Source organism: Arthrobacter sp. Y3221160 (genome assembly GCF_059092585.1).
The window spans coordinates 1,482,037-1,592,987 of record NZ_JBNHHU010000001.1; the positions used below are offsets into that span (position 1 = coordinate 1,482,037).

106 protein-coding genes and 3 tRNA genes (1 of these 109 running past the window's edge) are annotated in these 110,951 nt (G+C 68.9%); 39 read left to right on the plus strand and 70 right to left on the minus strand.

What is annotated here, in order from left to right:
- The 6 genes from AC5RWG_RS06840 to AC5RWG_RS06865 form a co-directional block, all read left to right on the plus strand.
- Window positions 1-187 carry the final stretch of a thymidylate synthase gene (locus AC5RWG_RS06840; protein ID WP_494128941.1) on the plus strand. Its footprint begins 575 nt before the window's first position, so 187 of the gene's 762 nt are visible here — the last part of the coding sequence; its start codon lies beyond the left edge, outside the window; it ends in the stop codon at window positions 185-187.
- Entirely contained in the window at window positions 184-798 is a 615-nt protein-coding gene (locus tag AC5RWG_RS06845; protein ID WP_494128927.1) for a dihydrofolate reductase, read from the plus strand. The genes AC5RWG_RS06840 and AC5RWG_RS06845 overlap by 4 nt, the downstream gene beginning before the upstream one ends.
- A 226-nt stretch (window positions 799-1,024) precedes the next feature.
- On the plus strand, window positions 1,025-2,170 hold the full coding sequence (gene asd / locus AC5RWG_RS06850) for an aspartate-semialdehyde dehydrogenase (RefSeq protein ID WP_494000531.1): 1,146 nt from the start codon (window positions 1,025-1,027) through the stop codon (window positions 2,168-2,170).
- Between the two features lie 405 nt (window positions 2,171-2,575).
- Window positions 2,576-4,375: an HNH endonuclease signature motif containing protein gene (locus AC5RWG_RS06855; protein ID WP_494166643.1), complete on the plus strand. Its 1,800-nt coding sequence runs from the start codon at window positions 2,576-2,578 to the stop codon at window positions 4,373-4,375.
- 229 nt (window positions 4,376-4,604) lie between these two features.
- Window positions 4,605-4,964 (plus strand): hypothetical protein, encoded by a 360-nt coding sequence (locus AC5RWG_RS06860; protein WP_494166644.1) that lies wholly within the window; start codon window positions 4,605-4,607, stop codon window positions 4,962-4,964.
- Window positions 4,965-5,196: 232 nt separating this feature from the next.
- The gene (locus AC5RWG_RS06865) at window positions 5,197-6,390 is read left to right on the plus strand and encodes a glutamate--cysteine ligase (protein WP_494166645.1); all 1,194 of its coding nucleotides are present in this window, start codon (window positions 5,197-5,199) and stop codon (window positions 6,388-6,390) included.
- A 55-nt stretch (window positions 6,391-6,445) separates the two neighbouring features.
- Here AC5RWG_RS06865 and AC5RWG_RS06870 read toward each other — a convergent pair whose 3' ends face one another.
- The 7 genes from AC5RWG_RS06870 to AC5RWG_RS06900 form a co-directional block, all read right to left on the minus strand.
- Entirely contained in the window at window positions 6,446-7,525 is a 1,080-nt protein-coding gene (locus tag AC5RWG_RS06870) for a UDP-N-acetylmuramate dehydrogenase (protein WP_494166646.1), read from the minus strand.
- Between the two features lie 37 nt (window positions 7,526-7,562).
- Window positions 7,563-7,991 carry a MaoC family dehydratase gene (locus AC5RWG_RS06875; RefSeq protein WP_494000536.1) on the minus strand — a complete coding sequence of 143 codons (429 nt, stop codon included), beginning with the start codon at window positions 7,989-7,991 and terminating at the stop codon, window positions 7,563-7,565.
- Window positions 7,988-8,449: an FAS1-like dehydratase domain-containing protein gene (locus AC5RWG_RS06880; RefSeq protein ID WP_494025411.1), complete on the minus strand. Its 462-nt coding sequence runs from the start codon at window positions 8,447-8,449 to the stop codon at window positions 7,988-7,990. The genes AC5RWG_RS06875 and AC5RWG_RS06880 overlap by 4 nt, the downstream gene beginning before the upstream one ends.
- A 28-nt stretch (window positions 8,450-8,477) precedes the next feature.
- The gene (locus tag AC5RWG_RS06885; protein WP_494166647.1) at window positions 8,478-8,732 is read right to left on the minus strand and encodes a DUF3188 domain-containing protein; all 255 of its coding nucleotides are present in this window, start codon (window positions 8,730-8,732) and stop codon (window positions 8,478-8,480) included.
- Window positions 8,733-8,818: 86 nt separating this feature from the next.
- The gene (locus AC5RWG_RS06890) at window positions 8,819-9,727 is read right to left on the minus strand and encodes a DUF2797 domain-containing protein (protein ID WP_494166648.1); all 909 of its coding nucleotides are present in this window, start codon (window positions 9,725-9,727) and stop codon (window positions 8,819-8,821) included.
- A gap of 142 nt (window positions 9,728-9,869) precedes the next feature.
- A tRNA-Met gene (locus tag AC5RWG_RS06895) sits at window positions 9,870-9,946 on the minus strand.
- Between the two features lie 57 nt (window positions 9,947-10,003).
- Window positions 10,004-10,075: transfer RNA gene (locus AC5RWG_RS06900), tRNA-Thr, on the minus strand.
- 218 nt (window positions 10,076-10,293) lie between these two features.
- On the opposite strand from AC5RWG_RS06900, the gene AC5RWG_RS06905 reads away from it, so the two are divergent.
- Window positions 10,294-11,082 carry a putative protein N(5)-glutamine methyltransferase gene (locus tag AC5RWG_RS06905; protein WP_494166649.1) on the plus strand — a complete coding sequence of 263 codons (789 nt, stop codon included), beginning with the start codon at window positions 10,294-10,296 and terminating at the stop codon, window positions 11,080-11,082.
- 151 nt (window positions 11,083-11,233) lie between these two features.
- Here the strand turns inward: AC5RWG_RS06905 and AC5RWG_RS06910 are convergent, their stop codons facing one another.
- The 7 genes from AC5RWG_RS06910 to AC5RWG_RS06940 all read right to left on the minus strand — a co-directional run bounded on the left by AC5RWG_RS06910 (window position 11,234) and on the right by AC5RWG_RS06940 (window position 20,012).
- Window positions 11,234-13,210 carry a DEAD/DEAH box helicase gene (locus AC5RWG_RS06910; RefSeq protein ID WP_494166650.1) on the minus strand — a complete coding sequence of 659 codons (1,977 nt, stop codon included), beginning with the start codon at window positions 13,208-13,210 and terminating at the stop codon, window positions 11,234-11,236.
- 392 nt (window positions 13,211-13,602) lie between these two features.
- Window positions 13,603-14,112, minus strand: coding sequence for a PadR family transcriptional regulator (locus tag AC5RWG_RS06915; RefSeq protein WP_494012763.1), 510 nt, complete (start codon window positions 14,110-14,112; stop codon window positions 13,603-13,605).
- A gap of 14 nt (window positions 14,113-14,126) precedes the next feature.
- Entirely contained in the window at window positions 14,127-16,151 is a 2,025-nt protein-coding gene (locus tag AC5RWG_RS06920; protein ID WP_494166651.1) for an FAD-dependent oxidoreductase, read from the minus strand.
- Window positions 16,152-16,240: 89 nt separating this feature from the next.
- Entirely contained in the window at window positions 16,241-16,900 is a 660-nt protein-coding gene (locus AC5RWG_RS06925; protein WP_494166652.1) for an MOSC domain-containing protein, read from the minus strand.
- Window positions 16,901-16,931: 31 nt separating this feature from the next.
- Window positions 16,932-17,384, minus strand: a complete 453-nt coding sequence (locus AC5RWG_RS06930; protein ID WP_494000545.1) for a VOC family protein — start codon at window positions 17,382-17,384, stop codon at window positions 16,932-16,934.
- Window positions 17,385-17,463: 79 nt separating this feature from the next.
- On the minus strand, window positions 17,464-18,624 hold the full coding sequence (locus AC5RWG_RS06935; protein ID WP_494166653.1) for a cystathionine gamma-synthase: 1,161 nt from the start codon (window positions 18,622-18,624) through the stop codon (window positions 17,464-17,466).
- Between the two features lie 11 nt (window positions 18,625-18,635).
- Window positions 18,636-20,012: a cystathionine beta-synthase gene (locus AC5RWG_RS06940; RefSeq protein WP_494166654.1), complete on the minus strand. Its 1,377-nt coding sequence runs from the start codon at window positions 20,010-20,012 to the stop codon at window positions 18,636-18,638.
- A gap of 176 nt (window positions 20,013-20,188) precedes the next feature.
- Between AC5RWG_RS06940 and AC5RWG_RS06945 the strand changes: the two genes are divergently transcribed.
- A complete protein-coding gene (locus AC5RWG_RS06945) occupies window positions 20,189-21,166 on the plus strand; it encodes a DNA-3-methyladenine glycosylase family protein (RefSeq protein WP_494166655.1) in 978 nt (325 codons plus the stop codon).
- Between the two features lie 101 nt (window positions 21,167-21,267).
- Here the strand turns inward: AC5RWG_RS06945 and AC5RWG_RS06950 are convergent, their stop codons facing one another.
- Window positions 21,268-21,657 (minus strand): thioredoxin family protein, encoded by a 390-nt coding sequence (locus AC5RWG_RS06950; protein ID WP_494012768.1) that lies wholly within the window; start codon window positions 21,655-21,657, stop codon window positions 21,268-21,270.
- Window positions 21,658-21,820: 163 nt separating this feature from the next.
- Here AC5RWG_RS06950 and AC5RWG_RS06955 point away from each other — a divergent pair, with 163 nt between their 5' ends.
- The gene (locus AC5RWG_RS06955; protein WP_494166656.1) at window positions 21,821-22,228 is read left to right on the plus strand and encodes a hypothetical protein; all 408 of its coding nucleotides are present in this window, start codon (window positions 21,821-21,823) and stop codon (window positions 22,226-22,228) included.
- A gap of 74 nt (window positions 22,229-22,302) precedes the next feature.
- Here AC5RWG_RS06955 and AC5RWG_RS06960 read toward each other — a convergent pair whose 3' ends face one another.
- The 3 genes from AC5RWG_RS06960 to AC5RWG_RS06970 form a co-directional block, all read right to left on the minus strand.
- Window positions 22,303-23,376: a lipid II:glycine glycyltransferase FemX gene (locus AC5RWG_RS06960; RefSeq protein WP_494166657.1), complete on the minus strand. Its 1,074-nt coding sequence runs from the start codon at window positions 23,374-23,376 to the stop codon at window positions 22,303-22,305.
- 177 nt (window positions 23,377-23,553) lie between these two features.
- A tRNA-Tyr gene (locus tag AC5RWG_RS06965) sits at window positions 23,554-23,635 on the minus strand.
- 95 nt (window positions 23,636-23,730) lie between these two features.
- On the minus strand, window positions 23,731-24,162 hold the full coding sequence (locus AC5RWG_RS06970; RefSeq protein ID WP_494166658.1) for a hypothetical protein: 432 nt from the start codon (window positions 24,160-24,162) through the stop codon (window positions 23,731-23,733).
- A 198-nt stretch (window positions 24,163-24,360) separates the two neighbouring features.
- Here AC5RWG_RS06970 and AC5RWG_RS06975 point away from each other — a divergent pair, with 198 nt between their 5' ends.
- Entirely contained in the window at window positions 24,361-24,852 is a 492-nt protein-coding gene (locus AC5RWG_RS06975; RefSeq protein WP_494000553.1) for a YajQ family cyclic di-GMP-binding protein, read from the plus strand.
- Window positions 24,853-25,042: 190 nt separating this feature from the next.
- Here the strand turns inward: AC5RWG_RS06975 and AC5RWG_RS06980 are convergent, their stop codons facing one another.
- On the minus strand, window positions 25,043-25,657 hold the full coding sequence (locus AC5RWG_RS06980; protein ID WP_494166659.1) for a hypothetical protein: 615 nt from the start codon (window positions 25,655-25,657) through the stop codon (window positions 25,043-25,045).
- Window positions 25,658-25,789: 132 nt separating this feature from the next.
- Between AC5RWG_RS06980 and AC5RWG_RS06985 the strand changes: the two genes are divergently transcribed.
- Window positions 25,790-26,221 (plus strand): hypothetical protein, encoded by a 432-nt coding sequence (locus AC5RWG_RS06985; RefSeq protein WP_494166660.1) that lies wholly within the window; start codon window positions 25,790-25,792, stop codon window positions 26,219-26,221.
- Window positions 26,222-26,313: 92 nt separating this feature from the next.
- Here the strand turns inward: AC5RWG_RS06985 and AC5RWG_RS06990 are convergent, their stop codons facing one another.
- The 5 genes from AC5RWG_RS06990 to AC5RWG_RS07010 form a co-directional block, all read right to left on the minus strand.
- Entirely contained in the window at window positions 26,314-27,522 is a 1,209-nt protein-coding gene (locus AC5RWG_RS06990; protein ID WP_494166661.1) for a hypothetical protein, read from the minus strand.
- Between the two features lie 235 nt (window positions 27,523-27,757).
- Window positions 27,758-28,927 carry an NAD(P)/FAD-dependent oxidoreductase gene (locus AC5RWG_RS06995; protein ID WP_494166662.1) on the minus strand — a complete coding sequence of 390 codons (1,170 nt, stop codon included), beginning with the start codon at window positions 28,925-28,927 and terminating at the stop codon, window positions 27,758-27,760.
- 103 nt (window positions 28,928-29,030) lie between these two features.
- A complete protein-coding gene (locus tag AC5RWG_RS07000) occupies window positions 29,031-29,723 on the minus strand; it encodes a histidine phosphatase family protein (RefSeq protein WP_494022451.1) in 693 nt (230 codons plus the stop codon).
- A 7-nt stretch (window positions 29,724-29,730) separates the two neighbouring features.
- Window positions 29,731-30,600, minus strand: coding sequence for a zinc metalloprotease HtpX (gene htpX, locus AC5RWG_RS07005; protein WP_493979860.1), 870 nt, complete (start codon window positions 30,598-30,600; stop codon window positions 29,731-29,733).
- Window positions 30,601-30,725: 125 nt separating this feature from the next.
- Window positions 30,726-32,006: an MFS transporter gene (locus tag AC5RWG_RS07010; RefSeq protein ID WP_494166663.1), complete on the minus strand. Its 1,281-nt coding sequence runs from the start codon at window positions 32,004-32,006 to the stop codon at window positions 30,726-30,728.
- Window positions 32,007-32,258: 252 nt separating this feature from the next.
- Between AC5RWG_RS07010 and AC5RWG_RS07015 the strand changes: the two genes are divergently transcribed.
- Complete coding sequence (locus tag AC5RWG_RS07015) at window positions 32,259-32,720, plus strand: Fur family transcriptional regulator (protein WP_494000561.1); 462 nt, start codon at window positions 32,259-32,261, stop codon at window positions 32,718-32,720.
- Entirely contained in the window at window positions 32,721-34,220 is a 1,500-nt protein-coding gene (locus tag AC5RWG_RS07020) for a catalase (protein WP_494012777.1), read from the plus strand.
- Window positions 34,221-34,300: 80 nt separating this feature from the next.
- Here the strand turns inward: AC5RWG_RS07020 and AC5RWG_RS07025 are convergent, their stop codons facing one another.
- Both AC5RWG_RS07025 and AC5RWG_RS07030 read right to left on the minus strand, forming a co-directional pair.
- Window positions 34,301-34,633, minus strand: coding sequence for an ankyrin repeat domain-containing protein (locus AC5RWG_RS07025; protein ID WP_494074923.1), 333 nt, complete (start codon window positions 34,631-34,633; stop codon window positions 34,301-34,303).
- 155 nt (window positions 34,634-34,788) lie between these two features.
- The gene (locus AC5RWG_RS07030; RefSeq protein WP_494166664.1) at window positions 34,789-35,376 is read right to left on the minus strand and encodes a TetR/AcrR family transcriptional regulator; all 588 of its coding nucleotides are present in this window, start codon (window positions 35,374-35,376) and stop codon (window positions 34,789-34,791) included.
- Between the two features lie 245 nt (window positions 35,377-35,621).
- On the opposite strand from AC5RWG_RS07030, the gene AC5RWG_RS07035 reads away from it, so the two are divergent.
- The gene (locus AC5RWG_RS07035; protein WP_494166665.1) at window positions 35,622-35,858 is read left to right on the plus strand and encodes a hypothetical protein; all 237 of its coding nucleotides are present in this window, start codon (window positions 35,622-35,624) and stop codon (window positions 35,856-35,858) included.
- Between the two features lie 81 nt (window positions 35,859-35,939).
- On the opposite strand, the gene AC5RWG_RS07040 is transcribed toward AC5RWG_RS07035, so the two are convergent.
- From AC5RWG_RS07040 to AC5RWG_RS07075, 8 genes are all read right to left on the minus strand, one after another.
- On the minus strand, window positions 35,940-37,367 hold the full coding sequence (locus tag AC5RWG_RS07040; protein ID WP_494074919.1) for an FAD-dependent oxidoreductase: 1,428 nt from the start codon (window positions 37,365-37,367) through the stop codon (window positions 35,940-35,942).
- A gap of 180 nt (window positions 37,368-37,547) precedes the next feature.
- Window positions 37,548-38,621 carry a hypothetical protein gene (locus tag AC5RWG_RS07045; RefSeq protein WP_494166666.1) on the minus strand — a complete coding sequence of 358 codons (1,074 nt, stop codon included), beginning with the start codon at window positions 38,619-38,621 and terminating at the stop codon, window positions 37,548-37,550.
- A gap of 1 nt (window position 38,622) precedes the next feature.
- Entirely contained in the window at window positions 38,623-39,768 is a 1,146-nt protein-coding gene (locus AC5RWG_RS07050) for an SseB family protein (protein ID WP_494166667.1), read from the minus strand.
- A 36-nt stretch (window positions 39,769-39,804) separates the two neighbouring features.
- The gene (locus AC5RWG_RS07055; protein ID WP_494166668.1) at window positions 39,805-40,332 is read right to left on the minus strand and encodes a hypothetical protein; all 528 of its coding nucleotides are present in this window, start codon (window positions 40,330-40,332) and stop codon (window positions 39,805-39,807) included.
- 14 nt (window positions 40,333-40,346) lie between these two features.
- Window positions 40,347-43,580, minus strand: coding sequence for a glycohydrolase toxin TNT-related protein (locus tag AC5RWG_RS07060; RefSeq protein ID WP_494166669.1), 3,234 nt, complete (start codon window positions 43,578-43,580; stop codon window positions 40,347-40,349).
- 59 nt (window positions 43,581-43,639) lie between these two features.
- Window positions 43,640-44,017 carry a DUF6507 family protein gene (locus AC5RWG_RS07065; RefSeq protein ID WP_494049514.1) on the minus strand — a complete coding sequence of 126 codons (378 nt, stop codon included), beginning with the start codon at window positions 44,015-44,017 and terminating at the stop codon, window positions 43,640-43,642.
- A gap of 59 nt (window positions 44,018-44,076) precedes the next feature.
- Entirely contained in the window at window positions 44,077-44,382 is a 306-nt protein-coding gene (locus AC5RWG_RS07070) for a hypothetical protein (protein WP_493939539.1), read from the minus strand.
- Window positions 44,383-44,478: 96 nt separating this feature from the next.
- Window positions 44,479-44,826, minus strand: coding sequence for a hypothetical protein (locus AC5RWG_RS07075; protein ID WP_493939538.1), 348 nt, complete (start codon window positions 44,824-44,826; stop codon window positions 44,479-44,481).
- A gap of 261 nt (window positions 44,827-45,087) precedes the next feature.
- Between AC5RWG_RS07075 and AC5RWG_RS07080 the strand changes: the two genes are divergently transcribed.
- From AC5RWG_RS07080 to rarD, 7 genes are all read left to right on the plus strand, one after another.
- Window positions 45,088-45,408, plus strand: a complete 321-nt coding sequence (locus AC5RWG_RS07080) for a hypothetical protein (protein WP_494166670.1) — start codon at window positions 45,088-45,090, stop codon at window positions 45,406-45,408.
- Window positions 45,409-45,410: 2 nt separating this feature from the next.
- Window positions 45,411-46,736 carry a type VII secretion integral membrane protein EccD gene (eccD, locus tag AC5RWG_RS07085; protein WP_494166671.1) on the plus strand — a complete coding sequence of 442 codons (1,326 nt, stop codon included), beginning with the start codon at window positions 45,411-45,413 and terminating at the stop codon, window positions 46,734-46,736.
- 20 nt (window positions 46,737-46,756) lie between these two features.
- Window positions 46,757-47,857 (plus strand): nucleotide-binding protein, encoded by a 1,101-nt coding sequence (locus tag AC5RWG_RS07090; RefSeq protein WP_494166672.1) that lies wholly within the window; start codon window positions 46,757-46,759, stop codon window positions 47,855-47,857.
- On the plus strand, window positions 47,854-51,909 hold the full coding sequence (gene eccCa / locus AC5RWG_RS07095; RefSeq protein ID WP_494166673.1) for a type VII secretion protein EccCa: 4,056 nt from the start codon (window positions 47,854-47,856) through the stop codon (window positions 51,907-51,909). Before AC5RWG_RS07090 ends, eccCa begins: the two co-directional genes overlap by 4 nt.
- On the plus strand, window positions 51,902-52,333 hold the full coding sequence (locus AC5RWG_RS07100; protein ID WP_494012790.1) for a hypothetical protein: 432 nt from the start codon (window positions 51,902-51,904) through the stop codon (window positions 52,331-52,333). The genes eccCa and AC5RWG_RS07100 overlap by 8 nt, the downstream gene beginning before the upstream one ends.
- Window positions 52,334-52,341: 8 nt before the next feature.
- Complete coding sequence (locus AC5RWG_RS07105) at window positions 52,342-53,334, plus strand: DUF6177 family protein (protein WP_494025383.1); 993 nt, start codon at window positions 52,342-52,344, stop codon at window positions 53,332-53,334.
- A gap of 71 nt (window positions 53,335-53,405) precedes the next feature.
- On the plus strand, window positions 53,406-54,443 hold the full coding sequence (gene rarD / locus AC5RWG_RS07110) for an EamA family transporter RarD (RefSeq protein WP_494025772.1): 1,038 nt from the start codon (window positions 53,406-53,408) through the stop codon (window positions 54,441-54,443).
- Here rarD and AC5RWG_RS07115 read toward each other — a convergent pair.
- The 8 genes from AC5RWG_RS07115 to AC5RWG_RS07150 all read right to left on the minus strand — a co-directional run bounded on the left by AC5RWG_RS07115 (window position 54,440) and on the right by AC5RWG_RS07150 (window position 62,638).
- Window positions 54,440-54,907, minus strand: a complete 468-nt coding sequence (locus AC5RWG_RS07115) for an SRPBCC domain-containing protein (RefSeq protein ID WP_494166674.1) — start codon at window positions 54,905-54,907, stop codon at window positions 54,440-54,442. The two genes, rarD and AC5RWG_RS07115, sit on opposite strands and share 4 nt — an antisense overlap.
- A gap of 73 nt (window positions 54,908-54,980) precedes the next feature.
- Window positions 54,981-56,174, minus strand: a complete 1,194-nt coding sequence (locus AC5RWG_RS07120; RefSeq protein ID WP_494025381.1) for an ABC transporter permease — start codon at window positions 56,172-56,174, stop codon at window positions 54,981-54,983.
- Window positions 56,171-56,884, minus strand: coding sequence for an ABC transporter ATP-binding protein (locus tag AC5RWG_RS07125; protein ID WP_494000579.1), 714 nt, complete (start codon window positions 56,882-56,884; stop codon window positions 56,171-56,173). Before AC5RWG_RS07125 ends, AC5RWG_RS07120 begins: the two co-directional genes overlap by 4 nt.
- Window positions 56,881-57,939 (minus strand): efflux RND transporter periplasmic adaptor subunit, encoded by a 1,059-nt coding sequence (locus AC5RWG_RS07130; protein ID WP_494012794.1) that lies wholly within the window; start codon window positions 57,937-57,939, stop codon window positions 56,881-56,883. Before AC5RWG_RS07130 ends, AC5RWG_RS07125 begins: the two co-directional genes overlap by 4 nt.
- A 246-nt stretch (window positions 57,940-58,185) precedes the next feature.
- A complete protein-coding gene (locus AC5RWG_RS07135; RefSeq protein WP_494012795.1) occupies window positions 58,186-59,049 on the minus strand; it encodes a universal stress protein in 864 nt (287 codons plus the stop codon).
- 230 nt (window positions 59,050-59,279) lie between these two features.
- The gene (gene gabT, locus AC5RWG_RS07140; protein WP_494166675.1) at window positions 59,280-60,662 is read right to left on the minus strand and encodes a 4-aminobutyrate--2-oxoglutarate transaminase; all 1,383 of its coding nucleotides are present in this window, start codon (window positions 60,660-60,662) and stop codon (window positions 59,280-59,282) included.
- A 270-nt stretch (window positions 60,663-60,932) separates the two neighbouring features.
- Complete coding sequence (locus AC5RWG_RS07145) at window positions 60,933-61,070, minus strand: methionine/alanine import family NSS transporter small subunit (protein WP_494000583.1); 138 nt, start codon at window positions 61,068-61,070, stop codon at window positions 60,933-60,935.
- Window positions 61,067-62,638 (minus strand): sodium-dependent transporter, encoded by a 1,572-nt coding sequence (locus tag AC5RWG_RS07150; RefSeq protein WP_494025380.1) that lies wholly within the window; start codon window positions 62,636-62,638, stop codon window positions 61,067-61,069. The genes AC5RWG_RS07145 and AC5RWG_RS07150 overlap by 4 nt, the downstream gene beginning before the upstream one ends.
- A gap of 217 nt (window positions 62,639-62,855) precedes the next feature.
- Here AC5RWG_RS07150 and AC5RWG_RS07155 point away from each other — a divergent pair, with 217 nt between their 5' ends.
- From AC5RWG_RS07155 to AC5RWG_RS07165, 3 genes are all read left to right on the plus strand, one after another.
- Window positions 62,856-64,292 carry a PucR family transcriptional regulator gene (locus tag AC5RWG_RS07155; protein ID WP_494000585.1) on the plus strand — a complete coding sequence of 479 codons (1,437 nt, stop codon included), beginning with the start codon at window positions 62,856-62,858 and terminating at the stop codon, window positions 64,290-64,292.
- 47 nt (window positions 64,293-64,339) lie between these two features.
- A complete protein-coding gene (locus AC5RWG_RS07160; RefSeq protein WP_494101256.1) occupies window positions 64,340-64,963 on the plus strand; it encodes a putative glycolipid-binding domain-containing protein in 624 nt (207 codons plus the stop codon).
- A 118-nt stretch (window positions 64,964-65,081) separates the two neighbouring features.
- Entirely contained in the window at window positions 65,082-65,516 is a 435-nt protein-coding gene (locus AC5RWG_RS07165) for a hypothetical protein (RefSeq protein WP_494000587.1), read from the plus strand.
- 13 nt (window positions 65,517-65,529) lie between these two features.
- Here AC5RWG_RS07165 and AC5RWG_RS07170 read toward each other — a convergent pair whose 3' ends face one another.
- The 4 genes from AC5RWG_RS07170 to AC5RWG_RS07185 are packed head-to-tail and all read right to left on the minus strand — an operon-like array spanning window position 65,530 to window position 69,439.
- A complete protein-coding gene (locus AC5RWG_RS07170; RefSeq protein ID WP_494166676.1) occupies window positions 65,530-66,168 on the minus strand; it encodes a LysE family translocator in 639 nt (212 codons plus the stop codon).
- A 59-nt stretch (window positions 66,169-66,227) separates the two neighbouring features.
- On the minus strand, window positions 66,228-67,328 hold the full coding sequence (locus AC5RWG_RS07175) for a polyprenyl synthetase family protein (protein ID WP_494049501.1): 1,101 nt from the start codon (window positions 67,326-67,328) through the stop codon (window positions 66,228-66,230).
- Window positions 67,329-67,337: 9 nt separating this feature from the next.
- Window positions 67,338-68,675, minus strand: a complete 1,338-nt coding sequence (locus tag AC5RWG_RS07180) for a geranylgeranyl reductase family protein (RefSeq protein WP_494166677.1) — start codon at window positions 68,673-68,675, stop codon at window positions 67,338-67,340.
- A 2-nt stretch (window positions 68,676-68,677) separates the two neighbouring features.
- Window positions 68,678-69,439: a demethylmenaquinone methyltransferase gene (locus AC5RWG_RS07185; RefSeq protein ID WP_494012802.1), complete on the minus strand. Its 762-nt coding sequence runs from the start codon at window positions 69,437-69,439 to the stop codon at window positions 68,678-68,680.
- A 244-nt stretch (window positions 69,440-69,683) separates the two neighbouring features.
- Between AC5RWG_RS07185 and AC5RWG_RS07190 the strand changes: the two genes are divergently transcribed.
- The 4 genes from AC5RWG_RS07190 (at window position 69,684) to AC5RWG_RS07205 (ending at window position 73,532) form a co-directional block, all read left to right on the plus strand.
- The gene (locus AC5RWG_RS07190) at window positions 69,684-70,931 is read left to right on the plus strand and encodes an isochorismate synthase (RefSeq protein WP_494023279.1); all 1,248 of its coding nucleotides are present in this window, start codon (window positions 69,684-69,686) and stop codon (window positions 70,929-70,931) included.
- A gap of 158 nt (window positions 70,932-71,089) precedes the next feature.
- Window positions 71,090-71,908, plus strand: coding sequence for a basic amino acid ABC transporter substrate-binding protein (locus AC5RWG_RS07195; RefSeq protein WP_494012803.1), 819 nt, complete (start codon window positions 71,090-71,092; stop codon window positions 71,906-71,908).
- Window positions 71,909-71,986: 78 nt separating this feature from the next.
- Complete coding sequence (locus AC5RWG_RS07200) at window positions 71,987-72,772, plus strand: amino acid ABC transporter permease (protein ID WP_494000593.1); 786 nt, start codon at window positions 71,987-71,989, stop codon at window positions 72,770-72,772.
- Window positions 72,773-72,776: 4 nt separating this feature from the next.
- A complete protein-coding gene (locus AC5RWG_RS07205) occupies window positions 72,777-73,532 on the plus strand; it encodes an amino acid ABC transporter ATP-binding protein (protein ID WP_494000594.1) in 756 nt (251 codons plus the stop codon).
- A 49-nt stretch (window positions 73,533-73,581) separates the two neighbouring features.
- Here AC5RWG_RS07205 and menD read toward each other — a convergent pair whose 3' ends face one another.
- The 5 genes from menD to AC5RWG_RS07230 all read right to left on the minus strand — a co-directional run bounded on the left by menD (window position 73,582) and on the right by AC5RWG_RS07230 (window position 81,186).
- Window positions 73,582-75,402 (minus strand): 2-succinyl-5-enolpyruvyl-6-hydroxy-3-cyclohexene-1-carboxylic-acid synthase, encoded by a 1,821-nt coding sequence (gene menD, locus AC5RWG_RS07210; RefSeq protein ID WP_494166678.1) that lies wholly within the window; start codon window positions 75,400-75,402, stop codon window positions 73,582-73,584.
- A 70-nt stretch (window positions 75,403-75,472) separates the two neighbouring features.
- Window positions 75,473-77,545 carry a PhoX family protein gene (locus tag AC5RWG_RS07215; protein ID WP_494166679.1) on the minus strand — a complete coding sequence of 691 codons (2,073 nt, stop codon included), beginning with the start codon at window positions 77,543-77,545 and terminating at the stop codon, window positions 75,473-75,475.
- Between the two features lie 236 nt (window positions 77,546-77,781).
- A complete protein-coding gene (locus AC5RWG_RS07220) occupies window positions 77,782-78,381 on the minus strand; it encodes an HNH endonuclease signature motif containing protein (RefSeq protein WP_494166680.1) in 600 nt (199 codons plus the stop codon).
- A 346-nt stretch (window positions 78,382-78,727) separates the two neighbouring features.
- Window positions 78,728-79,831, minus strand: coding sequence for a DUF222 domain-containing protein (locus AC5RWG_RS07225; protein ID WP_494166681.1), 1,104 nt, complete (start codon window positions 79,829-79,831; stop codon window positions 78,728-78,730).
- Window positions 79,832-80,154: 323 nt separating this feature from the next.
- Entirely contained in the window at window positions 80,155-81,186 is a 1,032-nt protein-coding gene (locus tag AC5RWG_RS07230; RefSeq protein ID WP_494166682.1) for an o-succinylbenzoate synthase, read from the minus strand.
- Between the two features lie 66 nt (window positions 81,187-81,252).
- Here AC5RWG_RS07230 and AC5RWG_RS07235 point away from each other — a divergent pair, with 66 nt between their 5' ends.
- Window positions 81,253-82,164: a phosphatase PAP2 family protein gene (locus AC5RWG_RS07235; RefSeq protein WP_494166683.1), complete on the plus strand. Its 912-nt coding sequence runs from the start codon at window positions 81,253-81,255 to the stop codon at window positions 82,162-82,164.
- Between the two features lie 123 nt (window positions 82,165-82,287).
- The gene (locus tag AC5RWG_RS07240; protein ID WP_494049496.1) at window positions 82,288-82,860 is read left to right on the plus strand and encodes a GNAT family N-acetyltransferase; all 573 of its coding nucleotides are present in this window, start codon (window positions 82,288-82,290) and stop codon (window positions 82,858-82,860) included.
- A gap of 79 nt (window positions 82,861-82,939) precedes the next feature.
- Here the strand turns inward: AC5RWG_RS07240 and AC5RWG_RS07245 are convergent, their stop codons facing one another.
- The 5 genes from AC5RWG_RS07245 to pdhA all read right to left on the minus strand — a co-directional run bounded on the left by AC5RWG_RS07245 (window position 82,940) and on the right by pdhA (window position 88,047).
- Window positions 82,940-83,803: an MBL fold metallo-hydrolase gene (locus AC5RWG_RS07245; RefSeq protein ID WP_494166684.1), complete on the minus strand. Its 864-nt coding sequence runs from the start codon at window positions 83,801-83,803 to the stop codon at window positions 82,940-82,942.
- A gap of 145 nt (window positions 83,804-83,948) precedes the next feature.
- Window positions 83,949-84,164: a hypothetical protein gene (locus AC5RWG_RS07250; RefSeq protein WP_494000602.1), complete on the minus strand. Its 216-nt coding sequence runs from the start codon at window positions 84,162-84,164 to the stop codon at window positions 83,949-83,951.
- Window positions 84,165-84,252: 88 nt separating this feature from the next.
- Complete coding sequence (locus tag AC5RWG_RS07255; protein ID WP_494166685.1) at window positions 84,253-85,845, minus strand: dihydrolipoamide acetyltransferase family protein; 1,593 nt, start codon at window positions 85,843-85,845, stop codon at window positions 84,253-84,255.
- A 2-nt stretch (window positions 85,846-85,847) separates the two neighbouring features.
- Complete coding sequence (locus tag AC5RWG_RS07260) at window positions 85,848-86,894, minus strand: alpha-ketoacid dehydrogenase subunit beta (RefSeq protein WP_494000604.1); 1,047 nt, start codon at window positions 86,892-86,894, stop codon at window positions 85,848-85,850.
- Between the two features lie 28 nt (window positions 86,895-86,922).
- Complete coding sequence (gene pdhA, locus AC5RWG_RS07265; protein WP_494167104.1) at window positions 86,923-88,047, minus strand: pyruvate dehydrogenase (acetyl-transferring) E1 component subunit alpha; 1,125 nt, start codon at window positions 88,045-88,047, stop codon at window positions 86,923-86,925.
- Between the two features lie 250 nt (window positions 88,048-88,297).
- Here pdhA and AC5RWG_RS07270 point away from each other — a divergent pair, with 250 nt between their 5' ends.
- Window positions 88,298-88,759 carry an Lrp/AsnC family transcriptional regulator gene (locus tag AC5RWG_RS07270; protein ID WP_493978019.1) on the plus strand — a complete coding sequence of 154 codons (462 nt, stop codon included), beginning with the start codon at window positions 88,298-88,300 and terminating at the stop codon, window positions 88,757-88,759.
- An 11-nt stretch (window positions 88,760-88,770) separates the two neighbouring features.
- Here AC5RWG_RS07270 and AC5RWG_RS07275 read toward each other — a convergent pair whose 3' ends face one another.
- The 8 genes from AC5RWG_RS07275 to paaA all read right to left on the minus strand — a co-directional run bounded on the left by AC5RWG_RS07275 (window position 88,771) and on the right by paaA (window position 95,319).
- A complete protein-coding gene (locus AC5RWG_RS07275; RefSeq protein ID WP_494166686.1) occupies window positions 88,771-89,406 on the minus strand; it encodes a dihydrofolate reductase family protein in 636 nt (211 codons plus the stop codon).
- 120 nt (window positions 89,407-89,526) lie between these two features.
- A complete protein-coding gene (locus AC5RWG_RS07280) occupies window positions 89,527-90,486 on the minus strand; it encodes a 2-hydroxyacid dehydrogenase (RefSeq protein WP_494166687.1) in 960 nt (319 codons plus the stop codon).
- 129 nt (window positions 90,487-90,615) lie between these two features.
- Window positions 90,616-91,383, minus strand: a complete 768-nt coding sequence (locus AC5RWG_RS07285; protein WP_494001294.1) for an enoyl-CoA hydratase/isomerase family protein — start codon at window positions 91,381-91,383, stop codon at window positions 90,616-90,618.
- A gap of 41 nt (window positions 91,384-91,424) precedes the next feature.
- Window positions 91,425-92,579: a 1,2-phenylacetyl-CoA epoxidase subunit PaaE gene (paaE, locus tag AC5RWG_RS07290; protein WP_494000607.1), complete on the minus strand. Its 1,155-nt coding sequence runs from the start codon at window positions 92,577-92,579 to the stop codon at window positions 91,425-91,427.
- The gene (gene paaD, locus AC5RWG_RS07295; protein WP_494000608.1) at window positions 92,580-93,116 is read right to left on the minus strand and encodes a 1,2-phenylacetyl-CoA epoxidase subunit PaaD; all 537 of its coding nucleotides are present in this window, start codon (window positions 93,114-93,116) and stop codon (window positions 92,580-92,582) included. It lies immediately after the preceding gene.
- Window positions 93,117-93,148: 32 nt separating this feature from the next.
- Entirely contained in the window at window positions 93,149-93,976 is an 828-nt protein-coding gene (gene paaC / locus AC5RWG_RS07300; RefSeq protein ID WP_494000609.1) for a 1,2-phenylacetyl-CoA epoxidase subunit PaaC, read from the minus strand.
- Window positions 93,973-94,302: a 1,2-phenylacetyl-CoA epoxidase subunit PaaB gene (gene paaB / locus AC5RWG_RS07305; protein WP_494001295.1), complete on the minus strand. Its 330-nt coding sequence runs from the start codon at window positions 94,300-94,302 to the stop codon at window positions 93,973-93,975. The genes paaC and paaB overlap by 4 nt, the downstream gene beginning before the upstream one ends.
- Window positions 94,303-94,326: 24 nt before the next feature.
- Window positions 94,327-95,319 (minus strand): 1,2-phenylacetyl-CoA epoxidase subunit PaaA, encoded by a 993-nt coding sequence (gene paaA / locus AC5RWG_RS07310; protein ID WP_494000610.1) that lies wholly within the window; start codon window positions 95,317-95,319, stop codon window positions 94,327-94,329.
- 193 nt (window positions 95,320-95,512) lie between these two features.
- On the opposite strand from paaA, the gene AC5RWG_RS07315 reads away from it, so the two are divergent.
- The 6 genes from AC5RWG_RS07315 (at window position 95,513) to AC5RWG_RS07340 (ending at window position 102,022) form a co-directional block, all read left to right on the plus strand.
- Window positions 95,513-97,705 (plus strand): S9 family peptidase, encoded by a 2,193-nt coding sequence (locus AC5RWG_RS07315; RefSeq protein WP_494166688.1) that lies wholly within the window; start codon window positions 95,513-95,515, stop codon window positions 97,703-97,705.
- A gap of 88 nt (window positions 97,706-97,793) precedes the next feature.
- Window positions 97,794-98,297 carry a hotdog fold thioesterase gene (locus AC5RWG_RS07320; RefSeq protein ID WP_494074034.1) on the plus strand — a complete coding sequence of 168 codons (504 nt, stop codon included), beginning with the start codon at window positions 97,794-97,796 and terminating at the stop codon, window positions 98,295-98,297.
- 78 nt (window positions 98,298-98,375) lie between these two features.
- Window positions 98,376-99,713, plus strand: a complete 1,338-nt coding sequence (paaK, locus tag AC5RWG_RS07325; protein WP_494000613.1) for a phenylacetate--CoA ligase PaaK — start codon at window positions 98,376-98,378, stop codon at window positions 99,711-99,713.
- Window positions 99,714-99,799: 86 nt separating this feature from the next.
- Complete coding sequence (locus AC5RWG_RS07330) at window positions 99,800-100,429, plus strand: TetR/AcrR family transcriptional regulator (protein ID WP_494000614.1); 630 nt, start codon at window positions 99,800-99,802, stop codon at window positions 100,427-100,429.
- A 166-nt stretch (window positions 100,430-100,595) separates the two neighbouring features.
- Complete coding sequence (locus tag AC5RWG_RS07335; protein WP_494167105.1) at window positions 100,596-101,270, plus strand: nicotinamide mononucleotide transporter; 675 nt, start codon at window positions 100,596-100,598, stop codon at window positions 101,268-101,270.
- Between the two features lie 23 nt (window positions 101,271-101,293).
- Window positions 101,294-102,022 (plus strand): nicotinamide mononucleotide transporter, encoded by a 729-nt coding sequence (locus AC5RWG_RS07340; protein ID WP_494049490.1) that lies wholly within the window; start codon window positions 101,294-101,296, stop codon window positions 102,020-102,022.
- On the opposite strand, the gene paaZ is transcribed toward AC5RWG_RS07340, so the two are convergent.
- From paaZ to AC5RWG_RS07370, 6 genes are all read right to left on the minus strand, one after another.
- Complete coding sequence (gene paaZ, locus AC5RWG_RS07345) at window positions 102,003-104,072, minus strand: phenylacetic acid degradation bifunctional protein PaaZ (protein ID WP_494076351.1); 2,070 nt, start codon at window positions 104,070-104,072, stop codon at window positions 102,003-102,005. The two genes, AC5RWG_RS07340 and paaZ, sit on opposite strands and share 20 nt — an antisense overlap.
- Window positions 104,073-104,230: 158 nt before the next feature.
- Complete coding sequence (locus AC5RWG_RS07350; RefSeq protein WP_494166689.1) at window positions 104,231-104,938, minus strand: tyrosine-protein phosphatase; 708 nt, start codon at window positions 104,936-104,938, stop codon at window positions 104,231-104,233.
- A gap of 23 nt (window positions 104,939-104,961) precedes the next feature.
- On the minus strand, window positions 104,962-105,825 hold the full coding sequence (locus AC5RWG_RS07355) for a 3-hydroxyacyl-CoA dehydrogenase family protein (protein ID WP_494001297.1): 864 nt from the start codon (window positions 105,823-105,825) through the stop codon (window positions 104,962-104,964).
- A 5-nt stretch (window positions 105,826-105,830) separates the two neighbouring features.
- The gene (locus AC5RWG_RS07360; RefSeq protein ID WP_494012823.1) at window positions 105,831-106,694 is read right to left on the minus strand and encodes an enoyl-CoA hydratase/isomerase family protein; all 864 of its coding nucleotides are present in this window, start codon (window positions 106,692-106,694) and stop codon (window positions 105,831-105,833) included.
- Complete coding sequence (locus AC5RWG_RS07365) at window positions 106,694-107,905, minus strand: thiolase family protein (RefSeq protein ID WP_494076354.1); 1,212 nt, start codon at window positions 107,903-107,905, stop codon at window positions 106,694-106,696. The genes AC5RWG_RS07360 and AC5RWG_RS07365 overlap by 1 nt, the downstream gene beginning before the upstream one ends.
- A gap of 176 nt (window positions 107,906-108,081) precedes the next feature.
- Window positions 108,082-108,555 carry an SRPBCC family protein gene (locus AC5RWG_RS07370; protein ID WP_494076355.1) on the minus strand — a complete coding sequence of 158 codons (474 nt, stop codon included), beginning with the start codon at window positions 108,553-108,555 and terminating at the stop codon, window positions 108,082-108,084.
- A 170-nt stretch (window positions 108,556-108,725) separates the two neighbouring features.
- On the opposite strand from AC5RWG_RS07370, the gene AC5RWG_RS07375 reads away from it, so the two are divergent.
- Both AC5RWG_RS07375 and AC5RWG_RS07380 read left to right on the plus strand, forming a co-directional pair.
- Window positions 108,726-109,676 carry a 1,4-dihydroxy-2-naphthoyl-CoA synthase gene (locus tag AC5RWG_RS07375; protein ID WP_494023277.1) on the plus strand — a complete coding sequence of 317 codons (951 nt, stop codon included), beginning with the start codon at window positions 108,726-108,728 and terminating at the stop codon, window positions 109,674-109,676.
- 10 nt (window positions 109,677-109,686) lie between these two features.
- Complete coding sequence (locus AC5RWG_RS07380) at window positions 109,687-110,844, plus strand: AMP-binding protein (protein WP_494166690.1); 1,158 nt, start codon at window positions 109,687-109,689, stop codon at window positions 110,842-110,844.
- The last annotated feature ends 107 nt before the right edge of the window (window positions 110,845-110,951 follow it).

Genomic DNA, 110,951 nt, shown 5'->3' on the forward strand with positions numbered 1-110,951 from the left:
CGGCGACGTGCACATCTATGACGACCACGTGGACCAGGTCCGCGAGCAGCTGTCGCGCGCCCCGTACCCCTACCCCACGCTCAACATCCTGCGGAAGCCGGAGAGCATTTTCGACTACTCGCTGGAGGACTTCGAGGTGGCCGGCTACCAGCACCACCCGGCCATTAAGGCACCGGTGGCCATATGAGTGCCGACCACGCAGCCACGCGCCCCTACCCGGACAGCGTCGCCGAAGCCGTGCTCGGGGCCGGACGGTCCGGGTCGCTCTCCGCTCCGGTGGTCGGCATGATCTGGGCTCAGACCAGCAACGGCGTCATCGGCCGCGACGGCGGCATGCCCTGGCACCTGCCCGAGGACCTTGCACACTTCAAGCGGACCACGCTGAACCATCCGGTGATCATGGGACGCAAGACCTGGGAGTCCTTTCCCGACAAGTACCGGCCGCTGCCGGGGCGCACCAACATTGTGGTCAGCCGGCGGCCCGAACTGCGCGGGCAGCTGACCGCGGCGGGCGCCGTCGTTGTCGAAACCATCGAAGACGCGCTGGCGGAGGCGGCGGCCAGCCCGGGCAGCGACCAAATCTGGATCCTGGGCGGCGGCGAGATCTTCAACCTCGCCAGGCAGCACGCCAACGCGGCCTCGGTGACGGTCATCGACCTGGAGACGGACGGGGACACGTACGCCCCGCAGCTCGGCCCGGAATGGAAGTTCGAGGGCGTCAGCCCCACCGAGGACTGGTACACCGCGGCCAACGGCACCCGCTACCGCATCTCGCTCTGGGTCCGCGGCCCGGAGTAGGAGCGCCTAAGGCCCTACGTGTAGGCCCGGCCGGAGCGGACAGGCCGGGCCGGGAATCGCCGGCTCCCGGCACCGCCGTCGTCATTGTGACGCTTGCGCTCCACCCACTCTGGGCAACTCACAGCGCCACCTTGTGTAAGCCGCCGCGCCTACTTTGTGTAACCCGCAGCGCCTACCTCGTGTAACTCACAGCGCTTAAATTGACCCGGTCCGTAAAATGGAATGCATGACTTCCCCTGCAGCCACTTCATCTGCCCAGTCCGTCGGCCTGATCGGTTGGCGCGGCATGGTCGGCTCCGTCCTCATGCAGCGTATGCAGGATGAAGGCGACTTCGACCTCATCAACCCCGTGTTTTTCTCCACGTCGAACGCCGGCGGCGACGCCCCGTCCTTCGCTGCGGGTGCGGGCAAGCTGCAGGACGCGTACGACATCGAGACGCTGGCAAAGCTGCCGATCATCCTGACGGCGCAGGGCGGCGACTACACCGCCGAGGTGTACCCGAAGCTGCGCGACGCCGGCTGGGACGGCCTGTGGATAGACGCGGCGTCCACCCTGCGGATGCAGGACAGCTCCATCATCGTGCTGGACCCGGTCAACCGCGACGTGATCGACGCCGGCCTGGCGCGGGGCGTGAAGGAATTTATCGGCGGCAACTGCACCGTCTCCTGCATGCTCATGGGCCTGGGCGGCCTGTTCAAGAACGGCCTCGTCGAGTGGGGAACGTCCATGACCTACCAGGCGGCCTCCGGCGGCGGGGCCCGGCACATGCGCGAACTGCTGAACCAGTTCGGTACGCTGAACGCCGCGGTGGCCGACGAACTGGCGCAGCCCTCCTCCGCCATTCTGGAAATTGACCGCAAGATCCTGGCCCAGCAGCGCAGCCCCGAACTGGATGCCTCCCAGTTCGGCGTGCCGCTGGCCGGTTCCGTGATCCCGTGGATCGACAAGGACCTGGGCAACGGACAGTCCAAGGAAGAATGGAAAGCCCCCGCCGAGACCAACAAGATCCTGGGCTTGAGCGACGACAAGCGGATCCCGTTTGACGGCCTGTGCGTCCGTATCGGCGCCATGCGGTCGCACTCGCAGGCCCTGACATTGAAGCTCACCGAGGATTTGCCGGTGGCCGAAATCGAGCGGATCATCGACGCCGACAACGAGTGGTCCCGCGTGGTTCCCAATACCAAGGAAGCCACCATGGAGCACCTGACGCCGGTGGCGGCCAGCGGCACGCTCGAGATCCCGGTGGGCCGTATTCGCAAGCTGGAAATGGGTCCCGAGTACATCAGCGCCTTCACCGTGGGCGACCAGCTCCTGTGGGGCGCGGCGGAACCGTTGCGCCGCATGCTGCGCATCGCGACCGGCAACCTCTAGGACTTGCTGGCAGGAAGGCTGGAGCCGCTTGGCGAGCCGAAAACCGTAGTGGCCTGAGGCCACGAGGAGCCCGTCCCTTTGGGGACGGGCTCCTGCTGTTTAGGGACGGGCTCCCGCTGTTGGCAGTTCGCTTTTCCGGCGGCGCAGGCTGCCCATGGAAGTCCCGCTACGCCGTATCCTGAGCTGTCCACATCAGGACACTATGCAGGGGACGCCGTCCTCCACAGGCAGTGGACGGCTCCGCGTCGAATCGTTCGCCTTCCGACTTGTCCTGCACAGGCATGGAGGTTCCGCATTCAGTCGTCCGCTTGCTGAGTTGTCCTCCACAGGCAGCTGTCGGGGCAGGTTTTGCACTTTCCTCGAAGACCCGTTCTACCCGGGGCGTGGGCTGCGTAGCGTTGAAGTATGGCAGCGGAACCGTTCGACGAGGCACAGGAGCCGGAGGATCACTCCGGCACCCCTGCCGCGCCCGACGATGGTGCCGCGCCCGACGATGGTTTCGTGCCCGAGGATGGTTCCGCCGAACCGGTACCGGTGCGGCGGGAGTGGGCGGACGACTGGCAGGAGCTGGGACCGGCGGAACTGGCCGGTCTGCTCGCCGGCACCGACCCCGCGGCTCTGGACGATTGGTCGACCCTCGACTACCTCCAGGCGGTGCGCAAACACGAGGCCTGGACCCAGTCCCGCCGGCTGCGGGCCCTGCACCGCCTGGCCGTGCTCCGCCCGGCAACCGGCGCCGATGCCGGGGCACCGGACGGGATCTGCCGGCACGCCGCCGCCGAGCTCGCACCCATCCTGGCCGTGCCCCGCCAACGCGCGGCCGCCGAACTGGCCGACGCACACCAGATCGCCACCTGCCTGCCCGCCACCCTCGCCGCCCTCGACAACGGCGACCTCGACCTGCCCCGCGCCACCGCCATCGCCCGCAAAGGCGCCGGCCTGCCGCCCGAGGTTCTGGCCGGCTACGAAGCCCGCGTTGTTCCCGGCGCCGGGACCATCACCCTGGAATCCGTCCAAACCCGGGCCCGCACCGCCCGCGACCGGCTGCACCCCGAACCCCTCGAGACCCAGCACCGGGCCGCGATGGAACGCCGCACCGTCCACTACCAGCCCCAGGACGACGGGATGGCCGAACTCTACATCCGCACCAGCGCCGACAAAGCCCTGCTCGCCTACAACCTGATGCAGGCCCACGCCCGCAAACTCCAAACCGCGGACGAAACCCGCACCCTGGGCCAACTCCGCGCCGACGTATTCACCGACATGCTCCTGCGCTACCCCGGCCACGCCTACCAGCCCGCCACAGACACAGACACAGACACCGGACCCGCCGCCGACAACTGCGGAACAGCGGCCACCCAAGCATCAGCCGAACCGAGAGCAGCAAGCCGTTCCGGAACTGCTGCCGGATCCGGGACCGTGCTCGGCTCTGTAACGAACGCAACGGCAATGACAACGGCAGCCGCTCCACCTGGCGCCCCCGAGAAAACCGGCCCAGAAATCCCGGACGCGGACGTTGCGGCGTGCACCGCCCGAAACACGGCAGCCGGAGGGACGGCAGGGCAGGGGCCTTGTACCTGCGGGGGTGGGAACGTGACCGCCTCCGTCGCAGTGACCGCGCCCCTGCACACCCTGCTCCGGCTCGCAGAAGAACCCGGCGACCTCACCGGCTACGGGCCGATCCCGCCGGGCATGACCCGCGACCTTGCCGCGCTGGCCAAATCCTGGTTGATCGTGCTTACCGATGACTATGGCAAGGCAGCCGCCGTCGCCAAAGACCTGCGCCACCCGCCCGAATGGCTCAAACGCCTCGTCCGGCTACGCGACCGCCACTGCCGCGACTTCGGCTGCACCGTCCCCGCCGACCAATGCGACATCGACCACACCATCGCCTGGGAAGACGGCGGCAAAACAGTCATCGAAAATCTCAGTGCCAGGTGCAAGCCCGGGCACAAAACCAAACACCACGGCGGCGGAACCGTCAGCCAAGACAGCGACGGGACCCTCCACTTCACCACCCGCTCCGGCCACACCCACACCACCACCCCCGACGAAGGCTGGACGCTCACGCTCCCTTCGGCACCCGGCGCAGAAGAAGCCACGGAAAACGGAGCCAACGGGGCAAACAGTCCGCGGAATGAGACCAGCGGTGATGGCGACGAAGCCACGGACGGCCCATGGGACAACACCCCGCCACCGTTCTAGACGCCCCACTGCTCCAACCGACATGAAGCGAAACCCATAGCAAGAGGATTCAACAGTGACCAGGTATGCGAGGCCCAAGGCGCGAGTCGACGACGTGCTACGGGAGTTCTTCGTCCAACAACGTCAGGTAAGACCAATCCAGCTCGACCGCTCACTCAGGTTGGAGGCTCACCTTCGGCGCTTCCTGGAGACCTGCGGCCCTGCCTACCTCTCAGAAGAATGGTGGATGATGCTTCAGTTGGAACAGTGCTTCCAACCGCAGGGTGCCTTCGCGCGGTTACTGCCCGCCGATTATTTGCTGCCACCGATGCATGAGTTCTTGTCACCTGACTGGCTCATGGATCACGGTACAGACCGGTTGGTTCAGGTGAACCACAGCTACCGTCTGGTCTGCTGGCTTTGCGGCAGCGGGCTGGTCAATCTTCGTGCGCTTCGCCCGAGCATCATCCGCTTCATGATTCGGCATGACGAGCTTTCCGCACACTCCAAGCGCCGCGCCGAACGGCAGCGCATTCCACGACCGGCAGGAGCACCGCAGGTCGAGGACCCGCAGGCTGACGCGACAATCAGACGGGAAGACCTTCCCTAGGAGCATGCCGCGTCAGACAGGGTCGCCGAATGTCCGAAGACCTCCCGCTCGGCGCGGCCTGGACGCACGACGCCGAGTCCGCACACACCTCTTGGTGATCGCCAGCGAAGTGAGGCGAGGTTCGGTTGCCGCTGTGGACCGCCCGGCTTCCCGCACGTACTCTTGGTGAGCCCGGCTAAGCAGCGGCATCCCGGCCGTCACCCTCAACACAAGCCCGGCGAAAGGTGGTTGCATGCGCACTTTCGGTGTCGAAGAGGAGCTACTGCTGGTCGACCCCGCCACGGGCCTGTCTGTGCCGCGTGCGGCAGCCGTCATGGACCAGTACCGCCTCACAGCGGGAGAAGCCCAGCAACCCGGGCAAACGGACGTCGCTGCTGCCTCTGCCTCAACCGGCCCGACGCTCGCAACCGAACTCCAGCAGGAACAGATCGAGGTCATCTCCCCGCCCCGCGCAACCTTGTCCGATCTGGCAGCCGAGATTCTGGCCGGACGAGCCTTGGCCGACACTTGTGCCCGCGCGTCAGGAGCAAGGGCCGTTGCGCTGGCCACATCGCCGTCGCCGGCCGCACCGCATCCAGCTCCTGATACCCGTGTCCAGGCACTGAGGGCGCAGTTCGGGCTGACCGCAGAAGAGTCCTTGACCTCCAGCTGCCATGTCCACGTCAGCGTGGATTCTGAGGAGGAGGGCGTAGCTGTGCTGGACCGCATTCGGATTTGGCTTCCCGTACTCGCCGCCCTCAGCAGCAATTCCCCGTTCTGGCAGGGCCGCGACACCGGGTACGCCGGTTTCAGAACCCAGGCTTGGTTGCGCTGGCCGGGCACCGGGCCTTCGGAAATATTCGGGTCGGCTGCCGCCTACCACCGCTCGCTCCGGCGTGCCTTGGACAGCGGCGTCGTACTCGACCACGCCATGCTTTATCTCGACGCGCGGCTATCCCACAAGCACCCGACGGTCGAGATCCGGGTGGCCGATGTCTGCCTTCAGGCCAGCGACACCGTGCTGATCGCCGGTATGTCGAGGGCGCTCGTGGAGACGGCGGCGAGAGAGTGGAAGTCCGGTTTGCCCCCGGCACCGGTTCCGACGTCGGTACTCCGGTTGTCCGCTTGGCAAGCCAGCCGCTGGGGCATCGCCGGTAATCTCCTGCATCCCGTCAGCGGCGTGCCTTGCCCGGCCGGAATCGTGATCTCCCTGCTCTTCGAGCACACCCGGCAGGCCCTTGCCGACGCCGGGGACGAGACCAGCATCAGGCTCCTATTACAGGAGGTCCAGGCGCGAGGCACTGGCTCCCGACTGCAGCGCGAGGCCTTCGAACGCGGAGGCCTCATGGCCTTGGCAGGCACAGCGGCCTACTTGACCCACCTCACCCCGAAACAACCTGCGCAGGCAGACGACGACCTCGTGTCCGAAGCGGCCGGGCATTCATAGGCGCACTCATGCGGGCACCGGGCACCCGGTGTGCGGAGGACCAAGAGGCCTCCCGCTACAGACTGCAGCCAATCAGAAGGGGCTCAGGCTGAAGCCGGATCCCGAAGGACCGTTCAACTCCGTCCCGGACTACGCGTGCAATCGCGAGGATATCCTCGGCGCTGGCACCGCCGCGATTGGTAATCGCCAACGTGTGTTTGGTCGAAAGCGAGGCGCGGCCGCCCGCCACCTCATAGCCGCTGAGGGGACCGTTTGACGTTCCCGAAAGCCCAAAGCCCTTCGAAAAGCCCGCGTGGTCAATCAGCCAGGCAGCACTTAGCTTGGCCTTGTCCTCGGCCGGCCAGCGTGGCGCATCAGCCGGCAGCTTCGCCGCCGTGTCCATGTCGACGATGGGGTTCGTGAAGAACGAGCCCGTGCTGAACGTATCCCGGTCGGCTAAATCGTGGACCATGCCCTTGGAGGCGCGGAGCCGGAGTACCTCACGGCGAACGTCGGCGGCCTTGGCCACGCCTCCGACGTCGACACCCAGCACGCGTGCCAGCTCGGCGTAACGGACCGGAAGGCTCTGACGGCTGGGGGCCAGGCGGAACTCGACTTCCAGTACCACGAAGCGTGGAGATCCATTGGACGTGCTTTGTTTCAGGACCGAATCCCGATAGCCGAAGGTGAGGTCGCGGTTCGCGAATTCCCGGACAGCCCCGGTCTTACGATCCCAGGTTCGCACCCGGACGATGGTCTGCGAGACATCGGATCCGTAAGCGCCGACGTTCTGAACGGGCGTTGCCCCGGTCAGTCCGGGAATGCCGGAGAGGGCCTCCAGCCCGGCCCACCCGTTGTCGACCGTCAGCGCCACCAGCTCGTCCCATGGGTGGCCCGCCTGCACCGTCAGTCCGACGGCGCCGTCATCTTCGCGGACGCTGTAGCCGCGGTTGGCGATGGCCACCACGGTGCCGGGGTAACCGTCGTCGGAAATCACGAGGTTGGACCCGCCGCCAATGACGAGCAGGTGGTCTCCGGACTCGTCGGCGGCACGGACAGCCTCGATGATCTCGGACTCGGAGCCTGCTTCAATGAATTGCCGGGCGGGACCGCCCACACCGACCGTAGTCAGCGGCGCAAGAATCGTTTCAGTCACGGTGCGGGCCTCTCACCCGCCGTGGGGGCGGTGCGGTTTACCAAATCTTGACGACCGCCTGGGCTTTGACCAGTACCTTCACCCCTGCAGCGGTTACGGTGAGGTCGACCCGTGCCGTGCCGTTGTCCTGGTCGATGGCCCCAATGGCGCCGCTGACGTCGATCGTTGCGCCGGGTCCGTCGAGATCTTCCACGAGGACCGGCTTCGTGAAGCGCGTCTGGTAGTCGACGACGGCGGCCGGGTTGCCGATCCAGTCCGTCACCAGCTGCACCGCGGCGCCCATGGTGAACATGCCGTGCGCGATGACGCCTGGGAGACCTACCTGCTCGGCGAAGCGTCCGTTCCAGTGGATCGGGTTGAAGTCGCCGGACGCTCCCGCGTACCTGACCAGGTCCGCGCGGGAAACCTCAATGCTCCGTGAGCCAATGTCCTGTCCAACAGTCAGTTCGTTCAGTTCAACGCTCACTGGCCTTCCCCTCTCACCAGGATCGACGACGTGGTGGTGGCCGTTTTCTCGCCGGCGACGGTGCTGATTTCCGCCCGGGTGGTGATCATGGCGCCGCCGCCCATCGCTCGCACCTGGTCGACGTGCAACTCGGCCACCAGTTCGTCGCCGGCGACGATCGGCCGGTGGTGCACGAACCGCTGGTCAGCATGGACCACACGGGAGAAATCGATCCCGGAATCCGGGTCCTCGATCAGCCGGGCGTCCGCACGCTGGGCCACGATGATGGCGAAGGTGGGCGGAGCCACCAGGTCGACATAGCCCAGTTCCTGCGCGGCTTCGACGTTGAAGTGCGCTGGATGCGTGGCCTTGACCGCCGATGCGAACTCCCGGATCTTCTCGCGGCCCACGGTATAGGCGGGGCCGGCCGGGTAGGTGCGGCCGGCGAGGTCGGGGTTGACCCCGGCATGTTCGGACATGGATCTCCTTCAGATGGAGTGGATGGGACTATCGACGCTTCGCTGGCGGTGTGCCCCTCGGGTGGGCGGCTGCCTGCCGGGCCCGGGCGTCGCGGAACCGGACCAGCAGCCCGGCCAGGTGGGTCAGCAAACCCGTGATGATGGCGGCCAGTGCAGCCCAGACCAGCCATTGGATGCTCGCCGACGCGGCGATGACAGACAGGAGGATCCCGACGCCGATCAGCACCATGGCAGAGATGACCAGCTTGCGGTACAGCGGCGAGCCAAGGTCCCAAGGATTCATACCTCAAGGTTACCGGCCACCCGCCCTGCCGGCCGAACCGCGGAGCCGTGCGGGACTGCGGGCTCCGGGCAACGCCTGCCGATCGCCTAGAACAGCTGTTCCTGAATGACGGGCTGCTTGGAAACGAAGTCGCCGACGGCGATCCGGCGGCCCTTCACCCCGCCCAGGTCCACCAGGAAGAGCGGCCCGCCGTCCTGCAGCCTCGCGGCCGCGACGCTGCCCAGGAGGCCCTCCACGATGAACCCGTGGTCACCCGAGGCAAACCTGCCCGGATAGCCCCTCTTGATGCCCTCCTCCAGCACCGGTGCCGCCAGCTCCGGGACCTGCCATTGTTCGTCGACGACGTCGAAGCCCTCCAGTTGAACGGCAAGCAGCAGTTCGCGCACAGGGGCAGCATGGCCGGAGTTGAGCCGGTCCACCTCGGGCACCGGCAGCGGGGCCAGCAGCCCGGCGAACTTGGCGGCGCTGCGCACGGCTTGCGTCAGGGCGGTATTGCCCGAGACCGCGTCCTCGAGTACCCGCACCACCCGTCCATCGCGCGCCCGCGCGACGTAACGGGCGGCCACCGCGCCTTGTTCGGCCAGCCGCAACGCTTTCCGCACGTGGGCCGCCGTTCCCACCTTGCTGGCACCGTTGGCAAACGTCGCCACGTACAGCCAATGGGGTTGGGCGAGGTAAGCCAGCAGCCCCTCGGGTGCCCGGCCGCTACGGTGGCTGTCATGCATGAAGCGCAGGTCGTCATTGAGGAAGCAGTTCACACATTGGTGACCCCGCTCCGCCGGAGCCTGCAGCCGGCACGGCACATGCGTTCGCTCCGCGGCGGAAAGTACCCGGTGGCTGCCCAGGCAGTAGCGCTGGGGGTCCATCACGCGGAAGCCCAGCCTCGAACCCTGCGTCACGGGCAGGTCTTTCGGCGTGCCGTCCGGAGTTGCCAGGCGCAGCCGGGGGCCCGCGGGGGTCCAGGCGATGCCGTGGGCGAGATACAGGGCGGGCATGGCGTCCACTCTAGTAAAGGACGTGAGAGTTCCCCTGACCCAGCCGGCTGCGGTCGGGGGGCCGGCATTGGGGTCAGCGGGGACGTTTAATAGCCGAGGGGCCCGGCCGGAACCGAAGTTCCAATCGGGCCCCTCAGGGTCTTGGTAGCGGTGCCCGGACTCGATCCGGGGACCTCACGATTATGAGTCGTGCGCTCTAACCAGCTGAGCTACACCGCCACGAATGGGAGCGCCCGCGCTGCGTCTCGCGACGCAGACGCGGGCTTTGCCATTCAGAGCCCCCCACCGGAATCGATCCGGTGACCTCGTTCTTACCAAGAACGCGCTCTACCACTGAGCTAGGGGGGCAACGGAGAAATACATTACCAGCAATTCGCCCCTGAAAGAAATCGGAATCGTGCCCCGTGGCGAAGGCCACACGTCCGACGGCGGTCTCCTCCGCGGACAGCCCCGGGCGGCCTGTCCCCGGTGGCGTTTCGGGCGCATGAACTGCAGCCAAGATCACACCAAGGCGGCCAGCGGACGCGGACGAAAGGGTACTCTGGCGTCATTCGAAAGGACTCCACATGCAGGTTTCCCAGCCATGGGGCCGGGACGACATCGCCTCCCGGCTGCGCGCGGCAGGCTGCGTCTTCGCCGAGGAAGAGGCCGACCTGCTGCTCGCCGAGGGCGGTCCCCGGGAAGAAATTTCCGCCAGGGTGGAACAGCGGGCAGCCGGGACGCCCCTGGAACAAGTCCTGGGCTGGGCCGGGTTCTGTGGCTTGCGCATTCGCGTTGCCCCCGGGGTTTTCGTCCCCCGGCGGAGGACCGAGTTCCTGGTCCGGCAGGCCGCGGCCTTGGCCCCGGTGCCCGCCGCCGTCGTCGTCGATTTGTGCTGTGGTTCGGGGGCCGTAGCGGCGGCGCTGGCCGCACTGCTCCAGCCCGCAGAACTGCACGCCGCAGACGTGGATCCTGCGGCGGTGGCGTGCGCGCGCGCGAACCTGCCGGCGGCACAGGTGCACGAGGGCGACCTGTACGCGGCCCTGCCCGCGGAATTGCGCGGCCGCGTCGACGTGCTGGCCGCGAACGTCCCCTACGTGCCCACAGAGGAGATCACGTTGCTGCCGCCCGAAGCCCGCCTCCACGAAGCACCGTGGGCGCTCGACGGCGGCCCTGACGGCCTGGCTGTCATGCGGCGGGTCGCGGAAGGGGCGCCGGACTGGCTCGCGCCGGGCGGATCGGTTCTGGTGGAAACGAGTGAGCGGCAGGCGGAGGCAGCGGCGGCGGCCTTCGCAGCGCGCGGACTGGTTCCGGCCATCGCCCGTTCCGAGCAGCTCGCCTCCACGGTGGTTTCCGGCACCCGGCGGGCTGGTTGAACACGGCGGGGCCGTCGCGAGAACGCGGCGGGCGGGGCCGTTAAACGCCTCCGGGGCACCTGTGCAATGACAAGTGCCCCGGAGGGGTGGTTCCTGGCTGAAAGCCAAACCGGCCAGGCGAGCCGCGGGTGTGGCGCGGCCTGCGCGGAGGCTAGCCGCGGGTGTGGCGCGGCTTGCGCGCGGCTCCAAAGCCGCGGTCGCTGCGCTCCCCGCCGAATCCACGGTCGGAGCGGTCGCCGCTGAAGCTGCGGTCCCCGCTGAAGCTGCGTTCGCCGTCGGTCTTGTACGGGCGGTCCCCCTCAAACTTCTTCTTGTAGGGGCGGTCGCTTTCGAACTTCTTCTTGAACGGCCGGTCGCCCCGGTCGCTGCGGAAGCCGCCGCGGTGTCCGCCGGCGACGTCGTCGCGGTCCCGGCGCGGCTTGCGGCCGCCATCCAGCTCCAGGTGGATCAGCTCGCCGCCGATGCGGGTCTTGGACAGCGCGCGCAGCTGGTCCTTGCTCAGGTCCGCGGGCAGCTCGACCAGCGAGTGGTCCGAGCGGATGTCGATGCCGCCGATCTGGGCGGCGGACAGGCCGCCCTCGTTGGCGATGGCGCCGACGATGGACCCGGGCATCACGCGGTTCCGGCGCCCCACGGCGATCCGGTAGGTCGCGTTGCCCTCGGTCAGGGTGCGGGACGGGCCGCGCGAATTCATGGCGTCGCGTCCGCCGCCGGCACGCTCGCGCTGGCCCTTGGGTGCCTCGGGCAGGTCTTGGACCAGCAGCGGGCGACCGCCCTGGGCCATGACCGCCAGCGCGGCCGCGATCTCGGCGGCCGGCACGTCGTGCTCGGTCTCGTAGTTCGCGATCAGGTCACGGAAGATCGAGACGTCCTCGGACGCCAGGGTCTCGGTGATCTGTTCCGCGAACTTGCGCATCCGCAGGTTGTTGATGGTCTCCGCCGAGGGCAGGTGCATCTGCTCGACGGGCTGGCGCGTGGCCTTCTCGATCGCCCGCAGCAGGTACTTCTCGCGCGGGGTCATGAACAGGATGGCGTCGCCCGAGCGGCCCGCACGGCCGGTGCGGCCGATGCGGTGCACGTAGGACTCGGTGTCGTGCGGGATGTCGTAGTTGACCACGAGGGTGATGCGTTCGACGTCGAGTCCGCGGGCGGCGACGTCCGTGGCGACCAGGATGTCGATCTTGCCGTCGCGCAGGGCCTCGACGGTGCGCTCACGCTGCTGCTGCGGGATGTCGCCGTTGATGGCGGCGGCCCGGTAGCCGCGGGCCTTGAGCTTGTCGGCCAGGTCCTCGGTAGCCATCTTGGTGCGCACGAAGGCGATGACGCCGTCGAAATCTTCGGCTTCCAGGATCCGGGTCATGGCATCCAGCTTGTGCGGGCCCATGACCTGCAGGTAGCGCTGGCGGGTGTTGGTGCCCGTGGTGGTCTTGGCCTTGACCGTGATCTCGGCCGGGTCCTTCAGGTACTTCTTCGCGATCCGGCGGATGGCGGTCGGCATGGTCGCCGAGAACAGGGCAACCTGCTTGCTTTCCGGGGTCTTGGAGAGGATTTGGTCGACCTCTTCGGCGAAGCCCATGCGCAGCATCTCGTCGGCCTCGTCAAGCACCAGGTACTGCAGTTCGGACAGGTCCAGCGAGCCCTTTTCGATGTGGTCGATCACGCGGCCGGGGGTACCGACAACCACCTGGGCGCCGCGGCGCAGGCCGGCCAGCTGGGGCCCGTACGCGGAGCCGCCGTAGACGGGCAGCACGGTGAAGTCGTCCATGTGGGCGGCGTAGGAGGAAAAGGCCTCGGCCACCTGCAGGGCCAGCTCGCGGGTGGGGGCCAGCACCAGGATCTGGGTGTTCTTGGTCGGCGGCAGTTCGGCCATCCGGGAGAGGGCGGGAACAGCGAAGGCTGCGGTCTTGCCCGTGCCGGTCTGCGCCAGGCCGACGACGTCGCGGCCTTCGAGCAGGACGGGAATGGTGGCGGCCTGGATGGGCGAGGGCTTCTCGTAGCCGACGTCGGTCAGTGCGGCCAGGACACGGCCGTCGAGGCCGAAGTCGGTGAAGAGTACGGTGTTCTCGTCTTCGACGGCCGGGGCGGCGTCGGTGTTTTCGGGCAGGGTGTTAACAGTGTTTTCGGACACGGGGCAGTTCCTCGTATTCAGCTGGGGACCGGTGGCCGCGGCACATTGATGTCCGCGGTCCTCTGACTCAAAGCCCGGCGCTATTACAATCCCGTGGCAGGGCTTTCCGCCGCTTCGCTGGCCACCCGCAAGCTGCGGAGAGACCTGGCGGCGTTTTCTTTAGCCGGCGCTCCCAAACATGAAACTGCCCGCCGCATAGAGGCGGGCCCACACACAATCAGACGCTTCGACAAGACCGTAAACGGCATTATCGCGCAGAACTAAGGGAATACCGACAGTGGGGGATGTATCCAGTGTACGGCACGCTCCGGGTGGGCGGGGACGGGGAGCACGACGGCGGGCGGTGACCTTTGGCACAGCGGGCACCCGGCGCCGAGCCCCGGGTCGTGTTCCTACTCCCCCTGCAGGGTCTGCTCGGCCCACTCGATCCAGGCCTGCTCGAACATGATGCCTGCCTGCAGCACGGCCCGCTGCAGCCGGTTGGCGTCGGTCCAAGTGCCCCGCTGGTCGAGCTGGCGGTAGGCCGCGAGTTGCGCGCGGTGCAGGCCCAGATGCCGCTCGATTTCGCCGTTGATCGGGACATCTCCGAGCACCGAGGAGGCGCGGAGGCGGATCATCAGCTCTTCCCGGACGGGGCGGGGGTTCTGCTGTTCGTCGGTCCAGCGCCGCAGTTCCTCCCGGCCGACGGCAAGGACCTGGTACTCCTTGGCGCGCCCGCGGCTGGAGTCGCGGCCCGTTGATTCGACCAAACCGTTCTGTTCCAGCTTGGCGAGCTCGCGGTAGATCTGCTGGTGCGTCGCCGGCCAGAAGAAGCCGAACGACTTGTCGAAGCGGCGGGCCAGTTCCGCCCCGGACCCGGGCCGCTCCAGCAAGGCGGTGAGGATGGCGTGCGGCAAGGACATGACGGCTCGCTCCGTTACAGTGCCGCGGCCAGACGGGTTGCCTGGTTGATGGCGCGTTTGGCGTCGAGTTCGGCCGCCACGTCGGCGCCGCCGACCAGGTGGACCGGCAGCCCCGCCGCTTCGAGCGCCTCCTGCAGCTCCCGCTGCGGCTCCTGGCCGGTGCAGAGCACCACGTTGTCGACGGCGAGCACCGTGTCGGTGCCGTCGACGGTCAGGTGCAGTCCGTCGTCGTCGATCCTGCGGTAGGTCACGGCCGGGATCATCTGCACCCCGCGGCTCTTGAGCTCGGCCCGGTGGATCCACCCGGTCGTCTTGCCCAGCCCGGCGCCGAGCTTGGATTCCTTGCGCTGCAGCAGGTAAACGCTGCGGGCCGGGCGTTCGGGCCGGGGAGCGGCCAGGCCGCCGCGCGCCGCGGGGTCGTCGTCGACCCCCCAGTGCTCGCGGAACCGGCCGGGATCCAGGGTGGCGCTGGGACCGGCCTGCGTGATGTACGCGCTGACGTCGAAGCCGATGCCTCCGGCGCCCAGCACCGCCACGGTTTCACCGAGCTGCCGGTGGTCTCGCAGCACGTCCAGGTAGCCGAGCACGCTCGGGTGGTCCACGCCGTCCAGGTCAGGGACCCGCGGCAGCACGCCGGTGGCGAGAACGACCTCGTCAAACCCGCCTTCGGCCAGGGCCGCCGCGGTGGCCCGGGTCTTCAGCCGCACCTCCACGCCGAGCAGTTCCAGCTGGCGGCTGAAGTAGCGGATGGTCTCGTGGAACTCTTCCTTGCCCGGGATCTGCTTGGCTAGGTTGAACTGGCCGCCGATGCCGTCCGCCGCTTCAAAGAGGGTGACGCGGTGCCCGCGCCTGGCCGCGGTGACGGCACAGGCCAGCCCGGCCGGCCCGGCCCCGACCACGGCCAGCGATTTGGGCGCGGCGGCGGGCGCGATCAGCAGTTCGGTCTCGTGGCAGGCCTGCGGATTGACCAGGCAGGAGGTGGTCTTGCCGACGAAGGTGTGGTCCAGGCAGGCCTGGTTGCAGGCGATGCAGGTGTTGATCTCGTCCGCCCGTCCGCGCGAGGCCTTGAGCACGAATGCCGGGTCGGCGAGCAACGGGCGGGCCATGGAGACCATGTCGGCACATCCGTCGGCCAGCAGTTGCTCGGCGGTATCGGGGCTGTTGATCCTGTTGGTGGCTACCAAGGGAATGCCGACGGCGCCCATCAGCCGGCGGGTGACCCAGGAGAAGCCGGCGCGCGGGACCGAGGTGGCGATGGTCGGCACGCGGGATTCGTGCCAGCCGATGCCGGTATTGATGATGGTGGCCCCCGCCGCTTCGACTCCGCGGGCCAGTTCGGCGACTTCCTCGAAGGTGGAGCCACCTTCCACCAAATCCAGCATGGACAGGCGGTAGATGATGATGAAATCCTCGCCCACCCGTTCGCGGGTCCGGCGGACAACCTCCAGCGGGAAGCGGATCCGGTTCCGGTAGCTGCCGCCCCAGCCGTCGGTCCGCCGGTTGGTGCGCGCGGCGATGAACTCGTTGATCAGGTAGCCCTCGGACCCCATGATTTCGACGCCGTCGTATCCTGCTTCGCGGGCCAGCGCGGCCGCGTTCGCGAAGTCCTCGATGGTCTGCGCGATCTCCGGTTCGCTGAGCCCGCGGGGCGTAAACGGGCTGATCGGGGCCTGCAGCGGGCTGGGCGCTACCGGCTCGGGATGCGCGGCGTAACGTCCGGCGTGCAGCAATTGCAGCGCTATCCGCCCACCTGCGGCGTGGACGGCGCCGGTGATGATCGTGTGGCGGGCGGCCTCCTCCGCCGTCGTCATCATGGCGCCGCCGGGCTGCAGCCGGCCGGCCGCGTTGGGGGCGAAGCCGCCCGTCACGATCAGCCCGACGCCGCCGCGCGCGCGTTCGGCGTAGAAGGCGGCCATGCGCTCGAAGCCGCCGGGCAGTTCCTCCAGCCCGACGTGCATGGACCCCATCAGCACCCGGTTGGGCAGGACCGTGAAGCCGAGGTCCAGCGGTTCGAACAACTTCGGGTAGGCCACGGCCACGATGCACTCCTTTGCACAACAAGTTGCATAAAGCCTACGGCCAGGGGCGGCGGCGGACAACCGGGGGCCGAAGGAGCACGCCTGGGTCCTCAGGCGGGGAGCCGGCCCCGATCCAGAACCCTCCGGACCGCCTTGGCGACGTTGCCGTGCAGCGTGATCTCGCCGCTGGTTTCGGAGGCCTGCAGCGCCTGCGCCTGCCCGGGGCTGAGCCCCAGCGAGGAGTCGGCCACGCTGACGCCGTGCGCCGGGCGGAAAAGGACCTCGATGCTGTCACCGGCCGCCAGCGAGCCGGTGGCGATGACCTTGAGATAGGCGCCGGGCAACCCCTTGTGCAGGAAACGCTTGGCCCACCGGGGCTCGCCCATGTGGCGGGCAAAGGTGGCGCACGGTATCCGCGGCATCGTCACTTCGACGACGACGTCGGGGCCCACCTGCCACCGCTCCCCCACCAGCGCCCCGCTGACGTCCAGGCCGGTGGTCCGCAGGTTCTCGCCGAACAGCCCCGGCGCTATGTCGCGCCCGAGCTCGGCCGACCACGCGTCGGCATCCTCCTGGGCATAGGCGTAGAGGGCCTTGAGCTCTCCGCCGTGGTTTTTGCGATCCGCCTGGACATCGGCGCGCAGCCCCATCGGGTGGACCGACACCCGTCCGTCGACCGGGCGCTTGTCGATCCCGGTGATTCCCACCTTGCTGGCATCGGGCTTCAAGGCGTGCAGCCGGCAGAGGGCCAGCAGGGATCCGGATTTCATGGGGCAATCATAGGTGCGTCCGGATGCAGGCTCAGGCGTGGCCCTCGTAGCTGACGTCCTGTTCCTTGGCCGAGTCGGCCGGCAGCGGTTGCCCGCGGTATTTTCCGATGGCCCACAGATTTCCGTCCGGGTCGTTGATGCCAAAGCCTCGGTCGCCGTAGTCGGTGTCCTGCAGGTCCCGGATGATCGACGCCCCGGCCGCCTTCATGCGCTCGTACGCACCGTCCGGGTCGCGGGTGTAGACGTTCAGCTGGGCCGAACCGGGTTCCCGGGCCCACAGGGTCCCCTCCGCGTGGCTGGAGACCATCACCATCCCGCCCTCGGGCCAGAGCAACTCGGCGTGCACCACCAGGCCATGCTCCTCGAACCGTGCATGCTCGATGAATCCCATGGCCCCGGTCAGGAACTCGATCAGTTCGTGGGCCTTGCGCGACTGCAGACCGGCGACGACGCTGGCCGGAGGGTACTGCTTGTTCGCATCCATGGACACAGTATTCTCTTCCGGCCCCGGACGCGCCAGAGGCGGCGGACCGGCCTGACGGTACCGCCGCCTCTGTGGGTGCCTAGAGCTGGCCGAAGGCCTTTTCCAGGTCCGCGATCAGGTCATCGATGTCCTCGATGCCCACCGACAGCCGGATCAGGTTCTCCGGCACCGCCAGTTCGGTGCCCTTCACCGAGGCATGGGTCATCTCCGCAGGGTAGTTGACCAGCGACTCGATGCCGCCCAGCGATTCCGCCAGCGTGAACACCTCGGTGGACTCGGCCACCTTGCGGGCCGCCGCCTCGCCGCCCGTGAAGGAAACGGAGACCATGCCGCCGAAGCCGCGCATCTGTTTCTTGGCCAGCTCGTGGCCGGGGTGGTCGGGCAGGCCAGGATAGTAGACCGCCTCGACTTCGGCCCGGCCCTGCAGCCATTCGGCCACGGCCTGGGCGTTCGCCGAGTGACGGTCCATCCGCACGCCCAGCGTCTTCAGCCCGCGGGTGGTCAGGAAAGCGTCCAGCGGCGCGGAGACGGCCCCCACCGCGAACTGCACAAAACCGACCTTCTCGGCGAGCGCGTCGTCGTTGAGCACCACGGCCCCGCCGATCACGTCCGAATGTCCGCCGATGTACTTGGTGGTCGAATGCACCACGACGTCGGCGCCGAAGGCCAGCGGGTTCTGCAGGTACGGAGAGGCGAAGGTGTTGTCCACGACCAGCAGCGCGCCGGCGGCGTGGGCCAGCTCGGCGAGGGCGGCGATGTCGGTGACCTTCATCATCGGGTTGGACGGGGTCTCTACCCAGAGGAACCGGGCCTTGTGCTCGTTGACCGCGGCGGCCACGGCCGACTCGTCGGACATGTCGACCACGGTGTGGCCGATCCCCCAGGCACCGAGCACGCGGCTGATCAGCCGGTAGGTTCCGCCGTAGGCGTCGTTGCCCAGCACGATGTGGTCGCCCGGGGACAGCAGGGCACGGATCAGCGCATCTTCGGCTGCCAGCCCGGAGGCGAAGGAGAAGGCGTGCTTGCCGCCCTCCACCGCCGCCAGCTGCACCTGCAGGGAATCGCGGGTCGGGTTGGTGCCGCGGCCGTATTCGTAGCCGTTGCGCAGCCCGCCGATGCCATCCTGCGCGTAGGTCGAAGACTGGTAGATCGCCGGCACCACCGCGCCGGTGGCCTCGTCCGGCACCTGGCCGGCATGCACGGCGCGGGTGTTGAAGCCCTGGGTGTTCTCTGCGCTCATTCTTCTCTCCTTCAGCTCGTCAGGTAGGACAGCAGGTCGTGGCGGGTCAGCACGCCCACCGGGGCACCGGCCAACGTCACCAGCACGCCGTCGACCGCCTGCAGCTTCTCGCGGGCGGCCGAGACCGGTTCCAGCGCCCCGACCAGCGGCATCGCCGCGCTCAGATGGTCGCCGACCTTGTCTGTCAGCTTCGCTTCGTTCTTGAACAGCTTGGCCGTCAGTTCGCGTTCGTTCACTGCGCCGACCACCTCGCCCATGACCACCGGCGGCTCCTGCGAGAGCACCGGCAGGGTCGAGACGCCGAACTCGTTCATGATCCCGATGACGTCGCGCACCGTCTCGTAGGGATGGGTGTGGACCAGGTCCGGCAGCGTGCCGCTCTTGCCCCGCAGCACCTCGCCCACCGTCGCTTCGTCTCCGCCGGCGATAAAGCCGTAGGACTTCATCCAGTCGTCGTTGAAGATCTTGCCCAGGTAGCCGCGTCCGGAGTCCGGCAGGATCACTACCACGATGTCGTCCGGCCCCAGCCCCTCGGCCACCTTGAGCGCTGCCACCACTGCCATGCCGGAGGAACCGCCGACCAACAGTCCCTCTTCCTGGGCCAGCCGCCGGGTCATCGCGAAGGCCTCGGCGTCGTTGACGGCCATCACCTCGTCCGGAACCGACTTGTCGTAGTTGTCCGGCCACATGTCCTCGCCGACGCCCTCGACGAAGTACGGCCGTCCGCTGCCACCCGAGTAGACCGATCCCTCGGGGTCGGCGCCGATGATCTTCACGGGACCGCCGGCGCGGTCCGCGGAAATTTCCTTCAGGTAGCGGCCGGTTCCCGTGATGGTTCCGCCGGTGCCGGCGCCGATCACCACGTGGGTCACCCGGCCGTCCGTATCGCGCCAGATCTCCGGGCCGGTCGACTCGTAGTGGCTGGCCGGCGCGGCCGGGTTGTTGAACTGGTCCGGCTTGTAGCCGCCGTCGACCTCGGTCACCAGCCGGTCGGAGACGCCGTAGTAGGACTCCGGGCTGTCCGGCGCCACGGAGGTCGGGGTGACGACGACGTCGGCGCCGTAGGCCCTGAGCACGTCGCGCTTTTCCAGGCCCACCTTGTCCGGGGTCACGAAGATGGACTTGTAGCCCTTCTGCTGCGCTACCAGGGCCAGACCCACCCCGGTGTTGCCGCTGGTGGGTTCGATGACCGTGCCGCCGGGCTTCAGCCGCCCGTCCTTTTCGGCTTCTTCGATCATCTTCACCGCGATGCGGTCCTTGATCGAACCGCCCGGGTTGAAATACTCCACCTTCGCCAGGACGGTGGCGGCAAGACCTTCGGTCACTTTGTTCAGCTTGACCAGCGGGGTGTTGCCGATCAGGTCCAGAACGGAATTGGCATATTTCATGGGCCCAAATCTACCCGCCAGCGTATCCGGGGGCACATCCGGCGTAAGACGGGTTCATGCCCGGGGCCCGCCTGCGGCCGCCGTGGGCCGCGCCTGCGCGGCTGCTTTCCCGAAAGGGGCTTGCCCGAACAGGCCCGGGTGAAAGAACGGTCCGGAGCGCGTGGGACGATTATTCCATGCTGTCCACCGCCACCGCGCCCGGCACCGGGCTCACCGCACTGGTGGAGTTTCCGGAGCCGTATGACTTGCGCGGAACCTTGTCCATCCTGTCCCGCGGCACGCAGGATCCCACCGCCCGGATTGACGACGCCGGTGCCTGGCTGACGCTGAACACCTCCTCCGGCGCGGCAACCCTGCGCCTCACCCGCGGTCCGGGAGGGCCCGACGGCAGCCGGGGCACCGCCGTCGTCATGGGACGGGCCTGGGGGCCGGGTGCCGAGGAAGCGCTGGCCGGGCTCCCCGCGCTGCTGGGGGCGGACGATGACTGGTCGGGGTTCGACGCCCCGGATTTCCATACCGGCCTGCCCCGGCTGGTGCGTGAGCCCCGCCGACGACATCCCGGGCTGCGGCTGCCGGCGACCGGGCGGATGATCGATGCGCTCGTGCCGGTGATCCTGGAGCAGAAGATCACGACCATCGAGGCACGCTACTCCTACAAATACCTCGTCCGCCGGCACGGGGCACCGGCGCCGGGGCCCGCACCGAGCGGGCTCATGGTCCCGCCGACGGCGCAGGGGTGGCGGCGCATCCCGTCCTGGGACTGGCACCGGGCGGGGGTGGACTCGAAGCGCTCGGGCACCATCATGCGGGTTTGTTCCTCGGCCGGCGCCCTGGAACGGCTGGCGTCGCTGCCGGCCGGCGAAGAACTGGCCCGCAAGCTGTGCACCGTCCCGGGGATCGGACCGTGGACCGCGGCCGAGACCGCGCAGCGCACGCACGGGGATCCGGACTCGGTGTCGGTGGGCGACTTCCATCTGGCGGCGTTCGTCGGCTACGCCCTCACCGGACGCAAGACGGACGACGCCGGCATGCTCGAGCTCCTGGAACCGTGGCGGGGCCACCGCCAGCGGGTGGTGCGGATGCTGGTGCTGAGCGGTTTCCGCAAGCCCGCCTTCGGGCCGCGGCTGGCGCCGCAGGACCACCGCCGGCACTAACGCTGCACCGACGCGGCACTGACGCCGGAAACACCGCTCGCCTTAAAGCCCGAGGGAGCAGGGCATGCGCCCCGCCCCCTCTGGAGTCCTGACCGTTGTAGCTATTCGGAGGCCTGGCCCTCCTGCGCCGCCTGCTGCTGGGCGGCCACCTGGGCGTGGACTTCCTGCATGTCCAGTCCCTTGACCGCGTCCACCAACTGCCCGAACTGGCTGGAGTTCAGGGCGCCGGGCTGGGAGAACACCAGCACCTTTTCGCGGAAGGCCATGAGGGTCGGAATCGAGGTGATGCCGGCCGCGGCGGCCAGGCCCTGCTCGGCTTCGGTGTCCACCTTGGCGAAGACGATGTCGCCGTGTTCCTCGGACGCGGCATCGTAGACGGGGGCAAACTGCTTGCACGGGCCGCACCAGTCGGCCCAGAAGTCAACGAACACAATGTCGTTCTCTTCGATGGTCTGCGGGAACTGGGCCTCGGTGATATCGATGGTTGCCATACCTCCACGCTAACGCGCGGGGTTGCGGCCTGTCGCCCCCTGTTCGCTCAGCGCATGAGCCGGCGCCCCGGCCGTTATCCACAATCCCCCGCCGGGGCTACCGGCCGCCGTGGCCGAATCCCTAAGGTCGATTCCACCAGAAACCGCGACCGGAGGATTCGACATGAACCGCTTCACCGTCCTGATTGTCACCGACGGACTGGAACTCGACGCCGCCATTTCCAAGGGCCTCGCCGTGATGGACGAGTTGGAGGAGCACCTGCCGTTTGCCCACGACCCGTCACGGAACGAGCTGTACGCCGTGGGTGAGGGCGCCGCGCTGAAGGGCAGGATCGGGCTGCCGCACGGCAGGCCCGGCGCCGGACCGGCGGCCACCTACGTGGGCGACCTGCACTGCATCTGGAGCGAAGGGCGGTGGTACACGCCAGCCGACTGTCCGCCTGCTCCGGCAGACCATAACGGCGCCACTGCCTGGCAGTGGCTGTACTACAACGTGATGCACCATTCCGGGCCGAAAACGTACTGCTTCCTCTGGGACATCCATCCGCTGCCGCTGGCCGAAGCGGCCTGAACACTCGCTGTCCGGGCGGCTACAGGGCTGGGCGGGCTGTTGCGAGGTGCCTGCGCTGGGGCCGGCGGCGCCGCTCAGTAGAAGGGCTGGTTTCGGCGGCGCACGTAGAGCCCGCGGGCGATCTTTTCCCCGGCAGCGGACCACAGTTTGTACTTCAACGGGGAGATCACCTGGTCATAGCAGCCGACGAAGTCGGTGATGGTCTTGGTGAAGCTGGTCTTGAACAGGCCCAGGCCGTAGTACTCATGTTCGGGGTTCTTCAGTTCGGACGACGGCGGAGTCCCGCACAGGTCGTAACTGGTGATGCCCAGCTCCCTGAGCTGGTTCATGGCCGTCCACTGGATCAGGTGGGAGTCGCCGTACTGCTTGCGGCGCGGCAGCGATCCGCCGTCTTTGTAGGTGCCCTTGCGTCCGTAGTTGACCACGAACGCGCCCACCGACGGCTTGCCGTCTTCGTACGTGAACAGCAGCCGGCCCTGCCCGGCGGCAATGAAGTTGCCCCAGAACGCCTTGAAGTACTCGAAGGAGCGGACCTGCACGTTCTTCTGGCCCTGCTGCACCTGTCCCATCAGGTTGAACATCGCCCGGAAGTTCTCTTCCGTCGGTTCGGCCGTGACCACTTCGGCGCCCTCTCGGATGGCGCGGCGCACGGCGTTGCGCCCGCGGGACGAGAAGCTCTTGAGGACGACGTCCGGCTCCGGGGAGATGTCGACGATTGCGGTGTGGTCGTTCGGCTGCAGGTCGGGCATCTTGACCAGGCCTTCGCGCGCCAGAAGCGCGCGGGTTTCGTCCGTGGCCTCGACATCCGGCTCGATCCGGATCGCGAAGACGCCGCGTGCCTGCTCCTGGCAGAAGTTGCGGTTGGCCTCGAAGATGCCGGGCAGGTCCTCGGGCGAGGCGACGTCGGGACCCTTGATCATGTACCAGTAGTTGCCCAGCAGCGGAACGTGCTTTTCCAGTACCAGGTTGTAGCTGGTGTAGTCCTCGGTCTCATACGCCAGGTACAGCGGCTTCCACCCGTGGTCCGCCTTGACCTGGGCGTAGGCCTTGGCTTGGAGCATGTTGCCGCCGTTGGGGTTGGCCGTGACATGGCTGTCCCATGCCTCGATTTCCTCCGGCGTCGCGAAGCGGGCGGTGAATTGTCGCAAGAAAACTCCTCGTCGTGGCAGTTGGTCGTCGCCGGTCACATCCGCGGTCAAGTCTATCGACGCCGGTCCCCAACCCTGTGCCGGGGAATGAACCAGCGGCGGCCGGCATGGCCGGCAGGTACGGAAAAACCCCGTCCGACCAGTGATTCGCCTGGTCAGACGGGGTTTCCCGTTCGGTGGCAGATGAGGGATTCGAACCCCCGTAGGCAATGCCAGCTGATTTACAGTCAGCCCCCTTTGGCCGCTCGGGTAATCTGCCGAACGCCTTCTTCAGAAGAAGACCGCTTCCCCGTGAGGAAGCAAGACAACTTTACACAAAGATCGGTCCAAGAATCGAATCGGGCTCCGCGGGGTCTACAAACCCCGGGAAATCCGCTCCTCCATCTGCCCGACGAACCGCTCTGCCTGCTCCGCGGTGACCAGTTGCATCCGCACCGCCTGATCCATCTCGCGGCGGATGCCGTCCAACCTGGCAGCGGGCCCGGAACCATTCCTCTCCCCCGCGGCGCTGGAGTCGGCGCCCGCGGCGCTGGACGGGTCGCCCAGGCCTGCCAACCCGCCATCGCCGGTGGCACCATCGAAGACGGCTCCGGCCGCGAGGTCCTGGCGGAGTTCACGCTCCAGCTCTTGGGTGTCCCGACGGATCATCGTCGCGGCGCCGGCCGCCGCGGCGGGCGCCTGCGCGGACGCCAGGGAGGCAGTGGCCGCCGAGGCCGGCGTGGAGCCCATCACAACCACTGTGGCGACGGCCGTTACGGTCAGGAACGAACCAGCGGCAACCCTCATCGAAGTGACTATGTACTGCGGGCGGGCTGCCATGTGTGTGCTTCTCCTGAAGATTGATGTCGATACGGCTTGTCGATTCTCGCGGGTCCGGATGAAGGAACAATGGACGGAACCTGCGTCCCAGCTGGGAAGCCGCGCCATCGGATGCGATTCAGTAGGCTGGTGGCAAGACACATACGCCCCGACCCAGGAGGAACCATGGCCAGCGATTCTTCGTTCGACATCGTCAGCAAGGTGGACAAGCAGGAAGTCGCCAACGCGTTGAACCAGGCGCAGAAGGAAATCGCGCAGCGCTATGACTTCAAGGGAGTCGGCGCCGAGGTTGACTTCAGCGGCGAAAAAATCCTGATGAAGGCCAACTCCGAGGAACGGGTCAAGGCCGTTCTGGACGTGCTCCAGTCGAAACTGGTCAAGCGCGGCATTTCGTTGAAGTCGCTGGACGCCGGCGAGCCGTTCGCTTCCGGCAAGGAGTACCGGATCGAGGCCGGCGTCAAGGAGGGCATCGCCCAGGACCAGGCCAAGAAGATCTCGAAGATCATCCGCGACGAGGGCCCCAAGGGTGTGAAGGCACAGATCCAGGGTGACGAGCTCCGCGTCACCTCGAAGTCCCGGGACGACCTGCAGGAAGTCATTTCGCTGCTCAAGGGCTCCGACCTGGACGTCGACCTGCAGTTCATTAACTACCGGTAGTCCGGGAACGAAACGCCTGGCCCAGGTGGTTACCAGGCGTTAGTCCGTAGAGAGTCCGTAGGAGTGCCAAGGACCGCAGCCATAAGACGAGCGGCTGCGGTCCTTGTCTTGTCATCGGCCCTGCCGCCACCCCACCGCAGCGACTTCCCCTATTAACGGATTGGCATTAACGGATTGGCAAGGGCACCTCTCAAGGCTGATCAGCCGTGCGTGCGAGGAATTGACCCGAGCGGCGGAAATCCCGTATGAGAAATAGGAGCCCGATCATGAAGAGAAATACCATGCCTGCAAAGACCCAGCCGAATGGATCATTCCGTCCGGCGCCGATGATGGCTTGCGGAATGAAAACCAAAGGGTAGAACGGCATTATCAACAGCTGCGTCGCAAGAGCCTTTCGCATCTGCACAGCCGCGCCGCGCGTTACCGTGAGATGCTCCGGAACGACTGCCGCCTTGCCTGCTACCTGCCGGCGGACGTGCGTTCGTTCCTCGCTCGTCAGCGACAGGGTCACGTCGACGTTTCCATATTCGGCTGCCGGTACGACCCTTTTCGAGTTGAAGATCAGACCTCCGATCATGGTGCCTAGCCCCGCCAGCATGCAGCCGAACGGTAGGTACGTTGGCCAGTCACCATAAGAAGCCCCAAACGCCAGAGCCGCCGCCAGGGAACCAATCGGGACCAGGACGATCACGCCCACTAGCCAGAATCGCGTGTAATAGACCTTCACGGCGGCGCCCAGTCCGTTGTCCGCCAACCCTTGGGCTCTTTTAGCCGCTTTAGCCCAACGTTCGTTGGACTCGGCCATAAGATCCTCAATTCCGCCCAATTTCCACCCCTCGGTGCTTTAGTTACCGCATCGCAACGTTCGTTTCGTCCAATGCTGATCATTTCCCGCTTAGCGTGAGGCAAACATTGCTTCAGCCGAGACGGGGAGACCATGCACACGCTGACCAGACTGAGCGCTGCAGCCGCGGTACTGCTGGCGCTGGCAGGCTGCACGAGCCACCAGGCTCCCCGGGTGTCGGCGCTGTCTGCCCCTTCCAGCACCGCGGATGACATAGCGGCGGAGCGCTTGGAACACCTGGAGGTAGTCCCGGACAGCGTACGGTTCCTGACGGAGATGAACGGCTACGCGTTCTACGCCGCCTTGATGGACACTCCTGATCCCCGCGAAATGTGCTTAATCATGGACAACCCGGCATTCGGTGTTTATGCCGCCGGATGTGGCCGGCTCGAGCATACGGGCCCACTTGGACTCGAAGCCTCCGGAATCAAGGCCAAGCTGATCGCCGACGGATACGATGCGAAAACAGCACTGGCCAAAGGCTGGGTGCAGCCGCACCGGAACCTCCTGGTGCACGGGCTCTAGCCGCCTGCAGTAGCCGTCCGGCTTTGGCATGATCGCATGACGCTGCCGCCCTCCTGGTTGGAAGGCGGCAGCCGTCAGACCCGGTTAGGAGTTTATGCCGCGCAGCGGTTGCTCCTCTGCTCTGCGTTGGAGGGGTTGTTGTAGCAGGTCTCGCCGGTGCTGCGGACGTCGGTCGTCACGATCGGCGCCCCCGGGGCCTCGGTCTCGACGACAAGCGGTTCGATGTCCTCACGGGTCACGGTGACAACCGGCTCTGCGGGCACGGTCGCCGTCGTAACCTCCTGCCTCGTTTCCCCTTCGGTGACCGTCACCACGGGGGCGATCGGCGCGCACTCGGTCTCCGATTCCTCGTCGCCCGGCCGGGTTCCGGTGGTCACGATCGGCGTGCCGGGAACCACTGCTTCCGTCACCACAGGAGTCCCTGGTTCCGTTTCCTGCGTCACCACCGGCACGCCGGTGGGGGTGGGGGCGTCGGTGCCGCGCGGGAAGTTGAACGTGGTGATCGTCGTGGTGGTGGTCCGCGTTGTCGGCTGCGTAGTCGTCGCCGTGCGCTCCGTCTGCTGCGTCGTCGCGGTGGCGACCACCGTCTGGTAGGTCGTGGTGGTGCACATTTCACGCTGCTGGGTGCTGGTAAAGACCTCGGTGAACGGCGTCGTCGTGGTAATCAGCGTTTCCCGCGGCTGGGTCGTCGTGGTGACCCGTTCCTGCGGGGTCGTCGTCGTGGTGACGATCGTTGTGGGCGTCGTCGTCGTGGTCAGGACGGCCCTTTCGCATCTCTCCACGGGCTTTGCCGCCCGCTCGTTGTTTACCCTGCGGCAGTTGGTGGTCGCGGGCGTCTCGGTGCTCGTCGGCGTGCCCCGCTCCGTCCGGGTTGTCGACGTCGGCGTGCCGGGAACAACGACGTCCTCGCTGACGGCCTCGCCGGCATTGCGCTCTTCCTCGGTCACGACCGGGGTGCCGGCGCGCTCGGTCCTGACGACGGTCGCGTCGCCGACGTTGCGTTCCTCGGTTGTCACCGTGGGATCCGGCTGCCGGGATGGAAGCGACGTGTCCACGGTGACAGGATCGCCCACGGGCCGGTCCGGGCTGAACGTGGTCGTCGGGGTGCCTGACGGAACATCCGGACCTACGACGATGGTTTCGACGGTGCACACTTGATTATTGCCGTTGCCGCTGAGCGTTCCGCCCAGCGCTGTGCAGGCGGCCTGCCGTTCGGCTGGACCGGCGAGCGCCGGGCCGGCTGGCGCCAATGCGACGACGAGCCCCAACGTCGTCGCGGCCACCAATGACGAAAAACGCATGATGAACTCTCTTCCCCCAACTGAACCCCGCGCGGCGCGGATCCGGCGACACTAACAGGCGGACTAAACCGGGGGCAACGGAACTCAGGCGGATCCGCAAGAGTCGAGTAGTGGGCCAAATACATCCCCGTATACGCGTGCCGGAAGCCGGGTATTTGCCCCGCACCCGCCGGTAAGCAGGCCTGCAAAACCGAGTACGCGGCCCCCTCCCTCGGACCCCCTCCGAGCGCTGCTGTTACCGTGCAGCGGCGGTGCGCGGCCCGCGGGGCCAGCTGTACGAACCGCTGCGTTTGAGCTCGCCCCGAATCCACGACAGGGTCATGCGGCACACCTGTTCCTTGACCAGGGCACCGCCCCTGCGGCCCAGGGCGAACCGGCGCGGGGTGTCGTCCGCATGCACCGGCTGGACAAGTCCGGACCGCCGGCCCAGGCTGATGCAGCGCACCATGAACCCGACGGACAACTCCTGAGGGGAGCGCTGCCGGATCCGGGCGATGACGTTCTCTGCGGCGTGGGCGCCCATGGGCATGGCCACGGCGCAGCCCATCCGCAGGTGCGAAGCCACCGTGTCCTGGGCGCGGACGGCGTCTCCGGCGCCGACGATCTCCGGGTACCCGGGGCAGGCCAGCGTTGAGTCAACGAGCAGCCTGCCGCGGTCATCGGTGGCCAACCCGCTCGCTTCGGCGAGGCCGGAAGCGCTGAAACCGGCCGCCCAGACGGTGCAGTCCGAGCCCAGGGCCGTGCCGTCCGACAGGATGATGCGCTGCGCGTCCGACCGGTCCACCCGTGTTCCGTCCATGACCTCGACGCCGATGTCCGCCAGCTGCGCCAGCAGGGCTCGGCGGCCCCGCTCGGACAGGTCCGCACCTGTCCGCCCGCGCGAGACCAGCCGCACCTTCAATCGCGGAAGCGCCCCGGCAATTTCGGCAGCTGCCTCGATGCCGGTCAGGCCACCACCGATGACGCTGACGACGGCACCGGGAGCCAACTGCTGCAACGCGTGCTGCAGGCGGGCGGCGGAGGATGCGTCCTGCAGCGTGAAGCCGACTGATCCCGAGGGGACGGGTTGGCTCGCGCTGCCGGGAGCGTAGACCAGGAAGTCATACTCCAGCGCGGCCCGGCCGTCGTCGAAGTGGACGGTGCGCAATCGGGGATCGATCCGGGAGGCCGTGCCGACCACCAGGGTGGCCTCCGGGTGCAGCAGCGACTCCATCGGAACGGCGGCGGATTCCCGGCCTCCCGCCGCGACCTCATGCAGCCGTATCCGCTCGACGAAGTCGGCCGAAGGGTTGACGACGCTCACGCAGATCCTGCCCGCCAGCTCCTTGCTGCCGGCGAGCCGGTTTGCGGCCATGACTCCGGCGTAGCCCGCCCCAATGATGACAATCCGATGCTTAGCGCTCACCGCGAACTCCCTCTCGTGTGTGGTTACAGAGACAGGACACCGCCGCCGGCAGATGTGTGACATCGGCCGGCGGCCGCTCCGGGTCCGCGCGGTTTTTTGTTTGTCAGTCCCGGGAGTCGGGGCCGGAGGGGACGCTCCCGGGGTTGACCGGATCGGCGGTCGGTCCGTCGGTGAGCGGGTCGGCCAGTTCGGGCCCGCCAACGGCCTGGCCCATCCAGGTGAGCGCCTCCCACCCGTCGGGACCACCGTCGAGCACCACCACCCCGGTGTTGCTCAACTGGTTCCGGGCCACGAACGGGACCGTCAGGTTGGACGCCCGCGCGCCGGCCCAACTGCGGATCATGGCGCCGTGGCTGACCACCGCCAGGGTGCCGATGCCGGAGGATCGGGCTTCTTCAATCACGGCATCGAAGCGTCCGAACGTTTCGTGGCCGTCCGGGCCGCCCGGCATCCGGCGCTCCAGGTCGCCCGCCGCCCAGGCGAAGACCGTGGTCATGTAGGCAATGATGGAATCGCGGTCGCCGCGCATTTCCAGCTCGCCGGCCGAGATTTCGCGCAGCCCGTCCCGCACGTCCGTCTCAAGCTTCCGGGCGGCGGCCAGCGGGGACGCCGTGAGCTGGGCGCGCACGAGGGTGGATGCGAGCAGGGCGTCGATCGGCTCGCCGTCGAGCGCCTGCGGCAGCGCCCGCGCCTGTGCCTGCCCCAGGTCGGTCAGCTCGGCCCCGGGGGCACCGGTGTCCAGCAGCCCGCGGACGTTGGAGTGGGTCTGCCCGTGCCGGATCAGCAGCAGCCGCATGCCTGCCTCAGTAGCCCAGCGGGCGTCCGGCCATCCGTTCCAGCCGCGCCACGCGGTCGTCCATCGGAGGGTGGGTGCTGAACAGCTTCTTCGCGCCGCCGCCCTTGAAGGGGTTGGCAATCATCAGGTGGCTGGTATTGACCAGCCTCTGGTCCTGCGGCAGCGGCGCCTGCTGCGTGCCGTACTGCAGCTTGCGAAGCGCCGACGCCAGGGCCAGCGGATCGTCGGTCAGCGTGGCGCCGTCCTCGTCCGCGTCGTACTCGCGGGTGCGGCTGACGGCCATCTGGATCAGCATGGCGGCAAGCGGAGCCAGCAGCGACATGGCGATCAGCGCAAGCGGGTTGGCGTTGCGGTCGCGGCCGCCGAAGAACAACAGGAACTGCGCGACCGACGTGATCACGCCCGCCACCGCGGCGGCCACGGAGGAGGTCAGGATGTCGCGGTTGTAGACGTGCATCAGCTCGTGGCCCAGCACGCCGCGCAATTCGCGCTCATCCAGCAGGCGCAGGATGCCCTCGGTGCAACACACGGCCGAGTTCTTGGGATTGCGGCCGGTGGCAAAGGCGTTGGGGGCCATCGTCGGGGACACGTAGAGCCGGGGCATCGGCTGGTTCGCCCGCGCAGACAATTCACGGACGATCCGGTACATGCCCGGCTGGTCGGCTTCGGTCACGGGGTAGGCCTGCATGCTGCGGATGGCGAGCTTGTCGCTGTTCCAGTAGCTGTAGGCGGTTGTGCCCACGCCGATCAGGGCCATGATCCAGATCCAGTTGGCGCTGCCGGTCCCGCTGGCCAGCAGCGCGCCGATTGCCAGCAGGAGGGCAAAGAGCCCACCGAGCAGGCCGGCCGTTTTCAGTCCATTGAAGTGGTTGTGCACCGCTTATGAGTCCTCTCCCGCGCCCATCGGCCCCGTGCCATGCAGGCACAGGGCTCCGTCTTTCAGTGTATCCACCGGTCACTTATTCCAACGCTGGAGTCCGGCGCCATGTTCCGCCCAGGCGCTTAGGGCTCGGGGTGCCTGTCGTTGTAGCGGGAGAACCGCGGCTGGAACCTGTGCAGCAGCCCGACGGCGCAGACACAGGCGACACCGCCGGCGAGCGCGGCAAAACCTTCGCCCAGCCACTGACCGCCGCCGCCGGCGACGGCATCGCCGAGCCGAGGGCCGCCGGCCACCACCACGATGAAGATGCCCTGCAGCCGGCCGCGCATGGCGTCCGGCGTCGCCGCCTGCAGGATGGTGTTGCGGAAGACGCCGCTCACCGTATCGGCCGCACCTGCCGCCGCGAGGCAGAGGGCCGCCGGCACCAGCCATCCGCTCACGTCCCCGGCGGCCGCGGCGTTTGTCTGCCCGGCCATGACGACGACGGCGCCGAACCCCGCGACGGCTATCCCCCACACCACCACGCACCACAGCACCGCCAGCCCCTGCCGGCGGACGCCTCCCAGCGGCCCCGAGAACACCGCGGCGATGAACGACCCGGCGGCGACAGCGGCCAGCAGGATGCCCGCCGTCGCCTCGCCGCCGCCGATGATGACCGCACCGATGGCGGGCATCAGGGCGCGCGGCTGGGCCAGGACCATCGCGGCCATGTCCACCAGGAACGTCATGCGGACGTTGGGACGGGTGCGCAGGAACCGGAAGCCTTCGGCCACCGAGCGCAGGCCGGCCTTCCGGACCTCGCCCTCAGGCGGGATGGGCGGCAGCTTGACCACCGCCCAGATGGCCGCCGTGAAGGTGAGGACGTCGAGGGTGTAGGTCCAGCCGAAGCCCACCCCTGCCACCAGCACCCCGGCCGCCAGCGGACCGATGGTCATGCCCAGCCCGAACGTCATCATGGTCAGGGCATTGGCGGCCGGCAGCATCTCGCGCCGGACCAGCCGCGGCACGATCGCGCTGCGTGCCGGCTGGTTGAGCCCGGCCGCGGCCGAATGCACCGCGATCACCAGGTACAGCAGCCACACCTGTTCCAACCGGAACCACGCCTGCAGCGCAAACACGGCGGTGCAGGCCCACAACACCAGGCCGGAATAGAGAGCCACCTTGCGCCGGTCGTAGGCATCCACCACCGAGCCGCCGTAGAGGCCGGCCAGGACCAGCGGGATCAGCCCAACGACGCCGACGCCGCCCACCGCCAAGGTCGACCCGGTGAGCTGGTAGACCTCCAGGCTTACCGCCACAGCCGTCAACTGCGCGCCGATCGCGGAGAGCGATGTCCCGATCCACAACCGGCGGAAATCCGGGCTCTCCTTGAGCGGCGCCGTATCGGCGAACAACTTGGGCATGGCGGAGATTCTAGTTGCCCGCAGCACCTTTCCCGGGCGGTTCAAGCCCCGGCAGCCGGTGTGGCGGCCCGGCGGGCAGCGCGCCCGGGCGTGGGAGCCCTGCAGCCGGCGCCGCGGCAGCCGGGGCGGCGCCGCGGCGGGCAGCGCGCCCGGGCGAGGTGCCTCCCGGCGGTCGGCGCCGCCGTCGTAATGATTGGACTGAGTCCAGATAATTTTCTGGACTCAGTCCAAAAAAGGTGACAGAATCGTTTCATGGTCGAGATGAGGGATCCGGAGGACTTGTTACGCGAGGCGTCGCTGCGCGTGACCCGTCCGCGGGCGGCGGTGCTGGAAGCAGTCCGCGCGCACCCGCATGCCGACGCCGACACCATCATCGGTGTGGTGCGGGACGAACTCGGCGGCGTCTCCAAGCAGGCCGTCTACGACGTGCTGGCGGCGCTGACGGACGCCCGGCTGCTGCGCCGGATTGAGCCCTCGGGGTCCCCGGCGCGCTATGAGGCCCGGGTCGGCGACAACCACCACCACGTGGTGTGCCGGTCGTGCGGCAATATTGCCGACGTCGACTGCACCGTGGGCGAGGCACCGTGCCTGACGGCGGCCGAGGGCCACGGTTTCGCGATCGACGAAGCCGAGGTCACCTTCTGGGGCACCTGCCCCGCCTGCACTGCCACGAAAGACCTTCAATTGGAAGATCCGACAAGGAGCGATAACTAAATGGCTGATAACACCAAGCCGTTGACAACTGTTGCGGGCGCGCCCGTAGCCGATAACCAGGACAGCCTGACCGCGGGTCCCCGCGGCCCGATGCTGCTGCAGGACGTCTGGTTCCTGGAGAAGATGGCCCACTTCGACCGCGAGGTCATCCCCGAGCGCCGCATGCACGCCAAGGGCTCCGGTGCTTTCGGCACCTTCACGGTGACCAACGACATCACCAAGTACACCAAGGCCAAGATCTTCTCCGAGGTCGGCAAGAAGACCGAACTGTTCGCCCGCTTCTCCACCGTCGCCGGCGAGCGCGGCGCGGCCGACGCCGAGCGTGACATCCGCGGCTTCTCGGTCAAGTTCTACACCGAAGAGGGCAACTGGGATCTGGTCGGCAACAACACCCCGGTGTTCTTCTTCCGCGACCCGCTGAAGTTCCCGGACCTGAACCACGCAGTGAAGCGTGATCCGCGCACCAACCTGCGCAGCGCCGAGAACAACTGGGACTTCTGGACCAACCTGCCCGAGGCCCTGCACCAGGTCACCATCGTCATGTCCGACCGCGGCATCCCGGCGTCCTACCGCCACATGCACGGCTTCGGCTCGCACACCTACAGCTTCATCAACGACGCCGGCGAGCGCTACTGGGTGAAGTTCCACCACCGCACGCAGCAGGGCATCAAGAACCTCACCGATGCCGAGGCCGCCGCGCTGGTCGGCGTGGACCGCGAGTCGCACCAGCGCGACCTGCTCGAGTCCATCGACAAGGGCGATTTCCCGAAGTGGAAGCTCATGGTCCAGATCATGCCCGAGGCCGACGCGGAGACCTACAAGTACCACCCGTTCGACCTGACCAAGGTCTGGTCCAAGAAGGACTACCCGCTGATCGAGGTTGGCGAGTGGGAGCTGAACCGCAACCCGGAGAACTACTTCGCCGACGTCGAGCAGGCTGCCTTCACCCCGGCCAACGTGGTTCCGGGCATCAGCTTCTCGCCGGACCGCATGCTGCAGGGGCGCCTGTTCTCCTACGGCGACGCGCAGCGCTACCGCCTGGGTGTCAACCACCACCAGATCCCGGTGAACTACCCGCGCGGCGCCGGTCTGGTCAACTCCTTCCACCGTGACGGCGCCATGCGCGTCGACGGGAACCAGGGCGCCACCCCTGGCATCAATCCCAACGGCTACGGCCGCTGGCAGGAACAGCCGGCCTACCGCGATCCCGCCCAGGCCGTGGGCGCCGTGGCCGACCGGTTCAACTTCCGCGAGGACGACGACAACTACTACGAGCAGCCCGGCATCCTCTTCCGCGAGAAGATGACCGCCGAGCAGCGCCAGGTGCTGTTCGAGAACACCGCCCGTGCCATCGACGGCGCCTCCCAGGCGACCATCGAGCGCCACATCGCCAACTGCACCAAGGCCGACCCGGCCTACGGCGAAGGCGTGCGCAAGGCCATCGAGGCCCTGCAGGCCGGCAAGATCTCCCCGGTCGATGTGAACACCGACTCGGCGTAACACCCCGCCTGACGGCATAAAACTGCCCGGAACCAGCCCTTGCGGCCGGTTCCGGGCAGTTTTTTCGTGCTAGTGGATTGCTACTTGTCCAGCAGATGCTCGCGGCCGAACATTTTGGCTGCATCGCGCGCGCTCGGCGTGCCGGCATCCAGGTCCGCCCCGGCCGCCAGCAGCCTGGACACCACGGCGTCCTCGCCCTTGAACAGGGCGCCGGCGATCGGGGACTGATCGCGCACGTTGCGGATATCGGGGTTGGCCCCGCGTTCCAGCAGCATGCCCACCGTCTCTTCCTGCCCGTGGTAGGCGGCCAGCATCAGCAGGGTGTTGCGGTCGGAATCCAGCGCGTCCACGGGCAGCCCGTGGTCGAGGAACTCCGCGAGCTCACCGGTCTTGCCCTCGCGGGCCAGGTCCATGGCGAGCGCAACCACGCGTCGGGTCTGTTCTTCATTCAGCGGTATATCGTTCGTCACTCCCCCAGAGTATGCGAGCCCCTGCCGAATCACGACGGCGGAGCGCCCCTTCCGTCCGGCGGCGGCTTCCGCAGGGTCACCACGGCGCCGCGCGGATCTCAGGCGGCGGCCGCCAGGAAACGTTCCAGGAGCAGGTTGAACGCCGCCGCCGGCTCCCCGGCCTGGTCGGCAACCACCTGCCCGAACCACAGGCCGCACACGCCGGCGGCGAAGAGCGTTCCTTCGGCCGCCGCCGTCTGCTCCCCTGCCCCGCGGGCCCGCAGCCACCCGGTGGCGGCATCGCGCCAGCGGACGAACCCGGGCGGTCGCGCCGGCGGCACCGGATGGGTGGTGTGCCGGGCGGCCGCCTGCTGGATGGCCGCTTCGAATCCCAGGCGCTGCAGGGCGCGGCTGTGCGGGGTCTGCGAGTGCTCCCACACCTGGAGCAGCAACTGCCGCAGCTCCGGAACCGCCAGGCCGGCCAACTGCTCCGGCGACGGCGCGGAGAGATCGGCCTCGACCCGTTGCACAATCTCCTCGAGCAGCTCTTCCCGGTGCCCGAAGTGATAGACCAGCATGTAGCTGCTGATGCCCAGGGCTTCGGCGAGCGGGCGAAAGGACAGGTCCGCGAGGTTCTTGTCCTGCAGGTAGGCCAGGATGTCCTCGAGCAGCTGCGGCTTGCGCTGCGGGTTCTGCGGTCTGGCCATGCGGTGTGCCCTGCCTCCTTCTGCGTGGGACCTGAAGCGCCCGACGCGGATCGGGACGCCGGTGGACGCGGCGGCCACCGGCTCGGCTTCAGCATAGTCGTTGCCGGCCCCGACACCCGTTCTTCCGCGACATGCCGGGACGCCTCGCAGATAAAGGGCCGCCGGCTCCCATACTGGGCGAAAGGGCAGAAACGCGGAATCAGACCGGCCGGCGGCCGGCAGTGAAGCGGGCGAGGATGGCGATGGTGGCTCCAGTACAGTCCCTGCTGCAGCGGTGCGGCGGCCGCTTCCGGACCTGGCTCCACCGCCCGGAATCGGGAAGCCCGCCCGGACCGGATGCTTGTCTCCCGGATCCTTACCAGGCGCTGCTCAGCTGCCTGCGTTCCACCTATCCCGAAGCCCGCCTCAGCACGCCCGGCGACGACAAGGTCCGCGTGGAACTTCCCGGCGGCGACGTCCTGCGCTTCTACCTCAAGCGCTAGCCGCGCGCCGCACAACGCGCGCCGACGCGGCGCCGGGCCGGGCGGGCACCCCGCGCGGAACCGGGTACCCGTTTCCGCGGATCAGTGCTGCGAGATCTTCACCATTTCTTCGCGCGGGACCACTTTGACGCGCTCGCGCTCGACGGCGGGAGCATCGCCGTCGTTGTTTTCGGGGACGAAGGAGGCCCCGAGCTCACGCTCATGGGCATCCAGCTTCAGCCAGCCTTCCCACGTGGTGTAGGCGACGCCTCGCTCCTCGAGCAGCTTGATGATCGCATCCTCGGCGGGATCGGAGGCAGCGGGCAGGTCCAGCCGGTCCTCGAGCAGGAAGCCGATGGTCTCCAGCGCATCGCCCTTGGTGTGGCCGATCAGGCCCACCGGCCCGCGCTTGATCCAGCCGGTGGCATAGATGCCCGGCACCGGGTTGCCGTCCTCGTCGAGCACGCGCCCGCCCTCGTTGGGAATGACGCCGCGGCGGGCATCGTAGCCGACCTCGGGCAGCTCGGAGCCGAAGTAGCCGATGGCCCGGTAGACGGCCTGGACCGGGTATTCGACGATTTCGCCGGTGCCGCGGACGTTGCCGGTGCCGTCCAGCTCGTTGCGCTCGAACTTGATCGCCGCCACGTGCCCGGCGCCGTCGCCGCTGCCTTCCACGATTTCCACGGGCGTGTGCAGGAAGTGCAGGTGCAGGCGGCGGGAAGCGCCGGTGTCCTGTTCTTCCACCAGCCAGTTGGTCAGGGTGTTGACCATCGTCTTGGTCTGGTTGTTGGAGCGGATCGCCTCGTCGGAGCCCTCGTCGAAGTCGAAGTCCTCCGGGTAGAGCACGATGTCCACGTCGCGCGAATGCGAAAGCTCCCGCAGCTCCAGCGGGGTGAACTTCACCTGCGCCGGACCGCGCCGGCCGAAGACGTGCACATCGGTGACGGGAGAGTTCTTCAGGCCGCGGTAGACGTTGTCCGGGATCTCCGTGCTGAGCAGGTCGTCGGCGTGCTTGGAGAGCATGCGGGCCACGTCCAGCGCCACGTTGCCGTTGCCGATGACCGCGATTTCCTTGGCCTCCAGCGGCCAGTCGCGGGGCACGTCCGGATGGCCGTCGTACCAGGACACGAAGTCGGCCGCGCCGAAGGATCCTTCGAGCTCAACGCCGGGGATGTCCAGCTCGGCATCCTGGATGGCGCCCGTCGCGAAGATCACCGCGTCGTAGAAGTGCCGGAAGTCGCTCAGGGTCAGGTCCCGGCCGTAGTCGACATTGCCCAGGAAGCGGATGTCGCCGCGGTCCAGCACCTTGTGCAGGGCGTTGACGATGCCCTTGATCCGAGGGTGGTCGGGGGCCACGCCGTAGCGGATCAACCCGTAGGGCGCGGGGTAGCGGTCGAAGAGGTCGATGCTGACCTCGAAATCCCGCTCCGCCTTGGTGAGGATGTCGGCGGCGTAAACGCCGGCTGGTCCGGCGCCGACGATAGCCACCCTCAGGGGACGCTGGGTGATGGCCTCGGCAGAGTTAGACACGGGCAGTCCTTCTTCTTCGGGAATCCTCCTGCGCAATAAGCGCACAGTTTCCTATTCTAAATGCCCGCCGGTTTCCCTCCTAACAGTGTGCCGCGTATCTCACTGGCTCCCGGGCGCCGGCGGTGCGTCGCCGGGCCAGGGACCGGTGCGGCTCCTCAGGCTTTCCGCATCGTCCGGCCCTCAGCCGGCGGCTTCCAGCCGGTCCGGACCGAACAGCGGCGAGCCGTCGTCCGATTCGATCGACGCCAGCAGCTCCTCGAAGGGCGCCCCGGAGTAATAGGTCAGGTGGCGCGCCCCGGCGCCGGCCGGGAAGAAGGCCCGGAACTCCCCCCGCTCGCTGGCTCCCGTGAGGGTGACGGGGTAGGCCTGGTCGGGGTCCTCGACCCGGCAACCGTATCGGTCGGTGTAGGGCAGGAAACCGTCCCCGGCGTCCGCTGCCTCCAGGAACCGGTTGGCCCGGCCGCTGAGGAACAACAGGCAACGCGTGAGTATGTCCGGGTCCTCGGTGCGCACGTAGGACCTTTTGCGGTCCGCGTTGTCGTGCGGCATTTCAAAGTCCAGGATGTACCCGTCGGCGGTCGCGCTGACGGTCGTGCGCTCTCCGGCCGCGTTCATGAACGCCCACTGATCGTCACGGATCAGCGGTTCGGCTATGGCGGCGTACTGGACGGCCTTGTCCATCCGTTCGGGCGGCAGTTCCGCCAGCCGGCCCGGCAGCCCTTGGAGAACGTGGCCAGGCCTGCCCGGCCCGAACAGCGGGGCACCGTCGGCCGCGACGAGTGACACCACGAGGGACTCCAGCGGAAGTGCAGCATACCGGGTGAAGATCCGCGCATCCCGTGACACCGGAAAGCCGGCGGTGACGGTGCCGCCGGGTCCCGTACGTTCGAGCACGGCGGGCGACTTGTGCGGCTTGGCGCGAAGCGTCCAGCCGCCGGCGTCATCCATCCCCTGGTCGGAGAGAGCCAGAAAGCGCAGGCCGCGGCGTTTGCGCTGCCAGAACGCCGCCCGGAACAACAGGCAGCGCAGCAGGGCCTCCGGGTCCGTGGTGCGGACGTATTCCGGCTTCCCGGGCCAGTAAGGCGCGATGACGTCCCGAAAGACGAAGCCGTCGGCCTCGGCGGCGATGGACATCCGGACGCCGTAGTTGTTCCGGACGGTCCAGGCGCCGTCCTCCAGGGAACTGCTGCCCCCGAACCACTCTGCAGCTGTTGTCAGCAGGGCTTCGTCCAGCTGCCCCAGGTGGGCTGCCATGTCAGAAGTCCGAGGCGCGGAGCAGCGCTTCCGGGCCGGCGGGGTCCACCACCATCGACAGTTCGGGCCTCTGGCGCAGCATGTCGATGGCCCAGGTTGCCGGCACTTCCCTGAATTGCGCCGCCGGCCGGAAAGCGGCAACTTCCGGCCCGGACGAGAAGACGGGAAGAATCGGCCCGCCGTCCTGGCCCTTGAGCAGGATCGGGCCTCCGTCGGAGCCACTCTCGTCCGGCCGGTCAACCGCCAGAACGACGGCGCCGGGCCGCTTGAGCTGTTCGGCGACGGCGTCGGTGCCGCCCTGGCTTGCCACGGCCCGCTTCAGGCCGACATTGGCCAGGCTCCCGGCCGCGAAGCCGATCTCCGGACGACCGAGGGCGCAGGCGGGGCCGGCGGGATTGATGTAGAGGTAGGCAATGTCCCGGTGGCCGTCGACGAACTTCAAAAGGTCCTCGCCGGGCTGGACCCAGGACACCGGTGCTCCCGGCCGGCCCGTGGAGGCACGGAATTCGGCCAGCTTCTCCTGTGAGGTGAAGGCGAGCACGGCAGGCGAACCGTGGACTTCGACGACGCTGATGCCTGGGCGCCCGGGGTTATCTGTGGCATCGAGCAACACTTCGCTGCCGATCAGGTGGCGCAACACATTGACGGCCGCCGTCTTCCCCGGATTCTCGCTGAACTTCGCCACGGCGTCGGCGACCAGGCGGTTGTCCAGCCCGCGCCGGCCGGCCTGTTCCTGCTCGGCCGCTGGTGCGGGCCCCTGGTCGGCGGGTTCTCCCAGACCGAAATCGGGGGCGGGCTGGTCGAAATTGAAGTAGGTGTCCAGGGAGTATTTCGGTTCCGGCCAGTCCCGTGCGGAGAGGTTCACGGTTGCCGAGCGCCAGGATTCTCCGTTCTCCCCCGCGCTGAGGCTGTGCAGTTCGACGGCGGCGTCGAAGGGCGCGGTGCCGGGCTGCAGGGCGCCGACATTGGCCGCGGCCATGCCGCCGCGGTCTTGGGTGATGCGCATGAGCATGGCGTCGGCGGATGGTTTCAGCTCCAGCACCATCCGGTCCCAGCCGGGCTCGGAGTTGACGGCCTGCAGCATCCAGCCGGCGAGTATCTCGGCCAACTGCTGTTGGCGGAGCAGCACAGGCGTCTGTTCGGACATGGAATGGGTTCCTTCTTCCGGGAGGGTGCGGGGGAGCTACTGGGCGGGGTCCTGGAACGGAGCCCGTTCACTGCCAAGCACCAGCTCTTCGGTTGCCGGGTCAAGATACGGCACGTCCAAACCGTTGCTTTCGAGGATGTCGCGCATCCAGCCGGGAACCCGTTCCTGTTCGCGCGGAAACAGGGCGAGCTCGGCCTGGACCGCAGCGGGAGGTACCGGCATCTGGAGGGCGCCCGGGGCGGGTTCGAACGGCTCCGTGTCGAACCGTTCGAACCGCGGCTCTTCGTCAGGGACCAGGGTCAGCCGGGCGGCGAACCATGTGCCCTTGCCTTTGGTGTAGCTGGCGGCTTTGTCCGACTTCAACGCCCTGCGGTCCAGCGGCACGGCGTCGGAGAAGTCAATGCTGACCCAGGCGCCTTCCGCCGTTTGTGCCATCTCTGTCCAGGAGACGGTTGCACCGTAGATCTCGAACTCCAGCCGGATCTCCTGATAGGTCCGGAACCGCGAAGAGGCCGCGGTTGCCATGGCCGACAAGAACTCGTCGGAGAGCAGCTGTGATGTCACGGGGAGTACATTCCTTAGTTTTCGAAGTCGAAGCGCCGGGTTTGGCCGTTAACCGTTACCTTGAGTTCCACCATATGTGGAACACGGTTTCCCCCACCAGCATCGTAGATCGGGCGGACGTCCCAGGTGACCGAGGGCTTGCTGCCCCCGGGAGGCACGTTGCGGAGTTGGTCGCGGATCCAAAGCTCGGTGTCATACCAGGTGTCGGCGGCCCCCGTCAGCCGCAACCGCTCGATGGGCGTCAGGGCGCCCAGGCCGAGATTCCGGTTTTGGATGTTCAGCTGGGGAATCAGGTTGATCTTCTCCCCCGGTCCGCCGAACATGGCCGCGAGGAGGTGGCCGCCGTCGTAGTCGCCGCCGCCGTGCCCTCCGACGTGGGTCTGGTTGCCCGGATGCCGCCAGGTGTCGGCCTGCTCCTTGGGGAAGTACTCGAGGTCGTGGGCGTGCAGTGCCGTGGGGCGCCCCAACCCGTCGGTGTGGACCACGATGTTGCCGTCGATGTGGTAGCGGACGTTGGGCCGCGGGTTGTTCAACTCGGGATTCCAGTTGCCCTTGGTTCCGCTGGGAGCCTCGATCTGCTGGATGTGGCCGGCGGAGTTCGTGTAAAACTTGCCGCGGCCATCCACCTCGTAGACGGTCGTGGGTTCCAGCGTGATGCGCTGCTCTTCGACCGCGTCAATGACCGATTTCCGTGCGGACAAGTCGAGGTCGTGCTTAGCCAGCAGGTCCACCGGGTCGCCGGCGTTGCGCGCCCACGGCGGGTCGAACTGGCGCGGCCCGGTCTCGTGGAGGCCCTCCCTGCGGATCAGTTCGTCGACGCCGATGGCTTTGGGATCGGTCCCCTGGGTGGTGTCGAGGAACCGCAGCTGGGTTCCGCCGCCCGGGCGCCCGAAAGCCGGGGCGATTTCGGAGACCTCGACCTTGACGCCCTCGGGCAGGCGTCCAAGCTCGAAGTGGTGCAGCTCCTTGCCGAGGGTATCGACCGGCAGGCCGCGCATGTGCCACGGGGTTCCCTCGATGGCCAGGTAGGCTCCGCCGTTGGGGCCGATCCGGTCCAGCTGGACATTTCCAAAGTCTGACTGCAGCTCGTCGTACGACGAGTACGTCCGGATGGTTCCTTCGGCCGCCCCGGCGTTGTCCGGATAGGCCGCCCGGTACTCGTCCGGGCGGAACTCGTCCAACTCGCTGTACCGGTTCGCGTACTCGGCTCTATCCAAGGGGTTCCCGAGCTCGTCGGTGCCGTAGGCGGGCTGGGAGCGGTCCACGATGGCGTCGAGGTCGCTGTTGATGTCCACGCGGCCGTGCTGGTCCTTGGGCAGGTCCGCCCAGTCCGGCATCTCGACGTCCTGGTAGAGGTCATCGGCCCGGTGCTGGCCATATCTGGCGTGTGCCTCCGGGTTCTGGATCGCGTCGGGCACAGCGGTGCCGTGCTGCGGTTCCTGCGGATGGCGGAAGCTGTCGTTGACCCGCTGTCCGTTCACGTCATAGGCGTTGATGCCGTCGCCGGCCCCCGCAGCGGTCGCCTTGGGTGTGGCGGGATCGGGTTCCGGGGCCCTTGAGCCCGGAGCCTCCGCGTCGGGGATGCGTGCCGGCGCCTCCGCGTCGGGGATGCGTGACGGAGCCTCCGCGTCGGGGGTGCGTGCCGGCGCCTGCTCGTCGGGAGTGCGTGACGGAGCCTCCGCGTCGGGGGTGCGTGCCGGCGCCTGCTCGTCGGGAGTGCGTGCCGGCGCCGGCTTGGCCTCCGGCGTCTCAATCCGCTGGCCGTACTGCGGAGGGCCGGGACGTTCCGGCACGGTGTAGCCGCCGGTGCGCGACGACGGTTTGGGTCCGTCCGCGTCAAAGTTCATGATGGTGTTGGCGTTGCGGCCGGACGGCGTCTCCACATCGAAGCGGTGCCCGGTGGTGTAACCGCCGCCCGCGGTAGCCAGGCGCGGGCCGCCCAGCGCGTTCGCCAGGTTGTCCGTGCCGGTGCGCAGCGACGTCGTGAAGTTGTCCGCGCCGGCGCGCAGGCCCGAGGCGGCGTTGCGCAGCCCGTCGGTGAAAGCGTGGCCGGCGGTGCTGACGTAGGGGCGGACCGTGCCGGTGACCGTCTTGAAGCCGCTGGTCGTGACATCGATGGCAGTGAACTTGAAGTTGGTGGAGAAATCGATGGCGCGGGTGGTCAGGCCCGCGGTCTTGGACAGGCCGGAGAAGTCCAGCACCTTGGCCGCTGCCCCGCCGGCCCGGCTGACCGCGGTGACCTTGTTGGCCACGCCGCCGGCCTTGGCCACGGCGCCGCCGCCGGCGGTCAGGAGGATGGCGGAGAGATCGAACGCCGTCGCGCCGGCGGCGTAGGCCGGGTCGCGCTGCCAGTCGTCCCAGTGGATGGCCGCCTTGCCGACGGCCAGCAGTTCCTCGCCTGCCTTTTTGACCGTGCCCGGGCCGCCGATCGACTCGGCCACGAGCGCGGAGATGGGGCTGGAGACGATGGCCACGTTCAGGGCGATCTGGCCGATGCCCTTCCAGGTGGCGGCGAAGGTCTCGCCGTCGGTGAAGTTGACCATGTTCCACAGGCCGGTCACCGTGCCGGTGATCCCGCTCCAGACGCCCTTGCCGAAGGACACCATGCCGTCCCAGGCGTCCGCGTACCACGGCTTGTCCCACTCCGTCGGCTTGCCCCAGGGAATGTGCCCCTCGCCGGTCGCCGAATCAAGCTGTTCTGCCGAGTAGCCGTAGGCCTGCTGGCCGGTGCCGGGGCCGTCCTGCGTGGTTTCGACCAGCGTGATGCCGCCGTAGAGCGCGGCAATCGCGTTGGCGCAGGTTCGCTCGGCCGCCATGTGCTCGGCCGCCAGCGCATTGGCGTCCCTGAGGATCCGGTTGTCGTCGTTGACCAGGTCCTCGTCCTTGCGCCAGTCGCTGCCTTCGTTGGCGATCCGCGCCCGCACGCCGTGCCAGCGGGCCACCAGCGCGTCGTAGCGCGAGGTGAAGGTGTCCGCCCAGTCGGCGAACGCCTCGATGGCCGACTTGATGGCCGCGGTGTCGGACTTGAGGTCCTCGGTGGTGGTCCTGATCGGTTTGACCGCGACGTAGACCTGCGGGGCCTCCGGTGACTTGTAGACCGCTTCCAGCCCGCTCCAGTCGCTCTCGATCAGTTCGACGGCGTCGTCAATGTCTTCGGCCTTGTCGTCCAGCGCCTTAGCGTGAATGCGCAGCAGTTCCGCGTCGGGCCGCTGCGGGTATTCCTCGGCGTAGGGATCCCAGGCCGTCATTGCTTCCCCTTATTCGGTGCGTGAGACTTGATGTTTGTGAAAGTTGCGGGACCGGTCGATCAGAGCGCCAGCGGAGTGGGTCCGTGCGGCCGGTGCGGCCGCGAGGCGTCTCCCTCCTCGGGCAGCGTCCCGATCAGGTTTTGGGCATCTGACGCCATCTGCGCGTCCCCCATCACGTAGGAATTCACCGCGTCCATGGTGCCCTGGAAGGTGGTCTGCAGCCGTCCGGCAACACTGTTCAGGCCCGGTTGGACGGTCTTCTCCGCCCAGCCGTTGAGTGCGTCCATCACCGGGCCGGACTTGGCGGCAGCGACGATGTCGCTGACCGCGGTACCCAGGGCCGGGAAATCCGTCTCAAAGCTGTCGGCCCGCCCGCTGGCGGCGGTGACGATTGTTTGGACTTTGGTGGGTTCGATGTCCCAGCCGTCGAGTGCCACTGCTGTTTGCCTTTCGTGCCGGACCTTGGCGGACTGGATGCGATCTGGATGCTGCCGGTCTAGATGTTGGCGATCTTCGCGCCGGCCGTCTTGATGGTGTTGCCGGCGGTGCTCTTGGCATCCTCCAGCAGCTTGTGCACGTCCGCCATGATGCCCGCGAACGCGAAGCCCGCGTCTGCCCAGGCCTGCTCCACCCGGTCGTACTGCTCTGCGATGTCGGTGGCCTGGAACTTGGCCTGCAGGTCCGCGGCGTCTTTCTTGCGGGTTTCCACCAGCGCGTTAAGCTTCTTCTTCACCCGGTCCAGGTTGTCCTGGGCCTGGGATGCTCCGCCGTCGGAGAAGGCGAATGAATTCTGGTCTGCCATGATGTTTCCTTCCTCATGCCCGGCCTCGGCCGGAAAAAGATCGTCTGTGGGTCATTGCCGCATGAGCGGCGGGAGCCTGCCTGCTTCCGGTGCAGGCTAGCCGCGGTTGCGGAAGACGGCGTCGTCCCAGGCCGCCTTGCCCTCGGTGGCATCGGCGTCGTCGGCCTGCTGCTGCTCGCCCAGCTGCATGGTGGTGTTGACCTCGGACTGGCCCTGCTGAATGGAAACCAGCGATTTCTGCAGCCCGGACGCCACCATGTTGGCCCGGCCCATGATGCCCTTGAACTTCTCCCAGAAGTCGCCGGCGGTGTTGCCGCGCATCGGCTCGGGAACTGCCTCAAGCTCCTTCATCAGCGCCTGGAGTTCGGTATCGGCCGCCGCGCTGGCCTTCCCGGCGTCGACAAACGCGCTCTTTTCCATCTTGATGAACTGGTTGCCGCTCATTGCTCCACCTCCGTGCCCCGTCACGGGGCTGTAGCTGCCGCTTCCGCCGGCGGACGCCTGCTGCGTCCGCGGTGCGCCGGGTTGCCGCCCGGCCGGTTGTCTTCGAGCGGTTCCCCGCCTTTACCATAGAACGCGCTGGCTCGCACCGCGTCAATCGACGTTAATGGGTACATCTCCCCATCCTGAGCGGGACACACGGGAATTTATCCATCGTTTGGAGCGATAAGCTCGGTAGGCGACGCACCGCTTGGGAGGAGAGACGTGGCTCACGATTACGACAACCAGCTCATTGAGTCTGTGGCTGTCCGGCGTGCCCGGCTGACCACGGCGCTGCTGTACGGCGCGAACCCGCTCCAGCGGCGCTGGCAGTCCAGCGTGCGCACCTTCTTCTTCAGCATCGCCATGGCGGCGGTCATCGCCGCCGTCTGCGTGGGCTATTCGTTCGTGACCAACCTGCTGGAAGACCTGCGGCAGGAACGGCAGCAGCGCTCGCAGTCCGCCGTCGTCCTCCACCTCGGTGGCCATCCGGCGGACGACGACGGCGCCCGCCTGCCGCCCGTCCCCCACCGAGGAGCCGCTTGAGCATGGCCGAAACCTTTACCCGCGTGACCGTGGCCGGGCCGCAGCGCCATGTGGACGTCCTGCTCCCGTCGCAAACGCCCGTCGGCCTGCTGCTGCCGCAGGTCCTGGACCTGCTCGATGACCAGCCGGCCGCCGCCGTCGCCGTGAAAACGCTGATCACCCCCGCCGGCGATCCGGTCCGCGAGGACGCGTCGCTGACGGACGCGGGCATTGCCGACGGCGCCATGCTCCGGCTGGTGAATGTCTCCGAGGCCCCGCCGGCACCGGTGGTGTACGACATCACCGACGCCGTGGTGGAACAGACCGAGGACATCGGCGGCCGCTGGACCGAGCGGGTCCGCCGCGGGACGGGCGCCGTCTTCGCCGCCGTCGGACTGTACCTGGGCGTGCACCTGCTGCTCGAGGGCGCCGCCACGGCCATGGCCGCGGCCGTCTTCTTCGCGCTGGCCGCGGTGCTGCTGGGCGCCGGCATCTACCTGGGCCGGGCGACCGCCACGGTGCTGGGCCCGCTGCTGGTGGGCACCGGCTGGCTGCTGGCCGTGGGCGGCGTGCTGCGTCTGCCTGCCGATCACGGGACGCACGTGCTGCTGGCCGCCGCGGCGAGCGCCGTGGCACTGGTCGGTGCCGGCCTGATCTCGCAGCGTCCGCGGGCGCTGATGTCTGCCGCGGGCCTGCTCGCCCTGCTCACCGTTTTCTGGGCTGCCTCGCTGGCTCTCTTCGGCGCCCCGGTGCTGGCCGCCGGCGTGGCCGCGCTGCTCAGCTGCGCGACCCTCGGCCTGCTGCCGCAGATCGTCCTCTCCGCGTCCGGACTGGCCACGCTGGACGACCGGCGGGCCAAGGGAGGCCGCATCGGCCGCACCGACGTCCATGTGGCCATCGGCTCGGCGCACCGCGGCCTCAGCTTCGGCACCGCGCTGGCGGCGCTCTCGGTGGCCGCCGGACTGTGGATCCTGGGAACGGACACCGAGCGGCAGGCCTGGACGATGCCGCTGATCGGTTGCCTGGCCCTGGCCACCGGGCTGCGGGCGCGCGCCTTTCCGCTGGCCACCGACCGGATCGCGCTGTACCTGGCGGCCGCCGTCGGCACGCTGGCCCTGGCGCGCTCGGTGCTGGCCTTCTCTCCGGGGCACGGCTGGTTCGTGGCGGCCGGCCTGCTGGTGCTGGCCATCGCCGTGGTGATCTCGCTGACCGTCACGCTGGCCGACCATTCCGCCGCGAAACTGCGCCTGCTGGCCAACCGGTTGGAGACGCTGGCCATCCTGGCCGCCGTCCCGCTGGTCATCGGCTTGTTCGGCGTCTTCGCCTCGCTGCTGACCACCTTCGACTGAGACAGGTTGGAACCGATTCCATGGAACCGATGTCGCGCAGGGACCTGATCGCCCGGGAGAATACCGCCACCGGGCACGTCCCGGCGGGCCCGCCCCGGCAGGCTTCCGTGCCCCCGGCCGCCCCGTCCGCTGCGGGCTTGCCCGGCCGGACACAGGTGGCCGACCCGTGGAGCACGCCGGCTCCGGCCGCCGGACCCGCCGGGCCCGGCCCGTTCGAGTCCGATGCCGAACAGCGGCGCCGCCGCCTGCGCGGCCGGCGCGGCGAGCCCTGGCTGGTCCGCACCGTCCTGGCGGCGAGGGGCCTGCTCTCCTCCGACGACTACCCGCGGCGGTTGGTCGCCGCCACGGCCGGCGCGCAGGCCGCGGTCAGCACGGGGCGCCGGATCGCCGTGATCGGCAGCCGGGGCGGGGCCGGGAAGACCACGACGGCGGCGCTGCTCGCATCGCTGTATGCGGCGGCCCGGCAGGACACCATCGCGGCCGTCGACCTGGCGCCCGCCGGCGGGACCCTGGCGTTGCGGCTCGGGGTGCCGGACGCGCCGGCCATCGACGACGCCGCCGCCGTCCTGCACTACTCCCCTGCCGGGAGCGCCGATGACCTGCGCCGGCAGCTGGCCGCCGCCGGGCCCAACCTCTGGGTGGCCGGGGAACGTGCCCTCGGCGGGCATGCCGGCAATGCCGCGCTCTCGGCGGCCGGCCAGAACATCTCCCGGTACTGCCCGGTGGCGGTTTACGACTGCGCCACCGGCCCGGGCGAGAACCCGGACACCAACTGGGCCATCGGCGTCGCGCAGTTGGCCGTGCTGGTGGCCCCCGCCTCGGTGGCCGGGGTCCAGGACGTGCGGCGCACGGCGGCCGCGTGGGCGGCCACCCCTGAGCTGGCCGGGACCGGCCTGCTGGCCGTACTGACCCGGACGGATGCCGACGCCCCGCTGGACCCGATGGCCGAAGCGAAGCTGTTGGCGCGGGACGGAATCTCCGTGCTGCCCCTGGGCTACGACCGGCACCTGGCCGGCGGAGTGGAACTCGACCCGGCCCTGATGTCCCGCGCCGTCCGGCTGCAGGCGGCCGAGCTGGCCTCCACCGCGCTGGCTTTGGCAATGGAGCACACCGGCCGATGAGCGTGAAGATCTTCCACCGGCCGGCCCGGACCACCGCCCCGGCGCGCGAGGCCGCCCCCTTCAGCCTGGAGGCCCCGCCGCCCATGGGCGAGAAGGCCGGCAGGATGAACGCCATGGCGCTGATCCCGCTGCTGGGCGCCGGATTGTCCATGACCGTGATGATGCTCTTCCGCGGCAACAGCCTGGCCGCCGTCGGCGCCATCGCGATGATCGTGACCGTCGTCGCGTCCATCGTCATGATGCTGGGCCAGCGCGGCCGCGCGGCCCGCGCCCGGGCCGAAGAACGCGACCGCTACCTGGAATACCTGGAGGAGTCCCGGGCCACGCTCCGCGCCGACGAGCAGCGCACCATCACCACGGCGCGCACCAGCAACCCGGAGCCCACTGCCCTCTTCGACATCGTCCGCAACACGCAGCGGCTTTGGGAGCGGCGGCGCGGGAACGAAGACTTCCTGCACGTGCGGATTGGTTCCGGCGAGCGGATCAGCCGGCAGATCACCATCAACGAGCAGGGCCCGGCCACGGCCCAGCGCGACACCTTCATGGACAACGAGGTCCGGATCCTGCAGCGGCGGTATGAGACCTCGCCGGATTTGCCGCTGACCCTGCCGCTGGACTCGGCCGGCAACGTCAGCATCATCGGCTCCCGCGGGTTCGTGCTCAACGCCGCCCGGAACCTGCTCGCCGAGGCCTGTGCCTTCCACTCGCCCGAGGACCTGCACGTGGGGATCGCGGCCGGCGAAGACCGGCTGGGCGACTGGGACTGGGCCCTGTGGCTGCCGCATCTGGCGGACCAGAAGCAGGCCCACGCCACCGGCCCGGTCCGCCGGATGGCCCGGTCCCTGGACGAACTCGGTGCCGTGCTGGCCGACGAGCTGAACCGCCGCGCGGTGGTGGCTGCCGAATCCTCCAAGAACGCCCGGGGCGCCAGCCAGCACCTGCCGCGGCTGCTGGTGCTGGCCGACTGCTACGGCGGGCTGCCCGAAGAACTCGTGCTGCCGGACCGGCACGCCGGACTGGCCCACCTGGGCATCACGGTGGTCCATCTGGTGGCCGACCGCGGCCAGGAGCCCGGCGAGGTCAGCGTGCGCGTCACCCAGGCCGGCGCGGCCGCGGATTCCGCGGTCTCCGGCGCCCCGCCGTCGGACTCGGGATTCACGATCCAGAACTACCGCGAGGATCCGGTCGAGCCGGTCGTGGAACAGGGAACTTTGGACCCCCTGGCCGTGCCGACCGCCGAGGCGCTGGCCCGGGAACTGGCACCGATGCGGCTCTCGGCGGACTCGCTGGAACACAACACCGCCGCCAGCTCGGACAGCTTCCTGGACATGCTCGGCCTGAGCCCGGCGCTGGACGAGGCGGACATCAGGCGGCTCTGGAAGCCGCGGAGCGAAGTGGACTTCCTGCGGATCCCGCTGGGCCCCGACGACCGCGGCCGGCCGGCCCTGCTGGATCTGAAGGAATCGGCGCAGTTCGGCATGGGCCCGCATGGGCTCTGCGTCGGCGCCACCGGCTCCGGCAAGTCGGAGATGCTGCGGTCGCTGGTGCTGGGTCTGCTGGCCACCCATCCGCCGGAGCTGCTGTCCATGGTGCTGGTGGACTTCAAGGGCGGCGCCACGTTCGCTCCCTTCGCCGACGCGCCGCAGGTCTCCGGCGTGATCACCAACCTGGCCGATGACGCGAGCCTGATCGAACGAATCTACTCCAGCCTCAACGGCGAGGTGGTCCGGCGGCAGGAAGTGCTCAAGGCCGCCGGCAACATCGCCAACATCACCGACTACCAGCTGCACCGGCAGGAACGGCTCGCCCGCGGCGAGGCCATGGAGCCGCTGCCGCACCTGGTGGTGATCATCGACGAGTTCGGCGAACTGCTCACCGCCCGGCCGGACTTCATCGACCTGTTCCTCTCCATCGGCCGGATCGGCCGGTCCATCGGCGTGCACCTGCTGTTGAGCAGCCAGCGGATCGAGTCCGGCAAGCTGCGCGGGCTGGAGACCTACCTGTCCTACCGGATCGGGCTGCGCACGCTCTCCGAATCGGAATCCCGCACCGTGCTGGACACGCCGGACGCCTTCCACCTGCCGCCGGTCCCGGGATACGGCTACCTGAAGGTGGATACCACGGTCTACACCCGGTTCAAGGCCGGGTACGTCTCGGGCCCGCTGGAGGATGTCCAGGCCCAGGAGGCGGACGAAACCGCCGGCGACGACGGCCCCCGGGTGCTGCCGATGCCCACGTATGCGGCCAGCCTGGAGCGGGCGGACGACGCCGGCGCTGCTGCCGCCAGGCCTGCCCGTACCGGGGCGTCCAAGCGCACCACCGGCCCGACCGTCCTGTCCGCGCTGATGGCCACCCTGGCCGGGTTCCCGCGCGCCGTGGATCCCATTTGGCTGCCGCCGCTGCCGGCGGCGCTGGCTCTGGACACCGCCGCCGGTTCGGTGACCACCACCAGCCAGGGCATCCGGCTCGCCTCCGGCGGCGGGCTGAAGGTCCCGATCGGCCTGCTCGATGACCCGGCCAAACAGTGGCAGGGCGTGTGGGAACTGGACCTGAAGTCGGCGGGCGGCAACGTGGCCATCATCGGCGGGCCGCAGTCGGGCAAGAGCACCGCGCTGCGCACCATCGCGGCCTCGCTGGCCCTCACGCACAGCCCGCAGGAAGTGGGCATCTACTGCGTGGACCTGCTGGGAAACTCGCTGATCCCGCTGGAGGGCCTGCCGCACGTGGGCGGCGTGGCCGTGCGGACCAACCGCGAGGTGGTCCGCCGCACGGTGGAAGAACTGCTGGCCATGCTCGGCGAGCGCGAGATCGTCTTTGAGAAGTACCAGGTGGATTCGCTGGCCACCCTGCGTAAGCTGTGCGCCCAGGGCAAGATTCCCGAGCTGCCCAGCGCCGACGTCGTGCTGGTCCTGGACGGCTACGGCCTGCTGACCGACGAGTTCGAGGACATCGAACCGGCCGTGCACGCGCTGATCGCCCGCGGCGGCGGCTATGGCATCCACGTGCTCACCACCGCCAACCGGCAGAACGAGATCCGGCTGGCCCAGCAGTCCTTCTTCGGCACCAAGATCGAGCTGCGCCTGGCGGATCCGGCAGATTCCTCCTACGGCCGCAAACTGGCCGAGACCATGCCCGCCGACCGGCCGGGCCGCGCGCTGACCGACGCCAGGCTTTTCGGCCACTTCGCGCTCCCGCGCATCGACGGCGTCGCCGACGCGGACACGGCCACGCAGGGCACCCGTGACATGGTGGCCGCCGTCGCCGCCTCCACCGATGCCCGCGCCATGCAGGTGCGCATCCTGCCGCAGGTGGTGGAAGCCGCCCAGCTCGAGGTCCCGGCGCTCCAGGGCCTGCTGCCGCTCGGCCTGCGCGAGACTGACCTGGGCCCCGAAATGCTGGACGTCGTCCGCGGCGAGCACCACCTGATCGTGATGGGCGACGAACAGTCCGGCAAGACCAACCTCGTCCGTTCCCTGGTCGCCTCGCTGGTGGCGCAATACCCGTCCCGGGACTTGGTCTTCGCCGTCTTCGATCCCCGCCGGGCGCTGGCCGACGTGGTCCCGGACGCCTACCTGGGCGGCTACGCGCCGAGCGCCGCCCAGGCCGAGCCGCTGGCCAACGCGATCGCCTCGGAGCTGTCCAAGCGGACCACCGGCGGCGACGCGATGAAGGACAGCATCGGCGAGGCGGACAGCATCCCGCGGATCGTCCTGCTGGCCGATGACTACGACATCCTCACGGCCGGCGGCGCCGGCCCGCTCCGCTCGCTGATCGAATACCTGCCGATGGGCCCGGAACTGCAGCTGAACGTGATCCTCACCCGCCGGGTGCGCGGGGCCGGCCGCGGCATGTACGAACAGTTCTTCGCCGCGCTGCGGGACTCCGGCAGCACCGGCCTGATCCTCTCCGGCGACCGCTCCGAAGGCGGCCTGCTCAACAACGTGCGCGCCCGCCGGCTGCCGCCCGGCCGCGGCCTGCTGGTCCGCTCCGGCGGGCCCGTGCAGACCGTACAGACCCTGTGGACCCCGCTGGAGGCGACCGCCAATGTCTAACACCGTCACCGTCGTCGCGCTCGATGAGCCGGGCCAGGACGTGGTCATGGTTTCGCTGCTGGCCGTGGTGCCGCAGGAGTACGTCCGCGAGGCCGCCGGAAATGCCCTGCTGGAGGTCGAGGACGGCAACGGCACCACGCTGCTGGCCGTCGAGCTGCCGCGCCTGGTCCGGGTTCCCGGCGAGGTGTCCCGGCTGCTCGCCGGCGCCACCGTGAACGCCATCGAGGGCACCCCGATCCCGTCGATCTTCTCCGACGACCCGGACTTCGCCGAGCCGGAGCACCAGGACCTGTGGTGGCAGGAGATCACGGTCCGGAACGGCATCCCCGACGGCGACTCGCTCGGCTACCGGGTGGCGCAGAATATCGCCGTGCGGTGCCGCGGCGCCGTCGTCACCCACCAACTGCCCAACTCCGGAGAATAGGGATGGGCATGCACGCCTCCGCCTTCGATTTCCACACCGAACGAACCGCCGTTGTCTTCCAGGACAAGCCGCTGGCGTTCCTCTCCCCCGCCCTCACCCGCGCCTATGTGGCCGCGCGCGCATCGGAACGCCAGTTCGTGGTGATGACGCCCAGCACCGGCAAGCTGACGCTGCCGCTCTACCAACTGCTGCAGCGCGAGGGCTGCATCTGGATGGCCAGCGCCGCGGACGGCACGTTCTACAACGGGTTCACCGGCCAGCAGTACCGTTGGGGCGGGGACGTCTTCGCCGCCGAGGAACAGTTGGCACCGGACTACCTGCAGGCGCCGGCCGGATCCGACGGCGTGATCCAGGCCCGCGGCGAGATCCTGCATCCGGCCAGCGCATCCACCCGCATCGGCGACTTCACCGCCGCGTTGTTCACCGAGCTGACCGGCGCCGGGCCGCTGGGCTGGGGCATCCACGAGCCGGTCAGCGAACAGTGGGACGTTGCCGACCTCACCGACTACTGCTTCCGTCTCGCGCCGATGACCGGCAACATCGTCGTGGTCGGCCGTCCCCGCCCCGGCACGGAGGTGCCGTCCATCGGCGTGCTCACCGTGACGCGCTCGTCGACGGGTGTGCACGAGTCGGTGGAGCTGTTCTGCGAATCGGTGGACCCGCTCAGCGACGACGAGCTGGCCTCCTTCGGTTCGGCCATGCACCGCGCCCACGCCCGCACCGCGCTGGCCGGGCACACCATGCTGCTGGACCGGCTGGCCTTTCCGGCGCGCTTCACCGGCGTTAGCGTCCCCGCCTGCTCGTTCTTCGGGCCGGAGGCGCTGGCGCAGTTCGGCCCGCAGCAGGCCCTGGCCGCCGCCGGCGACCGCGCGCGGCTGGTGGGCGTCCCGCCGCTGCAGTCGCTGGCCGTCACGTACCACCGCGATCCCTCCGGGGGCCGCCAGCATCCGCTCGACGAATTCAGCGACCTGGTGGGAAAGCTGGCCGGCGGGAAGTTCTGACGGCCGCGGCTGCGCGGGGGTACGGTGGGTGGAATAGAACCCACCGACCGGAGGTTGTCGCCAGCGTGTCCATGAACGACGGCGGTGCCACCTCGGAGCCCTCTTCCCCCGCCCGCGTGGCCGGGAGCCCCGATGGCGGCGCCAGCGCTGCGTCCCGCGGGGGGCGGGACACCGAGACCCGGGCCGGCATGGCCTACGGCCTCTCGGCCTACGGCCTCTGGGGCATCCTCCCCCTGTACTTCACCGCGCTGATACCCGCCGGCCCGCTGGAGATCGTCGCCAACCGGATTGTCTGGTCGCTGCTGTTCTGCTTCCTGCTGATCACGGCGCTGCGCGGCTGGCGCACCTTCGGCGCCGCGCTGGGCAACAGGCGCACCTTCGGGACGTTGTCCCTGGCCGCGGGCCTCATCGCGGTCAACTGGTTGACCTACGTGTTCGCGGTGCTGAACGGACACGCCATCGAGGCCGCGCTGGGATACTTCATCAATCCGCTGGTCTCCGTGCTGCTGGGGGTCATCCTGCTGAAGGAACGGCTGCGGCCGGCGCAGTGGGCCGCCATGGGCGTGGCCTTCGCCGCCGTGCTGGTGCTTGCCTTCGGGTACGGCAACGTTCCGTGGATTGCCCTGATCCTGGCGCTCAGCTTCGGGTTTTACGGCCTGGTTAAGAAGAACATCGGCGGCCGCGTCGACGCCGTCACCAGCCTGAGCGTGGAAACGCTGGTGCTGACCCCGGTCTCCGTGGCCGTCATGCTCATCCTGATGGCCGGCGGCCAGGCAACCCTGCTCTCCGAAGGCGGCGGCCACTTCTGGCTGATGGCCGCCAGCGGCCTGATCACCGCGCTGCCCCTGTTGTTCTTCGGCGCCGCCGCCCGCCGGCTGCCGCTGAGCACTGTCGGCATGCTGCAGTACCTGGCCCCGCTCCTGCAGTTCATCATCGCCCTCGTCTTCCTGCACGAGCCCATGCCCTTGGAACGCTGGATCGGTTTCGGCCTGGTCTGGCTCTCCCTGGCCATCCTGACCACGGACATGGCCGTGGCCCTGAAGCGGGCGCCCAAGGCCGGCGGGGAGCCGGCGGCCGCCCAGGCACCCCAGCCGCCGGCGGCGGCTTAGAGGCCGGACAGCCCGTCGTGCGTTGACCAGAAGTCGGACATGGGTCGGGGCCGGCCCAGGGTGAGCGCTTCCAAGTAGAGAAGATGCGCGTGCCAACCGGGCAGGTAATTGACCGTTTCGCTCCCCAGCCCGTCGTGGGCCAGGTCCAGGGTGGTCGTACTGCCGACCGGGGTGAGGGTGATCCGCACCTGCGAAGGCGGCTCGTCCGGAAAGTCCCACGTCATGTGCAGCAGTTTTTCCGGTTCACATTCCAGAATCCGGCTGGTACAGCAATAGTTTTCCGCGTGCTGGATGGTCACCACATCCCCGCCGACGAACCGCCCGGAAGTTAACTTCCCCAGCCAATGAGGCAAGGCTTCCGGGTCTGTCAGCCCCCACCAAAGGCGGGCCGCGGGCACCGGCATGGACCACCTGTGGGACACGTGTCCCTTCGCCGCGTGAACGGCACGACTTAGGAGAGGCATACCCGGAGGCTAACGCACCCTCGGGCACTTCGGGCTCTGCCGCTTCGGTCCGGCCCGCCGGGCAAACCCCGCACTAGTATCGGATCGCGTCGATCACCTTGACCCGCACGGCCACCACCGCCGGGATCAGGCCGGCCAGTGCGCCGACGGCCGTCGCGGCGCCGATGCCCAGCAGCGCCGCTTCCACCGGGAACGGCGGCAGTTCGCTGATGCCTTGGGCGATCAGGTCCTGGATCCACGGGCTCTTCACCACGGCGACGGCGAGCATCACCCCCGCCACGCCGGCCACGAACGTCGCGACCACCGATTCGAGCATGACGCCGAAGAAGATCCGGCCGGAGGTCGCCCCGAAGCTGCGCCGGATGCCGATTTCCCGCACCCGGTACCTGACCGTCACCATCGAAATGTTGAGCAGTCCCACGGCGCCCAACAGCAGCACCAGGCCGGCGATGCCGCCTACCGCCCACTGGATGCCCTCGAACGGGTCGCCCCAGGCGGCATAGTCGCTGCGGTACACATTCGCCTGGGCATCGGGGAACTGGGCCTGAAGGTCACCGGCGATCGCCGCGCTCAGGCCCGGCTCGAGCTCGACCGGGAGCCACATTTCCAGCACGGGAGGAGGACCTGCCTCCCCGCCGAGGCCCCAACGCTCGTATTGGTTGGTGAGCATCATGGCTTGGGCCATGGCTTCCTGGTGGAAGTCCGGCATCACTCCCACCACGGTGGCCGCGATCGGCCGCTGCTGGAAGATCTGCACCACGGGGTTCAGCGCCAGGTCCGGTGCACCCAGCTGCCGGTGGAATGCTTCGTTGATGATCACCGCCGGCGCAAGCGCCGCGGCGTCGGCTTCCGTGAACCAGCGGCCGGTGACCAGGTTGACCCGCCGCATCTCGCCGTAGCTGCGGTCCACCACCGTGGTCTCGGCCGTCATGACGCCGTGGGGGAACTGGAAGGGAACCTGGGCGAAGGCCCGGCGGCTCGCGTATTCCACGCCGTAGCGTTCCACGAGCCCCTCGAAGGCGGCCTGCAGGACCGCCGGTTCTTCGGTTCCTGTCGGCAGGTGGACCTCAGCCGTCACGGTCGCTGCGCGGCCTCCGGATTGTTCCTGCCCCTGCACGATGCCTTCCCTGGCCATGTTGCCGAGCCCGACGACGGTGGTCAGGGCCGCGACGGACAGCGCCACGCCGATCAAGGCCAGCAGGACCCGGGTCTTGTGGATGCGCAGCTCGGCCCATGCCTCGACCAGGAGGGCAACGGCGCCGGTCATGCTGCCTGCTCCGAAGCGTGCAGAATCCCGTCGCCCAGCCGATAGTGCCGCTGGGCCAGGACCGCCACGTTTGCATCGTGCGTGATGGTCACCAGGGCCGCACCCGACTCCCGAACCACCTCGTCCAGCAGGGCCATCACGTTTTGCCCGGTTTCGATGTCCAGGGCGCCGGTAGGCTCATCGGCAAGAATCAGCCTGGGCGAGCGCACCAGCGCCCGCGCGATGGCGATCCGCTGCTGCTCACCGCCGGAGAGCCTGTGCGGTTTCTCCCCCAGCCGGTCGCCCAGGCCGACCCGATCGAGCATTTCAGCGGCCAGCCGCTCGCGCCGCCAGAATTGCCGGCCGCGGGCATAGAGCAGCGGGGTCATGACGTTTTCCAGTGCTGTACGGCCCGGCAGAAGGTTGAACTGCTGGAAGATGAATCCCACGCGGGCACCGCGGGCCATGGCGCGCTGCTTTTCCCCGAGGGACGAAACCGCCCGCCCCTCGAAGAACATCTCACCGGTGCTCGGCACATCCAGCAGGCCCAGGATGTTCAGCAGGGTGGACTTTCCCGACCCGGACCGGCCGACTATCGACACGTGCTCGCCGGTACCGATGCTCAGCTCGATGCCCTGCAGGATGTGCAGCGGGCCGCGGTCCGGGATGTGCACGCTCCGCGTCACGCCCTGCAACTCCAGCAGCGGGGCCCCCGCCGCCGCAGCGCTCATCCGCCCACCATGCCGAAATCGCCTTCCATCCCGGGCATTATCTGGTCCCCCGGCGCGCCGGGAATGAACTGCAGGACCAGGTCGCCCTCGTCCAGCCCGTCGACGATCTCCACCTGCATCCCGTCGGTCAGTCCCAGGGCGACCGGGCGCTCAACCGGCGCCCCGCCGTCGTCCTCCACCACCCACACCAGGCCGGTGTCCACCGATCCGCGGACCGACGTGGTGGGCACCACGATCACGTTCTCGGCGGTTCCGGCCGTGATATCGATCGTCGCGCCCAGCCCGGGGAAAACCCTGACATCGGCCGGTACGGCGCAGTTGACAGTGCCCGTCGCCGCCGGGGCCGCCGGCCCGAACGGATCCCCGGGCTGCTCCGGCACCGGTCCCGGGGCGCCGGCTGCCGGGCTCTCCCCGACCGTCACGGCCTTGCACTCGAAGGGAGCCGGACCGCCGATGACCGTCACGGTGGCGGAACTGGGGCGGTCGAGCAGCCGGAACTGCTGCTCGGCGGTCAGTGTCCCGGTCACCGAAAAGGTGCCCGGGGAAATGACGGCAGCTTCGGCACCGACCGAGACCTGCTGGTCCACCAGCACGGACAGGTCGGTCAGCTTGCCCGCGGCGGGGGCCACCACGTTCACGTAGGTATACGCCGGGGCAGCCGGTGGGGCCGGTGGGACCGGTTCGTCCTCCGGATCCCGTTCGAGCGAAACCTGCTGCACGGCGTCGGGTTCCACCGGCTTCTGCACCTGGAACAGCGCATCACCCTTGGCCACGTTCGCGCCGGCCTCTACGAAGAGGTGGTTCACCGTGCCTTCCGCCGTGCTGCGCACGGTCACGGCCGGGTCGCCGGCAACCGATCCCTCGAGCTGGACCACGTTGATCACCGTGCCCACGGCCGCGGGTACGCTGGGCGTGACCAGGCGGGCCGAAGGCTGCTGGTCGACCGCCTCCGCGCGCATGCCATCCACGAAGGCGAGCTTGAAGAGCGCGGCAGCTATGACGGCGAAAATCGCCAGCCAAACCACCGGCAGAACGTAGCGGCGCACAGCACTCATGCAGGATCCCCCTCGTCGACGTGCGCCTGAGGCGCGTCACGGCGGGAAGCTGACACATGGCGTGAGACAAACACCCGCTTGTGACGGAGGTTACCAGTGCCGGATGGCGGCGGCCGGACAAGACACGGCCGCTGCCGGCGGCCAGGGCGGAGACCGGAGCCCCCGGCGCCGCAACAGTCACGGCCGCTACCGGCGGCCAGGGCGGAGACCGGAGCCCCCGCCGATCCCCCGCCTTCCCCGCACCCCTTAGTCCCGCACCCCGTCCACTTCCTGCGGAACCACCACCATGGGCACCGGCAGCGAACGCAGGACCTTGTACGCAGTGGCACCGAGGAACAGGCGGTTGTGCTGGGCGAGCCGGCTGGATCCCATGACCACCAGTTCCCCGTCGTCCCAGTCCAGCGAATCGATGGCCTCTTCGATGTTCCGCCCATGGGCCACGGTCACCGTGGCGTTGCCGGGAGGCAGTTCGGTGGCGGCCTGGGCCAGCACGGAGTTCGCGTGCAGGTGGGCGCTGTGGATAGCCTCGCCGCTGTCCGGCGCTTCACGGGTGTCCAGGGAGACCAGGGAAACCAGGCGCAGCTGCAGGCCGCGGCGCGAGGCCGCGTTCAGGGCAACGTCCCGGGCGGCCTGCGCGCCCTGCCGCTCGCCGATGAACGCGGTCAGCCGGGTCAGCGGCTCTGTCCGCTGGTACCCGCGGGGCGCCAACGCCACCGGAATCGGCGACGCGTGCAGGAGGGCATTTGCCACGCTGCCCACCGTGAAGCGTTTAAACAGGCTGTTGCTGCTGGCGCCGATAACAATCAACCTGGCGCCGGCTTCCTCGCCCGCCGCGATCAGCCCCTCGGCGAACGATTCGGCGGACCGTACCTTGAATTCGGCGTTGACGTCTGCCGGGACCAGCTTCAGGGCCTCGCGGCGGGCGGTGAGGACTTCCTGCTCGCTGGCGCTGACGCGGCTGCCTTCGGGGTTCAACGCCACGTAGGGGGCGCTGTCTGCCACCACATAGACGATATCCAGCCCCGTCCCCTGGGTCCGGGCGATTGCCACGGCCAATGCCACGGCGTCGGCTCCCCGCTCGTCCGGCTGGTATCCCACCACATAACGCATGCAAACTACCCCTGTCCCTGTCCGTGGAGCAGCGGATGCGACGGTGCCGGCAACATCCGCACCCCGTGACGCGATGATGGTTCCGACTCTAACCCGAGACCGCCGGCGGCAACAGGCCGGGAGCAGGACGGGGCGGGCGGCCGGAGCGGCCTCCAGAACGGCCGCGGGCGGCCGCCGGAAACCCTCGCTGGCGAGGGATCCGGCAGCCGCCCGTTCGGACGCTGCCCGTACTAGGCCGCGGCCACCTTGCGGATGGCTGCTTCCAGCACGTCCAGGGCGTCGGCCAGCAGCTCGTCGCCGATGACCAGCGGCGGGAGCAGGCGCACCACGTTGCCGTAGGTGCCGCAGGTGAGGATGATGACGCCTTCCTGCAGGCAGGCGGCCGCGATTTCCTTGGTGGCCTCGGCGTTGGGCTCCTTGGTGGTCGCGCCGGTGCCCGGCTTGACGAACTCCATGGCCAGCATGGCGCCGCGGCCGCGCAGGTCGCCGATGATGTCGACTTCCTCGGCCAGCTTCCGCAGCCGGCCCATGACCTGCTCTTCGATGTGGCGGGCCCGGGCGTTGAGGTCCTGGGTCTGCATGGTGTCGATGGCAGCCAGCGCGGCGGCGCAAGCCACCGGGTTGCCGCCGTAGGTACCGCCCAGTCCGCCCGGGTGCACGGCGTCCATCAGCTCGGCGCGGCCGGTAATGGCGGACAGCGGCATGCCTCCGGCGATGCCCTTGGCCATCGTGATGATGTCGGGCACCACGCCGTCGTGCTCGGAAGCGAACCAGGCACCGGTGCGCGCGAAACCGGACTGAACCTCGTCCGCGATGAACACCACGCCGTTGTCCTTGGCCCACTGGGCCAGCGCGGGGAGGAAGCCCTCGGCCGGGACAATGAAGCCGCCCTCGCCCTGGATGGGCTCGATCAGGATCGCGGCCACGTTCTCGGCGCCGATCTGCTTCTCGATCATCGTGATGGCGCGGCGTGCCGCGTCCTCGCCCTTGATGTCGGCTTCCTCGCGGTACGGGTAGCTCATCGGCACCCGGTAGATCTCCGGCGCGAAGGGGCCGAAGCTGCCGGCCGGGCTGGACTTGTACGGGGTCGCCTTGGCGGTCAGGCCCATCGTCAGGTTGGTGCGGCCGTGGTAGGCGTGGTCAAAGGCGACGACGGCGGTGCGGCCGGTGGCAATGCGGGCCACCTTCACGGCGTTTTCCACGGCTTCCGCCCCGGAGTTGAACAGCACGGAACGCTTTTCGTGGTCGCCCGGGGTCAGCTCGGCCAGTTTCTCGGCGACGGTGATGTAGCCCTCGTAGGGGCTGACCATGAAGCAGGTGTGGGTGAACTTGGCGACCTGCTCCTGCACCGCGGCGACGACGGCGGGGTCGGAGGCGCCGACGCTGGTCACGGCGATGCCGGAGCCCAGGTCGATGAACGAGTTGCCGTCCACGTCGGTGATGATGCCGCCGTCGGCGTCGGCCACGTAGACCGGAACGCCGGAGGCGACGCCGCCGGCAACCACGGCGCTGCGGCGGGCGGCCAGTTCGGCGGACTTCGGGCCGGGGAAACCGGCCGAGACGTCGCGCTTCTGCTCCAGCCGGAACTGGGGCTGGGTCGTCTGAGTGGTCATGATGTGCCTTTCACGTTGAGGGTGGGAATGCAGCGGACAGCCCGGAGGATCCGCACACTCGCATCGCAGCGGCAGCTTCGCGGGGGACCGGCGGACAGGCCGGGCCACGGGACGCCGAGCTCTACAGCGAGATTACGGTTCCCGGCCCGCAGCTGCCTATGGCGGCCCGCACAGCGAATGTGCAATGTTGCCGTGCAGATGGCCAGAGGCAGCGACGGCGGCGTCCGCCGGCACGGAGGCCGCAGGACGCCGCCGCGGCGGGCACTCGGGTTAGAGTTCCGGTGCACGGTCCGCCGGCAGGGCACCCTCGTCTTCGGGGTGGCGGCTGAGGTTGACCAAGGCCAACGCCAGGCCTCCCCAGACCGTCAGGATGGAAATGATCAGCATGACAATTGCTGCGGTACTCACGGCTGTGTCTCCTTCAGGGTGTGGGCATCCAGCTCCGGGTCGTTGGCCGCCGACTTCTTGCTCCAGGGAATCAGCGACAGGATGAAGCCGGCCACGATCAGGGACCCCGCCATGCCCCAGCCGAAGACGTTCACGAACCAGTCGGGCATGGGCGGGTCGCCGTAGCCTTCCTGGATCCTCTTGATCAGTTCGCTGATCAGGATGTAGCCCAGCACGATCGGCGAGACGATGCCGACCATGATCCGCCACCCCAGGCCCAGCTTGATGGACGAGACCTCGCTGACGTGTCCGCCCAGCAGCGGCAGCTTGCGGAATCCGTAGGTCACCAGCAGCACGGTCGCCAGGGCGCAGGCCATGATGCCGAAGCTGTTGACGAAGGCGTCGGTGACATCCAGCAGGTTCAGGCCGGTGGTGGTCGGGAACAGCAGGATGGAAATCAACGCCAGCGGGATGCCGACGCACCACGTGGTCTTGACCCGGCTCATGCCGAGCTTGTCTTGGACCGCGGAGATGATGACTTCGATGATGCTGATCAGCGAGGTGAATCCGGCGAACACCAGCGAGCCGAAGAAGAGCACGCCGAGCAGTCCGCCCAGCGGGGCCTCCGAAATGATGGTCGGGAACGCGACGAACGCCAGCCCGATCCCGCCGGCGGCAACGTCGCCGACCTCGGCGCCGGCGCTGAAGGCCATGAAGCCGACCGCCGCGAAGACGCCGATGCCGGCCAGGATCTCAAAACCGGAGTTCGCGAAGCCCACCACAAACCCGGATCCGGTCAGGTCCGTCCGGTGCTTGAGATAGGACGCGTAGGTGACCATGATGCCGAAGGCAACGGACAGCGAGAAGAAGATCTGGCCGTAGGCCGCGGCCCACACCGTCGTGTTGGTGAGCGCACGCCAGTCGGGAGTGAAGAGCGCGTTCAGCCCGTCGGCCGCACCGGGCAGGAACAGGGACTGGACCACCAGGAGCAGGAACATGACCAGCAGCAGAGGCAGGAACACGATGTTCGCCCGTCCGATGCCCTTTTGGACGCCCGCGGCCAGCACCAGCAGCACCACCGCCCAGACAACCACCAGCGGGATGAGGACCGTGGGCACGAAGTCGAATCCGATGTTCACGTCCTTGCTCACCTGGAGGAACGATTCCATGAAGAATCCGGCGGGGTCGTCCCCCCATTCCTCGGTGACGGAGTAGATCATGTACATCGCCGCCCAGGCGATGATGACGGCGTAGTAGACGCAGATGACGAAGCAGATGGCCACCTGCCACCACCCCAGCCCTTCGGCGCCGCGTGCCAGCCGGCGGTAGGCCAGCGGGGCGGAGCCACGGTGGCGGTGTCCGACGGCGTAGTCCAGGAACAGCAGCGGGATGCCCGCGGTCAACAGCGCCACCAGGTAGGGAATGATGAAGGCGCCGCCGCCGTTTTCGTAGGCAACGTACGGGAAGCGCCAGATGTTGCCCAGGCCGACGGCGGAGCCGATCGCCGCGAGGATGAAGACCTTGCGGGTGGACCACATCTCGCGCTTGGGCTTGGCGCCCAACGCTGCCTGCGGGGTACGGGTACTCATGAAGGGACCTCACGGTGTAGGGCTGGCAGTGGTGTGACGCGTGTGACGCCGCGGACCATCCTAGCGCCGTGGGGCGGCTGCCCCGAAAACCGGCACGGCCCCTGGCGCGACGCGAGAGCGCGCACGGCTCGATGCCGCTCCGCCGCCCGGCGACCGCTCCGCGGCAGCTATTGGGCGAATAGTGCACCTGCACAACGGCGGCCCGTATAGTGAAGGCATGGCTGTCACTCTCGCCAAACTCTTGGCCTCCCCCGCGCTGCACCTGAAGCTGGTCGGTACCGCGCAGGGCGACCCGGACGCGCCGATCACCTGGGTGGCTTCGACCGAGCTCGAGGACCCGTTGCCCTTCCTGACGGGCGGCGAAGTGGTGCTGACCACCGGCCTTCGCCAGAAGACCGCGGCCGCGCAGCGCCGGTTCGTGGAGCGGGTGCACGAGGCCGGCGCGGTCGGCATGGGCTTCGCGCTCGGGCTGACGCACCGCCGGGTTCCGGCGGGCGTGCTCGCCGCCGCGAACCAGCTGGAGCTTCCGGTCTTCGAAGTTCCCTACGAGACACCCTTCGTGGCGATCAGCAAGATGGTCGCCGACGCCATTTCCGCCGACCATTACAACCGCCTGGAGCACCTCCTCAAGGACCACCAGGCGCTGGCCGCCTCGCTGTTGGGCGGCGGCGGCCTCCCCGCGCTCCTTCGCACCCTGTCGGCGATGGTGGGCACCGACGTCGTGCTCTCCCAATACGGGACCCGGCTGTACGGAACCGGCGGCGGCGAGGAAAACGGCTGGCATGAGCTTCCCATCGCCACCGGCCTGAAGGACCGCTGCACGCTGGCCCTGGGCAAGCCGTACGAGCGCAACGCCATCGTGGACTACGCGCAGAGCCTGATCAGCCTGGAACTGAGCAACCAGGCGCACCGCCGCGCGGCCGACCGCAGTTCCGTGGGCCAAGTGCTGCTGGACGTGGTGCGCGGGGTGCTGCAGGGCGGTGACGCCTCCCTGCGGCTGAGCAACGTGGGGATCGACGCCGGACGGCGCCAGCTGGTGGTCATGGTGCAGGTGGCCGCCGCCCAGCGCCGCGCGCTGCCCACGCTGCCGCTGCCCGCCGCGTTCGACGGCGTGGTCACCGGCCTGGTCGACGAGCGGCTGGTGCTGGTGGTGCAGGGCGCCGAATCGGGCGAGGCGCTGGGCCGGGAGCTGAGTGCGTACCTGCAGAACGCGGGCTTCGCCGCCACGGTCGGGGTGGGCGGCAGCTATGCGCAGGCGAACGGGCTGCGCTGGAGCTACTTCGAGGCCAAGGAAGCGGTGGGCCGGGGCGAGCGGCTGAACGTGCCGCAGCGGCTGTCCCTGACCTCCCTGCTGCTGGCCTCGGAAGACGTGCCGCTGGCCGATCTTGCGGCCGAGGCACTCGACCCGCTGGCCGAGTTCGACGCGGCCCACGACGCGGCGCTGCTGCCCACGCTGCAGGCCTATCTGGAGCTCAACGGCTCGGTGGCGGCCGTGGCCGAGGAGCTGGGCCTGCACCGGAACTCCGTGCGCTACCGGCTGTCCCAGATCGTGGAGCTGACCGGTTACGATCCCGCCCTCACCGCGGACCGGGTGCACCTGTGGCTTGCCCTGACGGTGCGGCGGCTGGGTTCGGTGTCGCGGACGAAGGGCTAGCCGGCCGGTCCCTTGCCAATACTCGGCGCAGACACAAGGCTGGGGGCATGGGACACGAGACGCACGAAAGCCGGACGGTCACCTGGCTGGGAAGCGACGATCCGCAGCGCGCCGACACGGCGACCCTGAACCTGGAACCGGAGCGCCTGAGCGCCCACGGCGCCTCCCGCACCGCGGGCTACGCCGCCAGCTGGTCCCTCACGACCACCGGCAACTGGTTCACCGAAAGCCTCACGGTTTCCGTCCACGGGCGGGGCTGGAGCCGGCATCTGGTGCTGGACCGCGCGCCCGACGGCAACTGGAGCGCCGCGACCAGGGTGTCCGGGGACAGCGACCTGCCGGAACCGGGGATCGCCGATCCGGACTCCCTGGTCGGGGCGGTGGACTGCGACCTGGGTTTGTGCCCGGCCACCAACACGATGCCGATCCTGCGGCTGGGCCTGGTTCACGACGCCGAGGCCGCCGCGGAACTGACGGTCGCGTGGGTGGAGATGCCGAGCCTGCGCGTGCTCGGCCAACAACAGATCTACAGCGGCTCCCGCGCCTACGACGACCGCACGGGCACCGCCGCGGTCACCTACACCTCCGGGGACTTCAGCGCCGAGATCGTGGTGGATTCGGACGGCATCGTCATCGACTACCCCGGCCTGGCTACCCGCCGCCGCGACTGACGACGGGCCGTCCGAGGGCACGGGCGGGCCGTGTGTGCCGCCGTCGCCGTCCAGCGCAGTCGGTGCCGCCGCATAGGATGGGACCAAGCCCTCCAATCAACCGTTCCAGGGAGAAACCATGCCCGAAATGTTCGTGGACAAATTCCGTGCCCTCGTGCCCAAGTACCTGGACCGGAAGTGGACCGAGGACGACGGCCTCTCCTACGACGAACTCGAAGGGCTGCTGGGCGCCCACAAGTTCCAGGTCCCGCAGGCGCTGGTGGAGTTCTACCACGCGCTCGGGGGCTGCGAAGACCTGATGGAGGCGCACGACTTCTTCTTCGACCCGGACGAACTGGAGATCGAAGGCGGCTACCTGCTGTTCCTGGACGAGATGGACGAAGAAGCGAACTGGGGTTTCAAAACCGAACACCTGGACGTGCCGGACCCCATCGTCTGGATCCGCACGAACGGCCCGAAGCCGCAGTGGCAGAGCGAGGAGGCGACCTTCAGCGAGTTTGTCTTCGAGATGTTTGAGTGGGTCTTCGGCGACGACGACGAAGAGGAAGACTGAGCCACCGGCCGGTTCAGCGGCTCTCGGCCGCCAGGGCGACGCCGAAACCGACCAGCACGATGCCCGTGATCCGGTCGATGGAACGCGTCACGGCCGGAGTGCGCAGCCACTTCCGGGCCGCATGCGTGCCCCAGATGATGGCCGAGAAGAACACCAGCCCCTCCAGGTTGTGCACCAGGGCCAGCAGAATGCCCATCAGCGCCGGGGAGACGCCCGGCGGGATGAACTGCGGGATCATCGCCACATAGAAGACGCCGACCTTCGGGTTCAACAGGTTCGTCCCGACGCCGGTGAGCCACGCCCTGACGTACGACGCCGGAGCGGCCGGGGCGCCGGGGTCTGCGAGGCGCGTGGCAGGTTTTCGGAACGACCTCCACAGCATCCGGGTGCCCAGCCAGGCCATGTAAGCGGCGCCGGCCACCTTCAGCACCGTGAACGCCGTTTTCGAGGCGGCCAACAGGGCCGACGCCCCGACCGCGGCCGCGATGCCCCAGGCCAAGGCTCCGGTGTTGATGCCCAACGCCGTCGCGTACGCCCTGCCCCGGCCTTGGCTGACGGCTGAGCGCAGCACCAAAGCGGTATCCATCCCGGGAACCAGCGTCAGCAGGCCGGCCACCAGGGCGAAGGACAACAGTGCTTGTTCTACGGTCACCCGTTAGTCCCCGAAGGACGGCGCCGGCAGGGTTGGCATGGTCACGGTGGGCCCGTCGGTCAGACCTCGCGGTCCACGACGGCCTCGGCGAAGGCCGTCAGCGCGGCCTTGACCGTGCTCTCGGGCAGCGGGGCAAGGGAGGCCTTGGCGGCGTCGGCCCATTCGCCCGCGATGGCCCAGGCCTGGGCGGTGACCGGATGCCCGCGCAGCGCGGAGACGGCGTCGGCCAGGGCCTCGTCCGACGTCAGGTCCGCGTCCACCAGTTCCAGCACGGCGGCGGCGGACGCGTCGCCGTCGGCCGCGGCCTGGCGCAGCAGCAGGACCGGCAGGGTGGGGACGCCCTCACGCAGGTCGGTGCCCGGGGTCTTGCCGGACTTGGCCTTGAGGCCGGTCACGTCGATCACGTCGTCGGCCAGTTGGAACGCCACGCCCACCTTCTCGCCGTATTCCAGCATCACGTTCACGGCCTGCTCGCCGGCTCCGGAGAACATGGCGCCGAGCTGGCCGGACGTGGCGATCAGCGAGGCGGTCTTGTCCGCGATCACGGAGAGGTAGTGTTCCACCGGATCCTCGTCCTCGCGCGGGCCGACGGTCTCGTGCAGCTGTCCCAGGCAGAGCCGCTCGAAGGTGCGCGCCTGGATGCCGACTGCTTCGGGCCCCAGTTGGGACACCAGCAGCGAGGCGCGGGCGAAGATCAGGTCGCCGGCGAGGATGGCCACCTGGTTGCCCCACACCTCGTGCGCGGTCGGCGCCCCCCGGCGGTAGGGCGCGGAATCCATCACGTCGTCGTGGTAGAGCGTGGCCAGGTGCGTCAGTTCAACGACGACGGCGGCCTGCACCACGTCGGGAACAGAGCCGTTGCCCAGCTGCGCGGCCAGGATGGTCAGCAGCGGACGGATCCGCTTCCCGCCGGCTTCCACGAGATGGCGGCTGGTGGCGTCGGCGAACGGGTCGGAGTGTGCGATGGCCGCGCGCAACTGCTTCTCCACGCGCGCCAGGGCGGTGGAAACCGCGGGACCGAGCTCGGCGTCCTGGGCCACCGGGGCGAAGCCGTCCGGCAGGTTCAGGCTTGTGGCAAGGGCGGCAGTCGCGGTATCCAGCTCCGGCGACTGCGGCGGGTTCTGGCCGGCGGGAGTCCAACTCGGTTTGGCGTCAGTCACTGTTCAACACTAACTAATCGTGGGGGCGGTATGGCCGGCCGGTTTGTGGCCGCCGGCCTGGTTCGATGCCGGCGGCGTCAGTTGCTCCAGCAGATGAATAACTCTATCCTCAAATCCCTTGCCGCCCGAGTCGGTCAAATTCGCCAGCATCCGCACTACGAAGCGCATCAACGGCGGGACCGGCATTCCGGTCCGCAGGGCCAGTTTCATGATGGCCGGTTTGCCGATCAGCTGGGCGAAGATCCGGCCCAGCGTGAAGTGGCTGCCCCAGTGCCCGCGGATGATGTCCGGGTAGCGGGCCATCGCGGCGTCAAAGCCGGCCATGCTGAGCAGCTGCCCGCCGGTCCCGGACAAGCGGCCGTGTGCGTCGGCGATCAGCTCGGCCGCGTAGCGGGCGGACTCCATGGCGTAGGAGATGCCCTCTCCGTTAAACGGGCTGACCATGCCGCCGGCGTCGCCGAGCAGCAGCAGGCCGGGGCTGTAGTGCGGCGTCCGGTTGAACCCCATCGGCAGGGCCGCCCCGCGGACCTGTCCCACCTGGTTTTCCTCAGTGAAGCCCCACTCCGCCGGCATGCCGGCGGTCCACTCGCGGAGCACCTGCCGGTAGTCCAGCTTGCCGAAGGACTTGGACGAGTTGAGGATGCCCAGGCCCACGTTGGATGTGCCGTCGCCGACGCCGAAGACCCAGCCGTAGCCGGGCAGCGGGTTGCCGGCCGCGTCGGGGAGTTCCAGCCATCCCTCCATCCAGTCGTCGTCGTGCCGGGGCGAGGTGAAGTAGGTACGGACGGCCACGCCCAGCGGCCGGTCGTCGCGCTTCTCAATGCCCAGGCTCAGGGCGGTGCGGGTGGAGTTGCCGTCGGCGGCCAGCACCACGTCGGCGAAGAAGTCCTTGGTCTCCCCGGTCTTGCGTCCGCGCCCGTCCAGCACGTTGGCGCGGACCCCGGTGACCCGTCCGGCCTCGTCCCGGAGGGCGGTGGAAACGGAGTGGCGTTCCCGCACGACGGCGCCGGCGGCCGCCGCGTGACGGGCCAGTTGCTCGTCGAAGCCCATCCGGGTGCGGATCAGGCCGTAGTCCGGGAAGTCGCTTAGTTCCGGCCAGGGCAGCTCAAGCTGCCGGCCGCCGGCGATCAGCCGCAGCCCCCGGTTCCGGCGCCAGCCGGCGGATTCCTCGTGCGGCAGCCCCAGCAGCTGGACTTCGCGCACGGCGCGGGGCGTCAGGCCGTCGCCGCAGACCTTTTCGCGCGGGAAGGCCGTCTTTTCCAGCACGGTCACGTCCACGCCGGCGCGGGCGAGGTAGTACGCGGCCGTGGATCCGGCCGGCCCCGCCCCAACAATGAGAACTGACATGGCTACAGGGTGTGCCTGCTGCTCTGGCGCCGCAGCGCGGCCTGCGCCCGGGCGTTGGCCGCCTCGTCGCGGCCGGGCTTGACGGCCCGGTGCACGGCGACGATGCCGCCGGACAGGTTGCGGTAGGCCACGTCCTGCCAGCCTTCGCCGGTGATCCACTCGCCCAGCTGGTCCTGGTTGGGCCAGGCGCGGATGGACTCGGCCAGGTAGACGTAGGAGTCGGGGTTGGACGAAATCTTGGACGCGATCGCCGGCAGCGCGCGCATCAGGTACTCGGTGTAGACGGTGCGCCAGACCGGGAGGGTGGGGTGCGAGAACTCGGCGATCACGAGCCGGCCACCGGGCTTGGCCACGCGCAGCATTTCGCGCAGCGCCAGTTTCGGATCGCTGACGTTGCGCAGGCCGAAGGAGATGGTCACGGCATCGAAGGAGTTGTCCGCGAAGGGCAGATTGGTCGCGTCCCCGGCCACGAAGTCGATGTCGGGGCGGCGGCGCTTGCCGACGCGCAGCATGCCCAGGGAGAAGTCGCACGCGACCACGTGGATGCCGGCATCGGCATAGGGTTCGCTGGAGGTGCCCGTCCCGGCGGCCAGGTCCAGGACCTTCTGGCCACGTTCGGCGCCCACCGCGTCCACCACGATCCGGCGCCACCGGCGGGTCTGGCCCATCGACAGCACATCGTTGACCAGGTCGTACTTCGGCGCCACGTCATCGAACATGGCGGCTACTTCATCCGGGCGCTTCTCCAGCGATGCACGATTCACTGGGCCATTGTCTCAAAGACCGGCGGCCGCCCGCGAACCCGGGCTTCGCGGGCGGTGGCGTTTGCCGGGCAGAGTAGGCTTAATGACCATGACCTCCCCCCTGTCCCCCTCGTCCGGCCTGCCCGGAACCGGGCCTGCCGCAGCGGCCGGCCGCACGGAACCGGAGGCCGCTGACCGGTTGCCCCGCGGGACCCTGCGCGGCATCACGGTCGAGTGGCCCGCGGTGCCCGACACCCAAGGGCTCATGGAGTATCTGGTGCGTGACGACGTGCTCTGCTGGGTGCGGCGCGAGGGCGGGCTCGCCGGCTTCGGCGAGATCGCGCGGTTCACGGCCAGCGGGCCGGACCGCTTCCGGCAGGCGGCCGCATGGTGGCGCGGGATCCAGGCCACCGCCGACATCGACAACCGGGTGGGCGGCCCGGGAACCGGGCCGGTCGCCTTCGGCTCCTTCGCGTTCTCCTACACCTCGACCCACAGCTCCCGCCTGGTGGTGCCGGAGGTGCTGGTGGGCCTGGATGGCGACCGCGCCTGGCTCACCTATCTGACGTACGACGCCGATGCGCACCTCAGCGCCGAGACGGCCGAGGCCGTGCTCGCGGGCTGGCTGGAAGAAATCTCGGTAGAGCGCAGCCCCGATCCCGCCGACTCCCTCGTTCCGGGACAGGTCTCGGAGCAGGCATACATGGATGCCGTCGCGGCCGGGGTCAAGCGCATCCAGGCCGGGAACCTGAGCAAGCTCGTCGTGGCCCGGGACGTGGTGGCCAATCTCGCCGCGCCCATCGCCACCGCCCAGGTGCTGCGCGAACTCGCGGCGCGGTACAAGGACTGCTGGACGTACTCGGTGGACGGGTTGATCGGCTCCACGCCGGAGATGCTGATCAAGGTGGAGAATAACGTGGCGCGCGCCCGCGTGCTGGCCGGCACGCTCGACCGCTCCCGGGCCCACGGCCACGCCGGCGAATCGGACACCGACTACGCCCAGCGCGTGCTCGCCGGCTCCGAGAAGCAGCTGCACGAGCACCGGATCGCCATCGACTCACTCACCCGCAAACTCGAGCCCTTCACCACCGCGATGAGTTCGCACAGCGAGCCGTTCGTGCTGGAGCTGCCCAACGTATGGCACCTGGCGTCCGACGTCTCGGCCGAGCTGGCGCACGACGGCGGGCAGCCGCCGTCGTCGTTGGAACTGGCCGAAGCTGTGCACCCCACCGCGGCCGTGTGCGGCACCCCCACCGAGGTCGCCGGCGCCCTGATCCGCGAACTGGAGCAGATGGACCGCGGGCCGTACGCCGGCCCGGTGGGCTGGACCGACGGCGCCGGCAACGGTGAATGGGGCATCGCGCTGCGCGGCGCCGTGGTGGAGGGTCCCCAGCGGGTCCGGCTTTATGCCGGCTGCGGCATCGTGGACGGCTCCGATCCGGAGGCCGAGCTGGCGGAGACCTGGGCCAAGTTCCGGCCGATGATCGAGGCGCTCGGTTTGCGCCGCAGATAACTATTCACCGACAATCGGCACGGCCGGGGGCCAACCGGCCTCCCGCCGACTACGCTGTTTTCCAATAGGCAATGGCTGTAGCCTGTGGTGCATATCACCTGTTGCGGGCATTCCCGTTACACTTAAGCCGGATTTCCAACGAGACAAAGGTAGTAACTATGCGCAAAAACGCATCCAAGGCGGTCCAGGGGTTCTCCCTTCTGGCCGTGGCGGCACTCGCTTTGACCGCGTGCGGTGGTTCGGACGACGCCGGCGGCAACGGCGGCACCGGCACCGCCGGCGCGGGATCCGAGCTGCCCCTCGTCCAGCCTGGCACGCTGACCGTCTGCTCCGACATCCCCTACCCCCCGTTTGAGTTCGAAGAGGGCGGCAAGTACACGGGCTTCGACATCGACCTGATTACGGAAATCTCTTCGGAGATGGGCCTTGAGGTGGCCATCCAGGACGTCGGTTTCGACGCCCTGCAGTCGGGCGTCACCCTGGCCGCCGGGCAGTGCGACCTCGGCGCCAGCGCGATGACCATCACGGAGGACCGCAAGAAGAACATCGCCTTCTCCGACCCCTACTACGACTCGCTGCAGTCGCTGCTGGTCCCGAAGGACTCCGACATCAAGGCCGTGGGCGATCTCTCCGGCAAGAAGGTGGGCGTCCAGCAGGGCACCACCGGCGAGGCCTACACCCGGGAGAACGCCCCGGAGGACGCCGAAGTCGTCGCCTTCCCGTCCGATGCCGAGATGTACCAGGCCATCCAGGCCGGCCAGGTCGATGCCTTGCTGCAGGACCTGCCGGTGAACATCGGCCACACCGAGGACGGCAAGTTCACCATCGTCGAGGAGTACAAGACCGACGAGTCCTACGGCTTCGCGGCGAAGAAGGAAGGGTCCGAGGCCCTGGTCTCGGCCGTCAACGATGCCCTCTCGACGCTGCGCGACAACGGCAAGTACCAGGAAATCTACGACAAGTACTTCACCGAGTAGCAAGCCCTCCGGCCCCCGTTCCCGTGCGTGAAGCAGCGGGAACGGGGGCCGCCGACTTACAGCTGGAAGGCATCACCAGTGAAACCTTCGACCCGCCGCCGACTTTTCCGCGGGGTCCTTTACGCCATCTTCATCGCCGCCGTCGCCGCCGTCGCCCTGGTGGCCGATTGGGAGGCCATCCGCACGAGCTTCCTGAACCCGGAAGTCCTGGGTGAGCAGTTCCCCACCATCATCGTCACGGCGGCCAAGAACACGGTCGTCTACACCCTGATTGCCTTCGTCGGCGGCCTGCTTTTCGGTCTCCTTTTGGCGCTCATGAAGCTCTCGCCCGTGGCGCCCTACCGGTGGGTGGCGACCGCCTACATCGAGCTGTTCCGCGGCCTGCCTGCCCTGCTGGTGATCTTCGGCTTCGCCTTCGCGGTCCCGATCGCGTTCCAGTGGCGTCCGCCGGGAGGCAGCACCGGGGCCGGGCTGATCGGTCTGATCGTCGTCTCCGCCGCCTACATTGCCGAGACACTCCGCGCCGGCATCGAGGCCGTCCCCGCCGGGCAGCGGGAGGCGGCCCGCTCGCTGGGCATGAACCCGAGCTGGACCATGGTCTCCGTGGTGCTGCCGCAGGCGGTGCGCATCGTCACGCCGCCGCTGACCAATGAGCTGGTCATCCTGATCAAGGACACCTCGCTGCTCTTCATCGCCGGCATGGCCCTGGGCAATCGGGAACTCACGACTTTTGCCCGCGACGGCGTCTCCCAATTCGCCAATGCCACACCCCTGGTCGCCGCGGCGCTCATGTACCTGATCATCACCTTGCCGCTCACCCAGCTGGTCGCCTGGCTGGAGAAGCGCAACAACAGGAGCCGGTAACCCCATGACTGAAGAATCCCTGCGCCACGACAGGCCGGCCATCGAGGTCAAGGACCTCTGCAAGAACTTCGGCAACAACGAGGTCCTCAAGGGCATCGACTTCCATGTGAACCAGGGCGAAGTGGTCTGCGTGATCGGGCCCTCGGGCTCCGGCAAGTCCACCTTGCTGCGCTGCGTGAACCGGCTCGAGGAGCCCACCAGCGGCACCGTCCTGGTGGAAGGCGTGGACATCACCGACCCGGAAACGGACCTGGACCGGGTCCGCACCCGGATCGGCATGGTGTTCCAGCAGTTCAACCTGTTCCCGCACCTGAACGTCCTGGACAACCTCACCCTGGCCCAGCGCCGGGCCAAGAAGCGCGGCAAGGCCGAAGCCATGGAAGTCGCCCGCAAGAACCTGGAGAAGGTAGGGCTGGCAAACCGCGAGAACGCCTACCCCGCCCAGCTCTCCGGCGGGCAGCAGCAGCGGGTGGCCATCGCGCGCGCCCTGTCCATGAACCCGGACATGATGCTCTTCGACGAGCCCACCTCGGCGCTGGACCCCGAACTGGTGGGCGACGTGCTGGAGGTCATGCGCAAGCTGGCGGACGAGGGCATGACCATGATGGTGGTCACGCACGAGATGGGCTTCGCCCGCGAGGTGGGTGACCGCGTGGTCTTCATGGACGGCGGCGTGGTGGTGGAGCAGGGCAAGCCCGAGGACGTGCTGGCCAACCCGCAGCACGAACGCACCAAGGCGTTCCTCTCGAAGGTCCTCTGAGCAGGCTCAACCAGCACACCGGGCAGCTCGCCCCAGCACACCGGGCAGCTCACCAAAGCAGACGGGAGGTGGCGGTCGCGACGGCGGCCGCCACTTCCGCGTGCACGGCCCGCAGCCGGCTTCGGTCGGTGCGCACCTCCACCACGCTGCGCCCGGCCACCGGCTCGGAGAGGACGGAGTCCAGTTCGTCCGCGTCCTTGACCAGCCGGTGCCGGACCCCGTAGCCAGCCGCCAGCGAGGCAAGGTCCGCGCGGTGCGGGGTGCCGAAGAGGCGTTCGACGGCGGACGTGAACGCCGCGTGCTCCCCCACCTTTCCGTGTTCCAGGGTCGAGAAGATCCCGCCGCCGGAATCGTTGACCACCACGATCTGCAGGTCGGGTTCGGGCTCCCCGGGTCCGAGCAGCAGCGATCCGGCGTCGTGCAGGAAGGTCAGGTCGCCCATGAGGGCCCGGGTTCCGGTTCGTGCTCCCAGCGCGATGCCCGCCGCAGTCGCCACGGTGCCGTCGATGCCGGCCACCCCACGGTTGGCGTGCACGAAAGCGTTCGGAATGTCAGTGGGCGTTCCGGCCAGGTCCACGTCGCGGATCGGGTTGGACGAACCGAGCACCAGCCGGCCACGGGTGTGGAGCCAGACCGATCGTGCGACCCGCAGGCCCGTCAGCTCCGGTTCGACGTCCACGCGTTTGATCAGGGCCGCATCGGCCGCATCGGCGGCGTCCCGCCAGAGCCGCAACCACGCGCCGGACCCCTGGCCCGAGAAGATCGACAGGTCCGCCGGCTCGGAAATCACCCGCTCCCGTCGGCGCCCGGGCTCGTACCAGGGGACCGGATCCGGCTGGAACAGCGCGGCCTGGACGTCCTCCCGCGCCAGCAGGGCGGACACCGGCCGCGAGAGCGTCGGGCGGCCAAAGACCACGGCCCGTTCGATCTGTGACCCGAGGTGGCCCAGCAGCAGGCGGTAGGGGCCGATGGCGTTCGGGCCGAACCTAGCGTTGGAGGACGGTTCGGCCAGCAGCGGCAGCCCGTGTGCACGCGCGAAGGCTTCGGCTCCGGCTCCCGCACCGTGTCCGGCCACGACTACGGTGCGGCGTTCCTCGGTCGCGTGGATCGGCGGTTCCGTCTGGCCCGCGTTCCAACTGGTGGCCCGCCCGGGTGGTGCTATCGCCCCCGGTGCCGAGGCGGCGCCGTCGTCCATTGCAGGCACCGGCGCCGCGGCGTGATCAGTAGCCGTATCCGTATCCGTATCCGGGAACAGCGGGTCGCGGAACGCGAGATTGATGTGCACGGGACCGACCGCACCCGGATGCGCCGCCGTTTCGGCCGCCGTGGTCGCTGCGTTAGCCGCCGACGGCGTGGCCGCCAGCGAGAGCAGGTCGGCCGTTGCGGCCGCCGGGATGCCCTTCGCGTTGAGGAGGCTGGTGCGGATGGCGTCCGTCGGGTCGTCTCCGGCCGGGATGTCCACGGCGGAGCGCACATGGATGCCGAACAGGCCGTGCTGCACCGTGGTCTGGTTGGCACCGGTGCCGCGCATTTCGGCCGGGCGGTCGGCGGAGAGCACCACCAGTTCCACGCCGGCGTGATTGGCTTCCATCACCGCCGGCAACAGTTCGCCCACCGCCGTTCCGGAGGTTGTGACGACCGGAACCGGGCGCAACGAGCCCAGCGAGAGCCCGAGCGCGGTAAACGCCGCGCCCCGCTCATCGATGCGGACGTGCAGCCGCAGGTCGCCATGTGTTTCGGCCTCGGCGAGAGCGTACGCCAGCGGGGCGCTGCGCGAACCCGGCGCGATGACGACGTCGCGCACTCCGCCCCAGACCAAGGCCTTCACGGCCAGTCGGGCGGTATCCATCGAGCTCAGCTGCGCAGTCACCCCCTCATGGTAAGCAGACGGCCGCGCCCCGAGGGACGCGGCCGGCTGCCTTCCGTCGGCCGGGGCCGGGCTAGCGCTTGATGTGCCCGTTCTTGCCCTTGAACATCTGGATCACGGACGGCCGGGGCATCGCGGCGTCGCCCGGCTTGGCGCGGCGCCCGTCCCCGACGTAGTCCGGGAACAGGGAGCGCTGGGCTCCCCAACTGCCGTCCTCGCCCGGGTGCTGGACGGCGACGAACACCAGCCCGTCGTCGTCGTGGATCAGCGGGCCGCAGGTCTCGGCATCGATGGGAACGGCCATGAACTGCTCCACCTTGCCGCGCTCCTGTCCTTCGAGCGTGACCCGGAAGAGAGCGTCGTTGCGCTGGATGGTCCCGGGCTGCCCATCGGTGGAGACCCACAGGTTACCGGCCGAGTCGAAGGCCAGGTTGTCCGGGCAGGAGATCGGCTGCACCTGGTCGGCCGGGTAGCCGCTGAAGTAGACCGAATCGTCCACCGCCGGATCGCCCGCCACCAGGATCAGCTGCCAGGTGAACTCGGTGGAGGTCTGGTCACCGGTCTCGGTCATTTCGATGATGTGGCCGTGGCGGTTGTTGGCCCGGGGGTTGGGCTCGTCCACCTGCGCGCGGGTCCGGGCGGTGTTGTTGGTGCAGGCCATGTAGATCTTGCCGGTCGCCGGGTTGATCTCCACGTCCTCCGGGCGGTCCATCTTGGTGGCACCCATGGCGTCGGCGGCGAGCCGGGTGTACACCAGCACCTGGTCGATCCGCATGCCCGGCACCAGCGATTCGCCGTCGCGGGTCAGCTGGATCCAGTGCCCGGTGCCGTCGAACGCACCGTCGGAGGGCAGCACGCCGGAGCCGTCGATCTGGTTTTGCGGGGAATTGCCCTTGAAGCTGGCCACGTAGAGGTCGCCCTCGGTCAGCAGGGTCATGTTGTGCTTCTTGTCGCCCTCGCGGTAGGTGCCCTTGGAGACGAACTTGTACAGGTAGTCGAAGCGCTCGTCGTCGCCGGAGTAGGACACCGCGTGGCCGGAGGCGGCGATGGTCACGTTGGCGCCCTCGTGCTTGAACCGTCCCAGGGCGGTGTGCTTGCGCGGGGTGGAGGTCGGATCGAACGGGTCCACCTCGACGATCCAGCCGAACCGGTTGTCTTCGTTCCTGCCCTCGGGCCGGTCGGTGTCGAAGCGCGGCTCCGGGATGTGCCAGCCGCGCGACGGGTTGGCGCTGGTCAGGCCGTAGCGGCGCTGCTCGGCGGTCGGGGCGGACACCTTGAAGTACTGGTTGAAGTTCTCTTCGCCGGAGAGCACCGTCCCCCACGGGGTGGTGCCGCCGGCGCAGTTGTTCTGCGTTCCCAGCACGATGCGGCCGGTGGGATCGGCCTGCGTCTTCAGCAGGTCGGAGCCGGCAGCCGGTCCGGTCAGTTCGTATTCGGTGTCCATCAGGAAGCGGCGGTTCAGCCTGGCCCCACGGACGTAGGTCCACGGCTGGCCCTTGCCCTTGCGCTCCAGTTCCACCACGGACAGCCCGTGCGCGGCCATGGCTACCTCGCGCTGACGTTCGACGGGCATGTCCGGCGGGAACATGATGCCCTCGTTGGTGTACTCGTGGTTGGCGAACAAGACCGCGCGCTTGCCGTTGCTGCCCGGGATCTCGATGATGTCCAGGTAGTCGTTGTTGTAGCCGAACTGGCCCGACTGGGACTCCTTGGTCTGGTTCTGCGGATCGAACTCCGCGCTGTCGTGGAACAGGGGGTCTCCCCAGCGGATGACCGGATTCCAGTTGTAGCCCCGGGGAACCACGACGTCGTCCACGTTGTTCGGCACGGCCTTGATGCCGTCGAACTTCAGCTTGCTGCGGTTGCCGGGTCCGCGGCCGGCTTTGGCGGCCGGGGCCAGCCCAACCTGTGCCTCGGCGGCAGCCCCGCCGCCGAACATCAGCGCCAGCGCGCCGGCGCCGCCCAGCCCCATCATCCGGCGGCGGGAGTATTCGGCGGAGACGATGTCCCGGAAGTAGTTATTGTCCGAGGTGTTGCAGACGCCCTTGGCGCAGGCGTTGTCGCACTTGAGCGCGCAGGTCACGGCGCTGCGTTTTCCGGACACATGGCCCAGCATCGGCAGGTAGCGCTTCTTGGTTTCGGTCACGTTTTCACCTTCTGCATTGAACTATGGGATCGTCCTCCAGTGTGCTGATCGAAGTCGACCGGCAGGCCGAGCAGTGGTGAATTTTCGGCCAACGGCAGGCAAAACACCTTGCCGGGCTGGGCCGGGACCGCGAGGCTTCGCGTTCTTCCAGGGCGAGGCAACGAGTTTCTTCACGGGTGGCCTCGGCGTCAGAGGTGTCACCCGCAGAATCGGCCAGGCGCATTGCAGCGCCGAGGTCAGAATGGGGGTGGTGCGTTCAGGTCGTTGTTGTCGTCGGGCAGTTCGATGCCGCCGAGCGTACGTTTTTGTGGTGCTTGGTCGCTGATGTCGCGGGCGGCGGCGCCGTCGGCTGCTTGTGTGGCGCCATCGTCGGTGTCTCCGCCTGTGCCTTTGGCGCCGCGGGTGTTGTCTTCGTTTTCGCCGGTGGCTGCCGCTTCCGTTTCCTTCGGCCGGGGCAGGAGGGTGTCCCAGCCCTCGTCCGGGTGGGTGGTCTTGCGGTGGCCGGTGCGCGTGGTCCACGTGACCTGACCGTGTGGGCCGGCCTCGGCCCGGGCGTGCCCGGCGGTCTTCGCCGCGTGGTGGGCGCTGCACAGGCACTGCAGGTTTTCCGGCACAGTTATCCCGCCGTCGTCCCACCCGCGGACATGGTCGATCTCGCAGTACCTGGCCGCGCGGCGGCAGCCGGGGAAGCGGCAGTGCCGGTCTCGGACACGGACCAGGCGTTTGAGCCATTCGGGCGGAATCCGCAGTTGCCGGGCGGCAGCGATCGCCTGGCCGTGGTCGTCGGTGAGCAACGGCAGCCAGGACCTGGCCAGCTGGGCCAGTTCCCGTCCCATGTCCGCCGAGATCGGGCCGGCCCGGCCAGGTCACCGGGCTCCTCGCCCAGCCCCAGCAGCGTGGCCAGGGGCACCGTGACCAGCATCCCCGGCCCCGCACCGCCGCAGTTACCGCCGCTGCCGCTGCCGGGTGCGGTCCGGGTACCTCCGCCGACCGGGGCCGGCGGAGGGGTCGCAACAGTGCCGTTCCCCACGGAGTCTTCAGCGAACCTGCCGCTTCCGCTGCCGGCTGGTGCCAGTGCCGCGGCCGGTTCTGCCGGTGCCGCGGCCGGCTCCGGTGCTGCCAGCACCGTGTCTTCCGCTGCATCCATGTTCGGGGTGCCGGCCGGGCAGGTGCGGCCGAGCATTAGGTCCAGAACACATCGGCGCGGAGTTGGGGCAGGGTCCTGGTCTCACCCGGGCCTTGGAGGGAGCGGGCCGTGGCCTGGATCCGGTCGAAGACCAGATGCGCCTTGTCCGCGCTGGTGCGGATCCACAGTTCGGCCATCCCGTCGTCCTGGTCGGTCAGTTGCACGTCCCGGGACTCGTTCGCCCGCCGGTGCCGCTGCGCCAAGGATTCCGGGTGCAGCCGGTCCCGCATCCGCCGGGCACGGGACCGCACCGTATCCAGTGTGACGTCCCCGGCGCCGGGCAGCACCGCGGCCTCAAAATCCGGCAGGCATTCGGCCGGCAGGTCAGCGCAGCCGCGGGCCAGCGCCTTCGCGCGCGGCAAGTCCAGGTCCCCGCGGCCCATCGCCTCGAGAGTGCCCGGCAAGTGCGTGCAGATCTGCCGCGCGTCGGCCAGCATGGCCCGCGCCGCGGCGTCACCGGTGCACAGGTGCGCCGAGATCTCGTGGTGCGCGAAGCGGGAAAAGCCTTCCGGGTCCCGGTCCCCGCCAACACCGGGACGCAGCCGGGCGAAGCGGTCCAACGCCTTCACCCGGCACGACTGCACCCACGCCTCCACCCGCGCGGCAGCCAAAAGATAATCCATGGTCTGCACGTCATCCAGTTCCGCCGGCTCCACCACCGCCAACAAACCGGCCAGCACGGCAGGCACCCCCACCCCGCCCTCGGGCATGACAGGATCGCCACCGGCGTCCTCCGGCACCACGGGCAGGCCTACTCCCTCTTCGGTGGTCCCGGCCGTCGGTTGTCCGGTGCCAGATTCCTGGGATGCTCCGGGATCCTCGGGCATGGCTGGCTGCCCGCCGCCGTTGGCTTCGGTCGGCGAAGGAGTCTCTGCAGTGTTGGCCGCCTCGGCGGCGGCAGACGCACCAAATTCAGCGGCCGCGGGAAATAGTTCGGCGCGATCAGGCCCGATGCCATAACGCCGGAGCAGTGCCTCTGCCACCACGTGCTGCAGCAGCGCCTCCAGCAGCGAACTGTCCGGACGCGAGGGCACCCCAAGGTCCATCACCAGTCCCTGTCCCGGAACCGGGAACCGAAGCTCGTCGCCCTCGCCCTCCATATCGTCACGCTACCGGCCGCCTCCGACAGTTTGAGGGCCGCGTTTCGATGGCGCAGTGGATGGAGTTGGCAAGGTCAGACTGCGTTCGGACGATTGAAGCTCACATTCAGCTTTTGAGGAGCCGCGTATATAGAACCGAGCCCAAACCCTGAGTTGTTCCGGGGGGCTGCCTTCCGCAGCCCCGAAGCACCTCCGGAGCACAGACGCTTCACTGCTCCAGCGGGCCCGCAGGCGAGGTCCGTGGCTGCCAATCCCCCTGCTCTTTCGGCACGTCCCCCGGCCGCCAAAACGGTTTCTGGCGGGGCCGTTCCCCCGCCCCTACGTCACGGCTCCAGCAGCCGGTACGTCCGCGTCAGGCGCTCCAGCCACCATTGCCGCCGGTCCTCGGGCGCCGCAAGACGATCCAGCAGGTCCGGGTCGGGCACCACGTCGCGCACCGGGAGGCGGCCGGCCACCGGCACGAGCGGTTCCGCCGCCACGTCCGCGTCCATCAGGGACACCGTCGCCAACCCGCAGGCAAAGGGAAGTTCCGGCAGCGCCGCAGCCAACGCCACGCCGGCACGGATTCCCACGGAGGAGTCCAAGGCGGAACTCACGACGGCGGGGAGCCCGGCTTGTGCGACGATCTCCAGCGCCCGCCACACGCCCCCGAGGGGCTGCACCTTGACCACGATCAGGTCGGCGGCGTCTTCGCGGGCCACCCGCAAGGGGTCGGCGGCCTTGCGCACGCTTTCGTCGGCCGCGATCGGGGTGGCGATCCCGCGCCGCCGCAGCTCGGTCCGCACGGCGCGCAGCCCGGCGATGTCGGCGACAGGCTGCTCGGCGTACTCCAGCGAATACCCGGCCAGCCGGGTCAACGCCTCCACCGCCGCGGGCACATCCCAGCCGCCGTTGGCATCTACCCGGAGCGCAGCGTGCGGGGCTGCGGCACGCACCGCGGCGACGCGGGCCACGTCCTGGTCGATGTCCTGACCGGTTTCGGCAACCTTGATCTTCACCGTCTGCGCACCGTCGTAGCGGGCCAACACGCCGGGTACCTCCGTCAACGCCACCGCGGGCACCGTGGCGTTGACGGGGACGCTGTCCCGGACCGGGGCCGGGAAACCCCGCCAGCCCGCCTCCACCGCGGCCGCCAGCCAGGCGGCTGCTTCGTCGTCGTCGTACTCGAGAAAGGGCGAGAACTCCGCCCAGCCAGCCGGGCCCTCCAACAGCAGCACCTCGCGCTGCATCACCCCGCGGAACCGGACCTTCATCGGCAGGGACACCACGCGTGCGGTGGCGAGCAGGTCGGCGAGGTCGGGGAGCTCCGGCCGGTCGGAAAGCCCGGAAACATCGGAAATCTGGTGCGGTGTCATCACCTCCAACTGTACGGCGGCCGCCCTTCCCGGAAGCTGTCAGCATTGTGTGCGACCCTAGAATCGATGACTCCGCAGCGTTCCCGTGTCCGCTCCCGGCCCGCGCCCAGCCGTCCGGCGGCGCACGCTCCTGCCCTGTTCTGGCTGGGAGCACTGTTGTGCGCGGGAGCCTTTGTGCTGAACTACTACGCCTTCGTCCGCACCACCACCGGGCAGTTCGCCGACGAATCGGCCTGGGCGGAGGCGGACTCCGGCTGGCGGCTGGGCCGCGGCGTTTTCCTGGACTTCCTGGACCTGCTGCCGGATATCTCCGTCGCCGTGGCGGCCGTCGTGCTGCTGGTGGCGGCCTTGGTACGACGCCGGTGGGGGCCGGCGGTGGTCGGCGTTGGGGTGGTCGCGGCGTCGGCGGCGACGACGTGGATCCTGAAAAACCTTGTTCTGGACCGGCCCGACCGCGGCGTGCCCACGCTGGAACACAATTCGCTGCCGTCGGGGCACACCACCATCGCCACCGCTGCGGCCCTGGCCATTTTCCTGGTGGTCTCGCCCCGCTGGCGGCCGTTCGCTGCAGCCGCGGGTGGTTTGTATGCCGTGCTGGCCGGTGCCGCTACCTTGATCAACGGCTGGCACCGCCCGGCGGACGTGGTGGCGGCCTTTTTGGTGGCCGGCTTTTGGGTGCTGGCCGCCGGTTCGGTCGTGCTGCGGCGGGGCAGCGACTGGAACATCTGGTCCGGCTACGGCAGCTTCTGGGCGGCGTCCGCGTGGTGGCCGCGGCTGTGCTGGCTGCTGGCCGTGCTGGGCATCGGCGCCGCCGCGGGACTCTACCTGCTCGCGCAACAGGCCGGCGCGGCACCCGTCCCCGGCACCGGCAGGTTCCCGTTGTTTTTCTGGGCCGGCATGGGCCTGATCACCGGCACCGGGATGCTGCTCAGCGCCCTGCTGACCTGGCTGTTCGGCCTCCAGTCGCGCCGGCATTAGGCCACGCGTGGGAACGGCAGCAACGGCCGGGCTCGGGGCCGGCCGGCGGCGGGGCCCCGGAGCATTGCCAGCGGCCAGCCTCCGAGCGTTGCCAGCACAGGATGGCGGTGGCAGTGTGATTCCATGGCCATCGAGGTGCGTCCGGCAACGGTCTTCGGCGATGTGAAAGCCATGCTGGGGCCAAAGCGCGCCGATGCGAACGTCTGCTGGTGCCTCAGCTACCGCCTTCCGTCGAAAGACAACGCCTCGCTGCGGGGCGAGGATCGAGCGGCCCTCGTCGAGCGCTTGTGCGGGCAGGACCCGCCGCCGGGGGTGCTCGCCTACGACGGCGACGAGGTGGTCGGCTGGGCCGCCGTGCATCCCCGGGCGGACACGGCCTTCGCGCGCAACCGAAAGATCCCGCACGTGGACGACGTCGATGTGTGGTCGGCGTGGTGCATCCGGGTGCGTCCAGGGCATCGCGGCAAGGGGATCTCGCATCATCTGCTCGCGGGCGCCGTCGACTTGGCGCGCCGGCATGGTGCCCCCGCGATTGAGGGCTACCCCGTCGACAACGAGGGCAAGAAGGTCGACCTGACCATGGCCTACGTCGGCACGCGAAAGCTCTTCGAACAGGCCGGCTTCACGAAGGCGGCAGACACCGACTCGGTGGTAAACGGGTTCCCGCGCGTGCTCATGCGGCTGGAACTGGGCTGACGCACGCCTTTCCGACGCCGCCCCCCACCACCCGGCGCCGCGCCGCCGCCGCGCCCCGCTCGCCCCGCCGCCACTCCCCTTACCGGTTGGCGCTGAGGCGCTGCAGCAGGGCGCGGGACTGCACGGGTCCGTAGGGCAGGATCGGGATGGCCTTGGTGGAGTCCGCGGGAGTGTCGCGGCTGGCCTGTTCACCCATCCGGACGGCCAGTGTCATGGTCTCGCACATGTTCTTCACGTAGGCGTCGCTGACGGTCTGGCCGTGGCCGGGCACCAGCACGTCGTACTCGTGCCGCAGCCCGGAGATCCGGCGCAGCGCTTCCACCCAGTCTCGCGGGTAGGAATCTTCGAAGGCGGGCGGGGCACCCTGCTCCACCAGATCGCCTGCAAAAAGCGTGGTGGGCGAACCGACCAGCAGGTCACCGTCGGTGTGGCCGCGGCCCAGATAGAAGAGCTTGACGCTGACCTCGCCCAGGTCGACGGTGGTTTCCGTGTCCACCAGCTTGTTGGGCATCTTGATCCCGGTATGCTCCCCGTCGCCGGCCGCCATTTCGGGTTCCGTTTCCCCGACTGCCTCACGCTGGAGAACGCCGTTCTCTGCGACGTCGTGCGCGCAATTGCGGTGGGCGTAAAAGTCCTGCACGCCCTGGGCCGCAAAGTAGGCGTTGCCAAAGACGTGGTCATAGTGGAAATGCGTATTCACGACGACGAGCGGCAGCTTGGTCAGTGCGCGTACGGCCGCGTAAATCCGCCGTGCCTGCCGCGGCCCGGCACCGGTATCCACCACCAAGGCCTTGTTCCTGCCGACGACCAGCCCGGAGTTCAACAGATACTCCCGGGTCCTGATCACGTAATTGCCGGGTGCCACCTGCACACATTCCGCGGGCTCCCCGGCCTTGTCCGCCGACTCCCCGGCCTTGTCCTCTGATCGGGCGGCATCGCTCATCAGGGTCGTCACCCTCCGTCGCGTCGAACACCGGCCGCGCGGACGGCGCAGCCTGATCCTGCCACGGTACCGTGCCGACCACTCCGGCACACCCAGCCACCAGACCGCGGCCGACTGGCTGCGGCCTCCTGGCGAGCGTCCCGCGCTAGAGTTCGTGAACGGAGCGAAGCACCTCGCGCACCTCGCCGAACGGCACGGAGTCGTCGACGTAGGCCTGCACATGCTTGGAGCCCATGCCACGGACCATCACGCCGTGTTCCCCCTCGGCGGCCGACTCGAGGAACACCGGCCGCAGCGCCTCGGCATGGTGTGCAGACAGGCGGGAGAGGTACTTTTTGTACGCCTCTGGCAGAGTGACCATGCCCTAAGGGTAGCGCCGGCGGGACGGGCCAGCTAGGGATAATTTCGGGCTGCCGCCGGCCGGTCGGGCGCCGGCCGGCGGGGAGCTGCTACAGGTCGGCGAGGACGCTGCCGGGGTTTTCGATCGCGTCCGCCACGTAGCGCAGGAAACCGCCCGCGATGCCGCCGTCGCAGACGCGGTGGTCGAAGGCCAGCACCAGTTCGGTCACCTTCCGGACCGCCAGCTGTCCGTCCACCACCCACGGCTTGTCGATGATCCGGCCGACGCCGAGGATCGCCACCTCCGGGTAGTTGATGATGGCGGCGCTGCCGTCCACGCCGAACACGCCGTAGTTGTTCAGCGTGAAGGTGCCCCTGGTCAGCTCGGCCGGCGTGGCCTTGCCGTCGCGGGCGACGGCGGTGAGCCGCCTGATCTCGGTATCCAGCTGCCGGGCGCTGAGTCTGTCGGCATTGCGCACGCTGGGCACCATCAGCCCGCGATCGGTCTGGGCGGCGAAGCCGAGGTTGACACCGTCGAAGCCGACGATCTCCTCGCCTTCCACACGGGTGTTCAACTCCGGATATTTGGCCAGGCCGGCCAGCACGAACCGCGCGATGAAGGCCAGCAGCCCCGGGGTGTTCTCCGGATCGCGGCGCTTGAGGTCGGCGCGCATCTGCAGCAGGGCGGTGGCGTCCACGTCCACCCAGACGGTGGCCTCGGGGATTTCGCTGCGGCTGCGCGACATCGCCTGGGCCACGGTCTTCCGCACGCCCTTCATCGGGGTGCGGGTGGCGATGCCCAGGCCGGTACGGGCGTCGGTATCGGCGGCACCCGCCGTGCGGCCCTCCGCCGGGGCTCCGGCGACGCGGGTGGCAGGGGCCGGGGCACTGGCCACGCCGGTGGCGGGGGAAGGTGCTACGGCCAGCGCGGCCTCCACGTCCTTGCGCAGCACCATGCCGTCCGGGCCCGTGCCGGTGATGTCGGTCAAGCGGAGACCCGAGTCGCGGGCCAGCTTGCGGACCAGGGGCGAGATGACCAGCGGGGCCCGTCCGCTCGCGGCCGGCACGGGTTCCTCCTGCGTTGCCGCGGTCGTCGGAGCTACCGCCGGGGAGGCCACCGCCGTCGGGGCGGCCACCGCCGTCGGGGAGGCCACCGCCGTCGGGGCGGCCGCCGGAGGGGTCGCCACGGCAACGCGGCCGGTCTTCGGTTTGCGGGTGCGCTTGGACCCGGCCGACCCGCCGGGTGTGCCGTAGCCGATCAGCACGTTGCCGGAGCCGGATTCGGCAGGCTCCTGGATGCCGGCGCGCTCCTCCCTCCGGTAGGCCTCGCCGTCGGGATGGCCGGCGCCTGGCCCCGCGCGGTCCGGGTCGGGAGCGTCTCCCGCCGCGACCGCGGCGGCAGCCTCCCCCGCCCGGGGTGCCTGCGGCGCGGCAGCCTGGGCGCCGTCGTCGTGCACGTAGCCCGGAGCGTCGACGGAGATGAGGGGCTTGCCCACGTCCAGGGTGTCGCCGGCCGCGCCGTGCAGCACAGCGACGGTCCCCGCGAACGGGCTGGGCACCTCCACCATGGACTTGGCGGTCTCCACTTCGGCGACCGGCTGGTCCACGCGGATCTCGTCGCCGACCTTGACCAGCCAGTTCACCAGTTCGGCCTCGGTCAGGCCCTCGCCGAGGTCGGGCAGTTTGAACACCTGTCGCGACATGGCTACGCGTCCTCCCACTGAAGTTCATCCACCGCGTCCAGGATGCGGTCCACGCTGGGCAGGTAGTGCCGCTCCAGCTTCGGCGCGGGATACGGAATATCGAAACCGGTCACGCGCAGCACCGGGGCGGCCAGCGAGTGGAAGCAGCGCTCCTGCACGCGCGCCACGATCTCTGAGGCGACGGACGCGAAACCGGGGGCTTCGGCGACGACCACGGCGCGGCCGGTTTTGCGCACCGAGGCCATCACGGTTTCATCGTCGAACGGCACGATCGACCGGATATCAATGACCTCCAGCGAGCGCCCCTCCTCGGCGGCGGCCGCGGCGGCCTGCATGACGGTGGGCACGGACGGACCGTAGGTAATCAGCGTGGCGTCGGTTCCCTCGCGGGCGACGACGGCGCGGCCGATGCCCGATCCTGAGGTTCCGGCCTGCCCCGCCCCGGATCCCTGCACGGTCTCCGACGCGGCCCACTGTGACTGCAGCGCTTCGAGGTCCAGCTGCTCCTTGGAGAAGTAGAGCTTCTTCGGCTCCAGGAACACCACCGGATCCGGGAAGCGGATGGCCTCGCGGAGCATGGTGTAGGCGTCCTCCACCGTGGCCGGCGCCACCACGGTCAGGCCCGGCGTGTGCGCGTAGTAGGACTCCGAGGAGTCGCAGTGGTGCTCCACTCCCCCGATCCCGCCGGCATACGGAATCCGGATCACCATCGGCAGCTTGACCCTGCCGCGGGTCCGGTTGGGCATCTTGGCCACGTGCGAGACCACCTGCTCGAACGCCGGGTAGGCGAACGCGTCGAACTGCATCTCCACCACCGGGCGGAGGCCGTTCATCGCCATGCCGATCGCCATGCCCATGATGCCCGATTCGGCCAGCGGGGTATCGAAGCAGCGTTCCTCGCCGAACCGCTTGGTGAGGCCGTCGGTGATGCGGAAGACGCCGCCCAGCGGGCCTACGTCTTCACCGAAGACGACGACGGAGCGGTCGGCTTCCATCTCATCGGCCAAGGCCGTGTTCAGCGCCTTGGCGAACGTCATTGTTGTGCTCATGCTGTGTCCTTTTGGTCGGCGGCGGCGCTCAGGCCGACTCGCGCGAGAGCTCGTCGCGGAGCATGGCGGCCTGCTCGCGCAGCTGGCTGGTCTTTTCGGTGAAGACGAAGCGGAACAGGTCCTCCGGGTCCACGTCGGTCTCGGCGTTGAGTCCGTCGCGCATCTGCGCGGCCACGGTTTCCGCCCGCTCGGCGATTTCCTTTTCGAGGGCCTCGTCCAGGAGGTGCAGTTCCTTGAGGTATGTCCGCAGGCGCACCAGCGGGTCCTTCGGCGCCCACTCGGCCACTTCGTCGTCGGTGCGGTAGCGGGTGGCGTCGTCGGCGTTGGTGTGCGACTGCATCCGGTACGTGTGCGCCTCGACCAGGGCGGGGCCGCCGCCGTCGCGGGCCCGGGTCACGGCCTTGCCGAGTACGGACAGCAACGCGGCGGTGTCGTTGCCGTCCACGCGCTCGCCCGGCATGCCGTAGCCGATGGCCTTGTGCGCCAGCGACGGCGCCACGGTTTGCTTATTGAGCGGGACGGAGATGGCGTACTGGTTGTTCTGCACGAAGAACACCACCGGGAGGTGGAACACGGCGGCGAAGTTCAGCGCCTCGTGGAAGTCGCCCTCGCTGGTGGCCCCGTCACCGCAGAGCGCGACGACGACGGTGTCCTCGCCCTTGAGTTTGGCGGCGTGGGCGACGCCGACGGCGTGCAGCAGCTGAGTGGCCAGCGGCGTGGCCTGGATGGACACCTTGTGCTCGTAGGGGTCGTAGCCGCCGTGCCAGTCGCCCTGCAGCAGGGTCAGGGTCTGCACCGGGTCGACGCCCTTGGCGATCACGGCGACGGTGTCGCGGTAGGTGGGGAACAGCCAGTCGTCCCGGCCCAGGCACAGGGCCGCCGCCACCTGGCAGGCCTCCTGCCCGTGCGATGAGGGGTAGACCGCCAGCCTGCCCTGGCGGACCAGGGCGTTGGCCTGGTCGTTGACGCGGCGGCCGACCACCAGTTCGCGGTAGGCGCCCAGCAGGGCCTCGCCGTCGGGCAGCGGGTACTTGTCGTTGTGCACGTGCCGGCCGTCCGGGTCCACCAGCTGCACGGGCTGCCCGGAGGGCAGCATGTAGGCCTCGGCGGTGACCTGATCATCCATGCCGGGGCGGCCGGACGGGTCGGACATCGATCCCTCGATCGGGTTACCGGTTGAGATGGTCATGGTGTCTCCCTCGAATCCTTGGTCGGCGGGCGCCGTTGCCTGCCGCCCCGCACGGCGCGGGCGGCTCTGGTGAAGAAACTGTGTAGCTTTAGTATGGATTCGGCTACTTTTCGTATCCACTTATGCAGGAAAACGTGGATTATCTGCCTGTCTAACCGTAGTCTTGGAGACGAATTGTTAATGTGAGCTGGATAACCCCGCGAGGTGTAGACAGATGGCCAACGGTGCCGCCGCAAAGGTCCCGCAACTGGACGAGATCGACCGCCGGATCCTGGCGGAGCTGACCCGGGACGGCCGGCTGTCCGTGACCGCGGTCGCCGAAAACGTGCACATCTCCCGCGCCCACGCCTACTCGCGCATCGCCCGGCTGACCGAGGCGGGCGTGCTGACCAAGTTCACGGCGTTGGTGGACCCGATTAAGGCGGGACTGAAGGCATCCGCCTACGTGACCCTGAAGCTGCGCCAGCACTCCTGGCGCGAGCTGCGCGAAGCCCTGCGCGCCATTCCCGAGGTGCACCACATCGCCCTGGTCGGCGGGAACTTCGATGTCATCCTGCTGGTCCGTGCCGTGGACAACGTGGACCTGCGCCGGGTCATCTTTGACCAAATCCAGTCCATGCCCGGGATCCTCGACACCCAGACCTTCCTGGTATTCGAGGACCTGGACACCCGCTGAAGCGCGCGCGCTCAGCCGCCGTTCCCGTCCGGGGGCGCCGCGACCTCGTTCATGTTGCCGGTCTCGACCTCGCCCGCACGCTCATACACCAGGGCCACCGCGCCCTTCTCAAAGGTGCGGGCGGGGCCGGCGAGGCGGAAGGAGGCCGGGATGGTGCCGGAGCCGAAGAGCCGCTTCCCGCTGCCCACCGTGAGCGGATACAGGAAGAGGTTGAGGCGGCCGACCACGTCCTCGGTGAACAACGACTGCAACAGGTCGCCGCTGCCGAACACGTGCACCTCGTCGTGCCGCTCGCGAAGGTGGGCGGCCGCCATCGCATCGTGCAAGGCGGTCGTGCCCGCCCAGGCAGGCTCGGTGAGCGTCGTCGACACGACGTACTTCGGCACCGCGTTGAACTTCACCGCGATCGGAGAGTCCTCGCCGGCATTGGGCCAGTAGGACGCGAAGATGTCGTAGGTCTTCCGCCCGAGCAGCAGCGCGTCGATCCGGTCGATGACCGCCCCGATCGCCTCGCCGGATGCTTCGTCGAAGAACGGCGCCTGCCAGCCGCCGTAGTCGAAGCCGCCCTCCGGGTCCTCGTCGGCCGCGCCCGGCGACTGGTACACGCCGTCGAGGGTGAGGAACATGTTGGCCACGATGATGCCCATGGGTCTTCCCTCCCGGCGCGTAACGCCGCCCCCGACGCGCCGCCTTCATCCTGCCCTCGGGCCGGGACGGTTGTCCAGACCCGGGCGCCTCGGCAGGCCACGGGCGGGGCATTCGGGGGCTCAGGGTCGAAAGCGGCCCGGCTGCACCAGGTTCTGCGGCGCCCGGCCGGCCGCGACCGCCGCCAGCTGATTCTTCAGGAGCCGGACGATCCGCGGTTCGAACGCCGTGGTGTCGCCGCCCAGGTGCGGGGTGATCAGCGCGTTGCCGGCCCGCCACAGCGGGTGGTCCGGCGGCAGCGGTTCGGGATCGGTGACGTCCAACGCGCACCTCAGCCGGCCGGAGACGACTTCCGCGGTCAGGGCCGCCGTGTCGACCACCGCCCCGCGCGCGACGTTGACCACCAGCGCACCGTCCGGGAGGGCCGCCAGTACCGCCGCATCGATCAGCCCGCGGGTGGCTTCCGTCAGGGGTGTGATGAGGATCAGCACCTCGTGGGACGCCGCCAGTTCGGTCAACTCGTCCGTGCCGTGGACGTGGCCGTTGCCGTCGTCCCGGGCGCGGGTCCCCACCCGGGTCAGCTGCACGTCGAAGGGCTCCAGCCGGCGCGCGATTTCCCGGCCGATGCCGCCCACGCCGACGAGCAGCACCTTGCGGTCCGCCAGCGAGGGCCGTCGCACGTGGCGCCACCGGCCCTCGGGCTGGTCCCGCGCGGCGACGTCGATCCCGCGCAAGGAGGCAAGCACGAGCCCGACGGCGAGTTCGGCGGTGGCGGCGGCGTGCACTCCCGCCGCGCTGGCGATGGCGACGTCCGGTCCGACGACGGCGGCTATCCCGTCAACCCCGGTGGTTTGGGCCTGCACCAGCTGCAGGTTCGCCAGCTTCGGCAGGCGGGCGACGGCCCGGGACATGTCCGGGTACGGCAGCACCACGGCCTCGATCTGTTCGGGCCGCGCGTCCTCGGGGTCGCCGTCGAAATCCCAATAGACGGTGCGGATCCCCGCGGGCAGGGGTTCCAGGGCGGCCATCAGGTCCCGGTCGGGGCAGGCGACGGTGGTGACGGCAGGCGGGGCGGCATTCATGTGACTCCTGGAGCAGAGGCCGGCAGCCCGGCGGCGCGAACGGGCTTCGCCTGGAAGCCTACCCTCCGTCCGCGCGGGCAGAGGCTCATCGCGCGGCCGATACCGCGCGGCACCGGCCTCGGCCCGCCGTCAGCCCTTGAAGACCGGCTTGCGCTTCTCCTGGAAGGCCTTGAAGCCTTCGGCGTAGTCGTCGCTCTTGCACAGCCGGCCCTGCGCGGCGTTTTCCTCTTCGGTGGCGAGCCACAGGCCCAGCCGCTGGTCGCGGATGTTCGCCACCAGCTCCTTGGACGCCCGGAACGCGCCGGTGGCGCCCTGTGCCACCTTGCCCACGATGCCGCGGGTGGTCTCCAGCAGCTCGTCCGCAGGCATGGCCCGGCTGAACAGCCCGGCCCTCACCGCTTCCTCGCCGCTCATCAGCTCGGCGGTGTAGATCAGGTCCAGCGTGCGGTGCGCGCCGAGCCGCTCGGTGAACAGCCAGTGCCCGCCCGAATCCAGGGTGGCACCCAGGTTGGCGAACGGCGAGCCGATCTTGGCGCTGTCGGCCACGTACACCACATCGGTGGCGATCAGCAGGCCGAGCCCGACGCCGAGCGCCGCCCCCTGCGCTGCGGCGAAGGTGGGCGCGGGGAACTCCGCCATCTTCCGCAGCACCGGGGTGACGACGCCGGACAGGTAACCGTAGGCATCGTCGGTGGCCGGGTCCACCGCGGAGATGTCGCGGCCGGCGCAGAAGCCGCGGCCCTCGCCGCGGAGCAGCAGCGCCCGGACGCCGGCGGCGGCGGCGTCGTCGTACGCCTTGCCCAGATCATGGACCGCCTGTTCGTCCAGCGCATTCATCTTGCCCGGTGCGTTGAGCACCACTTCGGCGATGTTGTCCTGGATGGACAGCTCAATCATGCTCATGGGACTCCTTCGGGGTCGGTGCTGTTAAAGATCGGTCAGGCGTCGTAGTCGACGGTGATTTCGTCGCCGGTGGGGTGGGTCTGGCAGGTCAGCACGTAGCCGCGCTCGATCTCGTCCGGTTCCAGCGCGTAGTTCTCCTCCATGGTGAACGTGCCGGAGACAACCTTGGCGCGGCAGGTGCCGCAGACGCCGCCGGCGCAGGCGAACGGAACGTCCGGGCGGACGCGCAGCGCGGCGTTGAGCACCGACTCCCGGGCATGCTTGGGCGAAGCGACCGTGCCGGAGAGCCCGTCCAGCCGGAAGTTGATCTCGTAGTTGTCCGCGCTGGGGTCGAGCTGCACCGGCCGGCCGATGTTGCCCTGCGGTTTGGTCGGCTCGCCGGTGCTGAACAGCTCGAAGCGGATCTTCTCGGCCGGCACGCCGCGTTCGGCCAGGGTGTCGCGGCACAGCTGCACCAGTTCGTAGGGGCCGCAGAGGAACCATTCGTCCACGTCGTCGGTGCGGAGCACGTTGTCGAACAGGCTGGTCAGCTTCTCGGCGTCGATCCTGCCGGAAAGCAGCGGCGAAATGCGCTGTTCGCGGGAGAGCACGTGGTGCAGCGCGAAGCGGGTGGGGTATTTGTCCTTCAGGTCGGCCAGTTCCTCCACGAACATCACGTCCATGGCGGCCTTGTTCGCGTAGACCAGGTCGAACCGGACGCTGTCGCTGGCGGCCAGCACGGTCCGCGCGATCGAGATCACCGGCGTGATGCCGGACCCGGCGGCGAACGCCACGAAGGTGGCCCCGGCGTCGGCATTGATCTGTTCGGGGTGGTTGATCTCCGTCATCTGGTGCTTGGAGATGAAGGCGCCGGTGGGGCTCATGACGTCCAGGACGTCCCCGGCCTTGAGGTGGTCGTTGGCCCAGTTCGAGAACAATCCGCCGATGTCGCGTTTGATCGCCACCCGGATTTCGCCCGGCTTCGGCTCGGCGCAGATGGAGTAGCTGCGCCGGATTTCCTGGCCTTCGAGCGTGGTGCGCAGCGCCACGTACTGGCCGGGCACGTAATCGTACTGGCCGTGCAGTTCCTCCGGCACCTCGAACGTGACCTCGACGGCCTCGTCCGTGAGCTTGCGGACCTCGGCGACGGTCAGCGGGTGGAAGGTGGCGCGGCGCTTGACGGCCGTGGCCTCCGTGGTGGAAGTAGTCATCTAGAGCACCTTGAAGTAGTCGAAGGGTTCATGGCAGTCGTTGCACTGGTACAGCGCCTTGCACGACGTGGAGCCGTAGCGGGACAGCTCGCGGGTGTTGAGGGAATCGCAGCGCGGGCATTTGACGCTCAGGCCCAGCCTGACCGGTCCGGTGCGGACCGGCGCCATGCCCGACGGCGGGGCGATGCCGTACTCGTTCAGCTTGGCCTTGCCCTCGGCGGTCATCCAGTCCGTGGTCCAGGCCGGGGCCAGCACCTGCTTCACCCGGACGTCGGCGTAGCCCTCGGACGCCAGCGCGGCGACGATGTCGTCGCGGATGGCATCCATGGCCGGGCAGCCGGAGTAGGTCGGGGTGATGGTCACCTCGACGGCCGGCCGCCCGCCGTCGTCCGTTTCATCCAGCACCGACACGGACCGCAGGATGCCCAGATCCTCGATGCTCAGCACGGGGATCTCCGGGTCACAGACGGTGGCCGCGACGTCCCAGACGCGCGCCGCTTCGGTTCCTGCCGGCCGTTGGGCCGTATTGGTGGACATGAATAGCTCCGTTACTCCGATGGCCGGCCTGGTTACCAGGTGGCGCCGGGGTGTTCGCGGGCCAGCACCTGCATCTCAGCCAGCAGGTAGCCCAGGTGTTCACTGTGTTTGACGCGGGTCTTGTCCGTCATGGCGGGCTGGACGTCCGGGACCTCCAGCGTTGCCTCCGCGAAGACGTCCGCGATGAAGGCGTCGAAGCCTTCGCGCAGTTCCGAGGGCCGCACCGCGATGCCGGGCAGCCGGTCGATCAGCTCATCGTCCAGGAACAACTGCTCCACGTACGGCCAGATGGAGAGGAAGCCGGCGGCGATGCGCCGGTGCGACTCTTCCGTGCCGTCGCCCAGGCGCAGCGTCCACTGCGCCGCGTGGTCGCGGTGGTAGTCCACTTCCTTCAGTGCCTTGGCCGCGATGGCCGCCAGGGTCTCGTCCTGCGAGTCGACCAGCCGCGAGTACAGCTCGTGCTGGTACGTGGCGATGACCAACTGGCGGGCGATCGTCCTGCCGAAGTCGCCGTTGGGCTGTTCGACGAGGTAGCTGGAGCGGAACTCGTTCTCCCCGCGCCAGTAAGCCAGGTCGTCTTCGGACTTGCCCCAGGCGGAGCCGGCGTAGGTCAGGAACGACCGGGCGTGGCCGATCTGGTCCAGCGCGATGTTGGCGAGCGCGACGTCCTCTTCCAGCTCCGGCGCGCGGGAGATCCACCAGCCCAGCCGCTGGGCCAGGATCAGGGCGTCGTCGCCGAGGCGCAACGCGTACTCGCCGACGTCGTGGCTGGCCTTCGTGCCTTCGGTCACCTGCGCGGCGATGTCCTCCGGGCGCAGGGCGTTGCCCGGCGTGATCCGGGTGGCGCTTTCGCCGCTCACAGGTGCTTCACCCCTTCGCTCTTCGTGTAGTACGTGGCATGGCGGTAGTCCTTGCCCTTGGGGGATTCGAAGAACTCGCCCTTCGCGTCAGGATCGCTGGCCACGATGGCCGACGCCGGCACCACCCAGAGGGAGACGCCTTCGTTGCGCCTGGTGTAAAGATCCCGCGCGTTGCGCACGGCCATCTCGGCGTCCGGGGCGTGCAGCGAACCGGCGTGCACGTGGGAGAGCCCGCGCGAGGAGCGGACGAATACTTCCCACAGCGGCCAGGGCTGCTTGTCGGACGACGCGGCTTCCGCCGTCGCCGTCTCCACGGGTCGGGCCATTGCGGTCTGGTCTCCAGTTGCCATCTAGGCCACCTGTGCTTTCTGTGCCTTCTTGTCCGCGTAGGCGGCTGCTGCTTCGCGCACCCAGGCGCCGTTCTCGTGTGCCTCGCGGCGGCGCTCCATCCGCTGCGCGTTGCAGGGGCCGCGGCCGGCGAGGACTTCGTAGAATTCGTCCCAGTTGAGTTCGCCGTGCTCCCACATGCCGGTTTCCTCGTTGTAGCGGATCTTGTCATCGGGCAGGGTCAGGCCCAGGACCTTGACCTGTTCCTGGATCATCCCCACGAACCGCGAGCGCAGCTCGTCGTTGGAGAAGCGCTTGATGTTCCAGGCCATCGACTGCTGCGAGTTCGGGGAGTCGGTGTCCGTGGGGCCGAACATCATCAGCGCCGGGGCGTAGAAGCGGTTGACCGCGTCCTGGGCCATCTGCTTCTGCGCCGGGGTGCCGTTGGCCAGTTCCAGCAGGATCTCGAAGCCCTGCCGCTGGTGGAAGGACTCTTCCTTGCAGATCCGCACCATCGCCCGGCCGTAGGGGCCGTAGGAGGCCCGGCACAGCGGCACCTGGTTGGCGATCGCGGCGCCGTCGACGAGCCAGCCGATGGCCCCCATGTCCGCCCAGCTGTTGGCCGGGTAGTTGAAGATCGAGGAGTACTTGGCCTTGCCCTCGAGCAGCTGCTGGTTGAGGACGTGCCGGGGCGTGCCCAGGGTCTCGGTGGCGGAGTAGAGGTACAGGCCGTGGCCGGCCTCGTCCTGCACCTTGGCCATCAGGATGGCCTTGCGCTTCAGGCTGGGCGCGCGGGTAATCCAGTTCGCCTCCGGCTGCATGCCGATGATCTCGGAGTGCGCGTGCTGGGACATCTGCCGGACCAGTGTCTTGCGGTACTTCTCCGGCATCCAGTCGGCCGGCTCGATCCGGGAGTCCTCGGCAATGATCTTGTCAAAGTAGGCCTTCCCGGCCTCGTCCTCGGGGGACGGCACGGCGTGCAACTGGGAGTCGCCGGCCTGGGTCTGCGTTGCCACGATGGTCACCTCACTGTACGAAATCCGGCCGCGAAATAATTACCGACCGTTCGTTCAGGATATAGCGCATTTTCCGCAACCGTCAAGGCCAAGGGCGGCCGTCAGGGTTCAGCCGGGATCAACTTCCGGCCGGGTGCTTCCACCCTCAGCCGAACCCGTCCGGCGGGGCGGGCCGGCTCTATATATTGGTGGCATGACGCACAGCCCCGCCGAAACCGTCCCCGCCTCCTCCCCCGCAGCCCTGCCGGAACCGCCGTCGCCCCGCAAGGTTCCCGTCGAGCGCTCCCATCACGGCGACGTCTTCGTGGACAACTATGAGTGGCTGCGGGACAAGGAGAGCCCGGAGGTGGTTGCGCACCTGGAGGCGGAGAACGCCTACACGGCGGCGGTCACCGGGCACCAGCAGCCGTTGCGCGAGGCCATTTTCAATGAAATCAAGAACCGCACTCAGGAAACGGACCTGTCGGTTCCGGTCCGCAAGGACGGCTGGTGGTACTACGGCCGGATGGAAGAGGGCAAGCAGTACGGCATCCAGTGCCGGGTCCGGGCCGCGGACACCGGCGACCGGGCAGCCGATTGGACTCCCCCGCAGGTCGACGCCGGCCGGCCGGTGCCCGGCGAGCAGGTGCTGCTGGACGGCAATGCCGAGGCCGAGGGCAAGCCGTTCTTTTCGCTGGGCGGCTCTGCCGTGACCAAAGACGGCAGCCTCTACGCCTACGCCGCCGACTTCGCCGGCGACGAGCGCTTCACCCTGAGGATCAAGGACCTGGACACCGGCGACCTGTTGGACGACGTCGTGGAAAACGTCTTCTACTCGTTGGCGTTCGATCCCGACGGCAGCCGCGTGTTCTACACGGTGGTCGACGAGTCCTGGCGCCCGTTCCAGATCAAGGCGCACACCATCGGCACACCGGCGGCCTCCGACGTCGTGATTTACCAGGAAGACGACCCGGCCATGTGGATGGGGTTCGAGCTCTCCTCCGACCGCCGGCACCTGGTGATCGGGATCGGCTGTTCCGAATACTCCGAGACGCGCCTGCTGGACTTCTCCGCCCCGGAAGCCGGGCTGCGGACGCTCATCCCGCGCGGCGAGCGGGTGCTGTACGACGCCGAGCCGCTCCTGCTGGACGGCGCCCAAAAGGTGCTGCTGACCCACAACAAGGACGCGGTGAACTCGATGGTCTCGCTGGCCGACCTCGCGGAGTTCTCCAAGCCCCTGGCCGAGCAGCACTGGGACACCGTGGTGGAGCACGACGACGCCGTGCGGGTCAACGGGGCCGGGGTGACCGCCACCCATATGGTGCTGTCCATCCGCCAGGACACCATCGAACGCGTGCAGGTGCTGCCTCTGGCCGGTTTGGGCACGGCCGCGCAGGCTGCCCCGGCGGAGCCGGCATTCGACGAGGAATTGTTCACCGCCGGCGTCGGCGGTTCCGACTACGAGGCACCGGTGATCCGGCTGGCCTACACCTCGTTCCTGACGCCGCCGCGGATCTACGACTACGAGCTGGCCACCGGCACGCTGCACCTGCGCAAGGAAACGCCGGTGCTCGGCGGCTACGACCCGGCGGACTACGTGGCCGGGCGGGAGTGGGCGGCCGCGGCGGACGGCACGAGGATTCCGCTGTCGGTGGTCCGCAAGGCCTCGGTGCGGCGTGACGGCAGCAACCCGGCGCTGGTCTACGCCTACGGCAGCTACGAGGTGAGCATGGACCCGGCGTTCAGCACGGCGCGGCTGTCGCTGCTGGACCGCGGCGTGGTCTACGTGGTGGCGCACGTCCGCGGCGGCGGCGAGATGGGCCGGCACTGGTACGAGGACGGCAAGAAGCTGCGCAAGAAGAACACCTTCACGGACTTCGTCGCCGCCACCGAGTGGCTGGCGGCCTCGGGCTGGGCGGAGCCGGGACGGATCGCGGCCATGGGCGGCTCCGCCGGCGGCCTGCTGATGGGCGCCGTCGCCAACCTGGCGCCGGAGAAGTACGCGGCGATCGTGGCGCAGGTGCCCTTCGTCGACGCGCTGACCTCGATCCTGGACCCGGACCTGCCGCTTTCGGCGCTGGAGTGGGAGGAGTGGGGCAACCCGATCACGGACCCGGAGGTCTACGCGTACATGAAGTCGTACACGCCCTACGAGAATGTCCGGCCGGCCGCGTATCCGAAGATCGCCGCGGTCACCAGCTTCAACGACACCCGGGTGCTGTACGTGGAGCCGGCCAAGTGGGTGGCGGCCCTGCGGGAGGCCACAACCGGCACCGAGCCGATCGTGCTCAAGACCGAGATGGACGCCGGCCACGGCGGCGCGTCCGGACGGTACGAGGCCTGGAAGGACCGGGCCTGGGATTACGCCTTCGCCCTCGACGCGATCGGCGCCACCGAGCCGGCCTAACCCGCCCGGCGCTGCCCGGCCGCCTTGACTTGAATCACAAATCAGGATTACCTAATGAACATTCGGTAATGAACAGCGAGGGGCTTCCATGACGGACATCGACGTCGACACTTCCCGGGACGTTCCGGCGGAAAGCAACGAGCTGCAGCCGGGCGAACGGCCCGTGCACCCGGCCTTCGTCAACGACCAGGCCGCACGCTGGATGGGCGTGGAAGTCGTGAAGGCGGAGTTTGGCGACGTCGTGGTCGAGATGCGGCTGCGCGAAGAGATGCTCAACGGCTTCGGCATGGCGCAGGGCGGCATGGTGTTCGCCTTCGCCGACGTGGCCTTCGCGCTGGCCTGCAACGACCCCGACGGCGACGGCAGCACCATCACGGTGGCCTCCGGCGTCGACGTCAATTTCCTCAACCCGGGATTCGCCGGCCGGCTGCTGACCGCAACCGCCCGGCTGGTCAACCAGACCGGGCGGAGCGGCCTGTACGACATCACCGTCACCCAGGAGAAACCGGACGGCGGTGCCGACGTTCTGCTCGAATTCCGCGGCCGTTCCCGCACCGTCCCCAACCCCGCCCGCAACCAGCGAAAGCCCTGACTGCGCCGCAGCTTTCGACAGCGACGCCCCCAGCCTTCACCGACAGCACTGCCCGACCCGCATTAAAGGACCGTTCCCATGACGACCACCACCGGTACGAAAGCCCGCAAGACGACTCCCGCCGCCGAGGACACCCTCGACCCGGAGGAGCTGATGAGCCGGGACGAGCTGGAAGCCCTCCAGCTGAAGCGCCTGCAGCACACGGTCGCCTACGCCTATGAGCGCGTACCCATGTACAAGCAGAAGTTCGACGACGCCGGCGTCCGCCCGGAGGACCTCAAGGAACTGTCCGACCTGGCCAAGTTCCCCTACACGGACAAGGAAGACCTGCGCCGGTCCTACCCGTTCGGCATGTTTGCCGTGCCGCAGGAGGAGGTGGCCCGGATCCACGCCTCCTCGGGCACCACCGGCCGCGCCACCGTGGTGGGCTACACCCGCCGGGACATCCAGAACTGGGAGACGCTGTTCGCGCGCTCCATCCGCGCCTCCGGCGTCAAGAAGGGCTGGAAGGTCCACAATGCCTACGGCTACGGCCTGTTCACCGGCGGGCTCGGGGCACATTACGGCGCGGAGAAGCTCGGCTGCACCGTCATCCCCATGTCCGGCGGCCAGACCGAGAAGCAGATCCAGCTGATCCAGGACTTTGAACCGGACGCCATTCTCTGCACCCCCACCTACCTGCTCACCATCGTGGACGCGATGGAGCACGCCGGCGTCGATCCCGCGAAGACGTCGCTGAAGGTCGCCGTGCTCGGCGCCGAGCCGTGGACCGATGAGATGCGCCACGAGCTCGAGGGCAAGCTGGACATCGACGCCTGCGACATCTACGGCCTCTCCGAGGTCATGGGCCCCGGCGTCGCCGGCGAATGCGTGGACTACAAGGACGGCTCCACCATCTGGGAGGACCACTTCCGGCCGGAAATCATCGACCCGCTCACCGACCGGGTGCTGGGCGACGGCGAGTCCGGTGAGCTGGTGTTCACGTCGCTGACGAAGGAGGCCATGCCGGTGATCCGTTACCGCACGCACGACCTCACCCGGCTGCTGCCCGGCACCGGGCGGCCGAACATGCGCCGCATCGGCCGGATCACCGGGCGCTCGGACGACATGATCATCCTGCGCGGCGTGAACCTCTTCCCCACCCAGATCGAGGAGATCGCCCTGCGCATCCCCGGCCTGAGCCCGCATTTCCAGCTGGAGATCAGCCGGCCGCACCGGATGGACGAGCTGACCGTCAAGATCGAACGCCGCGAAGACTGCACCCCCGCCAAGGCAACCGAAGCGGCCCGGGAGCTGCAGCGCCAGATCAAGATCCACGTCGGCTCCAGCTGCAAGATCGTGGTCGCGGACCCCGGCACCCTCGCGCGGTCCAGCGGCAAGCTGCGCCGGGTCTACGACCTGCGCGACAACGCCTGACGGATGTGGGAACGGCGGGCGGCAGCAGGCCTGTGCAGGCGCCGCCCGCCGCATAACTGACCTAACGGTCGTGGGAGAATAGGACCATGGCGAAAACAAGGACCCAGGAGACCGCCCGCCGCGGCCGCCCGGGCTACGACCAGCAGTCGGTGCTGAACGTCGCCGTCGCCGTGTTCAACAAGCACGGCTACGAGGCAACCTCCATGGGCATCCTCGCCGAGAACCTGGGCATCTCCAAGAGCGCCATCTACCACCACGTGCCCTCCAAGGGCGACCTGCTGCGCCTGGCCCTGGATGAGGCCCTCGGCAGCCTGGAAGGCGTGCTCGAAAACCCGTCGGCTTCCGCCGGCCGGGCGGATGCGCGCCTGGAGTTCGTGCTCCGCGGCACCGTCCAGGTCCTGTGCGAAAAACTGCCCTACGTCACCCTGCTGCTGCGCCTGCGCGGCAACACCGAGATCGAACGCGACGCGCTGGACCGCCGGCGCGCGTTCGACCACAAGGTGGCGGACCTGGTGGACGCCGCCCGGGCCGAGGGCTCCCTGCGCGGGGACATCGACCCGAGGACCACGGCCAGGTTGCTGTTCGGCACGATCAACTCCATTGTCGAGTGGTACAAACCGGGCGGATCGCTGTCCCCGCAGAAGCTCGCCGACGACCTGATCGCCATGATGTTCGACGGCCTCCACCTGCCTGCCGCGGCCCGCGTCATCGCCTGACTCCCGGCGCAGCGCCGGCCCGCACCAACGCCTGATTCCCGGCGGCAGCGCCGGCCGAACCCTCGCGGATCCGCGGCCGCCCGACGGAGCCGGCGTACCTGCTGAATTCGCCGTCCTCCCCTGCTAGGCTGACCTCACCATTCGATGTTATGGGGACGTGATCGATATGGATGGGGAGTTCGGGTGGGTCTCGGCGCTCAGCATGGCGCTCACGATCGCCGCCATTGTCCTGTTCGCCTACCGCGTGCCGTGGGCCTGGTTGCTGCCGGTGGCCGCAACCGCCGTGCTGCTGGCCACCGGGATCCCCTACGGCCGGTTGAACACCAGCACCGTTTTTGTGCTGGCTGCTGCCCTCTACGGCCTGTGGAAGTGGACCCAGTACCGGCGGGAAGGCGTCCGTGTCCCGCTCCGCTCCGCCCACGGGCGTGAGTGGGGAATCGGTGCCGGGCTGTTGCTGCTGCTGTTCCTGCTCAACGGGTTCGCCGGCGTCACCCCGGTTGCCGAGATCGGCCCCCTGTACCTGTTCAACGCCCTGCTGGCCGCACTCCCGGCCGTCATGTACCTGGGCTTCGCCCACGGCATCCTGCAGTCGTGGTGGCTGGGCGTTGCGCTCTCGCTGTCCACCATGTTCCTCTCCGCCATCCGGGACGCACCGGTCTGGGTCTCGCTGTACGGCGCGATAGCGGCCGGCCTCCAGGTCGTTGGTTACCTGGGCTGGCAGGCGGCCTTGCGGCGGCCGGTGCGGAGCAAACACCGGTTGGCGCCGGTGCGACCGGGGCGTCCGGCCGCTCCCGGTCGTCCGGCCGCTCCCGGGCCTGGCCCGGCGGGACGGGCCGCATAACCAGCTGACGGGAGGGCGGCGGCATGGACTGGATCATGGCCTTGAAGGTTTTGGACGGTCCTGCCGGCGCGCTGGTTTCCGTGGGCTACCTGCAGGCGTCGGTGGGCCTGCTGACGGTCTTCCTGTTCGGCCTCCACTCCCGCTGGGCCTGGCCCGTGCTGCTGGTGCAGGAGGCCCTGGTCTTCCTGCTGCTGCTCACGCCGGCTTTCGACGGCGGCGGCGGGTTCTTCGTCGATGCCTCGATAGGCGTGGCGCTGCTGCTGCCCTGCTACGGCGCGTGGCGCTGGCGGTCCGCCGCCCCGCTCCTTGCGCCGGGTGCAGCCGGTCCGGCGGTGTGGGTGCAGCGGGCAACGGGCCGAACCTGGGCGGCCGCCGTGCTGGTCCTCATCGCCGCCACGGTGGTTTTCGTGGCCAGCGACATTCAGGCGGGCTTTCCCTTGGAGGGCGGCCTGCTGACCGTCCTCCTGCTCCAGGCGTTCTACGCGGCGGTGATGACGGTGGTGTATCTGGGGTTGGCGCACCGGATCTATGAGGCCTGGTGGCTGTGGCTGGCTTTTGCCGTGGTGCAGCTGGCCACCTCGCTGGTCTTTCCCAGCCAGCCGACGCCGCAGCTGCTGTACGGCGCCACCGTGCTGTTGGTGCTGTTCGCCTTCTGGCGTTGGCACACGGTGGTGTTCCTGCCCGTCCCCGGGGCCCGGGCCGCCGGGGACGCGGCAGGAGGAGGAGCTCCGGCTACTTCTCCACCAGTGTGAGCACGTCGTAGGTCGCGACGATCTCGTCGTTCTGGTTGGTCAGCACCGCATCCCAGGCGACCTCGCCGTATTCGTCCGTCTCGCGCGGGGTGATGCGCTTGGCGGTGAGGGTCACCCGGATCGAGTCGCCGGCTGCCACCGGAGTGATGAAGCGCAGGTTCTCCAAGCCGTAGTTCGCCAGCACCGGTCCCGGTGCCGGCTCCACGAACAGCCCGGCACCCCAGGCCAGCAGCAGGTAACCGTGCGCCACAATGCCGGGGAAGAACGGGTTGGCGGCGGCGGCCTCCTGGTTGGTGTGGGCGTAGAAGGTGTCGCCGGTTTCGTTGGCGAACGCGGTGATGTCCTCCAGCGTGACCTGGCGGAGCTCCGAGCGGATGGCGTCGCCGATCCGCAGTGTGGCCAGGTTCTTGCGGAACGGGTGCACGTCGTCGAAGTACTGGTCGGCGCCGGTATGCCACACGCCGGTCACGGCGGTAAGCATGTTCGGCGAACCCTGGATGGCGGTGCGCTGCATGTGGTGCAGCACGGAGCGGATGCCGCCCAATTCCTCGCCGCCGCCGGCGCGGCCCGGTCCGCCGTGGACCAGGTGCGGCACGGGAGAACCGTGGCCGGTGGACGTCTTGGCGTCTTCGCGGTTGAGCACCAGCACGCGGCCGTGGTGGGCGGCGATCCCGGTAACCAGCACGCGGGCGGCCTCGGGGTCATTGGTGGCGACGGTGGCCACCAGCGAACCGGAGCCCTTGGCAGCCAGCCGCACGGCGTCGTCGAGGTCCTCGTAGCCGATGACGGAGGAAACCGGGCCGAAGGCTTCCAGCGAATGCACGGCGTCGGCCTCGGCATCGGCCCAGGTCAGCAGCACCGGCGACATGAAGGCGCCCTCGGAGTCGCCCACGGTCCCGTCGGCGCGGGTAACCTGCGGCGAATCGAGCGTGCCGTAGGCGAGCTCGCCGCCGGCATCGATCATGGCCTGGACGGCTGCGCGGACGTCGTCAAGCTGCTCCACCGAGGCGAGCGCGCCCATGGTGACGCCTTCGGCCCTCGGGTCGCCGACGACGACGCGCTGTTCGATCCGTGCACGCACGGCGTCGGCGACGTCCTGCATGCGGTCCTTGGGGACGATGGCGCGGCGGATCGAGGTGCACTTCTGGCCCGCCTTGGCCGTCATTTCGGTGACCAGCGACTTGATGTACGCGTCGAACTCCGGGGTGCCCGGCACCGCGTCGGGCCCGAGGATCGCGGCGTTGAGCGAATCCGCCTCGGCGGTGAAACGGATGCCGCCCTGGGCCACGTTCGGGTGGGACTTCAGCAGGTTCGCGGTGTCGGCGGACCCGGTGAAGGCCACGGCGTCGCGGTAATCCAAATGGTCCAGCAGGTCACGGGCAGAACCGGAAATCAGCTGGAGTGAACCGGCCGGCAGGATGTTGGACTCGATGATCAGCTTCACAGCGGCGGCGGCCACGTAACCGGTGGGAGTGGCCGGCTTGACGATGGTGGGCACGCCGGCGATGAAGGCCGGCGCGAACTTCTCGAGCATGCCCCACACCGGGAAGTTGAAGGCATTGATCTGCACGGCCACGCCGGGAATCCGGGTGTAGATGTGCTGGCCCATGAACGAGCCGTCCTTGGCCAGCACCTCTGCCGGGCCGTCCACCACGATTTGCGAGTTCGGCAGTTCGCGCCGCCCCTTGGACCCGAAGGTGAAGAGCACGCCGATGCCGCCGTCGATGTCGATCATGTTGTCGATCTTGGTGGCGCCGGTGCGGTGCGAAACCTCATACAGCGCATCGCGCCGCGCGTTCAGGTACTGAGCCAACTCCTTGAGCTTGAGCGCGCGCTGGTGGAAGGAGAGCCGGCCCAGCGAGGCCTGGCCGACGGTGCGGCCATGTTCGACGGCTGCGGCGAGGTCGAGGCCGTCGGTACTGACCCGGGCGAGCACGGCGCCGGTGCTGGCATCACGGACCTCGGTGCCGGACACATCGCCCTCGGGGGTCCACCAGGCATCCTGGATGTAGCTGGGAACAATTTCGACATCAACGGCGGTAGAGGTCATCGTTGACAGCCCTTTCTTCGCCCGGCCCCGGTGCTGGCGCAGGATGGGGCGGGACATAAAATACTGAACGGTCGGTCGGTAACGTATCCAGCCTACATGACAGCCGCAGCCGGCACAGCCCCTTTTCGGTGACCGCATGGCGCCGCCCGCCGAAGGATTCAGGCGAGCCGGCGGCGGAGCGCGTCGACGTCGGCGGGCGTCAGGCCATGGCGCAACAGGAACGGCTCCACCTCCAGCTGGGCCAAGACCTGCAGCAGGGACCCGCGCATCTCCGCCACCCGGGCCTCCAGCTCGTCGCCGCCAACGTACCGCTCCACCGGATGCGGGTAGGGGCTGACCCGGTGCCAGTCGTTAATGCCGCGGATGCCCAGCTCGTGCGCGTCGGCGATCCGCTCGGCCGGGACACCCGCGAGCTGCAGCAGCATCATGGAGACCATGCCCGTGCGGTCCCGCCCGGCGGAGCAGTGGACGACGACGGCGCCCTCCGCGTGTGCCAGGGTTCGGAACACCTCGGCGATCAGGTGCGGGAAGACCCGCACGTTGTCCAGGTAGAAACGCGGGTGGTTCATGTACGGGGCGCTGTTGGCGAACTTCGCATGCCCGGGCTCTTCGGTCGGCCGGTTGAGCACCGTGAATTTGTCCAGCGCCCCGGCCGGCACCACCGGATCGGTCGGCCGGCGCGAGCGCTCGCCCGGGTTCCGCAGGTCTACGATGGTGCGCACGCCGTCGTCGTACGCCTGCTGCCAGCCCGCGGCGGTCAGCCATTCGGCGCGGCCCATGCGGAAGATGTCCCCCGCCACCCTGCGGGCGTTGACCGCGCCGTCCCAGGCGACAGCGCCGGCATCGCGGGGCTGTTCGGACGACATTGCAGCAGCCTACCGCCGGACGGCTAGTCCTCCCAGTCGAAGAAACCCTTGCCGGACTTGCGGCCGAGTTCGCCGCGGGCAACCTTGTCGCGGAGGATCTGCGGCGGGGCAAACCGGTCCCCGAGCGTGGAATGGAGGTATTCGGCGATGCCGAGGCGCACATCCAGCCCCACGATGTCGGTGGTCTTGAGCGGGCCGACCGGGTGCTTGTAGCCCAGCACCATCGCGGCGTCAATGTCCGCCGCGGATGCCACGCCCTCTTCCACCATGCGCATGGCTTCCAGCGCGATGGCCACCCCCAGCCGGGAGGAGGCAAACCCCGGCGCGTCGTTGACGACGACGGCGGTCTTCCCCAGTGCCTCGACCCAGCTCCTGGAGGCGGCGGCGAGCTCTTCCGACGTCTTCGGGGCCAGCACCACTTCGACCAGCTGCGAGGCCGGGACCGGGTTGAAGAAGTGCAGGCCGCAGAAGTTCGCCGGGCGCTGCAACTGGTCGGCCAGCTTGGCGATGGACAGCGAGGACGTGTTCGTCGCCAGCCAGGCCGTCGGGGACAGCTGGGCCTCGACGGCCTTCAGCGCGGTGGCCTTCAGCTCGAAGTCCTCCGGCACCGCTTCCACGACCAGCCCGCACGCGGCGAACGAACCGTAGTCGACGGAGACCGACAGCCGGGACTTGAGCGCGTCAAGGGGTTCGGTGGCCGTGCCGCGCTCCACGCTCTTGGCCAAGGCCCCCGTCACGCGCTCGCGGGCCGCCTCGGCGGCGGCCTCGTCGCGTTCCACCACGACGACGTCGGCTCCCGCCGTCAGGAACGCGTGGGCGATGCCGGCGCCCATGCGCCCGCCGCCGAGGACACCGACGTTGTTGGGAATAGTCTGCACAGAATTCATCTCGCTCACTTCGATCCTTGCTGCTCTGCGGCGCCGGGGCTTCGGACGGCGTCCCCGTCCGGGGCGGCGGCAGCCGTCTTGACCGCACTGCGGGCTGCGCTCTTGGCCGCGCTCTTGTCTAGGAAGGCCTGCATCCGGTCGAACTTGGCCTGCGACTCGAACAGGATGCCCTGGGCGATGGTGTCGATCATCGGGTGCGCCTCGCGCGGGGTATGGAACACCGACTTGGTGATGCGCACGGCCAGCGGATCCTGCTTGCCGATCCGGTCGGCCAGCGCATGCGCGGCGTCGAGGAGCGCGGCCGGCTCGTGGATCTCGGTGACGAGGCGGGCCGCCAGCGCTTCTTCGGCGTCCAGGATGCGGCCGGCCAACAGGATCTCCTTGGCCAGCGGCTCGCCCACCAGTTCCTTCAGGCGCCAGGTGGCCCCCGCCGCGGCCATGATGCCCAAGCCGACCTCGGGCTGCCCGATCTTCACGGAAGGCGTGGCGATGCGGAAGTCGGCGGCGTAGGCCAGTTCCGCTCCCCCGCCCAGTGCGAAGCCGTCGAGCGCCGCGATGACCGGCATCGGCAGCTGGGCAATGCGGTGGAATACCGTGGAATTGATTCCGGCCAAGGCGTCATCACGACGGCGTTCGCGCAGCTGGGAGATGTCCGCACCGGAGGCGAATATTCCCTTGCCGTTGACCTCGGTGCCGGACAAGATGAGGATCCTCGGCGCCCGTTCCAGGACGGCGCAGACGGCATGCAGTTCGTCCACCATGGCCTGGTCGATGGCGTTGCGGACCTCCGGCCGGTTCAGCGCGAGATGGACGCGGTCCTCCCGCTCGTCCAGCCGCAGCGTGCTGAAGGAGTAGTCGTCGAAGAGCATCAGACCCGCTCAACGATCATGGAGGTGCCCTGGCCGACGCCCACGCACATGGTGGCCAGGCCGCGCTGTGCGCCTTCGCGCTCCATCCGGCCCAGCAGGGTGACCACCAGGCGCGACCCGCTGGAACCGAGCGGGTGGCCCAAGGCGATGGCGCCGCCGTCGTTGTTCACGATCGACTGGTCCAGCTTCAGGTCGCGCAGCACCGCGAGCGACTGGGTGGCGAAGGCCTCGTTGAGCTCCACGGCGCCGAGGTCGTCGATGCTCCAGCCGGCGCGGTCCAGCACCTTGCGGGTGGCCGGCACCGGCCCGACGCCCATGATCTCCGGTGCGACGCCGGCCGAGGCGCCGTCGACGATGCGGGCCCGAGGGGTTAGGCCGAACTTCTTGACGGCGGCCTCGGAGGCGACCACGATGGCCGAGGCGCCGTCGTTGAGCGAACTTGAGTTGCCGGCGGTCACCACGCCGTCCGCGCGGTTGATGGGCTTCAGGCCGGCCAGGACCTCGAGGGTGGTGCCGGGGCGGGGTCCCTCGTCGGTGTCGACGACGGTGTCGCCCTTGCGCCCCTTGACCGTCACCGGGACGATTTCTTCCTTGAGCCGGCCGCCCTCGATGGCGGCGATGGCCCGCTGGTGGGACTGCACGGCGAAGGCGTCTGCGTCCTCGCGGGAAATGCCGTAGACGTCGGCGACTTCCTCTGCGGTTTCAGGCATGGAATAGGTCATCTTGCCGTCGCGGCTGAGGTCGCCGCTGGCGAAGCGCTTGTTGACGAAGCGCCAGCCGATGGAGGTATCGAAGATCTCGCCCGGCTTGGCGAAGGCCTTGCCCGGCTTCTCCTGCACCCAGGGTGCGCGGCTCATCGATTCGACGCCGCCCGCGATGACGATGTCCGCGGCGCCGGCCTTGATCATGTGCGACGCCTGGATGATGGCGCTCAGGCCGGAGGCGCACAGCCGGTTAACGGTGATGCCGGGAACGTGGTCGCCGTAGCCCGCCAGCAGCCAGGCCATGCGGGCCACGTTGCGGTTTTCCTCGCCCGCCCCGTTGGCGTTGCCGAGGATGACCTCCTCGACGGCATCCGGATCGATGCCTGCCCGGACCACGGCTTCCTTGACGACCAGCGCCGCCAGGTCGTCGGGACGGACCGCCGAGAGCGCCCCTCCGTAGCGGCCAACCGGGGTCCGCGCCCCGCCAATCAGGAATGCCTCAGCCATAGAAATAATCCCTCGCGCTTGATCGTTCAACGGTGACGATGAGCGGTCGCTTCGGCTGCCGCAGGCGACTGAAATTACCGACCGACCGTTCTATAAAGAATCCCACGCCGCCGGGGAGGGGTCAACTGCCGTGACGCAGAAGGTCCGAGGCAGCGCCCCGACGGAACCCGGCCGGCTCAACCGGCGGTTTCGTCCCTGCCCTCGGCCTTGGCGGCGATCTCTTTTAGGTCCTTGGCCATCTGCTTGCCCGCCACGCGCAATCCCAGCTTTCCGAAGAGCGCCATCATCAGCCTCGAGAGCGTTCCCGGGTTCTCCAGCTCGGCCCCGAAGAACATGGCCAGCCGGGTGCCGCCGTCCACGGGAGCGAGCGTGAACCTCGTCGTGTAGTCGGCGCCGTTCGATGCCGCCTTGACCGTCGTCGACGCCGGCGCGTCGACGTCCGCCACCCACATCTCCTCCGTGGCTTCCTTGCCCATCATCTTGCGGGTTTCGCGCCACCGGAAGCCCTCGGCGTAGTCGCCGGGCGTCAGGATCTCGACCCGCGTCACGGAGCTCAGCGTCCGGGCGGAGCCGGGGATGTCGGTGATCACGCGCCACACGGCGTCGACCGGTGCGTTGACGTGCCGGACTATTTCAAGGTGATGGCCCACGGTCGCTCTTTCGGAAGGAGTCAGGTTTCGAACAGCCTAGTGGAGGGGCTGCTCCCGGCGCAGCCGCGGAACGGCAACGATAAACTCGAAGGGTGACTTCCGAGAGCCCCGCCCCAGCCAGTACCGCCAACACTACCGCCGGCCACGCCGGAGTCCCGGCGCAGCCTGCCCTGCCGGAGAAGGTTTCCGACCTCTTCGACCCGGCGCGGTGGCGCGTGGTGGAAGGCTTCGACTTCCAGGACATGACCTACCACCGCCAGGTGGAGCGCGACGCAAGCGGCAACGTGGTGCGCGACCTGCCGGCGGTGCGCATCGCCTTTAACCGGCCGGAAGTGCGCAACGCCTTCCGGCCCGGCACCGTGGACGAGCTGTACCGCGCCATGGACCACGCCCGGATGACGCCCGATGTGGCCACCGTGCTGCTCACCGGCAACGGCCCCTCGCCCAAGGACGGCGGCCACTCGTTCTGCTCCGGCGGCGACCAGCGCATCCGCGGCCGCGACGGTTACCGGTACCCGGTGGAAAACGCGGCCGGCGAGTCGGCCGAATTCATCGACCCGGCCCGCGCCGGCCGGCTGCACATTCTGGAAGTCCAGCGGTTGATGCGGACCATGCCTAAGGTGGTCATCGCCGTCGTCAACGGCTGGGCCGCCGGCGGCGGACATTCCCTGCACGTGGTGTCCGACCTGACCATCGCCTCCCGGCAGCACGGCAAGTTCAAGCAGACCGACGCCACGGTCGGCAGCTTCGACGCCGGCTACGGCTCGGCACTGCTGGCGCGGCAGATCGGCCAGAAGGCCGCCCGCGAGATCTTTTTCCTGGCCCGGGAGTACTCGGCCGAGGACATGGTCCGCATGGGCGCCGTCAACGAGGCGGTCGACCATGAGCGGCTCGAGGAGGTGGCGCTGGAATACGCGGCGGACATCGCCCGGCAGTCCCCGCAGGCCATCCGGATGCTGAAGTTTGCGTTCAACCTGGCTGACGACGGACTGGCCGGCCAGCAGGTCTTCGCCGGTGAAGCCACCCGCCTGGCGTACATGACGGACGAGGCCGTCGAAGGCAAGGAAGCTTTCCTGGCCAAGCGCGACCCCGACTGGTCGTCGTTCCCCTACTACTTCTAGGGCGGGCGGCATGGACATCGAGCCGGCACTGGCAGCGCTGACCGCGGCGCTGGGCGGCGAGGGCCCCGCCGTCGAACTCGCCCCGGACGGCACCCCGGTGCCGGTGTCCTCGCCCGGACTGGTTCCCGGGACCGCCGCGGTCGTGCGGACCTCGGGGTCCACCGGCACGCCCAAGGCCACCATGCTGGGGATCGACGCGCTGGCCGCGTCGTCGATGGGCACCGCCCTGCGGCTGGGCGGCGAGGGGCAGTGGCTGCTGACGCTGGCGCCGAACTACGTGGCCGGCCTCCAGGTTCTGGTCCGCTCCCTCTACGCCGGCACCCGGCCCCGGGCGATGGACCTGTCCGGCGGGTTCACCGCCCGCGCGTTCACCGACGCGGCAGCCGCCCTGACCGACCGGTTCCGGATCACCTCGCTGGTGCCCACCCAGCTGCACCGGCTGCTCGCCGCGGCGGAGCCCGAAACGCTCAAGGCGCTGCGCCGGTTCGATGCCATCCTGCTCGGCGGCGCCCGGATGCCGGAGGCGCTGCGGGCGGAGGCGGCCAAACAGTCGCTGAAGATCGTGCGCACCTACGGCATGAGCGAGACCTGCGGCGGCTGCGTGTACGACGGCGTCCCGCTCCAGGGGGTCACCCTCCGGCTGGAGCAAGGCAGGGTCCTGATCGGCGGCGACGTGGTTGCCGGGGGCTACCTGGACAATCCGCAGCTGACCGACGCCCATTTCAGCGCGTCCGGCGGCACGCGCTGGTTCCGCACCGAGGACCTCGGCGAGACGGACGACGCCGGCGCGCTGACCGTCATCGGGCGCGCGGACGACGTGCTGATCACCGGCGGCGTCAAGGTATCCGCGGCGGCCGTCGCCGAGGCGATCGAGGGGCTGCCGGGCGTCCAGGCCGCGCTGGTGGCGGGGATTGACGATCCCGAGTGGGGCACCAGAGTCTGCGCCGCCGTCGTGGGCTCCGCCGCGGAAGCGGACATCGAGGCCCGGGTGCGCCGGGCGCTGGGCGCCCCCGCCGTCCCGCGCCACCTGGTGCGCCTCGAAGCGCTGCCGCTGCTGCCCAACGGCAAGCCGGACCGACTGGCCGTGGCCGATCTCCTGCGCCGTGCGGCGACGGAGGGAGCCGGCCACGACCGCGGCTCGCGTGGCGGGAAACCGCCGTCGCCGTGACATCGGCCACTCCTGCGGCGACGGCTGCACCGGCCTTCCGCTTCCATGGGCGAGAATAGACCGGTGCTGCGGCTGCCCGCAGCCAACGATGCATGAACCCCCACAGG

What these genes read in the sequence shown, in the direction of transcription:
- AC5RWG_RS06845 (WP_494128927.1), top strand. Translation starts at nt 184, where the DNA reads ATGAGTGCCGACCACGCAGCCACGCGCCCCTACCCGGACAGCGTCGCC.
- asd (WP_494000531.1), top strand. Translation starts at nt 1,025, where the DNA reads ATGACTTCCCCTGCAGCCACTTCATCTGCCCAGTCCGTCGGCCTGATC.
- AC5RWG_RS06855 (WP_494166643.1), top strand. Translation starts at nt 2,576, where the DNA reads ATGGCAGCGGAACCGTTCGACGAGGCACAGGAGCCGGAGGATCACTCC.
- AC5RWG_RS06860 (WP_494166644.1), top strand. Translation starts at nt 4,605, where the DNA reads ATGCTTCAGTTGGAACAGTGCTTCCAACCGCAGGGTGCCTTCGCGCGG.
- AC5RWG_RS06865 (WP_494166645.1), top strand. Translation starts at nt 5,197, where the DNA reads ATGCGCACTTTCGGTGTCGAAGAGGAGCTACTGCTGGTCGACCCCGCC.
- AC5RWG_RS06880 (WP_494025411.1), bottom strand. Translation starts at nt 8,449, where the DNA reads ATGTCCGAACATGCCGGGGTCAACCCCGACCTCGCCGGCCGCACCTAC.
- AC5RWG_RS06885 (WP_494166647.1), bottom strand. Translation starts at nt 8,732, where the DNA reads ATGAATCCTTGGGACCTTGGCTCGCCGCTGTACCGCAAGCTGGTCATC.
- AC5RWG_RS06890 (WP_494166648.1), bottom strand. Translation starts at nt 9,727, where the DNA reads ATGCCCGCCCTGTATCTCGCCCACGGCATCGCCTGGACCCCCGCGGGC.
- AC5RWG_RS06905 (WP_494166649.1), top strand. Translation starts at nt 10,294, where the DNA reads ATGCAGGTTTCCCAGCCATGGGGCCGGGACGACATCGCCTCCCGGCTG.
- AC5RWG_RS06915 (WP_494012763.1), bottom strand. Translation starts at nt 14,112, where the DNA reads ATGTCCTTGCCGCACGCCATCCTCACCGCCTTGCTGGAGCGGCCCGGG.
- AC5RWG_RS06925 (WP_494166652.1), bottom strand. Translation starts at nt 16,900, where the DNA reads ATGAAATCCGGATCCCTGCTGGCCCTCTGCCGGCTGCACGCCTTGAAG.
- AC5RWG_RS06930 (WP_494000545.1), bottom strand. Translation starts at nt 17,384, where the DNA reads ATGGATGCGAACAAGCAGTACCCTCCGGCCAGCGTCGTCGCCGGTCTG.
- AC5RWG_RS06935 (WP_494166653.1), bottom strand. Translation starts at nt 18,624, where the DNA reads ATGAGCGCAGAGAACACCCAGGGCTTCAACACCCGCGCCGTGCATGCC.
- AC5RWG_RS06940 (WP_494166654.1), bottom strand. Translation starts at nt 20,012, where the DNA reads ATGAAATATGCCAATTCCGTTCTGGACCTGATCGGCAACACCCCGCTG.
- AC5RWG_RS06945 (WP_494166655.1), top strand. Translation starts at nt 20,189, where the DNA reads ATGCTGTCCACCGCCACCGCGCCCGGCACCGGGCTCACCGCACTGGTG.
- AC5RWG_RS06950 (WP_494012768.1), bottom strand. Translation starts at nt 21,657, where the DNA reads ATGGCAACCATCGATATCACCGAGGCCCAGTTCCCGCAGACCATCGAA.
- AC5RWG_RS06955 (WP_494166656.1), top strand. Translation starts at nt 21,821, where the DNA reads ATGAACCGCTTCACCGTCCTGATTGTCACCGACGGACTGGAACTCGAC.
- AC5RWG_RS06970 (WP_494166658.1), bottom strand. Translation starts at nt 24,162, where the DNA reads ATGAGGGTTGCCGCTGGTTCGTTCCTGACCGTAACGGCCGTCGCCACA.
- AC5RWG_RS06975 (WP_494000553.1), top strand. Translation starts at nt 24,361, where the DNA reads ATGGCCAGCGATTCTTCGTTCGACATCGTCAGCAAGGTGGACAAGCAG.
- AC5RWG_RS06980 (WP_494166659.1), bottom strand. Translation starts at nt 25,657, where the DNA reads ATGGCCGAGTCCAACGAACGTTGGGCTAAAGCGGCTAAAAGAGCCCAA.
- AC5RWG_RS06985 (WP_494166660.1), top strand. Translation starts at nt 25,790, where the DNA reads ATGCACACGCTGACCAGACTGAGCGCTGCAGCCGCGGTACTGCTGGCG.
- AC5RWG_RS06990 (WP_494166661.1), bottom strand. Translation starts at nt 27,522, where the DNA reads ATGCGTTTTTCGTCATTGGTGGCCGCGACGACGTTGGGGCTCGTCGTC.
- AC5RWG_RS07000 (WP_494022451.1), bottom strand. Translation starts at nt 29,723, where the DNA reads ATGCGGCTGCTGCTGATCCGGCACGGGCAGACCCACTCCAACGTCCGC.
- AC5RWG_RS07010 (WP_494166663.1), bottom strand. Translation starts at nt 32,006, where the DNA reads ATGCCCAAGTTGTTCGCCGATACGGCGCCGCTCAAGGAGAGCCCGGAT.
- AC5RWG_RS07015 (WP_494000561.1), top strand. Translation starts at nt 32,259, where the DNA reads ATGGTCGAGATGAGGGATCCGGAGGACTTGTTACGCGAGGCGTCGCTG.
- AC5RWG_RS07020 (WP_494012777.1), top strand. Translation starts at nt 32,721, where the DNA reads ATGGCTGATAACACCAAGCCGTTGACAACTGTTGCGGGCGCGCCCGTA.
- AC5RWG_RS07025 (WP_494074923.1), bottom strand. Translation starts at nt 34,633, where the DNA reads ATGGACCTGGCCCGCGAGGGCAAGACCGGTGAGCTCGCGGAGTTCCTC.
- AC5RWG_RS07030 (WP_494166664.1), bottom strand. Translation starts at nt 35,376, where the DNA reads ATGGCCAGACCGCAGAACCCGCAGCGCAAGCCGCAGCTGCTCGAGGAC.
- AC5RWG_RS07045 (WP_494166666.1), bottom strand. Translation starts at nt 38,621, where the DNA reads ATGGCAGCCCACCTGGGGCAGCTGGACGAAGCCCTGCTGACAACAGCT.
- AC5RWG_RS07050 (WP_494166667.1), bottom strand. Translation starts at nt 39,768, where the DNA reads ATGTCCGAACAGACGCCTGTGCTGCTCCGCCAACAGCAGTTGGCCGAG.
- AC5RWG_RS07060 (WP_494166669.1), bottom strand. Translation starts at nt 43,580, where the DNA reads ATGACGGCCTGGGATCCCTACGCCGAGGAATACCCGCAGCGGCCCGAC.
- AC5RWG_RS07070 (WP_493939539.1), bottom strand. Translation starts at nt 44,382, where the DNA reads ATGGCAGACCAGAATTCATTCGCCTTCTCCGACGGCGGAGCATCCCAG.
- AC5RWG_RS07075 (WP_493939538.1), bottom strand. Translation starts at nt 44,826, where the DNA reads ATGAGCGGCAACCAGTTCATCAAGATGGAAAAGAGCGCGTTTGTCGAC.
- eccD (WP_494166671.1), top strand. Translation starts at nt 45,411, where the DNA reads ATGGCCGAAACCTTTACCCGCGTGACCGTGGCCGGGCCGCAGCGCCAT.
- AC5RWG_RS07090 (WP_494166672.1), top strand. Translation starts at nt 46,757, where the DNA reads ATGGAACCGATGTCGCGCAGGGACCTGATCGCCCGGGAGAATACCGCC.
- eccCa (WP_494166673.1), top strand. Translation starts at nt 47,854, where the DNA reads ATGAGCGTGAAGATCTTCCACCGGCCGGCCCGGACCACCGCCCCGGCG.
- AC5RWG_RS07100 (WP_494012790.1), top strand. Translation starts at nt 51,902, where the DNA reads ATGTCTAACACCGTCACCGTCGTCGCGCTCGATGAGCCGGGCCAGGAC.
- AC5RWG_RS07105 (WP_494025383.1), top strand. Translation starts at nt 52,342, where the DNA reads ATGCACGCCTCCGCCTTCGATTTCCACACCGAACGAACCGCCGTTGTC.
- rarD (WP_494025772.1), top strand. Translation starts at nt 53,406, where the DNA reads ATGAACGACGGCGGTGCCACCTCGGAGCCCTCTTCCCCCGCCCGCGTG.
- AC5RWG_RS07115 (WP_494166674.1), bottom strand. Translation starts at nt 54,907, where the DNA reads ATGCCTCTCCTAAGTCGTGCCGTTCACGCGGCGAAGGGACACGTGTCC.
- AC5RWG_RS07120 (WP_494025381.1), bottom strand. Translation starts at nt 56,174, where the DNA reads ATGACCGGCGCCGTTGCCCTCCTGGTCGAGGCATGGGCCGAGCTGCGC.
- AC5RWG_RS07125 (WP_494000579.1), bottom strand. Translation starts at nt 56,884, where the DNA reads ATGAGCGCTGCGGCGGCGGGGGCCCCGCTGCTGGAGTTGCAGGGCGTG.
- AC5RWG_RS07130 (WP_494012794.1), bottom strand. Translation starts at nt 57,939, where the DNA reads ATGAGTGCTGTGCGCCGCTACGTTCTGCCGGTGGTTTGGCTGGCGATT.
- AC5RWG_RS07135 (WP_494012795.1), bottom strand. Translation starts at nt 59,049, where the DNA reads ATGCGTTATGTGGTGGGATACCAGCCGGACGAGCGGGGAGCCGACGCC.
- gabT (WP_494166675.1), bottom strand. Translation starts at nt 60,662, where the DNA reads ATGACCACTCAGACGACCCAGCCCCAGTTCCGGCTGGAGCAGAAGCGC.
- AC5RWG_RS07150 (WP_494025380.1), bottom strand. Translation starts at nt 62,638, where the DNA reads ATGAGTACCCGTACCCCGCAGGCAGCGTTGGGCGCCAAGCCCAAGCGC.
- AC5RWG_RS07155 (WP_494000585.1), top strand. Translation starts at nt 62,856, where the DNA reads ATGGCTGTCACTCTCGCCAAACTCTTGGCCTCCCCCGCGCTGCACCTG.
- AC5RWG_RS07160 (WP_494101256.1), top strand. Translation starts at nt 64,340, where the DNA reads ATGGGACACGAGACGCACGAAAGCCGGACGGTCACCTGGCTGGGAAGC.
- AC5RWG_RS07165 (WP_494000587.1), top strand. Translation starts at nt 65,082, where the DNA reads ATGCCCGAAATGTTCGTGGACAAATTCCGTGCCCTCGTGCCCAAGTAC.
- AC5RWG_RS07180 (WP_494166677.1), bottom strand. Translation starts at nt 68,675, where the DNA reads ATGTCAGTTCTCATTGTTGGGGCGGGGCCGGCCGGATCCACGGCCGCG.
- AC5RWG_RS07190 (WP_494023279.1), top strand. Translation starts at nt 69,684, where the DNA reads ATGGAGTATCTGGTGCGTGACGACGTGCTCTGCTGGGTGCGGCGCGAG.
- AC5RWG_RS07195 (WP_494012803.1), top strand. Translation starts at nt 71,090, where the DNA reads ATGCGCAAAAACGCATCCAAGGCGGTCCAGGGGTTCTCCCTTCTGGCC.
- AC5RWG_RS07205 (WP_494000594.1), top strand. Translation starts at nt 72,777, where the DNA reads ATGACTGAAGAATCCCTGCGCCACGACAGGCCGGCCATCGAGGTCAAG.
- AC5RWG_RS07220 (WP_494166680.1), bottom strand. Translation starts at nt 78,381, where the DNA reads ATGGGACGGGAACTGGCCCAGCTGGCCAGGTCCTGGCTGCCGTTGCTC.
- AC5RWG_RS07225 (WP_494166681.1), bottom strand. Translation starts at nt 79,831, where the DNA reads ATGGAGGGCGAGGGCGACGAGCTTCGGTTCCCGGTTCCGGGACAGGGA.
- AC5RWG_RS07230 (WP_494166682.1), bottom strand. Translation starts at nt 81,186, where the DNA reads ATGACACCGCACCAGATTTCCGATGTTTCCGGGCTTTCCGACCGGCCG.
- AC5RWG_RS07235 (WP_494166683.1), top strand. Translation starts at nt 81,253, where the DNA reads ATGACTCCGCAGCGTTCCCGTGTCCGCTCCCGGCCCGCGCCCAGCCGT.
- AC5RWG_RS07240 (WP_494049496.1), top strand. Translation starts at nt 82,288, where the DNA reads ATGGCCATCGAGGTGCGTCCGGCAACGGTCTTCGGCGATGTGAAAGCC.
- AC5RWG_RS07245 (WP_494166684.1), bottom strand. Translation starts at nt 83,803, where the DNA reads ATGAGCGATGCCGCCCGATCAGAGGACAAGGCCGGGGAGTCGGCGGAC.
- AC5RWG_RS07250 (WP_494000602.1), bottom strand. Translation starts at nt 84,164, where the DNA reads ATGGTCACTCTGCCAGAGGCGTACAAAAAGTACCTCTCCCGCCTGTCT.
- AC5RWG_RS07255 (WP_494166685.1), bottom strand. Translation starts at nt 85,845, where the DNA reads ATGTCGCGACAGGTGTTCAAACTGCCCGACCTCGGCGAGGGCCTGACC.
- AC5RWG_RS07260 (WP_494000604.1), bottom strand. Translation starts at nt 86,894, where the DNA reads ATGAGCACAACAATGACGTTCGCCAAGGCGCTGAACACGGCCTTGGCC.
- pdhA (WP_494167104.1), bottom strand. Translation starts at nt 88,047, where the DNA reads ATGTCCGACCCGTCCGGCCGCCCCGGCATGGATGATCAGGTCACCGCC.
- AC5RWG_RS07270 (WP_493978019.1), top strand. Translation starts at nt 88,298, where the DNA reads ATGGCCAACGGTGCCGCCGCAAAGGTCCCGCAACTGGACGAGATCGAC.
- AC5RWG_RS07275 (WP_494166686.1), bottom strand. Translation starts at nt 89,406, where the DNA reads ATGGGCATCATCGTGGCCAACATGTTCCTCACCCTCGACGGCGTGTAC.
- AC5RWG_RS07280 (WP_494166687.1), bottom strand. Translation starts at nt 90,486, where the DNA reads ATGAATGCCGCCCCGCCTGCCGTCACCACCGTCGCCTGCCCCGACCGG.
- AC5RWG_RS07285 (WP_494001294.1), bottom strand. Translation starts at nt 91,383, where the DNA reads ATGATTGAGCTGTCCATCCAGGACAACATCGCCGAAGTGGTGCTCAAC.
- paaE (WP_494000607.1), bottom strand. Translation starts at nt 92,579, where the DNA reads ATGACTACTTCCACCACGGAGGCCACGGCCGTCAAGCGCCGCGCCACC.
- paaD (WP_494000608.1), bottom strand. Translation starts at nt 93,116, where the DNA reads ATGTCCACCAATACGGCCCAACGGCCGGCAGGAACCGAAGCGGCGCGC.
- paaB (WP_494001295.1), bottom strand. Translation starts at nt 94,302, where the DNA reads ATGGCCCGACCCGTGGAGACGGCGACGGCGGAAGCCGCGTCGTCCGAC.
- AC5RWG_RS07315 (WP_494166688.1), top strand. Translation starts at nt 95,513, where the DNA reads ATGACGCACAGCCCCGCCGAAACCGTCCCCGCCTCCTCCCCCGCAGCC.
- AC5RWG_RS07320 (WP_494074034.1), top strand. Translation starts at nt 97,794, where the DNA reads ATGACGGACATCGACGTCGACACTTCCCGGGACGTTCCGGCGGAAAGC.
- paaK (WP_494000613.1), top strand. Translation starts at nt 98,376, where the DNA reads ATGACGACCACCACCGGTACGAAAGCCCGCAAGACGACTCCCGCCGCC.
- AC5RWG_RS07330 (WP_494000614.1), top strand. Translation starts at nt 99,800, where the DNA reads ATGGCGAAAACAAGGACCCAGGAGACCGCCCGCCGCGGCCGCCCGGGC.
- AC5RWG_RS07335 (WP_494167105.1), top strand. Translation starts at nt 100,596, where the DNA reads ATGGATGGGGAGTTCGGGTGGGTCTCGGCGCTCAGCATGGCGCTCACG.
- AC5RWG_RS07340 (WP_494049490.1), top strand. Translation starts at nt 101,294, where the DNA reads ATGGACTGGATCATGGCCTTGAAGGTTTTGGACGGTCCTGCCGGCGCG.
- paaZ (WP_494076351.1), bottom strand. Translation starts at nt 104,072, where the DNA reads ATGACCTCTACCGCCGTTGATGTCGAAATTGTTCCCAGCTACATCCAG.
- AC5RWG_RS07350 (WP_494166689.1), bottom strand. Translation starts at nt 104,938, where the DNA reads ATGTCGTCCGAACAGCCCCGCGATGCCGGCGCTGTCGCCTGGGACGGC.
- AC5RWG_RS07355 (WP_494001297.1), bottom strand. Translation starts at nt 105,825, where the DNA reads ATGAATTCTGTGCAGACTATTCCCAACAACGTCGGTGTCCTCGGCGGC.
- AC5RWG_RS07360 (WP_494012823.1), bottom strand. Translation starts at nt 106,694, where the DNA reads ATGCTCTTCGACGACTACTCCTTCAGCACGCTGCGGCTGGACGAGCGG.
- AC5RWG_RS07365 (WP_494076354.1), bottom strand. Translation starts at nt 107,905, where the DNA reads ATGGCTGAGGCATTCCTGATTGGCGGGGCGCGGACCCCGGTTGGCCGC.
- AC5RWG_RS07380 (WP_494166690.1), top strand. Translation starts at nt 109,687, where the DNA reads ATGGACATCGAGCCGGCACTGGCAGCGCTGACCGCGGCGCTGGGCGGC.